The following is a 115,343-nucleotide window of genomic DNA, read 5'->3' as shown; positions in this document are numbered from 1 at the left end:
GGGGCGCGCTGTTGTTGGATGAAAAGGTCACGCTCGCGCACTTTGGCGGTGGAGTATTGATTGCGATGTCGCTGTGGCTGATTCTGTACAATACGCAGGAAATGAAAACCGTAACGCCAGTCACGGAGGAGCGGACGTAACACTTTACTGTTTTCATTTATCTACTAGGGTGTAAAAGTGGAGTATTTTTTGAGTTAGCTGTTTTCAGGAGGAAGTCCATGGCAAGGGGTGATCATCGCAGTAAGCGGGGTAAGATCGCACGTGGCACGTATGGCCGCCGTCGTCCTAAAACATTGCGTCAGAAACTGCGCCGGCTGAAACGTACTGCTGGATGACAGCTCGTAGAAAAGCGCCTCCCAGTCGGGAGGCGTTTTTTTGATTGATCGATTTTTGAAGCGAGATACCCATTGACCGGGGCGGGGTCACCCTCGAATAGGTAATAGAACAGCTCATGAGTCGTGAACCGGGAAGAACTCGCACACCCGAGCGCGCACGTTGGTAATCTTCATCATGGTGCTCTTGGGATCAGTTACCCGATAAATGCATTGGCGATCAGCAGCGCAACCAGCGCAGCTGCCCAGCCCAGCGTGGTCGGCACCGACAGGACGAGCAGCTGGTGCTTGGCAGTCTTGACGCCGAGCATGCGATTGACGACCCAGAAGTAGCTATCATTGAAATAGCTGAAGAACAGCCCACCAAGACAGGCGGCTTGAGCGGCCAGCACCATATTGACATCAGGTATCACGGCCAGGATCGGCGCTGAGATCGACGCGCCAGTAATCATCGATACCGTGCCGCTGCCCTGTACGAAACGCACCAGAGTGGCAATCACGAAGGGAATCAGAAACGGCGGGAGCGCCAGCGCGGCGACATGAACGCCGATATAATCGCCGGCACCGCTGGCGCGCAATACCGCGCCCAGTGCGCCACCGGCGCCGGTCACCAGCAAGATGATGCCAGCGCTTTCCACCCCTTTTTCAAGATGGGTCAGTACCTCGTCACGCGGCATCTTCGGTACCAGACCATAGACGGCGACCAGTACGCCGATCCCGACAGCAATAACCGGATTGCCGAAGAAAACCACAATCTGGCCAATGAATGACTGCTCGATACTGAAACCTTCGTTCAGTCCGGCAACGGCGCTGACCAGTGTATTGAGAAAGATCAGGGCTATCGGCAGGGCGATCGGCAGTACCGAACGTAATAGCGAGGGCAGATCCTCTTCAGCGTGCGGACGGGCTACTGGGTCCGTATTTGGCTGAAGCGAACCAGGCGCATCACGCGCGATCATTGCTTCGATGCGCGGCCCCATAATGCGCGCATAGAGCACCATCACGATCAAGGCTGGCGCGGTAAATACCAGCCCCCAAGCGATCATTAGCCCGATATCCACGCCAAAGATGCCAGCCACGCCCAGCGGGCCCGGCGTCGGTGGTACCGCGCTGTGGGTGACGGCCAATCCCGAGGCGAGCGCGATGCCCAGCGTCAGGATCGAGCGGCCGCTATTGCGTGCCAGCGCCCGCACCAGCGGATTGAGAATCACATAGGCGGAATCGCAGAAGATCGGGATCGAGACGATATAGCCGGTCAGCGCCATCGCCCAATCCTCGCGCTCCTTGCCGAGCAGCTTGAGGATCGAATAGGCCATGCGCTGCCCCGCGCCCGATACCTCAAGAATTCTTCCCATCATCACGCCAAAGCCGATGACCAGACCGATGGTCGACAGTGTCGTGCCGAAACCGGTGGTAATCGCGCTGATTACGGCATTGGGCGGCATCCCGCCGATCAGGCCGGCGATCGAGGCGGCAATAATCAGCGCAAGCAGGGCATGAACGCGGGTTTTCAATACCAGCGCGATCATGACGAAAATAGCGATGCCCAGGCCGATGATGACTTGCGGGCCGGCGACAGCGGCGTCTGTCATGGCGGCGTACTCCTTGGATATTGTGGTGACGGGCGTTGAACGTTGTCATGCAATGCAAAGGTATGGGGTTGAGGCAACTGAGCAATGCTTACTGCCGGCCATACTCCTCGATGTAAGCATGCACCACGGCATCGAAATCATTGTCGGCCTGAAAGCCGAGGGCGAGGGGGCGCTGTATCTCCAGTCCGCCCGGCCAACTGGCGACGATTTTTTCGATGACGGCATCGGGTTCGAAGCGCACACGCTGACGCGCTGCCGTGCCGGCCTGGCGTTCGAGCGCATCGAGCATCTCGGTCACGGTGACGGTAATGCCGGGCAAGTTGAGCGTACGCCAGTCACCGAGCGACCCGGCGGGTAATGTCAGCGCATGAATCAGATTGGCCACCACGGCGCGTGGCGAGGAAAGCCACAGCGGCAGGTTCGCATCGACCGGGCAAATGGCTTCAAGCCCGGCCAGCGGCTCGCGGATGATAGCGCCGGCGAACGACGAGGCCGCCTTGTTGGGTTTACCGGGACGTACCACGATGGTCGGCAGGCGGCAGACGCGCCCATCGATGAAACCGCGCCGACTGTAATCATTGACCAGCAGCTCACCGATGGCTTTCTGGGCACCGTAGGAGGAACGCGGCTGTGGACCGACCGCTTCGGCGACCGGCTGCGACAGGCCGGGGCCGAACACGGCAAGCGAACTGGCAAACAGGAAACGCAGCGTACGTGGATGGGTGCGGCAGGCTTCGAGCAGCGCGCGGGTCGCATCGAGATTGACGCGCATGCCTAACTCGAAATCGGCTTCGGCCTGCGAGCTGACGACAGCGGCCATGTGGCAGACGGCAACTGTGTCTTCGCCAAGTGCACCGGCAATCAACGCCATATCGGCAATATCGCCCGTCAATGATTCGACGCGCTCATCATCAACGGGGCAGGGAGCAAGATCGAGTGAGGTGATGCGTGTGATGGAATGGCCATCAATGGTTTGATGGTCATCGAGCAGCCGCTGGATCAGCCGTGCTCCGATAAAACCGGCGCCGCCGGTAACAACAATATGCATGAAAACCTCCTTCGCTGGGTTGCCTTGATCGAAAGACGTATTGTGCGGACAATCCTTATTTGTAATGTTGTCTGACAAATTTATTGAGGGAGCAAGATCGCCATTAGTCTCGCGCCCTTAGTCGTATACTGATAGACGCCAAAATCACCGTGTCCCGCCGCCGCCCAGCGACTATTACGCAGCTGGATGGGTGAGGGGGCTGGAAAGAAAGTGAGCTGACATGACAGGCGTTAAAGAAACGCTGCCGGAACGCAACCCGCAACTATCTGAACAGGTCGCGCAACAACTGACTGAAGCGATTCATGCCGGTGAGATGCGCCAAGGCGAACGTTTGCCCACCGAGGCGGAGCTTGGAGAGCGTTTCGGCATCAGCCGTTCGGTAGTACGCGAGGCGATATCGATGCTACGTAATGCGGGGCTGGTGACGTCCCGGCGCGGCAGTGGCAGCTTTGTCGCCGAGGCGCCGATGGTAGCGCTCAAGCTACCGATTCCGGACAAGTCGTTTCAATCAGTTGTCGGTCTACTAGAGCTGCGGCGTGCACTGGAAGTCGAGGCGGCACGGCTGGCGGCGCACAGACGTACACCATCGCAGCTGCGCCGGATTCGCAACGCCATGGCCGATATCGACGAAGCCGTCGAAGCCGGCCATACGGGCGTTGAGCAGGACATGGCCTTTCACCGCGCCATTGCCGAGGCCTCAAATAATGAACACTTCATCGCCGTGATCGATTTTTACAACCGGTTTCTCCATCACGCGATCACTGTGACGCGCACCAACGAGGCATGTCGTGCACAGTTCATGGCGCAGGTGGTGGAAGAGCACGAGGCGATCCTTAAGGCGATCACCCAAGGTGATGGCGAGGCGGCCGCCCACGCGGCCGCTTGTCATCTGGATCATGCTCGGTGGCGCTTGACTCAGGCACCAGATGATCTGCTCAAGCGAGTCGAATCACAGGAGCGTGATGCGCCAGCCAATTGAGTCAACCATGAAAGCGACAGGGAGAAAAAGGATGGCGGAAATGAATCGGCCGCGAGTCGGCGTGATCGGGCTCGGCTCGATGGGCATGGGCATGGCGCAGTCACTGCTGCGTAGCGGCTTTGATACCTGGGGCTGTGATTTACGTGCCGAGGCGCGCCAGACTTTCGAAGCCGCAGGTGGGCAGGTGGTATCGGCTCCCGATGAGATGGCAGCGCAGATCGATGTGGTGATGATCGTGGTCGTCAACGCTGAGCAGACCCGTGACGTACTGTTCGGCGCGCACGGTATTGCTGCCGGCCTCGCGCCGGGCAGCGTCGTTATCGCCTGTGCGACCTGCGCACCGGAGGCGGTCGCCGCGCTGGGCGATGATCTTGCCGAACGCGGCCTGCTATTGCTTGACGCGCCCATCTCAGGTGGCTCGGTCAAGGCCGCCCAGGGCGCGTTGACCGTCATGGCGTCGGGCCCGGCTGAGGTGTTTTCCAAGGTGGAAAACGTGCTCGACGCAGTGGCCGCCAAGGTCTATCGATTGGGCGAAAAGCCAGGGCAGGGGGCTCAGGTCAAGCTGGTCAATCAGCTGCTGGCCGGTGTACATATCGCCGCTGCTGCTGAGGCGATGGCCTATGGCATCCGTGGCGGCTGCGATCCGCAAACGCTTTATGACGTGATCACCCAGAGCGCTGGCAATTCCTGGATGTTCGAAAATCGTGTGCCGCACATTCTCGCAGGCGATTACACTCCGCATTCCGCTGTCGATATCTTCGTCAAGGATCTTGGCCTAGTCTTTGATACCGCCCATCGTGACAAATTTCCGCTGCCGCTCACCGCGCAGGCATTGACCATGTTTACTCAGGCCTCGGCGCAAGGCTATGGGCGTGAAGACGATGCTGCTGTAGTGAAAATCTTCCCTGGCGTTGCACTGCCTGACCGCGCGGCCAACGACAGCGCTGAGGAGGGTTGAGCATGCCGATTCTGGGCTGTATCGCCGACGATTTCACCGGCGCCACCGATCTGGCAAGCATGCTGGTCAGCGCCGGGATGCGTACTATTCAAACGATTGGTGTGCCACAGGAGGCAATGGAAGAGCGAGCCGACGCCGTAGTTGTCGCGCTCAAGTCGCGCATGATTCCTGCTGAAGACGCGGTGGCGCAGTCGCTTGATGCGCTGGCATGGCTTAAGGCACAAGGCTGCGAGCAGATCTATTTCAAGTATTGTTCGACCTTCGATTCGACGCCCGCAGGCAATATCGGCCCGGTCACCGATGCGCTGATGCAAGCGCTCGGCACCTCGTTCACCATTGCCTGCCCGGCACTGCCAGCCAATAAGCGCACCGTTTATAACGGCTACCTGTTTGCCAATGACGTCCCTCTCAACGAAAGCGGCATGCAGGATCATCCGCTGACGCCAATGACAGATGCCAATCTTGTCCGTGTGCTTGGCGCACAGACGCGTCATGACGTGGGCCTGATCAACTATGCCACGGTCCGCCAGGGCGCGGATGCGGTGCAGCGGCGCATGCTGGCGCTCAAGGAGTCCGGTGTCGGCATTGCGGTTTGTGATGCGATCGACAACAACGATCTGCATGTGCTCGCGCGTGCCTGCCGCGGTTTGCCGCTGGTAACGGCCGGCTCGGGATTGGCGCTTGGGCTGCCAGCTAACGTGACAGAGCGTCTTAATCATTGCGATGACGCCGCTGCGCTGCCGGCCATTGCCGGGCGCGAAGCGATTATCAGCGGTAGCTGTTCACGCGCCACGCTTGAACAGGTCGAACGAGCACGCCAGCACTATCCGAGCTTTCACGTCGAGGCGCTGGCGCTGGCCGACGATTATGAGCGTGTCGTAGAGAAAGCCTTGAAACTCAGCGAAGAACATCTCTCCGCGGGGCCGGTGCTGATCTATGCCAGTGCGTCGCCTGACGAAGTCAAACAGGCCCAGGCGAAGCTCGGCGTGAGTGACGCGGGTGCGCTGGTCGAGCGTGCGCTGGCCGAGATTACCCAAGCGATGGTCGCACGTCAGGGCGTACGGCGGCTGTTGGTCGCCGGGGGTGAAACCGCCGGTGCGGTGGTCGGTGCGCTGGGCGTGCAGGGACTGCGTATCGGGCCGAGCATCGACCCCGGCGTGCCGTGGACGACCACAATCGGTACGCGTGAACCATTAGCGTTGGCGCTCAAGTCGGGCAACTTCGGCGCGCCGGACTTCATGACCAGGGCATGGGGGATGCTGCCGTGACAATGCTCAATACTTCGACTGAGGAAAACCGCCTGCGCGAGGAGATCGCCGAGATTGGCCGCTCGTTTCGCCAACTGGGCATGGCGCCGGGCACTTCCGGCAATATCAGCGCCAAGCTCGATAACGGCTGGCTGATGACACCGACCAACGCCAGCCTCGGCGCACTCGACCCGGCCGAAATTTCCAAGCTCGACTGGGACGGCAACCTGATCACGGGCAAGCCGCCAACCAAGGAGTCATTTCTGCATCGCGCCTTTTATGATCAACGTGCCGATGCTGGCGGCATCATTCACCTGCATGCCACGCACTCTTCGGCAGTGTCGTGTCTGAATGGTCTTGATCCGCATTCCTGCTTACCACCGATTACGCCCTATTTTGTGATGCGGGTCGGGCGGCTGCCGCTGATTCCGTATTATCGGCCTGGCGACCCGGCCCTTGGCGAGGCGGTGCGCGAGTACGCTGCCAACTACAGCGCGGTATTGCTGGCCAATCACGGCCCGGTCGTTGCCGGCAAGACGCTGGAGGCGGCGCGCAACGCGATTGAGGAACTTGAGGAGACGGCCAAGCTGTTTCTGTTGCTGCGCCAGCATGACGTACGCACGCTGAACGAAGACGATATCGAGGCGCTGCGTCAGGCATTCGGCGCAAGCTGGTAAGTACCACAGTGCAATCACAGGAGAGTGCGAGAGTCATGCCCCGTTTTGCAGCCAATCTCACCATGATGTTCAACGAAGTGCCATTCATGGAACGCTTCGCACAGGCCGCCGTCAACGGTTTTGGCGGCGTCGAGTTTCTCTTTCCTTATGCGTTTGCTGCCGAGGACATCGCGGAGGAACTCAAGCGCCATGATCTGACCCAGGCGCTGTTCAATTTGCCACCGGGCGATTGGGAGGCGGGCGAGCGTGGTATCGCCGCGCTGCCGGGGCGCGAGGCGGAGTTCCGCGACAGCGTCGAGACTGCGCTGGACTATGCCTTGACGTTGAACTGCAAGCGCGTGCACGCCATGGCGGGACTGGCGCCAGAAGGCCTCTCACGACGCAAGCTCAAGGAGACGTATCTCAATAATCTGCGCTTTGCCGCGCAGCGGCTGGGCGAGCATGGCATTGAACTGCTGATCGAGCCGATCAATACGCGCGACATGCCAGGCTATTTTCTCAATCATCAGGCCGAGGGGCATGAGCTCGTCGCGGAGTTAAATGAGCCCAACGTGCGCGTGCAGATGGACTTCTACCACACCCAGATCATGGACGGTGATATCTGGAAGACCTATCAGCGTTACCGTGACACGGTTGGCCATATCCAGATTGCCGGTGTACCGGAACGCCATGAGCCGGATAGCGGCGAGGTCAACTATGCCTGGTTGTTTGCACAGCTCGATGCGCAGGGCTATGACGGCTGGATCGGCTGCGAATACAAGCCGCGTGGCGAGACAGTGGCTGGCCTTGACTGGTTCGCGCCTTACCGGCGCTGAGCGGCCTAAAGTCAGGGACAAGATCGCCTGTCTCGATGGCCTGCACCTGGGCTTTTGGCTGGCGAGCAAAGCGTAGTGGCACAATCAACTATATTGAATCGGCAAGGATGCAGATCAATACAAAGGAGGAAGATGTGCCGGTACTACATGAATGGAGCGTTGATCCCACCGAGGCCATCGAGCTGCAAAAGCAACTCGCGCCGCGCGTTGAGCGCGAAAATCGTCTAGGCGAGGTGCGTCATATTGCCGGAGTCGATATCGGCTTCGAGGATGAAGGCAACACGACGCGAGCCGTCATCGTGGTGATGACCTATCCGGAATTGGAAATTGTTGATCAGGCCCTTCACCGTGCACCGACGCAGATGCCGTATATTCCAGGACTTTTATCATTTCGTGAATTACCGGCGGCGCTTGAGGCTTATGCGCAGCTAACGGTGCAACCTGATCTGATCATGGTGGATGGCATGGGCATCGCCCATCCACGTCGGTTGGGGATCGCCGCGCATTTGGGGTTATGGCTCGATATGCCAACTATCGGCGTCGGTAAAAGCCGCCTGTGTGGCCGCTACGATGACGTGCCCGAAGAGAAAGGCGGCTGGGTGCCGCTGGTCGATCGCAAGGAAACCATCGGCGCTGTGCTGCGGACTCGTGAAAAAATCAAGCCGCTATTCATTTCAACCGGCCATCGCATTGATCTCGACACCTCGGTGGACTGGGTGATGCACTGCCTGACCCGTTACAAGCTGCCCGAGCCGACCAGGCAGGCGGATCGTATCGCGTCAAGGCGTACGGTTGCGCTACGCCAATCATGAATTAATGGGATGCACCTGTGCGGAAGCGGTGACTATCCATTCGCGCCCCGGCCTTCGTCGGGGCGCGATGCGTTTTATTTTTCCTGCGGTTCTTTTTCCAGACCACTGAGCAGGACCTTGTTGAAGCGTTCCGGTGCCTGAATTTGTGGCGAGTGGCCGAGATCAGGAAATTCGATCAGTCTCGCCTCAGGAATACGCGCCGCAACCTGCTCACCCAGCACATCATAATGGCCTAGCTGTTTTTTGACTTCGGGCGGAGCGAGCTGCTTGCCAACAGCGGTATTGTCCTGTTCGCCGATCAAGAGCAACGTCGGTACCTTCAGATCATCGAACTCATAAACCACCGGCTGGCTATAGATCATGTCGTAGGTCAGCGCCTGGCTCCAGGCATTGATCTCTTTGCCCTCGCCGCGGTACATCCCGGCCTGCATTTCGACCCAGCGGTCATAGCGTGGCTCCCACGTGCCGGCATAGTAGGTGGACTGCTGATAGTTGCGGATCTTTTTAGCCGTGGTGTTCAGCTCACTCTTGTACCAGTCATCAATGCTTTGCCACGGTACGCCCTTGGCTTTCCAGTCTTCGAGTCCAATCGGGTCGACCAGTACCAGTTGCTCGGTGTCGTCGGGGTACATCAGCGCATAGCGGGTGGCGAGCATGCCGCCCATCGAATGGCCCATTATCGTCGCATGCTTGATGCCGAGTGAGTCGAGCAGGGCATGGGTATTGGCGGCCAGCTGTTGGAAGCTGTACTGATAGCGCTCAGGCTTGCTCGATTTGCAGAAACCGATCTGATCGGGAGCGATGACGCGGTAGCCGTTCTGCGTTAGCGCCTCGATGGTGTTCTGCCAGGTCGCACCGCAAAAATTCTTGCCATGCAGCAGCACGATGGTTTGTCCGTTTGCCTGACCTTCCGGGGCGATATCCATATAGGCCATCTGCAGCTTCTGGCGTTGGGAGTCGAGATCGAAGTATTTGACCTCATAAGGGTAATCAAAGCCTTCAAGTCGTGGCCCATAGACAGGAGCATTGCTGGACGTATCGGCAAGCGCATGGGCAGGTAATACGACAGGCAGAGTAAGCGTCATGGCTAAAACGGGCCAAAGGCGGCGAGGCATCGGGCGACTCCTGTAAGCGGTTCATAGAAAAAGGGGGGCTTGCTCTAGGTTAGCCTACATTGCTGCGTGGGCGCTTAAATCGCAATTAACGTATGATCTGAGCATATGCCCAATCACTGCATTAACCAGGGAGGGAATAGTGCCATGAATGAATGTCATCTGTTAGTTGGTACCTATACGCAGGGTCAAAGTGAAGGTATCCATCGTTACCGCTTCGAGGCTACCACCGGTAGATGTGAGGAAAAAGGCGTAACGACCACGCCTAGTCCGTCCTATCTGGCCATTGCCCATGACCAGCGTTTTGTATTTGCGGTCAATGAAATCGGTAGTGATCGTCCGGGTGAGGTCAGTGCGTTTCGCTTCTATCCGCGTACCGGTGAACTCACGTTTATCAACAAAGTGTCTTCACAGGGCGCCGATCCCTGTTATGTCAGCGTCTCCCCTGATGGTCGTTATCTCTTCATCGCCAACTATAGCGGCGGCAGCCTGGCCGTAATTCCGGTCGATGAAAGCGGACGCCTTGACAAGGCGGTGCAGGTGATCGAATTCGGGGGTGGCAGCCGTGTCGATCCTGAGCGTCAGGAGGCGGCACATATTCACTCGACGGTCGTCTCGCCGGATAGCAAGTATCTGTTCGTAGGGGATCTCGGCAACGATAAGCTCTACCGCTTCACTATCACCGATGATGTTCGGCAGCCGTTACATGAGGAATCAGCCGTCCATTTACCGGTCGATCCTGGCAAGGGGCCACGGTTGATGCATTTTAGCCCTGATGGTCGGTTTGCTTATCTGATCGGTGAACTCGACGGTGATATCGATGTGCTCGCCTACGCTAATGGTGAGCTTGAAAAAGTGCAGAGCGTCAACATGGCGCCCAAGGGTGTGCATACGCTAAAGCATGGCGGTGCGGAAGTGCAGATGTCACCTGATGGCAGGTTCCTGTATGCGTCCAATCGCGGTTCACAAAATGAGATCGTGATCTATGCCGTTAATGCTGAAAACGGCATGCTGACCCTACAGGGGCATGAATCGACCCGGGGTGAAACGCCGCGCCATTTTACCCTCGACCCCAGCGGTCGGTTTCTTCTGGTCGGCAATCAGGACAGTGGCCACATCGCTGTTTTCAAGCGCGACATCAACAGTGGTTTGCTGCAAAAAACGCCTGAAATAATAGAGTTGGATGATCCGGCCTTCCTGCTGATGGTGCCTGTCGCTGGCTAACGCGGCACGTTCAATATTCGTTTTGAAGGGTCTGGCGGCGTAGACTGTTAGACCCTTCACTGTTTTGTCATATAAGAGACCATGGCTTCCGATTCCTCAGCGGTGTCCGATTTGCCGGTGTACCGTCATGCCGGTTTTGTTCCTTTTCTCGGCGCACGTCTTGCCGCGTCATTTGCGATGCAGATCCAGGCGATCATCGTGGCCTGGCAAGTGTATGCCATTACTCAGGACCCATTGACGCTGGGTTATGTGGGGCTGGCGCAGTTCTTACCGATGGTGGTTCTGCTGCTGCCTGCAGGTGATCTTGTCGATCGCTTCGATCGGCGTCTTATTTTGCATTTGAGCTGGGTGGTACAGGGCATCTGTAGCACGCTGTTTATCTGGCTGGCGCTTGACCCTCCGACGCATGCCAAGCCCTTCTATGCCGTGCTGGTGCTGTTTGGCGCGGCGCGTGCCTTTACCGGGCCGACGTTGCAGAGCTTGCTGCCGCAAATTGTGCCGCCGGCGCTGCTTGGCAAGGCGATTGCCTTGAATTCATCGATCATGAAGATCTCGGTAATTGGCGGGCCCATGCTGGGAGGATTGCTCTATACGTTTGGCGCCGCTACGGCATATACCGTTTGCTTGATGTGTTTCGTGCTTGCCGTTGCGCTCCTGTTCTTTGTGCCAGTCATCTACAAAAGCGAGCGGGTCGCCCAAGCGTCAACCGCCTGGAAACGCTTTACGGCGGGCATTGTTTATATTCGCAACAAGCCGATTATTCTCGGCATCATTTCGCTTGATCTGTTCGCGGTACTGTTCGGCGGGGTGACAGCGCTACTGCCGGTATATGCCAACGAGGTATTGCATGTCGGTCCGGAAGGACTGGGCGCGCTGCGTAGCGCTATTGCGATCGGTGCCTTCCTGATGGGGCTGTATCTGGGCATGCGTGCCATCAAGCGCCATGCAGGGTTAGTCATGTTTGCGGCAGTGGCTGTGTTTGGTATTGCCAATCTTGTCTTTGCCGTTTCTCACGTCTTCTGGCTCTCTTTCGCTGCGCTTGCCGTTGCTGGGGCGTCTGACATGATCAGTGTATACGTACGCCTGACATTGCTGCAGCTAGCCACGCCCGATGAAATGCGTGGGCGGGTCAATGCGGTAAATATGCTGTTTATAGGTGCTTCGAATGAGCTGGGCGAGTTTGAATCGGGGGTTACTGCATCGTGGTTCGGTACTGTACCGGCTGCTGTTATCGGCGGGATGGGAACGCTTGCCGTCGTCGGGCTATGGATGTGGGGGTTTCCGTCACTGCGCAAGATAGACCGGCTTGAGGATAGTGCGGTTGAACGTCACTGATATGCTTGAGCAATGACGTCGAGTAATCATCCATTGAACAAAAAAGAAGGGATGGCTTAGCGCCATCCCTTCTTTTTTTCAGCTTATGTTTTCGCCTGCTCGTTGTTATTTTTGCACCGTTAGCTCAACCGTGAGCAAGCCTAACTTTTGCGCTTTCTTGAACTGGTGCTGGCGCCGGCGCCCGGGCAGTGCTTGGCTGGGGCTCGAAGAAAATCGATAACGAGACCGAAAGCGCGAGTGACATAGCCACCAGTTCACCGCCATCTTCAAGGATCACCCAAATAAGGTCACCCGGCAGTGCTTCATGCAGCATATCGACACCCATGCCACAGGCCACCAGCAAGATGACACTGGTCATTAAATGGTGTGTGACCTGCCTATTTTCTTTATCACTGAGCCAATAACCGATAGCGATCAGCGGAAAGATAATGGCGGCAATCAGCGCACACGACAATAATTCGCCGAGATCCTGAGAACGAAGACCGAACACGGAGGGCAATGACAGCCCCACATCCAGCATATGCCCAAAATGCTCATGAAGACTCATTGAGTCATCAAGCAGGAAGTAGAGGAACAATAGCGTCCACCCAAGATACAGCGCCATCGAGCGTTTAAATATCAACGTGCCCAACAGCATGACAATCCATGCCATCTGCATGTAACCGAAGAGCTCTGCATAGCTGCGGTCACGATCAATGGCCAGCATTGAGAACAGTGCCTTCTTCTCGCCGGGGTCTGCCACCGAGAACAAGGAATCGGGAAACACTCCAAAACTATAGATTAGATGTAAGCCGATAAAGCCTAAGTCGGTAATAAGCAATAAATATAAAAGCGTACGTGCATTTCGGCCGAGGTTCATAAGTTAACCTTGCATAAAATTATGGCGCTGAGCCCTTTGATTTAGAGAAAATTTTTAGTTCAAGGGCTGATAATAATGGTGGCTTCTCTGCTTATACATAAGCTTAGTTTAAGCAAAATGATGTTGAAACTGATTTACTGCAAACATTTGTAATGCAGTAGACAATCATCGTTTCAGCACAAAAATAACCAATCAACTTACTCTGCTTAAGCGCACAGGTTGTGTTTAATGTTTAAGGAATAAAAAATGGATATGGATGCATTGCACACCCCTTTCCTTAATTATCTGGACGGGCATGTCGTCCGCTGTGAAAACGATGAATCCGAGCTTCAACTTACCGTACAGCCGGTTCATGCCAATCTGCAGGGCATCGCTCACGGCGGCGTTCTGGCAACACTTTTGGATACGGCGTGCGGTTACAGCGGGCTGTCCGACGCTGAGCCAACGATCAAAGGTGCCTCGACGATTTCATTGTCGATCAACTACCTTTCCAAAGCGCGAATAGGGGACTTACTGACGGCACACGGCTGGCGAACGGGCGGTGGGCGCCGTATTTTCTTCGCTCAGGCCAAGATCAGTAATCAAAATGGCGATACGATCGCAACGGCAAGCGGTGCGTTTCGCTATGCTTCGCAGCGTTAGCTGTGAAGACATACAACGTTACCGCTGCAAAGGTATATCCTTGGCTTCCTGATAGCAGGACGACCTGAAAGTAACGAATTAAGGACGATTGGCATGCAGAAAAAAGGTATTGGCGAGTTTATTTTCACTATCGTGCTGTGGGTACTCATCGGTGGGCTGGTGCAGTGGTTAATGCAGTCGCAGTTGCTCTCCCACGATCAACTCGCCACTTCCAATGCCGTCGACCCAAGTGTGCAGCAGGCCTCCGCTGGGCTAGCCACATACTGGAACGCTATTGGTATTGTGGCGCTATTTTTCGGTGTGTTGGCCTTCTGGGCGCGCGATTTGATGCGCGACAATCCGCTGACCAGATCGCTGCGGATAATTGGCTCGCGTCTGCTGGGTACCACCTTCGATATTGGTCTGTTCGCACTTGGCGGTTTTCTGTTCTTGATGTTTATCCACGGTGACACAGCTACGGTACCGATGTGGCAGGCATTGTTCATTGGCATCAGCTTTCCGCTGTTTGTGGTCATTCTAGTGGTATTAGGCGCGATTCACTTTCTGCTCAAGTACACGCGCCTGAGCCTGATCAGCATTCCGAGCCTTGAGTTCAAGCCGCTATGGCGTGTGGGTATCTATATCGTGCTCTGCCTGCTATTGATTCTTACTGCATGGCTGGCGATCTAAGCGTCGCGTCGGGATAAACGTGAAAAGCCTCCTGCGGGAGGCTTTTTTGTTAGTCATGGTCTGACACTTAATTGAGTCTGAATATTCATATGTTGTCGTCAGGTGGGCTTCAGCACCGTCTGCGTTACTCCGATAACCGCTTGTTACCCCGAAAAAGGAGCAAGCGATGGTATCGATCAATAATCAGATTTACAGTCTCAATAGTTATACGCAAGTCAATGGTGGAGCTACTGGCGCAGTAAGCAAGGCCCAGAGCAGTAGCGCTACGGGGGCAGTAAGTGAGAGCGGCAGCGCAGGCCCAGTCGGCGCTCCCGCTGGAGCAGCCAGTAGTGCTTCGGATGACACCAGCGAAGAGATTGCCGAGCTCAAGGAGCAGATGCAGGAGCTGCAGCATCAGATTCAAGAAAAGCTTAACGAGCTGCAACACCTGCAGAGCAGCAGCCAGACGGACGACAAGGCCCAGCAGGCGCAGAGCGCGGCGCTGCAGAGTCAGCTTGCCTCGCTAAATGGCCAGCTGTCAGAGGTGACTTCTGAACTGGCGCAGCTGCTGCAGGAGAGTGGCAGTAGTACTTCTGGCTCAGTGATCAATACGGTCGCTTGAGGGCAGCGGGGCTGCGTGAATCATTAATGTGTTGCAAGGCAATGAAATGAAAGGGGCTCCGAGGAGCCCCTTTTTTTATCGCTAATAGCGAGGATTTACTAGCTGACAATATCGATCGAGCTGGCGCCGTTGCCCAGCGGACGAACGCGGACCTGAACGGGAATACGTTCGTGCATTTCCTGAACGTGGGAAATTACTCCCACTTTGCGGCCTTGCGCCTGCAGGCCATCGAGGGCATCCATCGCTAGATGCAGCGACTGCGGATCGAGGCTACCGAAGCCCTCATCAATGAACAGGGTCTCGATGGCGAGCTGATGCGAGGCCATTGAAGCAAGTCCCAACGCCAGCGCCAGCGAGACCAGAAAGGTCTCGCCACCGGACAATGAATGGACTGAGCGTTGCTCGTCACCCATTTCAGTGTCGATTACCAAAAGCCCAAGATCACTCCCACCGCGAGCGAGGCGGTAGCGCCGGGCAAGACTCTTGAGATGGAGGTTGGCGTGCTCGATCAGTCGTTCCAGGTTGTAGGCTTGGGCGATACGCCGGAATGCCTTGCCGTCGGCGGCCCCGATCAGTGCTGCTAGCTGGCCCCAGCGCCGCTGATTGCTGCGTGCCGCGTCGAGTTCCGATTCGAGCGCACGCATGTCGCGGCGCAGCCGGTCGTCATCGCGTAGCACATGCAGTGCCTCATCGCGTGCCTTCTGCGCCTGCTCGCGGCGCGGCGCAAGCGCCGTTTCTTCGCAGGTCAGCGTCTGCTCCAGAGTGGCAATTGCTGAGTTGGCGTCCTCGGTGTCGCTCAGCAGCGCAGCGTCGAGATGATCACGCCGATGGGCCGCGAGGGCACTGGCACGCTCCTGTTCGAGCAGTGCGCTGTCGCGGGCAGCCTGGTCTGCGCTGGCCAGCGTCTCGCTGAGTGTCTGGTGCGCTTGTTCGTCCATCGCTAGCAAACGCTCAAGCGTGGCATCGTCAATATCGTCATGGGCGCTGCGCCACTGATTCAATCTGGCTTCTAGTGCAGCGATGGTTCGGTCATGCTCGCTTTCGCTGGCCTTTAGATAATCGAGTCGCTGGCTCAGCTGCTGGCGTTCGTCGTGCAGCTTGAGCATCGCTTCACGTACCCTCTGCAGCGTTTGTTCAGCCTCGTTGACGCGACGCTCGAGCGCGTCGCGCCAGTCTGTGACGCGGGCATGGTTGCCCAGCGCCTGCTTGAGCGTCGTCTGCAATTGCTCATGTTGCTGCCGCTGCGGCGTCAACTCGCGATTCAACGCCTCGAGCTGCTGACGGTAATGGCCAGCTTCGCTGTCTAACCGGCCAATCTCGACCTCAAGCTGCTGTAGCGTCTGCCTGAGCGGTGCAGCATTGCGCTGGTCCTGATCGAATTGGCCGAGGAGTTGCTGGTGGTCATCGCGCTGCTGCGCTGCGGCAGAGAGCTGGTCGGTAAGCCACGGGTTGCGCTTGCTCTCCTGCTGTGCCAGCACTTCATGGCCGACGGACGATTCTTCAAGGACCTGACGGGCCTGAACGAGAGCGGCTTCGTCTTCGGAAAGCGTCTTCTGGCGCTGTTCGAGCTGCGCCTTAAGTGCCTTATAACGTGCGCTCAGCTCCTGATGGACGTGACGGGTCTGCTCGCACTGATGGCGCGCGTCGGCCAACTGACGCTCTTCCTCACGCTCGATCTGCTCCAGCATTTCGAGTGCCGGTGAGGGCGGCGGCGCGGTGGTGTAAGGATGATCGAGGGCACCGCAGACTGGGCAGGGTTCGTGTTCATGTAACTGCGCGCGCAGTTTTTCGACGCTGGCGCTGCGTACCGCGCGCAACTGCTCAATGCTTTCACGAAGCCTACGGTCGTGTGCCTCGGCCTGCGCCATATGTATCTTGGCCTGCTTGCCCTCGTTGACGACACGGGCAAGTTGGGTGCGGTCCTGCGTTTGTTGCTCCTGCAGCTTTGCATGCTGTGCACCGAGGCGTTGGTATTGCTGCCAGGCGCGCTGTGCCTCGCCCAGGCCGGTGAGGCGTTCACGGGCGCGGTCCTGGGCCTCCTGCAGCGCCTGCCGGTACTGCTCGGGGGAATCGAGTTCGCCAAGGCGACGCTCCAGAGCATCGAGTTCACGTTGTTGGCGGTCCCGCTGCTGTCGTCGGGTGTCGAGGTTCTGATCGGCCTGCTGCAGCTTGCGTTCGAGTTCGCTTTGCTGATGCACAAGTTGCTTGATGGCCTGATCGAGATAACGGCATTGCTGCTCCTGCTCGATCGCCTGATCGAGGGCGGGCTGGGCCTGATGACGTGCTTCACGGACGGCGAACAGCGCCGCTTCGGCCTGCTCGAATTTTCCGCGCTGGGCATCGTGGCGCTTGATGGCTTCGTCCAGCGCAGCAGCGGTCTCTTCGCGTTGCGTGCGCGCTGCTGCCAGAGCCCGGCGCTGCTCACGCTGCTGCTGGAAAAGCGGACGCTGCGGTGCCAGCGCATCAAGCTGTAAGGCGAGCGCACGCTGGCTCTCAAGTGCCGTCTGCTGACGCTCGGCCTGATTGCGGGTGTGCTGTGCTTGCTCCCAGCTATGGCGCAAGCGGTATTCCTGCTCGAACCAGGCGCGCCGCGTGCTGAGCGCCTGAGTTTCGCGCTGGAGCACTTGCCACTCGCTATCGGCTCGTTGAGCGGCGTCTTCCAGCTCGGCGCGTCGTTCAGGCGAGGCAGGGATTTGACCGCCCATGCGTGTTTCAAGCCGCTTGATTTCGTCATTGACTGCTTTGATGCGGCGATAGGCCTCGACCGAGATGCGTGAATAGATCGCAGTATCGGTGAGCTTTTCAAGTAGTTCGCTGCGCTCGTTGTCGTTGGCCTTGAGGAAGGCGCTGAATTCCGCCTGAGCGAGCAGTACGGCACGGGTAAACTGGTCGAAGGAAAGCCCCAGTTTTTCGGGCAGCAAACGGTCGAACTCGCGTTTTTGTGCAGTTACGACACGTTCGTCGGGCAGCTCGATCAGGCTCTGTTCAGCGCTTTGCAGCTTGCCTTCGGCCTTGTTGCGGGCACGGCGTACCGCCCAACGTGATCGATAGTGGTAGCCGTCGCGACCTTCGAAATCGACCTCGGCGAAGCCGCTCGCTTCACCCCGGCGCAGCAGCGTACGCGGGTCAGAGGTAACGAGCTGCTCGCCGTCGATATCCGGCGTCGTCGATTCGCGGGTCGGCGCGGCGCGCAGCCGCGGTGTACTGCCGAACAGTGCTAGACACAGCGCGTCGAGCAGGGTGCTTTTGCCGGCACCGGTGGGGCCGGTAATAGCGAACAGGCCGGCTTCGTGAAGCGCACCCTGAGTGAAATCGAGTTCATGGTGTCCCGCCAGTGAGGCGAGGTTATTGAGACGAATGGCAAGAAGCTTCATGGCGTTTCGCCTTCGCGATGCTCCGCATCCAGCACACTTTGCAGCAAGGCGTTGAAGTCATCGACCACGTCCTCGTCGGGAGCCGCGCCGTATTCACGCTGCCAGGCGCGTTCGAATAGCGCCTGCGGACCGAGATCGTCGAGCGTCACTGCCGCTTCGTCCTTGGCGTTGCCGCGTCGATATTCGGTACTGATGCAGATCAGGCGTACGGCCTTGCCGTGCAGTGCGGCTTCAATCTGGGCGCGCAGATCAACACGAGGCGCGTCAAGCCTGACGCGGACGTCGAGCCATGGCCACGCTTCACGCGATATACCGTTATCTTTAGGTACTTCCAACCCCTTAAGCTCTTCGAGGACATTTTCGAGAGGGGCGGGACCAACGCGCAGCATATCGACTGCGCGTGGAATCGGTATCGCCCTGATCCGCTCGAGCGTCTCATCGATGAATTCGAGCTCGACGACCTGGTGCGGGTAGTCGCGTTCGGAGAAGTCCATCGGCAGCGGCGAGCCGCTGTAGCGGATGCGCGGCTCACCGACCTGCTGAGGGCGGTGCAGGTGGCCGAGCGCGACATAGCCTATCGAGGGCGGAAACAGCGCCGCCGATAGCGATTCTTCGCCACCGATCACAATCGGCCGCTCGCTGTGTTCGGAGACCGCTGCGCCACGCAGATGGGCATGACTCATCGCAACCAGCGCCTGACCGGGCTGACGCTTGGCTTCGGCGGCGCTGATTAATGCTTCATGGACGCGGGTGATGCCCTTGATGTAGTCGTCACCAATTTCACCGCCGGCGCGTGAGCCGGTGACTTCGGCCGGGCGCAGAAAGGGCAGCGCTAAGCACCACGCCTTGATCTCGCCTCGTTCATTTTCTAACGGCACCAGCAGGCGTTCGGCGTCGAGTGTGCCATCGTCGAGCCACAGCACACGGCCTAGCGCGTGGGCACGCAAGCGTTTCATCAATGGCCCTGGCAGTTCGATGCGGGCACCGCTGTCGTGGTTGCCAGCGATCATCGCTACGGTTAGCCGCGGCAGGCGTTCGTGCACCTGAACGATAAAATCGTAGAGTAATTCCTGGGCTTTCATCGAAGGATTGACAACGTCGAACACGTCGCCGGCAATCAGCAGGGCGTCGGGGCGGCGCGTTTCAAGTTCATCGAGCAGCCAGTCGAGAAAGCAGCGATGTTCGTAGTGGCGGTCCTGGCCGTGAAAGCTCTGGCCAAGATGCCAGTCGGCGGTGTGAATCAGTTTCATGGCGTGAGGCGATAGCGCTCCGCAGTAGGGAATATAAACTTCGCTCTATCTTACGTGTTCGATAGGGACGACGCATCGCCTGATCTCCTTTGGATTCGTAAGGTTATGAGACGTTATGCCGTGCTGACATGGGCACGTCATTGGGGGCTAATACGATGGAGGGAGCATCAGTGACGCTGATACAGATGAGACGATTCGCTATAGCCTGGCGCTGTTGGCCTACGTCTGTGCCTGGACTTTCATCCTCTCTTGGGTGGGGAAGGAGCGGCTTCTATCGGCACTCCTGCAACGGCAGGGGCGTACAGAGCAAGCGGCCCTGACCTGTCAAGATTATGTTGGCTTTGCCACACTAAGGCGTAAATAGGCACTTTAGGTTCGCCATGACCCAAGTCTCCGTTCCATCTGTCTCTCCGAGTTTCGAAATCGATACGCCTGTTGGCGTAATCGCCGATACGCACGGTTTGCTGCGTGACGAGGCGTGCCATGTGCTTGAGGGTTGTGCGTTGATTCTCCATCTGGGTGACGTGGGCGACGAGGCGATCCTCGAACGACTAGCCGTGATGGCGCCGCTATTTACTGTGCGTGGCAATATCGATACCCAACCGTGGTGCAATGACCTGCCGATGACGCAGACGTTGCGGGTCAACGGCTATTATCTGCATCTGGTTCACAATATTGCTGACTTCGACCACGCCACGCCGTGTGATGCTGTCCTCCACGGTCACTCACACAAGCCGCGCAACGAATGGCGACAAGATGACGGTGCGCTATTGCCTCGGCTTTATTTCAATCCCGGCGGGGCGGGCAAGCGTCGCTTCTCACTACCTATTACTGTCGGCAAATTGTGGCTAAGCCCGCAACGGCTGCAAGGCGCGATCATTCATCTGCCTTTGGCGTGATGCCATCACCACGAACGATGGCTCCGGCGCATTGAGGTGGCATGTCGTTTAAGCTGAACTATATTTTTATACAGTCATTCATAAGGTGCTGTGAGCGCTTCGTCAGCATCAGCAACGTCAAGCGAGGTAGACGATGGCAGATCAATCCAAGCAGGACACCGGCAGCAGCAACATGGAAAAGGACCCTAACGAGTGGACGACGGGGGACGAGCCGATGACCGGAGCTCAGAAATCTTATCTGCATACGCTGTGTGAAGAGGCCGGCGTCGATTTTGATGAAGGCCTCAGCAAGGCAGAAGCATCAAAAATGATTGATGAGTTGCAGAACAAGACTGGCCGAGGCAAGGATAACGGTTAAACAGGGTTGGTTAGGCATCGACGGCGCCCCATGCGAGGCGCCGTTATCTATTCAGGGTTGCACTTCTTCGAGCTGAGCGTGGGCCAAAAACCATTTGAGTTGGGCAATTTTTCGTTTAAGTGCCGGCTCCTCGGGAAAAAGTTCCTCGAGAAGCAGCAGTTCTTCTCTTAGTGCTCTCTCGAGTATTTCGCCAGTGGTGAGTTTACTGGATTCAGTTTGTTGGACGGGGCGACTACCGCCTTGCGCTCGTGCCAGCTCGCTTGTAAGTGAAACTAGCGTATCCATGCCGATCCGGTCGAGCGTCCGTGGTGAAAGCGTCAGGTGAGTGTAGAACCTTGGAGCGGCCGGTTCTGGAGACGATACCTCAACGCTCATCATGACGTTGATCACTCTTCGTTTCATCTCGGCAGTACTGAACGCCATTGAGCATATCTCGTTGGAAGTACGTGTCATGGCGTTTCATCTCATTATTGATTCAATATCGTCTACTTCGACGTTTGCCCCATAAACTTTAAATATACTATTTCAGTGATGGCGAATATTTGAGTGTCCTTTGGATGAGACGGTAGGACGAAGCTAGCTAGATAGCGTAAAAAGTTATCCTAGGTAATGCCTTTTTATTATCTGTAGTCTAGAAGTTAAAAAAATAATACTATATGTTTCATTATTGTGTATTAACGTAATAAAACATGTACGAAAGGATAATAAAATGACTGGGCAATGCCGTGATCTAAGCGAAGTTGAAATCTATTTAAGAAAAATAAACGCGTTGGGGCTGAGCGCGGAACATGCAAAAGATGATTCACATGGCAAGGATATCGACGCGGAACTCGACTACACCTTGAAGGCAGCTGTCAGGCACTTATCGATTTGGGGACCGGGCGTTCGCGCCGTCAATTTTCGCGCCTTAACGCTACGTCTTGAACAAACGTTGGATTCGCTGCCTGCTGATCATTTTCGACATCGTCAGGTGCTATCTGTCGCTCTTGATTTTTTCGAAGATGGTGTTCGCCAAACCCGTAGTGTTACGCCAGTAGCGTCTCATGGGGTTCAGCGCCACGCCATGTAACATGTAGCAGCAGATTAGTGGCAACGCCTCATTCCCTGCGCTCTTGTCGGGTTCTTAAATGGAAGAACAATGTTTTGATGAGTGCCGGCAGTTTTTAAAAAAAGCCGCTGCATTACCTTCTAGTCCGATACGTAGTGATGATTTTGCTCAAGCCACGAGGTTGAAAGAAGGGTGAGAACCTGGTTGGTAGGTCGGGGTGGTATTAACTGTACCGGAACGGTTCTGTAAACGTATTACATTGAACGCTAGACTATAGCCATTCAATAAATTGCCCTATTGCGCCGATGAATAACGGTGTGATTTTCAAACTATGGTACAGACATGGCCTTGACGGCTAAGCCCTTCGTATTCATTCGCCACGGCGAAACTTTCTACAATCGTGCGCGTATTATTGCCGGTCGTTTCGATGTGCCGCTTACGCCGGAAGGCGAGGCACAGGCTCGTGCGGCGCATGATGTGCTGGCGCGGTTCGACTGGTCGTACATTGCGGTCAGCACGATGTTCCGAGCGCGTAAGACTGCGCGGCTGGCTGTTCCCAAGGGAGAGTTCAACTATTTCGACGGGCTGCGCGAACGCAACTGGGGCGCACTCGAAGGGCAGCCGATTCGTGAGCCAATGCCTTATTTCGAGGCACCTCAGGGCGGCGAATCGTGGGAAGTGTTCAGCGGTCGGGTGCTCGATGTGCTCAATACTATCCTTGCCTGCCATGAGCGGCCGCTGATTATTGCTCATTCCGGTGTGTTCAGGGTGATCCGTACCGTCACCCAAGGCAGCCCGTTCGGATCACGTGTCGGTAACGTCGAGCCGATAATGTGCTCACCTCCCGATGCCTATAACGATGCATGGCGTTTAACGCCGCTTGCCTCCCTGCTTGACTGACCCGCAGTAGCACATACGGCGTGCCAATGGTTAGCATGCATTGATTGCGGACCGAAGAGCGCCTTTGCCAGTGGTGATGTTTTTTGCTGCAGGCACCGAGGCAATCTTCTCCTAGCGGCACAAGATAATAAGCATCGGCTCCCTTTCGCTTGGCTTCGCTTGATAGACTTATAGATAAGGGGCATCGCTATCTTTCCTGACTATTCTTCGTAGGGACGTTAGCAAGTTCTGATATTCCACAATGAGTTTTTGCTCTACCGAGACGGTGTTAATTCCTCCGCTGTCTCGGTTTTTTTGTATCGCTGCGTTTGAACGCTGCATCTCTTTAATCCGCTCCAGTATGTCTTCCTGCTTTCTGAGCAGTTATTACCTTCCTTTACGAATCACATCTTGGCTCGAATGCGTCGACTTGCTTAATACGCAGCGAATGTTATGCATTGCTTTTTTTATCGGGACAGACATGGCTATAGTGTGCAGCAGCTAAGTCCCGTTTGAGCTATCTCAAGTGATTGGAAAGGAGCGATATTATGGTGCAAGTCAAGATGGGTGATACGGCAGTTAATGTGGGAGGTAATTTTCCGTCGGTGGGTGATACGGCCAGGCCTTTTACGTTGACCGGGCAGGATCTCAGCGATATGCAGCTTGCAGACTTTTCTGGCAAGCGCAAGGTACTTTCTATCGTACCCAGCGTTGATACGGGGGTATGTGCCAACTCGACGCGCAAGTTTAATGAAAAGGCTTCTGCACTCGAGAACGCAGTGGTGCTGGTAATTTCTGCCGATTTACCGTTCGCGGCCGCCCGCTTCTGCGGTTCGGAGGGACTTGATAACGTCAAGACGCTCTCTACTTTCCGCCATCATCAGGAGTTTGTCAGCGCTTACGGGGTTGATATTCAGAGCGGGCCGGTCAAGGGGCTGTGCGCCCGTGCGGTCATCGTACTCGATGAGAATGACAAGGTCTTGCATTCCGAGCTATGCGAGCAAATCAAGGAAGAGCCGAACTACGAGGCGGCACTAGGCGCGCTAAGTTAAGTGTTTCATTACTCGAGGCTGTTGCCTCGAACACGTGCGAAATGAAGCAAGTCTTCTACGCTGATAGTGAATAGGGGCAGCTCGTCTGCTCGTCGAACGTTATAATCAAGGAGGTGGCATGGCTATTCAAAAGAAAGGTTCTGCACAGTGGCAGGGTAGTCTCAAAGAAGGGAAAGGCGTGGTTTCCACCGAAAGTGGTGCGCTCAAGGAAAACCCTTATGGCTTCAATACACGCTTTGAAGGCACTCCCGGCACTAACCCTGAAGAGTTGATCGGGGCGGCTCATGCTAGCTGTTTCTCGATGGCGCTTTCGATGATTCTGGGTGAGGCCGAGCTTGAAGCGGAAAGCATCAAGACGCAGGCGACAGTCACGCTCGAACAGGATGATAGCGGGTTTACGATCTCGGCCATTCATCTTGATACTACAGCTCGGATCCCCGGTGCCGATCAGGCGACATTCGAGGAGTGCGCTAACAAGGCTAAGGCTGGCTGTCCGGTTTCCAAGCTATTCAATGCGACTATCACGCTGGATGCCAAGCTCGAAAGCTAGTTATTTGGAACGACCATTTAAAAAAGCGCCAATGCTTCTTACGCAGTGGCGCTTTTTATTTCAGGCTTGAATAAACGCCTCGAAGCTCATTTACCAGCTTCGATATATCACATTGAATACCAAGACTTAACGATAATTCTGATCATCAAGAGAAACCACAAGCTCGCTTATCTGCATGCTGGGAGTCAGGTTGGTAAAGTTGGCCACGTCTTGCGTGAACTCTTCCTGGTGGGGCCCCATGGCTGCCGCGAAGGCGTCATGAGAGTCGAAGAGCAGCCGTGCGATAGCCACGTACCTAGGCTTCTCATCTGATTCCGAACTGCTGATGCCTTGTTCGATTGAAAAGCCTTTCAAGGCATCTCCTAGTCTCTCCTTGACCAGAGACCGGTGTGAGTGCTGGTAATATTCCATATCGAAGTGGCTATTTTCTTGATAGGGGTACATCACGCTTACGATGATCATGCGGTTAGTCTCCATGGATTAATCGGTGGATGGGCTAAATGTTAGGAGACTAATGGGTTTATGCCAAGCATGCAGGACTGGTTTATGCGCATAGCCTGCGCCGGTACAACGACCAGCGCACAGCATGATATTGATGAACCGCCAGGCATCAATTCAAGACATGATTGAATACTTCGTAAATAACACCGGTGGCTACGCTGACTAAAATTAGATTAGTACCGACGCGGCGCCATTCATAACCTTCATAGTGGGGCAGGTCTGCGGCCACTCTGCGATCCAGCGGTCGGGCCGGGACATCGTTAGGCAACTTTTTGCCTTTGGCAAACTGGGGTGTGCCGTTATTGCCCGGATCTGCATCACCAAACTGCCCGCGATGTTTTTCTATACTGTCACGTACTTTTTTCTCATCAATCTGGGGGCCTTGCCGCTTTGCCTGTTGGCCATGGTTGTCCGCCTGATGGGGAGCATGGTCATTACCAGGAGCGGCAAGGGTTACCGTGCAGGAAAGTGCAACGACGATGCATGCGCTATAAAGGGTTAGTTTGCGACGTAATGTCATGGGGCTGCTCCTTTTTTAGCCGGGGCGCCCAAGTGGCGCCGTTCGATACAATGCACTCTACTGCAGGACTAAGGAGCAATTGTGCAGCTATCAAGGAGAGTTATTGCAGCCTGTTTCAACCCGATATAAATGAATTAAAAGCGAACAAGGATAATGCGTGTGGCAATCAACTACGAAAATCTGGATAACGTTGTACGTGCTTTCATGTACCAGGAACTGAAAAATGATATCGCATCGTCGATGTTCTTCATCAACCCACGCCTTAATGGCAAAGGTGTCCTATGCTGGCCCGAGTTGCTGGGCGAAGCGGTCATGCACCATGACGATGAATGGCTGACGCACGAAATCAGGCAGCAAGGGTTGCTTAACGCGACCGAGCAGAGGCGTACGCCTTCGGGAGGGATGAGCAATGCGCGGATTCCCGACAGCGCTGCCGATACATTGGCCGAAAGCGATTTCAATCGCTACTACGTTAGAGGTCTTTGTCTCCAGGTTATGGCCGAAGGGCAACGGGACGTCGAGGTCTATCGTGGTAAGGCCGTCAAGGAGCCTCGGGCGGAATCGCTGCTGATGATTGGCAAGCGACTGCAGGCGGAGCAGTTGCTTGAAGCGCTACGTCATTCATCCGGCCATGAGGCGGTACTAGGAGTGTTGTTAGGGCCTAACTCTGGGTTGAGCGTTAAAAAAACCAGCTAAGCCAAGAGGGACGATGGGTATACTGAAGCGTATGCTGTGCTGATGCTAACGGCTTCTCCCATTACCCTGTTGCCCAGATAATCCTCATGACGTTATCGCAAGATATTTCAAATTCCGCATCGCTTGATCCCGCCATTGCGCGAACATGCCAATGGATTCGCTCTTTCGTGGCTGAACATACCATTTGCCCCTTCGTGCAGCGTGAAATCGAGCGCGATAGCATTCGTTACGTTACGGTTGATGCCAGCGGTGGCAGGCCGGGGATCGAAAATGCCTTGATTGCCTTGATCGAGGAGTGTCGATTACTCGATGAAAACGAGACGATTGAAACGACTTTGCTCATTGTGACCGCTGGATTGAGCGATTTCGAAGATTATTTAAGTGCTCTCGACACGGGGGAACGCTTGATGAGCGTTGAGGACTACGAGGGAGTTTATCAGCTCGCCAGTTTCCACCCTGATTATTGTTTTGCCGATGCCGAGCCCGATGATCCTGCCAATTACACTAATCGCTCGCCTCATCCCATGTTTCATCTGCTCAGAGAAGAGCGACTTGAAGCGGTACTTGAGCGTTTTCCTCACCCCGAGCGTATTCCAGAACGCAATATTGCTTATACTCGCGCGATGGGAAATGCCCAGCTCAAGACATTACTTGCCAGCTGTGGCTGAACTGTCTTTGCTGTGTTGAATAAAAACGCCACCTGAGCAGGTGGCGTTATTCGTTCTTGCTTTCAGATAATCGTTAGTTCAGCTCAGATCATATTTTGAAAATCGTGGGCCCCGGTGCGTATCCGTGACGCGCGAAATAGGCTTGACGAAGACGCCATTCGGCATGACGTTCGCAGTGACGATATTCACCAAGCGATGCGCCTTTAGCAAAAATGATTTCGCCCGTGTCCTTTTCACTCATGGCCTGTTGGTCAATAAGTAATAAAGGGGTAAGGGTAGTGTGTTGTACTGTGTGGTTTGATCGAAACATTCCCGGTTCCTCCTGCGCATAAATCCCTGTAGAGCGTTCACTTCTATCGTATTACTCGTGTTCTTGTTGTTAAGCGGACTAGTTAATAAGGGCTAATCCTCCTCTTGATCTAGGCCACTATGTCAAAAGGCACAAGGGCGAACTGTGCTGTAACGTTTGAAAAAAGCCTCAATACGCAAAACGGCACAGCCAGTGCTCACACTAGGCTGTGCCGGGGAGGATAAGCGGTGGTTGTGGTGAGTGCTGTTGTCAGGCCATCACTATCTGTGGCCAGTAAACCTCACGGTCACGCGGATGCTCAGCGACATTGTTTCTGGACGCTCTGGCTTGATAAAGCCTGAAGTCACTCTCCATGAAACCATTTAACAGGCAGGGCTCACCTTCCTTGGCTTCAAGCATTTCATGTACTTCAGGAAACTCGCGTGCAAGATCGAGACAGATATAAGGCAACTTGATCTGCGAATTACATGAACGATGGTTACTGGCACGTATGCCCGAAAAGACGATCTTCATGCCAAGCTCATAGAAGGCAAGGTTGAGAATTTCGTCTTTGCTGGCTTGGTTATACCCCTTATGCCAGTACGGCTGGCCTAACCACGTGGCGATATGGCAATGCTTCTTGGCGTGATCAAAAAGCATCAGGGTCGTTACCCCTATGGGCTCAGCATGCTCGTTAAGGATTACTCGGGAAACCACCTTGCCCTGTTGCTCCTGCTCACGCATCTGACAAATATAGGCCAGGATGTCAGCTCGCGTCTTGACGTAGAGGCCAAGGGCGCGCTGTATTTCGATATGAGAAGAGAGCGCGAGGAGGCGCTCAGCGTATTTTTCGTCATGCTCGATCAGTCTTACTCTCGCCATCGCTCGCTCCTTCAAACATAGCTGTTCGGGATTGCTTCTTTTCGATGACGCTAAGACGCCAGATACGGCGGTTAGCAGTACAGGTCGGGCTATACGCTGTAACAGTTATTGCTGAGACTCGAACGTGCATAAACAATAAACACCGATCGAGCGAAGAAATGCAGTTTTAGTGTCCTGTTACCGTTTGATGACTAGCTTATGATGCTGCGTATGCATAATTCAAGTCGCCAATAAAATACGATTATCTGCCTCACTCCCCCTGAGAGCAGCATGATTTAATTCTCGATTGAGTCACACGCCTTATCCGCTCAGGAATTGTCGGCACGCTTGTGCTGTGCAAAGAAACTGAAGATGTCATCAAGCGCCATGTACCAAGTGTCCGCATGTTTGCCGCCTGCGACGCGTAACAAGCGGGCTTCTCCCCCCTGGGCGTTGACACCATCGATAATCGCCTGAATGGCTTGGGAGGAAGCAATCTTGTCTTCGCTGCCATGGACAAACAGCAGAGGAACATCTTCAAGCCGACTGACAGGATAACTCCACGGCGCAACCACACCGTTGACCGGCGCAATAGCGGCCCACTTGTCAGCATATTTCGCCGCGAGATAAAGCACGCCCCCCGCGCCCGCTGAATTACCAAGCAGGTAGATCCGGTCAGGATCGATGTTGTACTCGCGTTGAGTGAGTGCCAGCACGTTGAGCGCATCCTGCTCGCTCCACAGCCGCTTCTGCTCAGCTTCCGGCGCACTCATGGCGAACATGACCGAGGAAAGCCCTGGAATATCCTTGGCGTAGTACTGTTGATCCGCCGGGAGAGGACGCATGTCCCTGGCGGGGTCGATATCGGGATCGGCCAGCTTGAAAGGATAGATGCTGCCCCAGAACATGGGGTCCTCTCCGATCCCCTTGGGCGCGACGACGATAAAGCCGTACTTCTGTGCAGCATTGGCAAGCTCGCCGCCTTTGAAATCTGTGTCCGGGTTGGCATTAACCCCATGCAAGTCGATAACCAGCGGGTAGCGCTTGGCAGGATCATAGTTCTTGGGCACATAAATCCGATAGTCCTGATCCATGTTGGCGCTATCGAAGTGATACTGACGCGCTTGTTCGCCGGTTGGCGGCGACGTATTTTCTACGGCCGCCTGAACAGCGGACGAGCTGAGCAAACCGGTCACTACAAGCGTCGCGAAGAGAGAAGAATACCGAGACATAAGACTGGAGCAGAAACGGACGTCATTCATAAGCAGCATAAACTTTAATGTGAAAAAATGTCATTCCAGCATAGTGGATGAATGACGTCAGCGAAGAAGTTTTTCTCAGTGGGGCTAGCCAGTAAAAGGCACCGCAATACGGTGCCTGATGAGTACTCGCTGCGATGATGACTGCGCTGTCAGATGATAGCCAGCGGCTGCTTGTGAGCAGGCGGTGGAAACGCCTCATCAAGTCGCTTGAGATCGTCTTCGTTGAATTCAATCTCTAGGGCCTTGGCATTCTGCTCGATATGTTCGGTCTGCACTGCCTTGGGAATAGCGATGACATCGCGTTGGCCATCGATTGGGCGGATTGTCCAGGCAAGCAACAGTTGAGTTGGCGTCACATTGTGTTCTCGTGCCAGCGCAGTGACTGTTTCATTCGCTAGCAAACGTTGACTTGCCTGACCGCCTTGCGCAAGCGGGCAGTAAGCCATAGTAGGCAACCGACGATGCCGGTGGAGTGGCAATAGGTCGTACTCAATCCCGCGCACTCCCAGATTATAAAGTACCTGATTGGTCGCACAGTCTTTGCCACCCTGCATGGCGTAAAGCTCTTCGATATCCTCGGTATCGAAATTGGAAACGCCAAAGCGCTTGATCTTGCCTTGTTCCAGCAAGGTTTCGAATGCATCGAGGGTATCGGCGAGGTCTTCGCCGCCGCGCCAGTGCAATAAATAAAGGTCTAGCGTGTCGGTACCCAGACGCTTGAGGCTTTGCTCGCAAGCACGGACGGCCTGCTTGGCACCGGCATTGTGCGGTAAGACTTTGGACACCAGAAAAACCTCGTCGCGACGCCCCTTGATAGCCTCGGCGACGACTCTCTCGGCGCCGCCACTGGCGTACATTTCTGCCGTATCGACCAGCGTCATGCCAAGATCAATACCATGCTGAAGGGCGCGGACTTCCTCTTGCTGCGTGTATTGGCCTTCACCCATGTGCCAAGTGCCCTGACCGATGGCCGGAACCTGCGTACCGTCGGCGAGGCGAATAGTTCGTGTCGACATGATTGCACTCCTTGCAGTCAGTGTTCGATTAACAGTATGGCGGAGAGCGACCGTGCTTGCGAAGAGACGCATTGTGTGGCGGGGAGCGGTTCGTTGTACAAGCCTAGTGCGGAGGCCAATACGGCGGGAATATTGCTGAGCGGTATCATGCGTCTGCACCGCGGCGACGATCAAGGGCGGTACTACCGTAACCTCGGGACTACCGCACCCCGACGTACGCTTTGCGATCAGCCCGACCCAGCTGGTTGCGGAGGAGCGCAAGCTGATGGGCTCTTACCTGGGTGGCCATGTGCCGGCACTGGATACTCCGGAGTATATTGCGCTCTACCAGGCCGGTCGCTTGCCGGTCGACAAACTCCTGACCCATCGCATTACCTTGGATGAAATCAATGAGGGCTTCGACCGGCTGGCAGAAGGCAAAGCCATTCGTCAGGTCATCGATTTTTAATTTGTTGCCGCATCTTGCAACCGGCGAGGCGATTAGCTTAACGCCTCGCCCAGTCGGCGCATGAACACCTCGCCTTGCTCGAGCTGTTCGATGCTGATGAATTCGTCTGGTTGATGAGCCTGAGTGATACTGCCGGGCCCGCAAATAATCGCTTCAAGCCCTGCATTCTGGAACTGACCGGCTTCGGTGGCGTAGGCCACCGCATCGAGTTCACGCTTGCCGAGCAGTTGCTCGCAGATCGCAATGGCCTGTGCGTTATCGCGATGGGAAAGGCCGGGAACCACATGCGTCAGCTGGGTCGTTTCGATAGCAAAACGGCTATCGCGCTGTTTGAGTTCGTCTTGCACGGTGCGAGCATAGTCATCAAAGCGTTGGAATACCGCGTCAAAGCCGTCTTCAGGCAGATGGCGAATTTCCCATTCGAAACTGCACTGTCGCGCCATGATGTTGATTGCCGTGCCGCCCTGAATCTTGCCGACATGCAGGCTTGAGTGGGGGACATTGAAGGCGTGATTGCAACGTTCCTCGTCGACCAGCTCAGCCATGATTGCTTCTATTTTGGTCACCAGGCGAGCAGCGACGTGAATTGCTGAAATTCCCTGATTAATCTGGCTTGAGTGTGCTTCGATACCGGTCACTACAGTGCGCAAAGAGGTGATGCCCTTTTGCTGGGTAACGGGTTGCATCAGCGTTGGCTCACCGACAATGACGGCTGACGGTTTCGGGCAGTTGGCGACCAGTCGCTCGATCATGCGCGGCGCGCCGAGGCAGCCGATCTCCTCATCATAGGAAAAGGCCAGATAGATCGGTCGTTTAAGCTCGCGCTTCACCCAGTCAGGCACCAATGCCAAGGCGCAGGCGATGAAGCCTTTCATGTCGCAGCTGCCGCGTCCAAAAAGCTTGCCGTCGCGTTCGGTAAGTGTGAATGGATCGGTCGTCCACGGTTGGCCATCCACCGGCACTACATCGGTGTGGCCAGAGATCACCACACCGCCCTCGACCTCTGGACCGATGCGTGCCAGCAGGTTGGCACGCGAGCCGTCGTCGTTTTCGATCCGCTCGCTGTCGATGCCATAATCACGCAGATAACGCTCAAGGTAAGCGATCATCTCCAGATTCGAGTTGCGTGACACGGTATCGAAGGCAACCAGTTGCGTGAGAAGTTCTGTTGGCGACATGCAGTATTCCTTGGCGTCAGCCGGTAAAAGATAAACACGCCGCATCATTGCTCGGCGCCTTTCCTGTATTCACTTAATCAGGGCTCAGGCGGGCCCCCAGCCGATAGCCACAGCGACGGAGAGCATCACCCAGCTGAGCAGAAACGTCTTGACCAGTAGCGGCATGAAGAAGCGTACCCAGCGATCATAGGGCACATTGGCGATCGCGAGCATGGCTAGTGTACCCCCTGAGGTAGGTACGATCATGTTGGTCAATCCATCACCGACCTGGAAAGCAAGGATCGCGGTCTGTCGTGTCATGCCGATCAGGTCGGCAAGCGGAATCATGATCGGCATGGTTGCCATTGCCTGGCCGCTGCCTGAAGGGATAATGATGTTTATCACCGCATGAACCAAGGTCATTGCTAGTGTAGAAACCAGCACAGGAAGCTGACTCAAGGGTGCGGCCAGCATATCAACAATGGTATCGCCGATCTGGCCCTGGTCGAGCAGCACCTGAATGCCGCGCGCGAGCCCGACCAGCAAGGCGCCAGTCGTTACGGAAGCCGCACCTTCAAAGAAATAGGTATTTATTTCGCCGGGCTTCATGCGCGCCATCAATCCCGCTATTACCGCAATGCCCAGAAACGTGGCGGCAATCTCATTGATATACCAGCTGTAAGCGAATACGCCGTAAAGCATTACGGCGAGACCGATCATGAAGGTGCCCAGCACGCGATAGTCACGTCCGCTCAGGTGATAATCGGCGAGCGGTTTGGTAAGGGATGATGCCTCGTCGCTATCGGACAGCAGGGAATTGCGACGGTCGGCTTTCAGGCGCTTCATGTAACGGCTGGTGTGATGGGCAAGCAGCGCCAGTGCACCGAGGCACAATATGCTGCGCAGGACTGCGCCTGAAAACAAAGGAAGATCAGCGATTTGATCGGCGACGCCCACGGTGTAGACATTGATCGGCGAGGTGGCAAAGCCGATCCCCACGCCGCCCAGCGCAATACTTGCGCCGACTAAACGGTCGCCGCCTATTGCACGGCCGAGCAGCACGGCAATAGGGACTAGCGCAATATTGTTTTCATAGCCCACAGCGATGCCGAGTGCACCAAACATGAACGTCATGATCCAGATAAGCGGTGTGGGGCGCTCATGGCCGAGGCGTTTAACCAGCGTACCCACCATATTTTCTAACGCACCGGTCGCTTCCATGACGCGAAATAGTCCTCCACCGATGAAGACGGCGAAGATGATGCTGCTGGCTTGCACCATGCCTAGCGGTACGGCGTGAAAGATGGCAAGGAACGAAGGGGCATCGCTTGCAACAAAGTGGAAGGTGCCAGGAATGACCGCGCTGCGCCCGTTGACGTCATGACGATCATATACGCCAGCGGGTACGATCAACGTCAATGTCCAGACGATAATCAGTAGGCTGAAAATCAGCACGGCTGGATGAGGGATGCGCTGATACCACGGTAGAGGGGGCGAAGAGGGCATTAGAGGCTTCCTTGCGTGTTTATTGTTGGTGTTAAGCAAGCAGATGCACTGAGCAGTGCCTTCAGCAATGTTACTTCATTCGATCCTAGGGAGGCGTGTGACCTGCTGTCAAATTTGGAGAGAGATGGGTAAATAGTCGTTAACGTCCGGGATATGGGCATCTCAGGCTGTTTCTCCTGATAGTATCTGATAAAGTGGCTCATTAGCTCGTTTGCCCTAATGCCCAAAAGGCGCCCAAGGCAATAAGCGAGCGCAGAGTGGCGAAAACCCCTGCCGTACTCTGGACACACTCTCCTGAAAGTATGTAAAGCCTGGTATTACCCCCGCCGACCTGGTTTTACGTGCCTAACGTCAACCTAAAGACGCTGATATTCATATGAATACGCAAGCCCCTATGAATTCAAACAATGGCGCTTCTACCGGTGACCATGCCGGTTCGACTCGCGCGCTCACACGCCACGATGCCAAGACACTGTCATTATCTGCACTCGGTGGCGCACTCGAATTCTACGATTTTGTCATTTTCGTCTTCTTTGCCACGGTAGTAGGTAAGCTGTTCTTCCCTGCAGATATGCCCGATTGGCTACGCATGGTGCAGACCTTTGGTATTTTCGCCGCGGGGTATCTGGCGCGCCCGCTGGGCGGCATCATCATGGCGCACTTCGGTGACCTACTCGGTCGCAAGAAGATGTTCATGTTCAGTATCTTTCTGATGGCGGTGCCGACGCTGGTGATGGGCTTACTGCCGACCTACGAGACGATTGGTATTGCCGCGCCGATTCTTTTGCTGCTGATGCGTGTGTTGCAGGGTGCGGCGATCGGTGGTGAAGCGCCCGGGGCCTGGGTATTCGTGACCGAGCATGTACCAAGCCGTCATATCGGTTTCGCCTGCGGCACGCTCTCCTCGGGTCTGGTAGCCGGCATTTTATTGGGATCTTTAGTCGCCACTGCAATCAACGCCGCATTCACGGCCGAAGAAGTCGCGGCCTACGGCTGGCGTATTCCGTTTCTGCTGGGTGGCGTACTGGGTTTTATCACCATGTATCTGCGTCGCTGGCTGCACGAAACGCCGATCTTTGCTGAACTGCAAGCGCGCAAGGAGCTGTCCGCTGAGCTGCCGATCAAGACCGTATTGCGTGAGCACTGGCGGTCGGTTGTTCTGTCGATGGGCGTAACCTGGCTTTTGACCGCAGCAGTGGTCGTTACCATTTTGATGACGCCGACGCTCCTGCAGCAGTTCGCCAATATCGACGCGCAGACCTCTCTGGAGGCCAATAGCCTCGCGATCGTCTGTGTCATCATTGGCTGTCTGGTGTCGGGTCATCTGGCCGACCGCTTTGGTAATGGCATCATCTTGACGATCTGGAGCCTGGGGCTGGGTATCAGCTACTGGAGCTTCTACTCGATGATGCACGAGAGCACGGCGCTGCTATTCCCGATGTATGCCCTGGTGGGCTTCTTCGTGGGGCTGACCGGCGTCGTGCCGGCGGTCGCGGTCAAGTCCTTTCCGGCGGCGGTGCGCTTTACCGGACTGTCATTTTCCTACAATGTCGCCTATGCGATCTTCGGCGGGATGACGCCGATGGTGATCTCGCTGACGATGGCCTCCGATCCGATGGCACCGGCCTATTATGTCGCGGCAATTTCCATCCTCGGTGCGGTGATCGGCTTGATGCTATGCCTGGGTGGCGTGCGCCAGCAGAAGGTAGTGACCGTTAATAGTTAAGCGCTACCAAGCAAGAGGGTGAAAGGCCGGACTATGCCCGGCCTTTTTGCGTCTGGCATTGCTGTCCCGTGTTTCCTGCACATTGCGCAGAATGGTCTAGGCTCGAAGAACCGCAGGGTGATTGCGTTCATTTTCTTCGAAGCAGGAGGCTAGCTAGCCATGGATATTACGCTCAAAGGCAAGACAGCGCTGGTAACGGGGGCCAATCGCGGGATCGGGGCATCGATTGCTCATGCACTTGCACAGGCCGGCTGCGATATTGCACTGCATACACGCAAGATGCGTGATGAGGTCAAGACGCTGGCTGATGAAATAGCATCACAATACGGTGTCAAGGTGGTGCCTGTGGTGGGTGATCTCTCCGAATCCGCAGCTGTTCAAGAGATCTTTCGCCAGTTTGATGATCATTTCAAGCAGCTCGATATCTTGGTTAATAACGCCGGGTTCGAAAATAACCATGCGCTGGAAGATATGCCCTTGGACGTCTGGAGTGAATTGATGCAGGTCAATCTGACAGCACCTTTCTTGTGCAGTCAGCAGGCGGCACGACGCATGAAAAATGGCGGTGGTGGTGTGATCATCAATATCCAGTCGATTCATGACGAAATCATGCGCAAGGGCGTGTCTCACTATAGCGTGGCCAAGGCGGGGTTGAAGATGCTAACGCGCGCATCGGCAGTTGAATGGGGAGAATACGGTATTCGCGTCGTTGGCCTGAGCCCCGGTGCCATCGAGACGGATATCAATCGCGAAGATATCGAGAAGACCGGTCGCGACAAGTACAACGAATGGATACCGCTTGGGTTCGTCGGCGAAACACAGGATATCAGCGGTATTGTCACGTTCCTGTGCTCTGAACATGCGCGCTATGTGACCGGCACGACCCTCTATGCCGATGGCGGTTACATGCACAACGTGATCCGCTACGATGACCGGCCCGGACGCGACTAGTCCTCAGATTTCACCGGTGTAACAAAGAAAACGCCCCGCGATTGCGGGGCGTTTGCGTGTCGACCTGAACGTCAGTAGCGAACGTTAGCGTGTCGTCGCTGCATGCTCGGTGGTGACAGGATTTTGCACCTTGGAACCCTTGAGACCGTAGAACAGGATGTAGAGATAGCAGATCAGCGGCAAGAAGAACGCATGCTGAATGCCCATATGGTCAGCCAAAAAGCCCATTGCAACCGGCAGGATTGCGCCACCGACAATGGACATGATCAACAGGCTGGAAGCCTTACTGGTCAACGGGCCCATCTTGGCGATGCCGAGCGTGAAAATAGTCGGGAACATGATCGAGTTGAACAGGCCGATCGCGACCACACTCCACATGGCGACGTGGCCAGTGGTGATCATGGTGATAATGAGCAGCAGGCTGGCGATGATGGCGAACAGACCTAGCAGCAGGCCAGCACGGACTTTCTGCAGTAGCGCCGAACCGATGAAACGTCCGATCATCGCGCCGCCCCAGTAATAGGCGACATAGTTGGCGGCACTGCCTTCGCTCATGTTGCCGATATGATCCTGAGTGATGTAATTGATCAGGAAGCTGCCGATCGATACTTCCGCACCCACATAGGCGAAAATACCCAGCATCCCAAGCACGACGTGGCGATGGCGCATTGCTTCGCCGTACGTCAGGTTGTCGGTCATGTCGTCCTGAGCCTGATCCTTGAAATTAGGCAGGCGCCAGAAAAAGATCACGACCGCGAGGGTGGCGAGAATGGCGGCAAGAATCAGATAAGGTCCCTGAACCATCTGTGCTTCGCTCAAACGGTCTGCCACTTCACCTGCAGCAGATTGAACGTCAGCAGAGCTTAGCGCTGCGCCGGACAGAATCAGCAGTCCTCCAAGCGCGGGGCCAACAGTCGTGCCCAGCGAGTTGAAAGCCTGCGCCAGATTAAGACGGCTCGATGAGGATTTCTCCGGCCCAAGCAGACTGACGTACGGGTTGGCCGCGACCTGCAGGATGGTAATACCGCTGGCCAGAACGAACAGCGCGGTCAGAAATAATGGATAAGAGGGTGCCTTGGCGGCAGGGAAGAACAGCAGCGCGCCAACGCCGGCAACTAGCAGGCCAAAACTGATGCTGTTCTTGTAGCCCAGCTTGGCAACCAGTTTCCCGGCCGGTAGCGATACGATGAAATAGGCACCGAAGAAGGTGAACTGAATCAGCATCGTTTGGGTATAGCTGAGCGAAAATACACTTTTTAGATGCGGAATGAGAACGTCGTTAAGACTGGTCAGCAGACCCCACATGAAAAAGATAGAGGTAATGACAATCAGGGCACCACGGTAGCGTCCCTGATCTGAAGCGTTATTCGTCATGTTATAAACTCATGGATTGACATTATTGCGAATGGTGCTCAACACGAATGCTAACATCTGGCAATGCCAGGCGCTGTGCAAGAAATGATGACCCGGCTAACATAATGGAAAACGCTTTCAAGTGTGTGCTAACTCTAAGTCGTATTGACTTATGGCTGCTGTCGAGATATGGCAGGTGTGTGGCAATGAAATAGGCTAAAGTACTGCTTGTAAAGGAGTTTTGAATATATGCACGCTCATATGTGCGAAACCTGTGGCATCCAGTTCGCGCCAAGTGAAAAGCCGCCGGCGTATTGTCCCATCTGTGAGGATGAACGGCAGTATGTCGGTTGGTCGGGGCAGCGCTGGACAACGCTAGATGCCATGCGCCACAAGGGCTATAGCAATGTATTCAAGGCTTTTGATGATGAACTCCGGTTATCGAGTCTGGAGTGCACACCATCGTTTGGGATTGGTCAGCGTGCGCTGATCGTGCAAACCGATGTCGGCAATTTGATGTGGGAATGTGTGCCCTATTTAGCCGGACAGCCAACCATGGACAAGCAGTTCAAGCGGGAACTCGATGCCTTGGGCGGTATCGATGCTATCGCGATTTCTCACCCACATTTTTACTCGACAATGATCGAATGGGCACAGGTTCTCAATGTGCCGATCTATCTGCATGAAGATGATGCTGGCTGGCTTATACGCCGGGATGATCATGTTGTGCTCTGGACGGATGAGCAGCATGATCTTTTTGGCGGTTTAACGCTGCATCGGCTCGGCGGCCACTTCAAGGGCAGCCAGGTGCTGCATTGGGCCGAAGGCGCGCAGGGGCGCGGTGCATTATTTACCGGTGACACTATTCAGGTTGCACAGGACCGTGACTGGGTCAGTTTTCTTTACAGCTATCCTAATCTGATCCCCTTGCCGGCCAGCAAGGTTGCTGACATGAATGCACAGGTGCAGCGTCTTGAGTTTGATCGTATCTACGGTTCCTGGACGGATAGGAACGTGATTGGTGATGCGAGAACCAAGGTGGCGCGCTCTGCGCAGCGCTATATAGCCGCACTGGAAGGGCATTTCTCTGCCGATGAACCTAACGATGATGATGGCACGGGTGGGAATTTAACCGCTTGAAACCGGTCATAGACAGTCAGTTGTTTGATCGCGTTGCACTGTTGGTAAGTTGGAAAATTGAAGTATTAGCGTAATCGGACGCTTTAAAAGGAGTAATCATGAAAGCGCGTAATGTCGTCCATAAAAACGCCATGCACTATCAGAAAAGCCATGTGTTCAAGGACAGGAAGAAGCTGACCAGGAACGGCTATCGCAAGCATAAGAAGGCATATGAAGGGGAACTGAAGGGTTCCCCTTCATCGTTTCTGCACGCTGCCTGATTGAGTTCCTTTTGAGCTTTCCTGGTCCTGGTTATCACACCGACCGATAAGACTTCGCTCATTTCATTCTGCCCAGATGATGCCTGCACGCGCGGTAACGTTTAGGATAGGCGCTCATCTTGAGTCGGGATGCGAATGTTCACAGTACTCCACGCCAATCACCTTGAAGACCTGCGCGAGCTCTCGCTTGAATTGATCCATCGTCAGCCGCTGCCGCCATTGACTCAGGAAACGTTCCTGGTGCAGTCCAACGGCATGGCACAGTGGCTGCGTATGGCACTGGCCGAGAAGGACGGCATTGCCGCCTCGCTTGATTTTCCTCTGCCTTCAAGCTTTGTCTGGCGCGCCTATCGCGCAGTACTAGGCAATGAGATTCCCAAGCAGTCGCCGTTTGACAAGGGTCCCTTGACCTGGCGATTGATGAGGTTGCTGCCGCGCTTGGTAGGTCAACCGCTGTTTGCACCGCTACATCACTATCTCTCCGATGAGATCGAAGCGCAGACGAGTCAGCATAAAAGCGATGCCCAGCCGTGCGGAGATCGCAAGTGCTTTCAGCTTTCCGCCCAGCTCGCCGATCTGTTCGATCAGTACTTGGTCTATCGTCCCGACTGGATTGCCGCTTGGGAGCGCGGCGAAACGGCGCCTGTTGATCTCGCTGACGAAGATGCCTGGCAGCCCGAGCTGTGGCGTATCTTGTTGAGTGATGCACCTTCTTATGCGCGGCATTATCATCGCGCCGCCTTGCATGAGCGTTTTCTGCGCGTTGCACGTGGGTTGAGCGAACGGCCTGCCGAGCTGCCGCCGCGGCTATTTGTCTTTGGTATTTCGGCGCTGCCGGCACAGCTACTGGAAGCATTGCATGCGCTATCCGGTGTGATGGATGTCGTGTTGATGATCTCCAATCCATGCCGCTACTACTGGGGGGATGTAGTAACGGATCGCGAGGCGATTCGCCGTGCAGTGCGGCATGCGGAAAAACCGACGCTGGCAGGGCTTGACCCGGAAACGCTCCATCTCAAGGCTAATCCATTGCTGGCGGGTTGGGGCACTCAGGGACGCGATTTCATTGTGGCTCTCTACGATTTCGAGGGGGCCAATGCATTTGACCTGGAAAGTGATGTTTTCCGCGAGCGAGCTGATTCAGCGGATGCGCCGCTGCTTAACCAACTGCAGCAGGACATCCTTGATCTCGTCCATCCTGCCGAACGGGTAAAGGAGGAGGGCGCCAAGCGGGTGATCGCTGTCGATGATGATTCGGTCAGCTTTACCAGCGCCCACTCACCGCTGCGTGAAGTCGAGATCCTGCACGATCAACTGCTTGATGCCTTCGAGCGTGACGCCACGTTGAAGCCGCGCGACGTGATCGTGATGGTGCCGGATATCGATCGCTATGCACCATTTATTGAGGCGGTGTTCGGGCAGATACCGTTTGATGATCCGCGCTACATTCCGTTCACCGTCGCTGATCGGCTGGCCACTGAGGCAGAGCCGCTTCTGGCCTGTGTGCTGCAACTGCTGGAATTGCCTGAACGTCGTTTGGGCGTGACCGAGATTCTCGACTGGCTTGATATTCCCGCGTTCCGGCGTCGTTGTGACATTAGTGAGAGCGATCTGGAACGTACTCGTCAGTGGCTTGCCGGTAGCGGAGTGCGCTGGGGGCTGGATAGGCAACATCGTGACGATCTCGGTCTGCCTGCGTTGCATGACAACACCTGGCGCTTCGGGCTTGAGCGCATGCTGCTGGGCTACGCAACCGGCGTGGGCGGTGATTTCGATGGGATTGTTGCCTACGACGAGGTAGGCGGGCTGGACGCCGAACTGGCGGGCAAGCTGGCGCAACTGATCCGAAGGCTGGGGCAGCATCGGCAGCGTTTCGCCACGTCGCTAACCCCGCAGCAGTGGGCCGTGCAGCTATCCGCCATGTTCGAGACGCTGTTTGCACTTCGTGAACAGGATGAGTTTGATACGCTTGATCGCGTCGATCGCGCTATCGCACGCTGGCTGGACGCTTGCACATGTGCTGATTTCGATTCGGCTGTGCCGCTTACGGTCGTGCGCGAGTCGATACGTCAGGAACTTGATCAGGGTGGGCTTGCCCAGCGCTTTTTAGCCGGCAAGGTCAATTTCGCCACCCTGATGCCGATGCGCGCGATTCCCTTTCGCCAGACGTTTCTGCTGGGCATGAACGACGGCGACTACCCGCGAGCGCGGTTGCCTCAGGATTTTGACTTGATGGCGACACGCACCCGGGCCGGTGACCGCTCGCGCCGCGATGACGACCGCTATCTGTTTCTTGAAGCACTGCTTTCGACTCGTGATCGCCTGACTGTCTCATGGATCGGGCGCGATCAGCGGGACAATATCGAGCGTGCCCCGTCGATGCTGGTCGGGGAACTGCTCGATACCATCGCCCTTGGCTGGCGGCCTGCTGATGAGGCCGATGATAGCGAGCAGGCGCTACGAAGACGCCTGATTCGTCAGTATCCGCTGCAGCCATTCTCGATGCGCTATTTTGATGCCGACTCGCCTTTTTTCACTTTCGATACCAGTTGGGAAGCGGCCCATGCGCCTGGTCAGCGCTTGAATCACATGACTCTGCCGCCTGCATCACCGCCGGTTGAAGCCCTGCGGTTGGCTGATCTCGAACGTCTGCTTCGTTTACCGCCCGGTGTCTGTGTCAGCGAGCGCTTAGGCGTCAGGTTTCATCGTCCAGAGACGCCGGTCGAAGATGCTGAGCCTTTTGGTCTCAATGGGCTGGAAAGCTACTGGCTTAAGCGAGAACTGCTTGATGAGGCGCGCAAGGGGCAGTCGGTCGTCAAGGTTGCCGAGCAACTGCGGCGCAGCGGACGGTTACCCGCGTTGGGATTTGGCGATGCGCTGCTGAACGGGTTGATTGGTCCGCTTGAGGCTCAGTTGACACGTTGGCAAGCGGTCAGTGAAACGCTTGAGGCATTGCCTGCCGAGCGATTTGCAACGCACTGGCGCGATGATGACGCGGATATTGAACTGACCCTTGATGATGTAATTGATAATCTGCACCGCGACACGGAAGGGCGCATGTGGTGGTGGACGCTTGAGCCTTCGCACTTCGGGCATCTCAAAACCGATCGGGATGGCCGGCTGAAAAGCTACGGCAAGCCCAACCGCCTATTCCGGCCGTGGCTTTTGCAACAGGCATTGGCAGCGATGGGCAAGGCCGTGCACATTGGCTTGTTATTTGAAGACCGCGAACTGACTGTGGCACCGCCCGCATCAGGAGAAGCCAGCCAGTGCATGCAACAGTTACTGAAGCTGTGGTGGCAGGCGCGCCAGACGCCCTTGGCGACCGCGCCAGAGCTGGCATTCATATGGCTGGCCGCGCAGCGTGATCCACAGGCGCCCTCAGGCGACGATCAAGAGGCCGCGCGAGAAGCCGCACGCAATTTATATGAGGAGGCGAGTTTCAACGGTATGGCAGCGCTGCGCGAGCGCGAACCAATGCTTGGGGAGTTATGGGGCGATTTCGATGCGTTACTGGCCTCGGGCTTTGAGTTTGCCAGCCATGCTGTCTATGCCGAGTTCTGGAGCATGGTAAGAGGGCTGGCCAATGCGGAGTAATACGTGAAATGGGCGCAGGCGAAAGCGAAAGCTCTCGTTCCCTTTGCTGTTCAAGGCGGTGCCGATGAGCATCGTGGGTGAGTGTCATGCTATCTCCTCATGTCGGTTAGGTGGGAGATAGCACCACCATAGTGACGCTCGGCGCCGTTTCGACAGGCGCCGAAAGTTACTGTCACCCACGATACTCGTGATAACTGGCTGACTTATAGGCCGAGCGCGTTAAGACCGGGATGTTCTGCCGGGCGAGGACCGGGCGCCTTCCAGCGAAAGCGCCGTGCGCCATCTTCAATGGGCATCTCATTGATGCTCGCTTCACGTCGTATCATCAGGCCTTCAGGGTTGAATTCCCATTGTTCGTTGCCATAGGCGCGATACCATTGGCCAGTACCGTCGTGCCACTCATATTGAAAGCGTACCGCTATCTTGGTGTCGTCGAAGGCCCATAGCTCCTTGGCGAGGCGATAGCCGCGCTCCTTTTGCCATTTGCGCGTCAGAAACTCAACGATGGCCTCGTGACCTTGGAAAAATTCGGAACGGTTGCGCCAGCGGCTGTCGGGTGAATATGCCTTGACCACCACTTCGGGGTCACGGGTGTTCCAGGCATCCTCGGCGGCGCGTACCTTCGCCAGGGCGCTGTCACGGTCAAAGGGAGGCAGAGGAGGGCGTGTAGTCATGATCATCCTTATATCGAAGCGTTAGCCTAATGCACGTGTCGAACTGACGCGGAGGCATAAACAGGGCTAGACTTCATGCATGTATTTACTTCGATAGCGAACGAAGTGCCCGCTATCGCCAATTTCAATCATTGCACATGGAGATGTCGATGCGTCATCTCGACCTACAGGTCATCACACAGGCGCTCGAATGGGCACGCGATGGCGAAACGCTGTGGCTGTGCACGGTACTGTCAACCTATGGATCTTCGCCGCGTGCGCCGGGCTCGCTGTTGGTGGCCAGAGGCGATGGTCGCTATATCGGCTCGCTCTCGGGTGGCTGCGTTGAAGACGCCTTCATAGAAGCACTGCGTGACGGCGTATTTAACCAGCCTGCCACAGTAGTGCGCTATGGTGAAAGCCAGGAAGAAAGCCAGCGCCTGCAACTGCCTTGCGGTGGCGTGCTGGAAGTCCTTGTCGAACGCCATGAGGCTAACGATGAATGGATGACCCATCTCGAAGTACTCGCCGCCACACTGCTGGGTCAGAAACGGCTGGTCCGTCGTGTCGAGCTGGCCAGTGGCCGCTACCGCGTCACGCTCGATGCGCAGCATAACGGACCGACAGTTGAGCGCGAAAGGCGTGAAGGTGAACGCGAACCGAGTGCGGTGCGTGTGCGGGTCGGCCCGGCATTGCGCCTGATTCTGGCGGGAATATCGCCGGTGGCGCAGTATTGTGCCGAGTTTGCGCGCACGCTCGGGTATGAAGTGATTGTCTGTGACCCACGTGAAGAACAGCGGCGCGGCTTTAGTGTCGAGGGTGTTGAGGTCCAGGCGATTCTGCCCTCGCTGTTTATTTCCTCCGGCGCATGCCATGAGGCAACGGCAATAGTGGCGCTGACCCATGACCCGCGTATCGATGATCTGGCGATGATTGAAGCGGTCAGAACGCCAGCGTTCTACATCGGTGTAATGGGATCACAGCAGACGTCTCAAAAGCGCGCCGCGCGGCTGGCGCGCTCCGGTGGGCTAACGGATGAGCAGATTGCACGCATTCACATGCCGATCGGGCTCGATCTGGGCAGCAAGGCGCCCGCTGAAATCGCCTTGGCCGTGGTGGCCGATGTGATGCGCGTCTATAACGGCAAGACGACGATGACCATGGATGACGAGAAGGCGGCGGTCGATGTCGTCTGACAGTCACAAGAGCCACCATGTGGCGGCAACTGCCGGTTCTCGACCTGATGCACTTCACTTCATCGCGCTTGTGTTGGCTGCGGGGCGGGGCCACCGTTTCGGCAGTGACAAGCGGCGTGCGCGCTTACCGGACGGGCGCGAGCTGCTGTGTGCCACCGTAGATAGTGTCCTGCCTTACTTTGCGCAGACATTCGTGGTGCTGCGTCAGGAGGATAGTGCGCTGGCAATGAATCTGCCGGCAGGCGCCAGCGTCTTGCATGCCGCCCATGCCCATGAGGGGATGGGCGCAAGCCTGGCCGATGGCATTCGTGCGCTGCATGGCATTGAGTGCGATGCGGTGGCCGTTGTGCTCGGCGATATGCCTTGGGTGACGCCCGACACGCTTCACGCGTTAACCGAACAGGCCAACCCCTCACGCATTGTACGCCCTGTCCACAAGGGGCGCGGTGGTCACCCAGTCATCTTTGGCCACGAGTTCTGGACGGCACTCTCGGCGCTTGGTCAGGATGAAGGGGCGCGAGGCATCCTGACTATCTATCGTGATTATATCGATGAAATCGAGGTCGATGACCCGGGTATCTGGCGTGATGTCGATCAACCGCAGGATATTGCGTAGGCTCAGGTTTAGATACAGCGCACCGACACATGCAGTGTCGGGGCGCGCTGTTCAAAAGCCCAATTCAACCGTTTCTGACACATCGCAAGGCTTGCCAAAGCTTACCCGCGCTTTCTTGTCACTCAAGTTCATGATGATGGTGAAGAGGGTCTCCATGCGCTCGCTCTCGGGCATATTGGGATTCTCGCTGCGACAGATCGCATCGGGGGCGTTCTGTTGATCGCTCAACCGCTCACGCAGCGATTCAAAGGAGGGCGAGACGCCTTCGCTGATCGCTTTCAGGCGGGCAAGGCGGGTAAACGACTCTTCATGTGGGGCATCTTCAAGGCCGGGCGGCAAATGCTTGGCGATCAAATGATTGGTATGGAAAAGATTGCCGCTACGTGGGGCAGTAGCGGAATCGCCCATCGGTGACACCTCCATGCCTGCGGCATGACCGGCGCCGTCGGCAATCAGAAAGTGTGCCGGGCTGGCCACGCCAAGGTCATCGATCATGTCAAGCGCGTGTTCGACGCTGTCGCTTTCAAGCACGCGGCGCAGCATGACGTGAATCGGCAGTTTGGGACGGCAGATGCTTGAGCGCAGTGCGTTCAGGCAGACGCCGACACCTTGGTCGTTGAAGCCTATCTTGCCGATAATGCCGGCCTCAGTGACCATATGAAACGCCGGTTTGTCGTCAGGCGCGGCCGACAGCAAGATCAAGGTGTCCCCGGCCTCGTGCTTCCAGTCCCAGTTCTGTGCAAGCCACTGCTCCTTTGTATCGGGATGGCGCTGCGCCAGCGCCGAGCAGCCGTCGCTCTGGGCAGGTTGGAAATGGGTGAGCGCGATTTCGCTACGCGAGTTGAGTACCAGAATATCGAGCGGGTCGACATTGGCGGCTTCAGCGATACCGGCCATTTCATCAAGCAATTCAGGACTGGTGTGTTCGACGGCGGCTTTGAACATTTCCGCAGTGTAGCGCGCCTGGCGCCAGTCGATACCGGCAAAGTCCTTGAATAGCCAGGCATAATTGTCGAGGCTGATCTGGATTTCGGTGGCGGCTTCGTGCCCATGTGCAGCGCCAATGTCGCGATGGCTGCCACGTGTCTCGATATGCTTGACCATGCCCATCTCCTCGGTCGGTTGTATTGTCTTTTTCTCAGCATGGCGGGAGATTCTCTTCCCGTCGAGTGTTGTAGCGTATCGTCATGCCATTACTTGCGACCATACGGCGTCAACATCGGCGGCCATAGCGCTCGCAAGTACGTAGATATCGTCACAAATCAGCGGTGACACCTGCGGGCGTTCGGTGGTGTAATGCGCCCATGAGCCAGCCTTTGAATATCGCCACACTTCCCCTGCAGGGTCGTCGCCTGATCGAAGCCAGCGCCGGTACCGGCAAAACCTTCACGCTTGCCGCACTCTATGTGCGCCTGGTGCTCGGCCACGGCACTGATAAGGCCTATCCACGACCGCTGATGCCGCCGGAAATTCTGGTAGTCACCTTTACCGAGGCCGCGACCGAAGAACTGCGAACGCGTATTCGTACGCGTCTCAAGGAGGCGCGCGATGTGCTGCTCGGACGCATGGCCCCGGACAAGGTATTGGCGGAACTGTTGGCCGATGTATCCGATGATGCCTATGAACGGTATGCCAGCCGTCTCGACGGGGCCGCACGACTGATGGACGATGCTGCGATCTTCACCATTCACGGTTTCTGCCAGCGCATGCTCAAACGTCACGCCTTCGATAGCGGCAGTCTGTTTGCCGCCGAGCTGGTCAGCGACGTGCAGAGCCTGTTTGATGCCGCAGCGGAAGATTATTGGCGGCGCATGTTTTATCCACTTTCCGCATCATTGCAGGCGATGGTCGCGGGCTTTTGGATGACACCCAAAGCGCTCGGCGACGCAGTCAGGCCCTTGCTTATAGGGGGGCGTGCCCAGCCGCTGCTGTGGGGAGGCGAGCTGATTGAAGCGCCTGCCTCGCTCGATGAGATATTGGAACCGTGTGAGCATGCGCAGGCTGAACTTGAGCGTCTTGCCGCACAGGCCAGGGCAGCGTGGCACGCTCAGAGCGACACGATTATCGCGCTATTGCGCGATGCCATCGCTGGGGCTCAACTTAAGGCTAACGTGTTCAAACCGGCTGACCTTGAAGCCAAGCTTGACGCGCTACAGCAATGGGCCGATGGCGGCGGAACAGGACTTGATGGCGCGCTACTTGATTCCAAGAAGCAGCCGTGGTGCGGACAGGCACGACTTGAAGGGGCCGTGAAAAAAGGCGGTACCTGCCCACGGCACGATTTCTTTGCCATCCTTGATGAGTTAACGGCACGACAGGCTGATCAGCCCGATCCCCGGCCGCAGATTCTCGCTCACTGTCGTGATGCTCTGGTCGCGGCGTTAATCGCCGAGAAGCGCCGGCGTGGGGTGTGGGATTTCGACGATCTATTGAATGGTCTCGACGATGCGCTGTCCGGGAGCGCCGGGCCGCGTCTGGCGGCACGCATTCGCCGTGAACTGCCGGTCGCGATGATCGATGAGTTTCAAGACACCGACCCGGTCCAGTACCGCATTTTCTCGACGATCTATCCTGCCTCTATCGACAGCCCTGCACATGTCGCTGAGACCTGTGCATTATTGATGATCGGCGACCCCAAGCAGGCAATCTATGCCTTTCGCGGTGCTGACATTCATACCTATCTGGTCGCACGGCGTGCAACGCCCTCACGGTTTACGCTCACGCGCAATTTTCGCTCTACCCATGCGATGGTCGAGGCGGTCAATTGTCTGTTCGCCTGCGCTAACAAACCGTTTCGCTTTGAGGACATTCCGTTTGAGTATGTCGATGCTCATGGACGTGATGAGCAACTGATCGCTGATGGTCAATCGGTAGCCGCGCTGACGTGTTGGCTGCCTGACGGTGACGACTCAGTACGCAAGGATGACTACACCAAGTGGATGAGTGAAGCGACATGCGCGGATATTCAAGCGCTGCTTACCGGGGGTAGCTCACGGCAAACGGGATTTGTCACTGCTGATGGGACGCTGCGAGCAGTCAAGCCTGCCGATATCGCTGTGCTGGTACGCACAGGCCGAGAGGCCGAAATGATTCGCGAGGTGCTGAGCCGTGCGGGTATCAAGAGCGTTTATCTCAGCCAGAAGACCTCGGTGTTCGACTCGCGTGAAGCCTTTCATGTGCTCCAACTGTTCGAAGCGGTTGCTCATCCACGCGACGATCGCAGCCTGCGTGCGGCGCTGGCAACACGCTTGTTGACCGATTCATTGGCGGATGTGGCACGGATTGAGGAGGATGAACTGGCGTGGGAGGCGATGGTCGAGCGCTTTAGTGACTACCATCGTCACTGGCAGCGTTTTGGCGTGCTGCCTATGCTGCGGGCGGTCATGCGTGATTTTCGTATCGGTGAGCGCCTGCTGGCTTGCGCAGACGGCGAACGTCGCCTGACTGATCTGCTCCATCTGGGCGAATTGGCTCAATCCGCCAGCCAGCGTCTTGACGGGGAACAGGCGCTGCTGCGCTGGTTGCATCGCGCACTGGCCGGGCGCTTCGAGCAGGGACTTGATCCTGAGTCGTTGATTCAGCGTCTGGAGAGCGATGAAACCCTGGTGCGGGTAGTGACCATTCACAAATCCAAGGGATTGCAGTATCCCATCGTCTACCTGCCGTTTATCTGCGATTACCGAGAAATCGATAGTCGGGCGACAGCGTTCAAGTTTTCTCATGCAACGCATGGTCGCGCGGTAGCGCTGGCGCCGGATAGCGAGCAGCGCAAAGCCGCCGATGAGGAGCGTCTTGCTGAAGATCTGCGTCTGCTTTATGTCGCGTTGACGCGCGCCGAATTCGCCTGTCGGCTTGGGGTGGCGCCGCTGTTTAAGGGCAAACTTCCCAAGGATGCCGAGGCGGGAGCGACGACATTGGCGCGTTCGGCGCTTGGCGCGCTGCTGGCTGAAACGCTCGACAATGATCAAGCGTTGACTGCCAAGGCGTTACGCCACTGCTTCAGTACGCTGGTCAAAGACGGAGTGGTGGCCGTCTCGCCACTGCCCCGGCCGTCGCAGGCCATGATACTCGCCACTGCCGTCAACAAGACGTGCGGCGCGCGACGTTTCACGGGGCGCATTGATCATAGCTGGTGGATTGCGTCTTATACCGCCTTGATCGAAGGCGCGCGGCAATCTTTCGATGCGGGGCAGGGTGTTGCGTTGGGCGGCGTGGCAAGCAGCGAATTGCCAGATACTCAATTGGGTCTCGATATCGAAGTGCTGGAAGAAACCACGCCCATCCCGAACCCTCCGGTGCGTACGCTGGCCGATTTCCCGCGTGGGCCGCGTGCTGGAACGTTCCTGCACGGTCTGCTGGAAGCGGTCGATTTTGACCGACTGGGCAGCGATGAGTTCTATCCCGAAGAGCTTGAGCGCCTGGTCAGTAGCCGTATAGGGTTCTCGAATTACGATAACAGCTGGAAGCCGGTGCTTAGCGAGTGGTTATGTAACATCTTGCCTACGCCGCTACACGCTGCGGTTCCCGGACTATCGCTGGCCCGGCTCACGACGTGGAAAACCGAGCTTGAATTCTGGCTGCCCACGCTCAATGCCCGCAGCACACGTCTCGATGCGCTGGTTCATGAGTTCGAGCCGTTACCGGGGCGGCGGGCAGCGCTGGCGCCGCGCCGGTTGGAAGGTATGCTCAAGGGCTATATCGACATGGTGTTCGAGGCGGGCGGCCGGTGGTATGTGCTTGACTGGAAGTCCAATCACCTAGGCGATACGCCTGCCGATTACACTGATGCTGCCATGGCCGAGGCGGTCGTCGCGCACCGCTATGATCTGCAATATGTACTTTATACGTTGGCGCTGCATCGCCTGCTCAAGTCGCGCTTGCCTGATTATCATTTCGAGACGCACGTCGGTGGTGTGTTTTATATCTTCATGCGAGGCATGACACCTCATGGCGGCAGTGGGGTTTTCTATCGTCGCCCTTCACATGAGCTGATCGAGACGCTGGACCGTTGGCTTGACGGAAAGGATGAGCGTGCAACCCAGACACGTGATGAGCCGGTGTCCGATCATGCCTGAACAGCTTTCCATCTTTGATCAGTTCGATATGTTGGCTGCGCCTGAAAAGCCATCATTAGAGGCTCCAGCGTTGCCGCCACTCGAGGACATTCTTGATGAGTGGGTGCTGCTGGGTTGGTTGCGGGCGCTCGATGCGTATTTCACTGAATTCCTGGCCAGTCGTGATCCTGAGGCAGCGCCTTGCGTGCTGCTGGCGGCAGCGCTGGCCAGTCATCAGCTTGGTCGTGGTCATATCTGCCTTGATCTGGCCCATGCGCTCGATGATCCCGATGCTGTACTGTCATTGCCGCCGCAGGATGGCCGGCCCGACCCTGAGCATCCAGCCGTCGCGCCAGCTCGCCTGCTGCGCTCGCTCGGCCTTGAAGATGCACAGGGGTGGCGTCACTTTTTGCTGAAGTCTCGGCTGGTAACCGAGGCGAGTGCTGATCCTGCGCCAACCGCGCCATTGATTCTCGACGGTACACGGCTTTACCTGCAACGCTATTGGCTATGTGAGTGCGAGGTTGCGTATCGGCTCAAGCAGCGCATGCATGCTCCGCTGCCGGTAGGTGATGGACTGCGTGCAAGGCTTGATGCGCTATTTACGTCACCTTCCGATACGGTTGATGAGTCACGCGATTGGCAAAAAGCGGCCTGTGCTTTGGCACTGCGCAATCGTCTGACGGTAATCTCGGGGGGGCCCGGTACCGGCAAGACGACTACGGTCACCCGGTTACTCGCGCTACTGCAGGAAAATGCGCTGGGCACTACGGGACGGGCAATGACGATTCGTCTTGCCGCACCAACGGGGAAGGCTGCCGCACGGTTGACCGAGTCGATTAGTGCTGCAATCGAGCGTTTAAGCGTCGATGCGGCAGTCAAGCAGGCGATGCCACGTGACGCGACGACGCTTCACCGGTTACTGGGGGCGCGTCCCGATACGCGTCACTTTCGTTATCACGCTGATAATCCTCTTGCCCTTGATCTGCTCGTCGTCGATGAGGCGTCGATGGTCGATTTGGAACTGATGGCTGCATTGCTTGCTGCCTTGCCGGATCACGCCAGGCTGGTGCTGCTCGGTGACAAGGACCAGCTCGCCTCGGTTGAAGCCGGGGCGGTACTGGGCGATTTATGTGCTGGGGCCGAACGGGGAGGCTATGGACATGATGTTGTCAGCTTCCTTTCGCACATGATGGCTGATGATTTCAGCGACGTGCATGGCGACGGCGGTCTGCTCGATCATATTGTCGTGCTGCGCAAGAGCTATCGCTTCCATGAGCAGAGTGGCATCGGCGCGCTGGCCCGGGCGATCAATCAAGGGGATGTTGAGGCACTGAAGCACGTCTGGCGTGCCGATTACCGTGATATCAAATGGCATGCGCTCAGCGATGGACGCGACAGCTTGCTGCTACGAGAGGCACTCAAGGGTTATCGCCACTATCTGCGTGCCATGCATGAAGGCGCCGAGCCGTTAGAGGTTATTGATCTCTTTGCACGTTTTCAGGTGTTGTGTGCGCTACGTCGAGGACCTTGGGGGGTAGAGGGGCTTAATCAGTTGATCACCGATGCGCTCTATCGTGACAAGTTGATCGAGGCAACTCGTGGCTGGTACGCCGGCCGGCCGGTGATGGTGACGCGCAATGATCCACAGCTGGGGCTCTACAATGGCGATATCGGGATTACTCTGTCCGACCCGCAAGCCGGTGGACGGCTTCGGGTATTCTTTGAACAGAGCGATGACACCTCGCCTGGCGTAGGGAGAAGAACCCGAGCGGTACTACCTGGGCGACTTAACGATGTCGAGACGGTATTTGCGATGACGGTGCATAAGTCGCAAGGATCGGAATTCGATCACGTGCTGTTCGTGTTACCGGACCGGCCCAATCCGATCCTGACCAAGGAGCTTGTTTATACCGGAGTGACCCGAGCCAAGACGCGCTGTGACTTGATGAGCGCTTTTGACGGTGCGCTGGGGCACGCGGTGCAGCGGCATGTCTGGCGGGCCTCGGGGATTCGCCAGCGCTTAATCGGCGAGTAAGTTAGTAGGCTGCTCAAAAGGGTAGCAACTTATAGCGCTCGGCCTTAACCTCGTTTTTGATCTCGCCGAGCTGGTAGAAGTCGACGGTACTCAGGACTTCGTTGATTCTGATCGTTGGGCGAGACATGTTACGCACTACACGTACCTTGCTGGGACGGCCGTTTTCATCGAGCGCCATGACCCAGGCAAGAAAACCGTGGGAAAACTCGATCAGGCTGCCGATCGGTAGAAAGCCATGGCGCTTGATATAGCGTGTGAGCCACTGGGCGTCGAACTTTTCCGGATGATCGTGAATGTAGCGATAGGCTTCAAGCGCGGTCCATGCCTGACGGTCGTCACGTGGCCTTGTCAGCGCATCAATGACATCAACGACCATTGCCATCCGCGAAAGCTCCGGCAGAGCGGAGGCTTTGAGCCCCAGCGGATAACCGGAACCATCGAGCCGCTCGTTGATGCCACCCAATACCGCCAGAGCCACGTTCTTGTTTAGCCACGATGAGGTGTCGACCTGTTTGAAAAGGTGTCGGGGATGGGCTCTAAGCCGACTCTTTTCAGATTCTGACATAACGCCTGTCAGAGACTTCAGTTCATTGGAAAGTAATAACGGTTTACCCAGGTCATGAATAAGGGCCGCTGCGATGATCTGATCGGTTAACGTTGCGTACTGCGGCGTGGTGGTGAGCAGGTCAGCGAGCTTGCCAGCGACATTGAGCGAATGCTGGATAAGTCTGGTCTGATCGTTCAGGCAGGACAGGGCGTAAAAAAATGCCTGACGATCCTCATGCAGCAGGGCGAGTAATGAGATCGCACATTCGTTTACGGCATCCGATGCGAGATGCTCACCATTTTGCAGGGCAATAATCTGGGCATTAAGCTGACGCGCAATAGTCTTGAGCGGCACGACCATAGGCGTGCTGTCTTCGGGGGTGCCTGATGACTGAGTCAATGACTCGAAATGGGCAACGTTATCGGGATCGTTCAGTTTGAAAAGCTCAGATGCTGCCACTATCTGGCCCGCGTTGCCCTTTCTGATCGCTACTTCACGTTCTATTTCGCGAATGACATACCAGAGCTGCTGAGTGAAACTCTTGGCCGGTGACGTAAACTGGACGCCGATGAGGGCATGATTGGTATTGGGCTCGATCCGCATGTGCTTGACCTGGGCGGAGGAGCACAATGTTTCACCGTTAGGAAATGTCACCCTGAGATGGGCAAGTGTCTCGTCACGCTTGATGCCGATGATGTCATTGATCGGCAGCTGGACCAGACAGCCTCCCAGAGAAAGGTTTCTAAGTATGCCCTGTAAAGGGGCGGTACCTTTAAATGTCACTATGCTGACCGGCACTGGCATGCTCTTGGCAAGCGGGATGCGATACGCGCTACGCTTGGAGGCGACTTGCAGCTTGGTAGGCTTTTCGCATTCGATCTCGATATGTTCGCCAAGCACTCTGCAATGATGGGCAGTAATCTGATCGAACCGCAGCGTTTCAGATGTTTTTTGAGCGAGCAGCCCGAATTGAAAGGGAACTGTTTGATTCATGAGCGCCTCTTCAGATGCAGAAACGCTGAGCAGAAGCACATCTCTGGCAGGATCGATGCTCGTTGCCAGAACGGGACAATGATGAGGCGCTGCGTCATCAAGAATGATGCCTACGGCATAGGTCCCCTCAATCAATGAATAAATCACTGATGCAATGAGGTCGGGGTCTTTTATGTTAACCAGCTTAGGCTCTATGTCTTGCATCAAGGCATTCCAACAAGGCGTGATGGCGCAAAGTGAAGCTAGCGCATGCCGACATATATCGACGTAACCTGCGATATCTAAAGAATTAATGTGGCATAGACGAAAGTTTTTGTCGTTGGGAAGGTAATAAGGCCCGGTTGTACCTGAATAGTAGCCATGCTTATAAAAAAGCCGGCGTCCTTCGACGCCGGCTTCGCTATTCTACGGTGACATCATGATGCTTTTAACTTGAGGATAGGCCGCCTGACGACCTTAGGGCAGGTTTGTAGATAACGCTCCAGCAAGTCGCTGGGCAATTTCTGGATATCGGCTAGGCGGGTATTGCGTACTTGGTAGTATTCGCTGCTCGACATAGGCTTCCTCCTAATGCGTTAAGCGATGACGTCAAGTGACGACTTGATGAGCAACTTCCGTTGTTGCTTGTACAAGAATAGTCGCGATTAGCGCTGCACAAACGATTAGATTTTGTACAAGACATTAACGAACGTCGTTTTGGTGAAGAGACAAAATGATAGATGCTAATAACAGGCTGATTTAGAAATGATATGTAGAATAAACCTGTCGGGGCGCTGTTGCAGTCGATTACCAAGCTAAACATAATCCTGAAAAATGTTACCGGTGGGCCTGCGTATGAGCGCTTACTTGTACGTGCAAACGACCATGCTGACGTTTTGTCCTATCCAGCATTTTTGATTTCTTGAGGTAGATATGTTCCGGCTTGATCACTTTATACCTCAATGAATCGCACAACCTCTGGAGAGTTAATGGAGCATTTACGCCGTCATTACTGGCAGGACTATACCGCGACGGAAATCGCTGCCCTAGTTGATGATGCTACTCTCGCTATCCTGCCGCTGGCCGCCATTGAGCAGCACGGTGCACACCTGCCGTTGTCTACCGATCTCGATATTAATCAGGGCTTGCTGGATGCAGCATTGACGCGTCTTGGCGCAAATACTTCGGTGTTTGTGCTGCCACCGATGATGGTCGGCATGAGTCTTGAACATACGCGATTTGCCGGTACGCTAAGCCTCCCTCCTGAAACCGCTATTGACACGATCGTCTCCCATGGTCGTGCGCTTGCTGCAGCAGGCATCAAGCGTCTGATGCTATTCAATAGTCATGGTGGCAACAAGGCAGTAATGGACATCGCCGCGCTCAAGCTGCGTGAGGCGTATGGCCTGTTGGTGGTCAAGGCGACCTATACACGTTTTGCGCTGCCGGCTGAAGCGCTGCCGATGGAAGAACTGCGTCATGGATTGCATGGCGGCGCGCTGGAAACAGCGTTAATGCTGTATTTGGCACCGAATAAGGTACGCACAGAAGCCATATTCGATGCGCCGTCATTGGCCCACCGTCTGATTGCACAAGGCTCAACGCTTGGCCCCGAGGGCGAGGCGGGATTTGCCTGGATGGCTGATGACCTTCATCCTGCGGGAGTGACCGGTAATGCCTGCCTGGCGGACGCCGAGATGGGGGCACGGCTGGTTGAGCATTATGCTGAGCGTTTGGCTAAATTGATTGAAGATGCTCAGAGTTTTGCACTTGATGCGCTGGCGAATAACGGCAGTGAAGTACTGAGCCATAAGGCGGCGGATAGGTAACATCCGCCTGCCGAAGGGACGTGGACTATTTCGTGCTAAGCAGCGCTCTGCCCAGCGTACGCTCGTGTTAGCTGTCCCCGTTCAATACATTGTCCAGCATGTGGCCTGAGCGTGTGGCCTTGGCGTTGAGGTAGCGATAATTTTGCTCCGTGAGACGGCCAAACAGGGCACGTCGATCGACCACTTCGATGCCTCCTTGCTGCATGGCATCGATTTTTCTGGGATTATTGGTCAGCAGCTGGATGCGCTTGATGCCGAGCTCCACCAGCATGTCGATGGCCACGCCATAGCCCCGTTCATCATCGCCGAAGCCGAGTATCTGATCGGCATCAACGGTATCGAGTCCTTCATCCTGAAGGGTGTAAGCGCGCAACTTGTTGGCCAAACCGATACCACGACCCTCTTGGGCCAGATAGAGCAGCACACCGCCGCCCATAGCATTGATGCCCGCAACGCCGTTGCGTAGCTGCTCGCCGCAATCACAGCGAAGACTCCCGAACAGATCCCCAGTCAGGCACGCCGAATGCAGGCGAACTGGTACGGCATCTAGCCACTGATCGGGCTCGCCGATCACGACCGCGACATGTTCTCGCAGTCCGTCGGGCTCACGGAACAGGATAAAACGGCTCTTTTCGGCATCATCAAGCGGAACGCTTGCCTCACTGACGCGTTTGAGCAGGCCGCTGGCACTATCGACACAGCGTGCTGCCTTGGCTGCAGATATCGCCAGAATCTCGCCTTCTTCCACCAGAGATTCGAGACGCTGCCGCTGCTGCTCTGACACGCGCATGGTCAACGCGGCAGGTATCAGCAGGGCACGCCGCATCAACGCCAGAGCCGCATGATCGGCAGGTGCTGCGGCCTGCGGTAAACGCTCAAATAATGGCGTATGCTCATCAATTGGTGCACGCGTTTGGGTCAAGGCGCTCAGTGTGGCGGCGTCAATTTCATTGATGCGTTCAAGTGGCAGGCAGGCGGCGTCGGCATTAATGTGATGACCGAGCGATGCCAGGCGGTGGCGAGTCAGCACCAGGGCGGGAGATTCGCCAACATCGCTGGCCAGATGTGTCAACGCCGCGTCATTGATGGCCTCGATGGGATGTACAAGTGTGTCTTGTTTTTCGTCGCGCAGCAGTACCGGTAAGCCACGGCGGATATCGAATATCGCACGTTCAACCTGTCGCATAGCCTCTCCCTTAGCTTAGCGTCGCTGTAAATTTTACACGCAGTGCCTGGATGCGCTTCATCCGTCACTGTGTGGTCTTAATACCGCGGTTTAATCCCATGCATAGCAATCACATCAGGAACTGTAAGATGCCTACCACGATTCTCGATGAGCATGATGCTTGGCGGCTCATACGTCGGATGGCATGTCTGGACTGGGCTTCCTTCACTACGGCTAGTCCTGAAATGCTCGGTTTTGAGGCCTGGAAGGCAGGCATCAACGTTCAACGAGGCGGCCAATGGCGTGCTGAGGTTGAATCCACGCCAGCGGCTTCGCAGTTGCTCGACCGCTATCTGCCGCTGGTTACCGAGCCTGCACCGTTCACGATTGCCCAACTTGGGCAGAGTATTGATGGGCGAATCGCCACGGCGTGTGGTCATTCGCACTATGTCACCGGCCCCGAGAGCCTCGTTCACTTGCATCGCCTGCGCGCTCTGGTCGATGCCGTCATCGTTGGCGCAGGTACGGTGGCTGCAGATGACCCGCAGCTCACTGTGCGCCACGTCGAAGGTGAAAACCCGGTTCGCGTCGTACTTGATCCACAGGGCCGTGTCGATTCCATGCAGCAGATATTTCAAGCGCCGCAGGCGCCTACGCTGCATATCGTGGCCTGCGATGAGGCCGCGTGCAACCGAGCTACTGACAGTGCTTCGCATGTTACCGTACTGAAGATATCCGGCAGTGAACAAGGTATTGCTCCGCGAGCGGTGCTCGACGCGCTGGCTGCCAGAGGTCTCAAGCGTGTGCTGATCGAAGGCGGTGGAGTGACGGTATCGCGCTTTCTTGCGGCGGGTTGCCTGCATCGGCTGCAAATTACCGTGGCGCCGATAATGATCGGTTCGGGTCGGCCAGCATTGACGCTGCCGCAAATCGACACGCTGGATGAGGCACTGCGGCCCCCCTGCCGAATCTTTCCTCTGGGTGATGATGTGCTGTTCGATTTCACGCTGATGGCGTAGCGTCACGTCTGCTTTTCTCGGTTGAGCGCGTGAAGAAAGGCTCGGCCTGCGCTTGGCCAGTCGCGCAGTCTGCTACGGGCGATACGTGCCCCTTCGGTCAGGTGTGCGCGCTGATAGGCATGGGTCATGATCAATCGCAGGGCATCGCTGAGCGCATCTACATCGTCCGGTTCCACCTTGATGGCGGCATCGTCGGGTACGGTATAGGCCAGTGCGCCCGCATTCGTAGTGACCATGGGCAGGCCGTGCGCCATCGCTTCGTCAACCACCATGCCATAGCTTTCAAAGCGTGATGGCAGGATGCACAGATCGGCTCGATGATAGAACTCATCGAGTGTGGCGGGCGGAAAGGGGCCTGGCAGGTGGATGCGTTCATTCAAACCGAGCTGGTCGATGCGCGCCCTGAGGCACTGTACGTATTGCGGCGCACGCTCAAGACTGCCGATACAGTCGCACTGCCAGGGCAGATCCTGCAGTTTCGCCAGCGCCTCGACCAGTATGTCCTGTCCCTTGACAGGGGACACCGTGCCGACACATAGCAGTTTTATCTCGTCGCCGCTGCCCTGCGCGAGGGCTGCAGGCGTGACACCGGGTTCGACAACATGAATGCGGCTCAGCTCGACGCCATAGTGGCTAAGACGCTGGGCCATGAAGGCGCTGGTGACGATGACATCATGCATGGCCGCCAGCGCTCGCCGTTCGCTGATGAGAAAGCGTGCGATGGTGTCTTCATCGATGCCCTGATCGTCGGCCAACGGCATATGGATCAGGGCGGTCATGTCGAGCCGGGTAGCGTGGCGTTCCGCGATGTCGGGCAGGTTGCCAAGTGCCAGGCCATCGATAACTACCCGGGCACCATCATCGAGTGCATTGAGTGCATGCGTTAATGCCTCTCTCGCTCTCTCGTCAGCCTCGGGGAATTGCCCGGCCAACTCGACTACCTCGACAGCTACGCCGTTGATACGTAGTTGCTCGATCATGCGCGCGTCATAAAGATAGCCACCGGTCAACTGACCGAGGTGGCCTGGCACAATGAAGGTGAGTGCGTTCAAAGCTCGCTCTCGTAACTGGCCCAGGCGATATGCGATTCATGCAGCGTCACGCCAAGTGCGCTCAGTCCTTTGCCAGTATCGCCCAACTGCCCGCCACGAATCGCCTGGGCAAGACGATCGAAAATGATCCGTGCCATGAATTCGGTGGTGGTGTTACGTCCCTTGAATTCAGGGATTTCGTCGAGATTTTGAAAATTCAGCTTGGCCAGTGTCTCTGCCAATACCTGGCTGGCCTGACCGATATCGACGATCAAGTCATCATCATCGAGCTCTGGACGCTTGAAGGTAACATCAACGACGTAGGTGGCGCCGTGCATGCGCTGTGCCGGCCCGAAGATATCACCATGAAAGCTGTGAGCGATCATGAAGTGGTCGCGAATGGTAAGGTTGTACATGGTTACTCTCCTGAGGGATTTGGTGTGTCGAAATAACGGATGCGGTGGCAGAGCGTGCCGGGTGTGGCGACCACCCACGGCATGGTGGCGGGCAGGTCACTGAAGGCGCTCTCACCGTCAATCAATGCATCAAGGCGTTTATCGTTTAGCAGTTCTAGCGCCAGTGCCATGCGACGGTTGTAGTCCCAGCGTGCCACGCGAGCAGGGGAAACGGTACCGACCTGACTGGCGCGAATGGTCAGCCGCCGGGCATGAAACGCTTCGCCCAGCGGCAGGCTGACCTCCTGTTGACCGAACCAGCTCATTTCGATGATCGTTGCCTCATGGCCGGCAAGCTGCAACGCATTTTTTAATCCTGTGGGGGCGCCGCTGGCGTGAATGACCAAATCATTATCCCCTGCGGCGCTATCCGGCGATTGGAAATCAGTGCCCAGCGTTTTGGCCAATTTGGCGCGGCGTTCATCGATATCGATGAGCTGCACATGGGTGCCGGGGATGCGCGCGCATAAAAACGCAAGCAGGGCGCCGACAACGCCTGCGCCAATAATCGCAATCCGATCACCGACACGCGGCGCGGCGTCCCACAGACCATTGATCGCCGTTTCCATATTAGCCGCCAATACGGCGCGTGCTGGGTCAATTCCTGGCGGTAAGGGTACAACCCGTGCCGCCGGCACGACGTAGCGGTCCTGATGGGGATAAAGGCAAAATACGTGGCGATCAAGCAGTGAGTCTGGCCCTTGTTCGACGATGCCGACATTGGCATAACCGTACTTCACTGGGCCGGGAAACTCACCTTCCTGAAAAGGGGCACGCATGCGGGCATATTCGCTGGGAGGCACATGGCCCTTGAAGACCAGGCTTTCGGTGCCTCGGCTGATGGCGCTATAGCAGGTGCGCACCAGTACGTCATCTGAGGTGGGGTTAATGAGCGTTTGTTCTCGCAGCACCCCTTGGCCGGGCGCGAGAGTCCAGAAGGCCTGCGCAGTGTACTGCTGCATAAATATCTATCCTTGACCATCATCCAGACGATCCGACGCCTGGCTTCATTCGGGTGTTCAGATCAAGCGGGCCATCTGCAAAGTGCCTGTAGCTATCACTGCGTCAGAGCAAGGGTGTTTTACATTCTGGCCTGCGTAATACATGGGGGGCTACGCTGACTAGGCATAAGCGTAGATGATCACGATCATGTTGCGCTAAGTAATAGGCTACAGGCCATGCTGAGTGACGCTTATCTATTCATCGGCAGTGGCAACTTGGCAATCTTTACCGTGGCAAGAGCTTAGCATTGGTTCGTATCCTGAACGCTCGGCAATTTTTAGACCTTCGTGTAGACCTTCGTACACTGTCCTGTTGCTGGAGGCTTGGCGCCGGAATTTTCTCGTCATCAGCACTGTTTTATTGCCAGCACCAACCGTTAATAACCGGTGGGATTCGCTATTTATCGTCAGAAGCTATATAAAGAAACACTGTTTTTCGCCGAATAATGGTTATCACGACGTCCTTTTTACCGTTCTGACCGAGATGTACGCCTTATGGCTCGCGCCCCTTTTGAAATAGCCGGTACGCGCGTGGCGCCTGGATCGCGTCAACGTATTGAGTTGCCGATCGCCAAGCTTTATACCCATGCGCCACTGAATGTTCCCGTCGAAGTGATACATGGCCGCAGGCCCGGCCCGGTATTGCTGGTCTGTGGCGCGATTCATGGTGATGAAATCAACAGTGTTGAAATAGTGCGCCGTCTGCTGCGTTCATCGGCGCTAAACCGGCTGCGTGGTACCCTGATTGCGGTGCCGATTGTCAACGTGTTCGGTTTCGTTCAGCACTCGCGTTATCTGCCTGATCGCCGTGATTTAAACCGCTGCTTTCCGGGGAGCGAGTCCGGTTCGCTCGGCTCACGCATGGCTGCGCTTTTGCGCGAAGAGATCGTTGACAAGGCAACGCACATCATTGACCTGCATACCGGCGCTATTCATCGCACTAATTTGCCACAGATACGCGCGCAGCTTGAACACAGTGAGACGACCCGGGCGATGGCGGAAGCCTTCGGCGCGCCGGTGATTCTCAATGCCGAGCTGCGTGAGGGTAGCCTGCGTGAATATGCCCAGCGCAAGGGCGTACCTGTGTTGACTTATGAAGCAGGTGAAGCACTGCGATTCGATGAGTGGGCCATCGTATCAGGAACGCGAGGAGTACTGCGTGTGATGCGGCTGTTGGAAATGTTGCCGGCGAGTCGTGGCGGCCACAAGATTCCAGCTTCGGAAGTCTCCAAGGGTTCAAGCTGGGCGCGGGCTCCCATCGATGGAATCTTGCGTCCACGCGTTAAACTCGGGGCTCGCGTGGTCAAGGGGCAACGTCTTGGCGCCGTAGCAGGGCCGTTCGGTGCAGAAGAGCAGGATGTCATTGCTGCGGCAGATGGTATCGTCATCGGCATGAATAATTTGCCGCTGGCTAATGAAGGAGAAGCGCTCTTTCATATTGCGCGTTTTGCGGAGATGGATGAGGCTGAAAGCGCGGTGGAATACTTCCATTCGACGCTGGAAGAACCCTAACGATGTGTCAACCGCTGCAAGAGATGTCTTGCAGCGTGTCTTTTAACGCTTGTGCAAATACTGCGCTATTTGGAAGTGAAATTGCGCGTAAATTGCTTGAATGACGCCTTGACGATGCCCATTGCGTCAGGATCACCGTGCAGCAGTGCCGACATGTAGGCCTTGGCCTGCTCACGTTTGATATGCGGGGGTAACGGAGGCACGTCGGGATCTGTGTGCACTTCGAGCACCACCGGACGATCGGCACTAAGCGCCTGGTCCCAGGCAGCCGCTAGCGTATCCGCTTCGCTGACTTCAATTCCCTCCAGCCCGAGCATGGCGGCGTAGCGCGCGTAAGGAAAGTCGGGCAAATCCTGAGATGCCTCGTATTTTGGGTCACCATCTTGTACGCGCATTTCCCAGGTCACCTGATTGAGATCCTGATTGTTGAGTACCATGATTATCAGGCGTGGATCTTGCCACTGCCGCCAATATTTGGCGATGGTGATCAATTCCGCATTGCCGTTCATCTGCATCGCACCATCACCTACCAGCGCAATTGCAACGCGTTCGGGGAAGGCGAATTTGGCAGCAATCGCATAGGGCACGGCGTTGCCCATGGTGGCAAGCCCGCCCGACAGCGACGCCTTCATACCGCGGCGAATCTTGAGATCGCGAGCGTACCAATTGGCCGCTGACCCCGAATCACTGGCCAGGATGCAGTTATCAGGCAGCTTCGGCGATAATTCCCAGAATACGCGCTGCGGATTGACCGGATTGGCATTGGCCATGGCGCGCTCTTCAAGGATTTGCCACCACTGGGTGATGCTTTCTTCGATATGCTCGCGCCAGCTACGGTCCTCCTTGTGCTGCAGATAGGGCATCAGTGCCTGTAATGTCATGGCGCTGTCACCGGTCAGATTGACTTCCATCGGATAGCGCATGCTGAGCATGCGACCTTCAATATCGATCTGTACGCCGCGTGCCTGTCCCTCTTGAGGCAGGAATTCGGAGTAGGGGAACGTGGTGCCAATCATCAGCAAGGTGTCACAGTTTGACATCATCTCCCAGCTGGGATTGGTGCCGAGCAGACCGATCGAGCCGGTAACGAAGGGCAAGTCATCAGGAAGTACCGCGCGGCCGAGCAAGGCCTTGGCCACGCCTGCGCCAAGCCTGTCGGCAACGGCAATAACCTCATCGGTAGCATTGAGAGCGCCGGCTCCCACTAAAATAGCAACACGCTGGCCTTCGTTGAGGACGGCGGCGGCGCGTTGCAGATCCTCTTCGTGTGGGACCGTGCGCGGCGCGCTATAGCCGACTCCCGAATGCACTGTACCGTGGGCATGGGCGGGTGTATCAACGGCGGGTTGAGACTGCAAATCATGAGGAACAATAATCGCTGTTACGGTGCGCTCGGCCTTGGCTATGCGCACTGCGCGGTCAATCAAATGGCGTACCTGGGCCGGGCTGGTTGCTGTATGCACATAGTCTCCAGCAACATCCTTGAACAGGGAGAGCAGATCGACTTCCTGCTGGTACTCGCCGCCAATGGCAGTACGAGCCTGTTGGCCGACAATCGCGACAACGGGTACGTGATCTTTCTTGGCATCGTAAAGACCGTTCAGCAGATGGATTGCACCCGGGCCGGAGGTGGCCATACACACGCCCACCTCACCGGTGAACTTGGCATGCCCACAGGCCATGAAGGCTGCCATTTCTTCATGACGGGGCTGAATGAACTCGACACGATCCCCGGCACGATTCAACGCGGCCATGATGCCGTTGTTGCCATCACCTGAATATCCGAAAATGCGCGTAATGTTCCATTCACCCAAGCGGCGAATGATGAAATCTCCCACCTGTTCACTCATCGTGCTTGCCTCCATGCAGATCATAGGCACGTGTGAATTGCCACGCGGCCACGCTACCGTCACGTTGTTACAAGAGTCGTTTAAAAGGCTAGTTGCAATATCAATGCTTGGCGAATACGCCGTGACGCGTACTTAACAAAGCATGTGGTGATCATCCTGCTGTAATTTCGAGCACGACCTGCACGAATGTTCGAAAAAGCAGGGTGCGTAAGTGAGAATCTAAAAAGCCAATCGCCACCCACTGGCGATTGGCTTGATAAGCGCGCTTATGTTCACGCGTCACGACATACTAAAATTATGACTTCGGCACCGGTGCGTGCTCAGGCAAGAAGCCTTCTTGCTTGAGGTTCTGCCAAAGTTCCGCAGGAATACTGATTTCAGACATCGCAATATTCTCCGCTATGCGGTCGGGCTTGCTGGCGCCTGGAATGATTGCGGCTACAGCCGGGTGGGCCATGCTGAATTGCAGCGCGGCGGCTTTGATATCAACCTCGAAACGATCACAGATTTCCTTGATGCGCCGCGCCTTGTCAATCATCTCCTGCGGCGCCTTCTGGTAATCGAAGTGCTCGCCGCCAGCCAGTAGGCCGGAGTTGTAGGGGCCGCCCACGACAACACCTGCGCCACGTTTTTCACATTCGGGCAGCAGATTTTCAAGCGCATTGTCATGATCGAGTAGCGTATAGCGACCGGCGAGCAGAAAGCCATCTGGGTCGGCTTGCTCCAGCGCCAAGGCGCAGGACTCGACGCGGTTGACGCCGAGTCCCCAACCTCTGATCACGCCTTCTTCACGAAGACGAGTCAGTGCCTTGGCAGCGCCGTTCATTGCCTCGTCGAATACGTCGCGCCAGTGTTCGCCATGGGCATCTTCGGCACAGTCATGAATCCACACATAGTCGACACGGTCCATATTCAGGCGCTCAAGGCTTTCCTGGATTGAACGTAGCGCGCCATCATAGGAGTAATCGTAGGTAATCTTGTTGGGTCGTCCGTTGGCGAAGATGCCTTCCTTTTGCTCTGTCTCATGAGAAATCAGCCGGCCGACCTTGGTGCTGACGATAAAATCTGCGTGCGGTTCGTCACGCAGGGCTTCGCCAAGGCGTAATTCAGCCAAACCCGCACCGTATTGCGGGGCCGTGTCAAAGTAGCGAACCTGCTGATCCCACACCTCCCGGACGGTAGCAATAGCTTCCTGATCAGGTATATCACGAAACATGTTGCCTAGTGGGGCAGTACCGAAACCGAACTTGCCGGGGAGTTTGATGCGCATGTGTAGCTCCTTGTTCAGTAATTTATCCGATTCAACGGCTCGACGTGTAAAGCGCCAAGCGCAACCTTGAACGTTTAATGGTCTGAAACGACACGACGCGCCTTGAGCGCGTCGTGGCCGCATCCTTGCGGGGTCAACGTCCGTTTCGAACAGCTAATGGTGGCTCGAAAGCACGTAAGTAAATGACCTGGCGCAACGTATCCACCAGAAGTCTAGAACATCATTGCGCGGGTGACGCGACTGTCTCCTTGATTGATGCGGATTTATCTCCTGCGCCGTGCATTTAACTTAATCGCGGATCGGAAACGGCCCGAAGCACGATGACCCTGACGATCCGACGGTAGCAATGTCATCAAAGATCGCTAGTGGTATGAAGAAATGCGCTGCGCGCCTGCTTTGGCAGCGGAAAGATGGGGTGGGGACTGTTGAAATTCGATCAAAAAAACGACGCCAAGTATTGGCGTCGTACAGCCTCAGGGCACTCTGAGGCCTTGTTTTATCAGGCTGAGCTAGTCGATAGATCGGCTACCAGTGCTATGGCTTCATCATAGACGTCAAGACCCGCGCCGGGACGAAATGCATTCTCGGAAAGATGACGACGAAAGGCTCGCCCGCCGCGGCAACCCTGAAAAATACCCAGAATATGACGAGTCATATGATTAAGCTTGCTACCAGCGTTTAATTGCTGAGCTACGTAATCGCGGTAAGCAGCAAGTACTTCATGGCGGGTGGGGAGCGGCGTTGTGGCGCCGTACAGGGCCTGGTCTATCTCCGCCAATATATAAGGGTTCTGATACGCTTCACGTCCGACCATGACGCTATCGACATGCCTAAGTTGTTCGAGGCAATCGTCGAGCGTCTTGATACCGCCGTTGATCCCAATATGTAACTCGGGATGTTTCGCCTTCAGACGATGCACACGTGCGTAGTTGAGTGGCGGGACATCGCGATTCTCTTTAGGCGACAACCCCTGTAACCACGCCTTGCGTGCGTGGATGGTAAAAATGTCACAGCCGCTTTGACTCACAGTGTCGATAAAACACTCGAGATCATGATCCTCGTCCTGGTCGTCAATACCTATGCGGCACTTGATCGTAACGGGAATCGATACCGCATCTTGCATTGTTCTTATGCACTCGGCGACCAGTTTCGGATGCCCCATCAGGCAAGCGCCAATCAGGTTGTTCTGCACACGGTCACTTGGACAGCCGACATTGAGATTGACCTCGTCATATCCCCATTGCTCAGCAATCACCGCGCATTTGGCAAGCTCAGCCGGGTTACTGCCGCCGAGTTGTAAGGCGAGAGGATGTTCTGTTTCGTGATAACCAAGAAACCTCTCACGAGGTGTGCCGTGCAGGATCGCACCGGTCGTTACCATCTCGGTATAAAGCAGTGCTCGTCGCGTCAGGCAACGTGCAAAGGCGCGATAATGCCGGTCCGTCCAGTCCATCATCGGTGCAACGGAAAAACGGCGAGCGGCATTAGCAAGCGGTACGCCAGTATTCATGCAGGTTTCGGAGATTTTGGATGGCATGATAGTGGTATGAATTTAAAGTGTTTTGGGCATGTTCAAAAGAGCCCGTGCCGTGAAGATGCTGAGCCGTGGACTTTCATTTGCCAAAAGAATAAAGCGTGGCACAAAGGCATGAGCTATAAAAAGCAGCTAGTTTCTCATATCCCTTGCATGGTCGCATTAAGTACGGTGATAAGCGGTGCATGCTTGCGCTAGATAGCAACTACAAAATACAGTTATGGCGAGAGACGTAACTAGTATGTTCTGCATCCAGCGGTGATGCTAAACACTAGTACTAATGACGAAGGGCTTAAGTTGCCAGCCGCTAGTGGGCTATAGCCGACAAACACCTGTAAAATTTCTACGATTGAATAAAAAAAGAAGAGCTTAAGCTCTTCTTTTCCTTCGAACAGCTCAGGAAACATCCTTGTTTCCTAGCGCTATCAATGCCTTCCAGGCAGCACTGAGTTGTTCATATTGCTATGAGGTCTATCTTTCGCAACTCATTGTCGTGGTGATGACCTCCTTCACTTGCTTCAGAGTCAAAATGTGTTTCTTAGGCAAAGTCACCAACCCTTAACGATGTTAAGCCTTGATTCTTTTGCTGCTTGCATCGATCCGTGATGCATGCACAAAAAGGCTATTCCTTTCGTTCTATATCCTACGTAGTGACATCCTGTCACTACGTAGGTGAGCATCCATGCTCATCAGGGTAAATTCATCTTAACAACGCCGAATTAATTGTACAAACATTAAATTGTTAAGAAGCGTTATTGAACCATTAGAGCTGAAGTAGATAAAAACTGCTTAAAAAACAACGATTTTTAAGTAATATTTAATATTTTGTTCTACAAAACCGTTACGATCCGTTTTGCTTCCGTTTCTATAGCTGTGGGTTGAGTAGTGTAAAATCAACCCCAGCAGAATATTGGCATGAAGGCCTACAGTGGGAGGTGCCCAACGTTTGCTATGTAGATGCCCACGGTACAAAGAAAGATCATGACTATGTCTGTATTTTCGGGGAGGGAGACATAGCGCGGGCAGGTATATCGGGTATAGGTAGGGATGATTTAAGCGTGGGACGTTTTGATAGGAATCTAATGAATCCTGTTATGGCGCTACGGCTGTAAAAACGTTTCGCTAGTTGTTGATAGCGGTTGTTGTGTTGGGATCAGGTGGGTTTTCGGGTGATTACTATGAATAAGGATATTTTTCCTCTATTTTAAGGAGTTTGAAATAAACGAAGTAGCTTATACATAGGCGCTTGCAATGAGTGGATAGCGATAAAGTGAAGTGATGAATTATGCCAATCCGATTAGTCATGGCTTGTTTATCTGATTGTAAGAAAACTGTCATTACTTCGCTTAACACTGTCGGTAGAAATTCAATCAACTGCGAGTGCAAAGAGTATGGAATGGTGCAATATGGTTATAACCATTTTTTTAGGTTTGTGTGTGTTAGGTTATGTTGAACTTGGCTCTCAAGTATATAAGCGATTTCAAGAGTGCCGTATCCAGCCTCTTTGCGGCAGTGAAGATAAAAGGCATGTGAGTAATTTTTTTATTGCCTGATACTCATGATGTCGGTCACGCACATAGTTTAAAACTAATGCTTAGATAGTGTATTGGTATAATGATAAGAGGACGTTTACTAATTAAATGGCCTTATTGCATGGCTTTCGTAAACCATCTTCGGCCATCCTTGCATTTATAAAATGTTCCTTTGTCACTTCTGTAGCCTCATAAAAAGCTTAAAGGCGGCCCTTTAAATACTCTAAGCCAAGCCGCCGCAAGGTGAGCTAATGTTCTCTAACCACTACCTTGTGTTGTGAGCGCCTCTGAAAGAGTGATGGTGCGATAACCACGAAAGCGAAGCCAGGCCCACACTAGGCACCATGCACCAGGAAGTGGCTGGTAAAACAAGGCACGGCAGTATATACGTGCGGCGAGCCTTGGGGTGGCGCTTAGTGATTCATCGAAGAGCCGGCCTCGATGATCAGCGACCAGATAATGATATTTTCGACGCATTTGGTTCGCGCTCCTTGATTAATTTCACGCCTAAAGCATTTTTTATTATCTAGGTCGGTATTATTTTAGCCTGTGCAAGGAGATAAGATCTGTGAATAAGCGGCATGTTTTGGCGTGATAATAGTGCTTGCCCGCACTCAAGATTCCTTTTGAGCTTCATTTGTTCGCTGGGCTTGTACGTTTTGTGCTCAAAGCGCTTTTGGTAAAGCTACAGCTACACTCTGGCCGTATCGCGTGATATCACTAGGGTGTGCCTGATTTCCTTCTTTCTTTATTAGAGCGTATCAGGCTCGCCATTCGGCAAAATTTATCGAGTAGTAGCTTCATGCGATTCTTTGTTCTCTTTTTTATTTTTTTCCTTTTTTCCTTTTTACCATCGGTGCCGACGCCATTTGTACAGAAAGCGTTTGCCCATTCTCATCATCTTATCCAGCCCGCTCATGGGACAAAAAGTGAGCTACGAGCCAGAAGGCTTCGAGAGAAGCGGGCGGAAAAAGGTGGTTCGTCTTCTTTGCCATTACAGCGTTCAGCACGGCAGAGTTCCGTATCACTCAAGAAGAAATCGCTTCAACATACGCAGAAAAGACAACAGGAAGCTATTGCTACGCTGTTGGATCAGTTAGGCAAGCCCTATCTGTGGGGGGGGACGTCACCTCATGCTGGCTTTGACTGTAGCGGACTGATTTACTATGCCTACCGTAATTTATTGAGTATTCCGCTGCCACGGACCGCTGATGAGATGTATCGCCTTGAGGAGGCGCCATTAGTAGGCAGGAATAACCTTAAGCGTGGTGATCTAGTTTTCTTTCAGATTCATACTCTTCGTGCAGCTGACCATGTCGGCGTATATCTTGGTAATGGAAAATTTATCCAGGCGCCCCGGACGGGGGCGAACATTCGTATCAGCTCGATCAATAGCGCTTACTGGGACAAACACTATCTTGGGGCACGACGTTTGATTACGCAGTATACGGTGCGCTAGGCGTGCGGGAGGGCATCGGTTAATAGGGGCGTTTGTAAATAGTGATCAAGGCTTGCTCAATGGAATACCACTCCCCTTGTAGCGTCCGCTGCAGATATCGGGAATGTATGTTGTCTTTGATCCGATAAAGTATACTGTGCTTACGCTGGCGCAGATGGTTCTGAATAGCATCACTTAGCCATTGAGCATCGAATCCTGCCCAGGTAGGGGGGATCGGGGCGGTATGATGGCCATGGCATACTGGCGCTACCTCCCTGAAAAAAGCCTCTTCCAATAAGGCTAAGTCATAACCTTTGAGTCCTTGGGCGATGACGCTATAGTTGGTTTTGTTATCAACAAACACTTCAGCAAGCGTTTCCCATATGTATTGTCTTTCAGCGTTGCTTAGCGTGTTGGTCATAACAGCGCTCTAGTTTAGCGTTGGATGCTTCTATCTAGCATGCGGTTTCTGCGTAGTTGAGCAATCGTTACTTTTACCTACTGGCAAAGTATTAATACAAATAGCATGAATTTGTACGCTGATACGCGCTTGTATGTTAATACTTTAGAATTATCTTAATATCGTAGACTGATTCTACACGAAAAAGCGCGCTCTGCATGACGATGCAAAAAATACCAGAAAAAACGCTATTACCCCTTGCACCAGATGAAAGCCGCCGATACGGAGAATGAGCGACAGACAGCTATGAGCGTAAGGGGCGAGAACTATCGTAGGATGAGCTGCAGCGGGCCAGTATCACGTACTGCCCACGCGTTTATGTCATGACGTAAAAAAGATTCACTCCGCGGTTAAAGTAAATGAATGCTGTGCCGATAATCACTTTGAACATGCAGTTGTTATTTCGGCCTTGGCTTTTATGCCAAGGCTTTTTTTTGCTTGTATGAATGCAGCGCGCCATAACAAAAGCATTTATCGGTACACGTGTAGTTCATATCATTATTCGACGTGCTCCTTAGCTTCACCTTCCTGCTGCGCATTGGCATGGCAGTTAATGATGGTGTCGACCTTAACAGCGCATTGCGCCCAGGCTACTTCGCTCTGTTCCAGTTGCAGATTCAAATCGCCATTATTGTTCGGATTCGACGCTGGCAGTGTGCATGGGCTCGGTGTCGCGCATTGATTGATAATAAGCGTCGGCGCCGGTGTAGGCGGGGTGCTTGTGCATGCGGATAACGGCATCAGGCAGGCGAGTAGCGGCCCAGTCGCGAAGGTCGGTATTTTCATTTTGTAGCTCCTTGATCGCTGCCAGTCGGTTAGAGGCAAGGCGTGTCAGTTCATTCATTCTCGCGTTAGATTCTCGTCGCTGTGACTCGATAGTGGCGGCATTTTGCCAAAGTGCACTAATGACGAGTTCCTTCTGCTGCTCGCGTTGCCGAGCATGTTCAAGCTGTTCCTCTGCCAGTGTGGCTCGTGCTTCTGTAGCGCTAAGGCGTTCATAGATGCCCCATATGCCCAGAGTTGCCACAAGCGTAACCACCCCCCAGATGACAACTCGAGATGTCAGTATCGTCATTACTTGCCGCTCCCTACCCAGTACTGCGAATGTTTGAATAGCGATACTTCTGATGGTGCTATCGCTTTGGAATTGCCATAACTAACATTCCATAGCGCAGTGGATTTGCTCAACTGAGGCGGCGTGTGTGGAGCATGCTTACACTCCACGCGTAACAATATTAGGTGGGCTAGTGATGAGATCGGCATGTCAAGGTAAGACGTATGAAACGTATGAGGTGATCAAGAGAAGATGATATCGAAAATGAATAAAAAAGCGTCCAAGGTATATTGGAATACAATTGGACGTGGCCTTCCTGAGATGGGGATGATTTTTATCAGGCAACAGAATTGTTGCCTGTTTCCTGGCAGTAGATCGAAAAGCTAATTCACGCCGTTACTGTATGTACACAGTTATTCTGTTCTGGCCAAAACAAAACATGCCATTCATCAGCTTGGGATTGAGGCTTTATTTTGAGACTAAAGTTTAATAAATCTTGGCGATCAGTACGTTAACGTGAGAGAGGAAAAATATTAAGGTACAATTAAGTTTAGGTGGTGCCTAACTTACGTAAGGGGGAGATGAACAGTGAACAAAAGATTTCATTACGCGACATTTATGCTTGGCTTGTGGTGTGCCTGCGGTCAGGCTCAGGCCTATTCCGCGTTCGGTCAGGATTCCCCCTGGATGTTTGGTGACTGGAACGGCAAGCGTAGTGAGCTGAGTAATAAGGGAATCGATTTCGATCTTCGCTACATTTCAGAGTCGGCCTGGAATGCCCATGGCGGCTACGATCATGACCGTACTGTTCGTTATAGCGATCAGTGGACAGCAGGAATCAATTTTGATCTAGACAAATTGCTGGGTATTTCTAATGCAGAGTTCCAGTTCACGCTGACCGATCGTAATGGCGATGATTTGACTGCTGACCGTCTAGTGAATCCTGCGGCGGGCAACGTATCCTCGGTTCAGGAGGTTCATGGCCGCGGTAACATTACTCGTATTACCCAGCTGTGGTACCGCCAGCGCTTTTATGATGATGCATTAGCTATCAAGGTTGGCCGGATACCTGTAGGTGATGATTTTGCCGTCATTGACAGTAATTTTCAGAACCTCTTCCTAGGCAGCGGCGAACCGGGTAACCAGGCTGGCGGTATCTGGTATAACTGGCCGGTAAGTCAATGGGCGACGACGGCACGCTGGAATTTCTCTCCTGCGTATTACGCTCAGATCGGCTTTTTCAATATTAATCCTTCCAATCTTGATACTGATCATGGCCTTGATCTCAAGCATAGTGGCACTACCGGCACGTTGATCCCGGTAGAGTTTGGTTGGACCCCTAAGTTGGGAGCAGAAGGATTGGCCGGCAAGTACAAGCTTGGTGGGTATTACAGCACTGCCGATGCGACCGATTATGACGCAGACGATGAAGGCACCAAGGATTATCGTGTCGGTGCCTACTATGTCATCCAGCAACAGGTCACAACGCACAATGGCGATGCGTCACGAGGTATGTCGCTGTTTTCCATGGGCACTTGGAATGATAAGGATACGGCATACATCGATAAGTATATCTCTATTGGTATGAGCTATACGGGGCCTTTCGATGCACGACCCAAGGATGATTTTGGTATCGGGCTAGCCTGGGCCAACGTCAACGACAACTATGATCGCTACACGCGACGGAGCAACGAGGATTTGGCTGGCCCCGCGTCACCCGGTTATCTCGTTGCCCAGGGTGAAGAGTATGACGCTGAAATTTACTACGGTTTCCATATGGCTAATTGGCTGACACTGCGTCCCAATGTGCAATATGTCATTCATCCCGGGGGCAATAGTGATACGGACAATGCCATCGTCGGTGGGTTTATGGCCAAGGTGGATTTCTAATATTCATGGTGGAACCGGGGGGCTTCCCAGTTAAGTAACTAAACTTTTAGCCCTGCCTATAAGACGCCGCTGAGCCAAATGGCTCAGCGGCGTCTTGGCATCCGATGCTTGGTGTCAGCGTTCAGGAAAGAGGCTGACGCATAACATGAAATCGCTTGGATAAACGCAATATAAATAGTAACTGTCTATCGAGAAGTGATCAGTCAGTAAAAGATGCGCCGGTTGCTCTAGGCAGAGCAACCAATGGCGCATAAAGGAAGTACAACTGCACTGAAAGCACCATTGAACCCCATGGCCAGGCTGGCAAATACGCCGACCTGAGGGCTAATGGAAAACCGCGCATCGTCAACACACCATGCCCATTAATACCGAGCGCAAAGCCCCGTATGCGAGGCTCGGTGCAGCGTAGCCGGTGCGCGAACCCGGGAGTGATACTGGTGGCAAGAATGCCAATAATAGTCACCACTCCCACGGTCAGGGTCGCAATGCTGCCAAGTCTCGTGCTGCTACCCACTGCTAGTGGAGTAATGGCAGCTTTAGGAGCGAGAGATTCAAGCATTGCGGATAAAGGTCCATTAAATAGCCGATATCAGCTGTGGTTCCTGCAGCGATGCAACTGCAGATAGACAGCTCACAGTCAAAGAAATAATCAGGCGCTTGATCTCTGCTGAAACTGTTCAAAAAGTGGCGCCGTGTGTCTCACTGCCGCTGGGCCAAGCAGCAGGATCATCCAGTGGCCCTCAATCTCTAATTTGCTATAGCGTGATAGCCCACAATGCAATCATGTAAGCGTCGAGCATCAACCCGATGACCTACATGTTTTTCCTGTCAGCCGATCATGGAAGCTCTAGAACGGAAACCGGAAGCAGTGCTGGATAAGTGAAGTATAACGGAGCAAAGATTGCGGAATAAGCGCATACAATTGAAATCCTAAGTTTCCATATATGACACAATGACAAATAGAAACGTGTAGAAGGGAATATAATGGCTGTTCTGGATACGCTCAGAGTCTTCGTTGAGGTGGTTAAGGCAGGCAGTTTTACCAGTGCGGCACGCCGGCTCGGTATTTCCAAATCATTGGTATCCAAGCGCGTTGCTGCGTTGGAGCAAGAGTTAGGCGTCAGCTTGTTGAATCGTTCTACTCGATCACTGTATTTGACCGAGGCTGGGCGGATCTATTACGAGCATGGCCTACGCATACGAGAAGAGCTTGAATCGGCCGAGGCGCAGGTTCAGTCGGTGACATCTCGACCAAGAGGACAGCTCAAGGTAAGCGCTCAGGTGACGTTCGGTTATATGTATCTCGCTGAGCCTACCACTGCCTTTATGCGCCGCTACCCTGATATCAGCGTTGAGCTCCTGCTTGAGGATCAGCGTTTTGATCCGGTTGATGAAAGCGTTGATCTAGCCATTCGCATGGGGCCGTTGCCACCGTCGAGCATGGTGTCGCGTCCCTTATGCAAAGTGGTTTATGGACTTTTTGCAGCTCCTGATTATTTGGCGCGTATCGAACCGCCAACTCATCCGCTTGAGATACCCCGTTACGACACTGTGTTTTACGGCAATTATGACCTTGGTGCCCATTGGCGATTCTCACTCAACGGCCAACCACTCGACGTCGAGCCGCATTCACGATTGATGATCAATAATCTGCTGGGTGTTGTTGAGGGAGCTAAAGCGGGATTTGGACTGGCCTATATGCCGACCTTTGCCGCGCGTGCTGCGCTCGAGGCGGGAGAGCTCATACCGCTATTACAGCCTTACTGGAATGAGCATGGCAGTATGGTCGTGTTGTTCCGTAGTCGCCATTATCTCCCTGACAAGACACGGAGCTATCTTGATTTTTTAACAGAGTGGTTCGGGACTCGACTGGGGGCACTTTAGGTACGAGATGACATGCGTTATAAGTAATCCTTCCATTATCAGACAGTCTTATCGAACGATATTGGGAAGGCTGCGGTGTGCCCCGACGTTTCCTATATAAATATAAACGGCCATCATGAAAACAGCAGCAAACGATCGCTAATCGATTAAGGATGCTTTCATGGCAAGACGTATTCAATTTTCCCAGACGGGTGGACCTGAGGTGCTTGATTATGTCGGGTTCGAAACGGACGAGCCGGGGCCCTCGGAAGTACGCGTGCATAACCGCGCCATTGGGCTTAATTTTATCGATGTCTATGTGCGCACTGGGCTTTATCCTGTGGCATCTCTGCCTTCCGGACTCGGCACTGAAGCGGCAGGGATAGTTGACGCTGTCGGTAGCGAGGTCGAGCATCTCGCCGTCGGTGATCGTGTAGCCTATGCTCAAGCTCCGCTTGGAGCTTACAGCGATGTCCATATCGTGCCAGCGGACAAGGTCGTCAGATTGCCGGCTGCAGTCGGATTCGATCAGGCCGCAGCCGGGATGCTCAAGGGGTTGACCGTACAATATTTGTTTCGTCAAACCTACCGTTTGCAAGGCGGAGAAACGATTTTGTTTCATGCCGCGGCGGGTGGTGTGGGCTCTATTGCCTGTCAGTGGGCGAAAGCGCTTGGCGTCAAGCTGATCGGCACGGTTTCGACGCCGGAGAAAGCGGCGCTTGCCAAGCGAAATGGCGCCTGGGAAACGATCAATTACACCGAAGAGAATGTTGTCGAGCGGGTAAAGGAATTAACTAACGGTGAAATGTGTCCGGTAGTTTATGATTCGGTTGGCAAGAGCACTTGGGAAACATCGCTTAACTGTCTGCAAAAGCGCGGCATGATGGTCAGCTTCGGTAATGCATCGGGGCCGGTCGAAGGTGTTAATCTCGCCATTCTCAACCAGAAGGGATCGCTTTATGTGACGCGCCCGAGTCTGGCAGGTTATGCCGATACGCGAGAGCGCTTCGAAGCGATGAGCGAAGAACTCTTTTCCATGGTGGCCAGTGACAAGGTACATATCAATGTGTCACATCGTTATCGCTTAAGCGAGGCAGGGGAGGCGCAGCAGGCGCTGGTCGACCGACGCACTACAGGCTCGACTATTCTAATTCCTTAAGAAATGGGCAACTCCAAATAGCATTGCTGTCTGCATGCCGTTCAGATATTCAGATATGAAAGCGCGCCTCACCATGAGGCGCGCTTTGTCTTTATTGATATAAAGTTAGAGCACGATTTGTCTATTGAGCGCCGCGTAGCGGCTGCCAGAATCTGTCAGCAGTGTCTGAGGCGCGCCGACTTCAAGCAAGCGGCCTTCATCAAGAATACCGATGCGATCAAAGCGCCCCAGCCCATTGAGATGATGGGTGATCAATACCAATGTGCGGTTTTTACAACGGCGCTCGATCTCGTTGAGCACACGCGTTTCTGTTGCAGTATCGAGCCCTTCAGTAGGCTCATCGAGCAATACTACCGGCGCTTGAGAGAGCAAGGCACGGGCAATCCCGAAACGGCGCAATTGCCCGCCCGAAAGCGAAGTACCTCCTTCGTCAGGATAGCTGTCGAGCCCTTGGGGCTGGCTCTCCAGCCACTCGCCGAGCCCGAGCGCCTGCAACAGTTCGATCATTTCGGCATCGCTTGAGTGAGGCGCAGCAATCAGCAGGTTTTCGCGATACGTGGCAACGAAAAGGTGAACATCCTGTGGCGCGACGGCAAAGGCTCTGCGCAGGGTAGGCTCACTTAAGTCATCAAGGGCTACGCCACCCAGCTTGAGCTGCCCCTGGGCAGGCTCGATAAAACGGACCAAGGTATTGAGCAGCGTTGTCTTGCCACCGCCAGAAGGTCCCAGCAGTGCGAAATGTTCACCGGCGGCGAGTGAAAGAGTGACGTCTTCGAGTGCATATGTGCCGTCATCAAATACGACATGAAGATTATTGATGACAAGGCTTGCATCGGCAGGTACCGCACGGTCTTCCTCCGGGTAGACGATGCTTGGCACCTGAGCGGAAAGATCGTTCAGCCGATGTGCGGCACGTTGAATCCGCCCCAAGTTCTGCCATGCCTGCGGCAGCATGGCGATCGCTTCGAAAGAAGCCAATACGGTCAGCCCCATCAGCGCGATCAAGGTAGGGTCAAGCCGCTGCTCGCTGGCCAACCATGCAGCCAATGCCAGCGTGATAGTCATGGTCAGACCGAGGAGCGTCTGGGAAATGAGCTGCGAGCCTCCCCACAGCCTGGCGAGTTGGCGCTCTTTGTCATCCCGATGTTGCTGGGCTGTCGTCAGGCGTTCGGTCTCGCTTTGCCAGCGGCCATAGAGCAGCAGTTCTGGTAGAGAGGCCAGGCGCTCGATCAAGCGCGTACGCAGTTGCCCATTAAGCGTATGCCAGCGTGCCGAGTGTGCGTGCCCCAGTTTCCAAGCGAGCCAAGGGCCGAAAACACCTGATAAGAGCAGCGCAATAGCGGCGAATACGCCGATCATGGGTGCAAACACACCAATGACTACACCGCAGCCGATAATGGCGAATAGCGCAACGATCGATGGCGTCAGTACGCGTAGATAAAGATTATCCAACGCATCAATATCGGCGGTCAGGCGCGTCATCAGGTCACCGCTGCCGTAGCGCATCAACGCGGTAGGCGAGAGTGGCTCAATGGTGAGATAGACGCGCTTGCGCAGCGCTGATAATAATCTCAGCGTGCCTTCATGCGAGCTGACTCGTTCGCCGTAGCGCCCGCCGGTTCGCGCCAGCGCAAAAAAGCGCACGCCAGCCGAGGGAAGAAAAAAGTTGAAGGACTGCGCTGTCGCTACGGTCAGTCCAGCCAACGCCGAGGCACTCAAAAACCAGCCGGATAGCGCAATCAGCCCGACACTTGAAGCGAGGGCAATAAGGTTGAGAACGACGCCAACGCCGAGCAGTCCAGCGAACGGCTTCATTTGGCCCAGGTAGGGGGCCAGCTCGCGCAGCGTCTCTTTTTGAGTGTGGTGAGTAGAAGAATCAGCCATGAATTATATGCTCCGCAGGCAGGAAGTGATCAGCTAGCGGGCCGCCTGGGGCGCGTAGCACATCAAGGCTATCGAGTGCCTGCACTTTGCCCTGCTCAAGCATCAGAACGCGGTCAGACAGCTGTAGCAGTTCGAGGCGATGGGTCAACATGATGACCGTACGGCCCTTCTGTAGACGCCCGAGGGCACGCATTACCCGCGTTTCACTATCGCGGTCGAGACTGGCGGTAGGTTCATCAAGCAATACCAGCGGCGAATCTCTTAAGAACGCGCGGGCCAGCGCGATACGACGTGCCTGACCGCCGGAAACGGGTTGGCCGCCATCACCAAGGGCGGTGTCGAGTCCGAGCGGTAAACGTTGCACCCAGTCAGTGAGATCGGCCTCTTCAAGCGCCTCCCTTAACGCATCATCCGTGGCCTCGGGTCTGGCAAGACGCAGGTTGTCCGCCAATGTGCCGGATAGCAGGGTAGGGCGCTGACTGACCCAAGCGATGGCGCGTTGCCACGCATCGGATGAAAGCGTATCGATGGAGGTGCCATCGTCAATGCGTAAACTACCGCTTTCTGGGGGAAGAAAGCCCATCAGCAGATTGAGTAGCGTAGTTTTGCCGGCCCCGCTTGGGCCGATTACGGCCAACGTTTCGCCGGCTCTGATGTCAATATTTATCCGGTCAAGTGCCGGTGCGCTCTGGCCCTCGTAGCGACAGGTCACGTTGTCGAGACTGAGGCCCAGCTTTTTAGGCACCTGCCAGTCACTGCCTCCTTCGACTGTGGCGATGTCACGCTCAAGAATGGGGATAAGATCTTCTGCCGCGGCTTCCGCTTCGGCCTTGGCGTGGTAATGCGTGCCGAGATCACGTAGCGGTTGATAGAAATCGGGAGCAATGATCAGAATGAAGAGCCCAATGAACAGGTCGAGCCCATGCCCCCAGGTACCGAAATGGAAGTGGCCGAGGTAGGTAAAGCCGATATAGATCGCCAGCAGTGCGATTGAGACTGAGCTGAAGAATTCAAGCACCGTAGAAGAGAGGAACGCCAGACGCAGCACACGCATGGTCTTGGCGCGAAAGTTTTCTGATACTTCATGAATAATGGTGCCCTGGTGACGACTCACGCCGAACAGTTTGAGCGTGGATAGCCCGCGCAAGGTGTCGAGAAAGTGTCGGCTCATCCTCGTCATTTCAAGGAACTGCGCCTCCTGGCGATTCTTTGCGCCAATCCCGACCATGGCCATATTCAAGGGAATAAGCGGGCCGGTTACCAGAAGGATCAGGCCGGCGGCCCAGTTGAGAGGAAACACTGCCACCAGGATAAGCAGCGGAATGCTGACGCACAAAATCATTTGCGGACGATAATCTGCATAATAGCCTTGCAGGGAGTCGACCTGATCCCACACCCGATTACCCAGTGCGGCACTGTGCTGACGTCGTGCCCAGAGCGGCCCGAGTTCGCCAAGACGGTGCAGCAGATCACGACGGATCGATTGGCGTACCAGAATGCCTGCTCGTGTACCCGCCTCGGTCTTGATCCAGGCCAGTAGGCCTCGCGCGATGAAGGCCAGCGGCAAGATCAACAGCGGCACTATCACACTTGAAAACGAGGCGCTATCGATGACCATACGCTGGGCGATGGTCGCAATCGACCAGGCTTGCACGAAAAGCAGCAGCGTCGAGGCAGTAGCCGCCATGACCACAATATGAGACCAAATGCCGCCGCGACGGGCGTTGGCGGACAACCACTGACGTGACGTAGGGTAATCGCTCATGTCCACTCCAAGCTGATGATGGCATCTATTATAAAAGCCGAGTGCGTTACTATGTCATTGATGATAGCGACGTAGTGTCGCACGAATAAGTGAGAATCCCTCGCCAACGGCTGATGGTAACGATCTCTTCACGTATAATCGTGGCATCTTTCATCACCGCTATGGCCAGAGATTCATGACTGTACGTACCCGGATTGCACCGTCTCCGACAGGTGACCCTCATGTTGGCACCGCTTACGTCGCGCTGTTCAACCTTTGCTTTGCCAGGCAACACGGGGGGCAGTTCATTCTTCGTATCGAAGATACCGACCGTACCCGTTCGACACCCGAATCGGAGCAAATGATTCTCGATTCGCTGCGCTGGCTGGGACTTGAGTGGGATGAAGGCCCTGATGTCGGGGGCCCTCATGGTCCTTATCGTCAGAGTGAGCGTGGCGATATCTATACTCAGTATGCCCAGCAATTGCTCGATGATGGTCACGCTTTCAAGTGCTACCGTACCGCTGAGGAACTGGACGAATTACGTGATGCGCGCAAGGCTGAAGGGTTGTTCGTAGCCCTAAAACCTCAGGATCTGGCGTTGCCAGAGGAAGAGCAGCAGCGGCGTGAGGCAGAAGGGTGGCCATACGTTGTGCGTATGAAGATCCCCGCCGAAGGCGTCTGTATCGTCAATGACATGCTGCGAGGTGAAATCGAGCTCGACTGGTCACAGATCGATGCGCAGATCCTGCTCAAGTCGGACGGTATGCCAACCTATCATTTGGCCAATGTGGTTGACGATCATCTAATGGGCATCACGCATGTTCTGCGTGGCGAAGAGTGGATCAATTCAGCGCCCAAGCACAAGCTGCTCTATGAGTATTTCGGTTGGCCGATGCCTGAGCTCTGCCATTTGCCACTGCTGCGCAATCCGGACAAGTCCAAGCTATCCAAGCGCAAGAACCCAACCTCGATTAACTATTACCGTCGTATGGGTTATTTGCCCCAGGCGGTCCTGAATTATCTGGGACGTATGGGTTGGTCGATGCCGGATGAGCGTGAGAAGTTTACTCTCAACGAGATGATGGCAAATTTTGATATTCAGCGTGTCTCGCTGGGAGGACCGGTATTCGATCTTGAGAAACTCACATGGTTGAATGGCGTCTACCTGCGTGATGATCTGGATGATCAAGGCTTCCTGCGGATGCTCATGCAATGGGCTTTCAATGAAGAATATGTCGAAAGGATCATTCCTGAAGTGCGTCCACGCGTACAGACGCTGTCTGAAGTCATTCCGCTGGCGGGACATTTCTTCTCCGGCATGCCCTCTCTCAATGCACAAAGCTTCGATGGCATTAAGCTCGAACGTGAGACCACAGTAAAACTGCTTCAGTTCCTACTATGGCGTCTTGAAGTGCTACGCAGCTGGGACAAAGAAGCGCTGCTGGGTGAGGTAAAGGTCTTGGCTAACCATTTCGATCTCAAAATGAAAGGCTTCCTGGCGCCGGTCTTCGTCGCTATCACGGGTAGTCAAACGTCGACTTCAGTCATGGATGCTATGGTGATTCTGGGGTCAGACATGACTCGTGCGCGGTTGCGTCATGCCATTGAAGTGCTTGGTGGTGTTTCCAAGAAACAGGCCAAGGCACTTGAGAAGGAATATCGTGATATCGTCTGAACTCATGAAGCAGGGCAATAAGGGTTGACCTTTAATCCGTCGCTCCGTATTATGCGCCCCGTCTTCACGAGATGACCCGCTGGGAAATCTCCAAGCAAGACGGGGCCTTAGCTCAGCTGGGAGAGCGCGACGCTGGCAGCGTCGAGGTCACCGGTTCGATCCCGGTAGGCTCCACCATATCTTTTGCGTCCCATTCGTCTAGTGGTCTAGGACACCGCCCTTTCACGGCGGTAACAGGGGTTCGAACCCCCTATGGGACGCCACTTCCTCCCTCATATTTTATTCCGTCATACTTTATTGGTGTGCATGTTTTTCACCTTTGAAGTCTTGACAATGTGAAAAGTTTTCCACCGGTTCCCCTTCTTGCGATGCTGCTCCTTTCCAGAGTGGCGTAACTCCTGCTCGTTTAAAGATTTTTTTAAAAATTCTTTATAATCAATGAGTTAATTGTGATCAAATTTTGCGCAATCTGTCTGTAATGCCCTTGTCATGGCGATTTCTGAGGGTTTTCTAGAGCTTGTCCACTAGGTTATCCACAGAAAGTGTGGAAAACAGTGGAGTGCTCTTGAAAGCGAGCGGCGTAGCGCCAGGTATGAGTAGCAAAAGACCAATGTAAGGGCGTCAAGATCCAGCCGACAGATAAGGAAAGGGCCGCGAAAGGCGGCCCTGGCATTGATGCGTGCAAACATTTAAAGCACTTGGTCTTGGTAATTTTCAGCTTGCTGATGAAGCAAGTTGCCAAGATATTAGCTATTCCAGTTGGGCTATTTATTTCTTTTCCGGATAGTCGCGCTGAGGCTGCCCGGTATAGAGCTGGCGAGGGCGTCCGATCCTTACCCCGTTAGTAATCATTTCGTTCCAGTGGGATACCCATCCAATGGTCCGTGCCATGGCGAAGATGACCGTAAACATATTGGTGGGAACTCCCATCGCCTTGAGAATGATGCCTGAGTAGAAGTCGACGTTGGGATAAAGCTTACGCTCGATGAAGAAATCATCTTCCAAGGCTATCTGCTCAAGACGCTTGGCGATTTTCAGTTGGGGATCATCACCCAGACCAAGTTCACCAAGTACTTCATCACACGTCTCTTTCATGACTTTGGCGCGCGGATCGAAATTACGATATACCCGATGCCCGAAGCCCATCAGACGGAAGGGATCTTCTCGATCCTTGGCGCGGTCGACAAAGCGCTGGATATTCTCTTCGGAGTCATCACCGATTTCACTCAGCATGGCGAGGACCGCTTCATTGGCGCCACCGTGTGCAGGGCCCCACAGAGCAGCAATACCGGCGCTGATGCAGGCAAACGGATTGGCACCGGTGGAGCCCGCCAGGCGTACTGTCGAGGTCGAAGCATTCTGCTCATGATCGGCATGGAGCATGAAAATACGGTCCATAGCCTTCGCGAAAACGGGGTTGGGCACATATTCTTCGCAGGGCGTGCCAAACATCATGTAAAGGAAGTTTTCTGCGTAGGAAAGGTCATTACGCGGATACATGAAGGGCTGACCAATATTGTACTTGTAACACATCGCGGCCAACGTCGGCATTTTGGCAACCAGACGAATAGCTGAAACCTGTCGGTCGTATTCCTGTGTAATATCGAGATTGTCATGATAGAACGCAGAAAGAGCGCCGGCTACGCCGCACATAACGGCCATCGGGTGAGCGTCACGACGAAAGCCCTTGAAGAAATTGGCAATCTGTTCGTGCACCATGGTGTGGTTGCGGATGCGACTTTCAAAATCGGCATACTGCTCGGCAGTAGGAAGCTCACCGTTGAGCAGCAAATAACACAGTTCTATATGGTTGGAGTTTTTTGCCAACTGGTCGATGGGGTAGCCTCGATGAAGCAGGATACCGTTGGCACCGTCGATATATGTAATTCCGGATTCACAAGAGGCAGTCGAAACGAAGCCGGGGTCATAGGTGAAATACCCCGCGTTTATCAGGCCACGAACATCGATTACATCCGGTCCTGTAGTCCCGGAGTAGATGGGCAGGTCGATGGCCTCATCTAGACCCTCGATTGTCAACTGCGCCTTCTTATCAGCCATTCTGGCCTCCTCATTATTAGGTAAGCTATCGTCCTGCTTGGCTTGCTCGCTCAGTTAAAACTCGCTCACTATAAAACCCCGAAAGGGATTGTCAATTCGCCTGATCAAGGCGCTTAATGAACGTTTCTACTGGAATGCCACATGGAGCTGCTATGCACAAAAGTGCCCCAGCACTAAAAACTGAGGTTATACTCCGCGCAATATAGGGTTGCGTCAATTTGTCATATTGCATTGGACATCTTATAATTTTCGACCGCGCGACCGAAGAAACATTTGGCACGGTTGTGTGGCATGGCCTCTGTTCGAGACCCTTCCTAAAAATTAACCGTTCGGGAAACCGTAACGGGACGAGAGAGTGAAGAGCCGTGAGTAGCAAACGCCCGATCCATACTATCAAGCGTCCTGTAAACCTTGATCTTTCCTCGATTCAGTTCCCTCTCCCTGCTCTGGTATCTATTTCCCACCGCGTCACAGGGGTCATCATGTTCGTCGGGTTGGCGTTCATGCTGTGGGCCTTCAGCGTCTCGCTTTCCTCTCCCCAGGGATTTGAAGCGGTCAAAGACGTGATGACGGACAATGCCCTGGCGAAATTGATTACTTGGGGATTACTGGCATCCGTTGCGATTCACTTCGTGGCGGGCATACGGCACCTGTTCATGGATATGCATGTCGCTGATACGCTCGAGGGTGGGCAGCGCACCGCACAGATCACCATGGTGGCAAGTGCTGTTCTCGTGATTCTGGCTGGAGTTTGGGTATGGTAACTAATATTACGAATCTGGGCCGCAGCGGCGTATCGGACTGGTTGATTCAGCGTGTGACTGCAATTGTTCTTGCGCTGTATACCGTGTTCATCGTCGCATATATGCTGTTCCATCCCGAGCTTGATTACGCCACCTGGTCAGCGCTTTTCCAGCGTACCTGGATGCGGATATTTACCCTGTTGGCTTTTTTGTCGATAGCAGCTCACGCATGGAGTGGTCTTTGGATCATTTCGACTGACTATATCAAGCATGCTTATGCGCGCCTGGGCGTTCAAACGTTCATTATCGTTGCGCTTTTCGTTTTTGTAGTTTGGGGCGTACAAGTCCTTTGGGGAGCTTAATTAATGGCAACCATGCGTAATCTGTCATTCGACGCAATTATCATTGGCGGCGGTGGCGCGGGTCTGCGTGCAGCGCTCGAGCTCGCCAAGTCAGGCAAGAAGACAGCAGTACTTTCCAAGGTATTCCCGACTCGTTCCCATACCGTATCCGCGCAGGGCGGTATCACTTGTGCGATAGGTAGCGCCGATCCCAACGATGACTGGCGCTGGCATATGTATGATACCGTCAAGGGCTCCGATTACATCGGAGACCAGGACGCGATTGAATATATGTGTACCGAAGGGCCGAAGGCGGTTTTCGAGCTTGAACATATGGGCCTGCCGTTCTCCCGTTTCGATAACGGCCGTATCTATCAGCGTCCATTCGGCGGTCAGTCCAAGGACTTCGGCAAGGGTGGGCAGGCCGCACGTACCTGCGCAGCAGCCGACCGCACTGGTCATGCGCTCTTGCACACGCTTTATCAGAATAATCTGAAGAGCAACACTGTCTTCCTGAATGAATGGTATGCGGTCGATCTCGTCCGTAACCAGAAAAACGATGTTGTTGGCGTCATTGCCATGTGCATCGAGACAGGCGAGGTGGTACTGATCAAGTCCAAGGCAACCGTGCTTGCAACCGGTGGTGCTGGACGTATCTATGCCTCGACGACCAACGCGCTGATCAATACGGGTGATGGTATCGGTATGGCCCTGCGCGCTGGCTTCCCGGTTCAGGATATCGAGATGTGGCAGTTCCATCCGACAGGCATTCATGGGGCGGGAGTTCTGGTTACGGAAGGTTGCCGCGGTGAAGGTGGCTATCTGATCAACAAGGATGGCGAGCGTTTCATGGAGCGCTACGCGCCCAACGCGAAGGATCTGGCTGGTCGTGACGTGGTCGCGCGTTCCATGGTCCTTGAAATCCTCGAAGGGCGTGGGTGCGGTGAGAATGGCGATCACGTCATGCTCAAGCTGGATCACTTGGGTGAGGACGTGTTGCTCAAGCGCTTGCCGGGCATCGTTGAGCTATCCAAGACGTTCGCTCATGTCGATCCCGTCAAGGAGCCTATTCCCGTGGTTCCGACATGCCATTACATGATGGGGGGGATCCCAACCAACGTGCATGGCCAGGCGTTGACCATCGATGAGAATGGCAAGGATACGGTCATCAATGGGCTTTATGCCTGTGGTGAAGTGGCGTGCGTATCGGTACATGGCAGCAATCGTCTGGGCGGTAACTCGTTGCTGGATTTGGTGGTGTTCGGACGTGCAGCAGGCATGTACATCGAAGAGTCGCTGAATAATGGTTTCGAGTACCACGAGCCTACTGATTCGGATGTCGAGGCTTCGCTGTTGCGCCTTAACCGCTGGAACGAATCCAGTGAAGGTGAGACAGTGCCCGATCTGAAAGCGGAGCTTCAGCAGATCATGCAGAACAACTTTGGCGTGTTCCGTAAGGAAGAGAACATGCAGAAAGGGGTCAAACTGCTAGCCGAGCTACGTGAGCGCATCGCTCATGCTTACCTTCCTGATAAATCGAACGGTTTCAATACAGCACGTATTGAGGCGCTTGAACTCGACAACCTGTTGGAAGTTGCTGAAGCCACTGCTATTGCAGCGCTGGAGCGTCGTGAAAGCCGCGGCGCTCACTCGCGTGAAGATTACCCCGACCGTGACGACGAGAACTGGCTGAAGCATTCGATCTACTTCCCGGCTGAGAAGAAGCTCGGACAGCGTGATGTCAATTTCTCGCCCAAGACCGTCGATACCTTCGAACCTAAAGTTCGTACCTATTGATTGGAGATGGTGTCCACGATGTCTACATTACAGGTATCAGTATACCGTTATAATGCGGAAACCGATTCCGCACCCTACATGCAGGATTTCGAGATCGACACCCACGGGCGCGATCTGATGGTGCTTAACATTCTGCAGATGCTCAAGGCCAAGGATAGTACGCTTGTGTTCCGTGCCAGCTGCCGTGAAGGTGTCTGCGGCTCTGACGGTATGAACATGAATGGCAAGAATGGTCTGGCCTGTGTGACGCCTCTTTCTGAGGTAGTCAAGAATAACAAGCTGGTACTTAGACCCTTGCCCGGGCTACCTGTCATGCGTGATTTGGTAGTTGATATGGCGCTGTTCTATAAGCAATACGAACGTATCCAGCCTTATCTGCAAAACGAGAATCCGGCACCGGCCATCGAACGCCTGCAATCGCCAGAAGAACGAGACAAGCTTGATGGCTTGTATGAATGTATTCTGTGTGCCTGCTGCTCAACCTCTTGTCCGTCGTTCTGGTGGAATCCTGACAAGTTCGTTGGTCCGGCCGGCTTGCTTTGGGCATACCGCTTCATGGCTGATAGCCGCGATACCGCAACGCGTGATCGACTTGCAGAAATTGATGATCCGTTCAGTGTCTTCCGTTGCCGTGGCATCATGAATTGCGTCAACGTTTGCCCGAAGGGCCTTAATCCGACGCGCGCGATTGGTAAAATTCGTGAGCTGCTGATGGCGAACGCGACTTAATAAGCGTGTCAGGGCTTGCTATCATTGCTATGAGTCGCGGCATTCTCTGGCAAGGATGTTGCGGTGGTATTCGCTACAAGCCGGTGCGTGAGCACCGGCTTGTGATGACAAGCTGATTCGCGGTGGGGATATCCTCATCGTTGTCGAGTCAATGACGCCGGCGCGGTCCGGCCGTGCAGGGCGCCGACCCCACCCCCTAAGTGTAGGGTGAAAAAAAGATGCAAGAAGGCATAATGGAGTTGATGTGGCGCACCTCCCATATGAGTGGAGGAAATGCCCACTATGTAGAAGATCTCTACGAACAGTACCTTAGTGATCCTGCTGCCGTTCCCGACGAGTGGCGACAGTATTTCGACAACTTGCCTCGCTACGAAGGTGGTCCTTCCCAGGACATTCCCCTCGCGCCGATCCGCGACCAGTTTTACCAACTTGCTCAGCAGCGCCGCACACTTTCTGCACCCGCTATCGAAGGCGGTGAAGATAAAAAGCAGGTCCGTGTGTTACAGCTGATCAATGCCTATCGCTTTCGTGGTCATCAGAAGGCCAATATCGATCCTTTAGGGTTACGTGCACCAGCACAGATACCTGATCTTGATTTGACCTTCCATCAGTTGACTAAAGATGACATGAACAACGAGTTTCAGACGGGCTCGCTGTTCATTGGCAAGGATAAGGCACCCCTCAAGGAAATCGTTGAAGCGCTTGAGCAGACTTATTGCCGTTCGACCGGCTGTGAGTTCATGCACATCGTCAACACCGAAGAAAAACGTTGGCTGGAGCAACGCTTTGAGTCGGTGCGCTCGAAACCCGCATATTCCCATGAAGTACGCAAACACGTGCTTGAGCGTCTTACCGCCGCTGAAGGTCTTGAGAGTTACTTGGCAAGCAAGTACCCGGGCACCAAGCGTTTTGGTCTAGAGGGCGGTGAGTCCTTTATTCCGATGGTAGATGAGTTGATTCAGCGCGCTGGCACTTACGGCACCAAGGAAGTTGTCATCGGCATGGCGCACCGTGGGCGCCTGAATTTGCTGGTTAATATTCTAGGCAAGAGCCCTTCCGAACTGATTGATGAGTTCGATGGCAAGAAGCGAATCGAGCGCGGCTCGGGTGATGTTAAATATCACCAGGGCTTCAGTTCCAATGTCATGACCCCTGGTGGTGAAGTGCATCTGGCGCTGGCATTTAATCCTTCGCATCTGGAGATCGTCTCGCCGGTGGTCGAAGGATCGGTGCGTGCACGGCAAGATCGCCGCAAGGACAAGGACGGAGACCAGGTGTTGCCGTTAGTCGTTCATGGCGATGCGGCATTAGCCGGTCAGGGCGTCAATATGGAGACATTCCAGATGTCCCAGACCCGCGCCTACAAGACGGGTGGAACGGTACATATTGTCATCAATAACCAGGTCGGCTTTACGACCTCCCGGGCTGATGACGCCCGTTCGACTGAGTATTCGACAGACATTGCCAAGATGGTTCAGGCGCCGATTTTCCATGTGAATGGCGATGATCCAGATGCGGTGCTGCATGCGACTCAGGTAGCGGTTGATTATCGTCAGCAGTTCAAGAAGGACGTTGTTCTTGATTTGGTCTGCTATCGTCGTCGTGGGCATAACGAGGCTGATGAGCCGTCTGGCACACAGCCACTGATGTATCAAAAGATCAAGTCGCACAAGAGCTCGCGTACTCTGTATGCAGAGCGCTTGGTTACAGAAAATGTGCTTTCCGAAGAGGAAGCCAAAGCCATGGTCGAGAAATATCGTGAAGATCTCGATCAGGGTAATCATGTTGCCAACGCGCTAGTTAAGCAGCCCAATAAGGCATTATTTGTCGATTGGGCGCCTTATCTCAATCACGAATGGACCAATGACACCGACACGTCTATCGCCATGAAGCGCTTGCAGGAGCTCGCGGTGAAGATGTGTGAGGTTCCTGATGAAGTTCAGATGCAGCGTCAGGTCGCCAAGGTCTATGAAGACCGCCGTAAAATGGCGGCGGGTGGCATGGCACTTAACTGGGGCTTTGCCGAAACGCTGGCGTATGCCACGTTGCTTGATGCAGGCCATCCTGTGCGGATTACCGGGCAGGACACTGGGCGCGGTACTTTTTCGCATCGCCATGCCGTTGTGCATAATCAGAAGGATGCTTCAGCCTGGATTCCTCTTCAGCATTTGAAAGAGGGGCAGCCAGACTTCGCGATACACGACTCCTTCCTGTCGGAAGAAGCCGTCATGGCCTTCGAGTACGGTTATGCCACGACAGCACCTAATGCGCTAATTGCCTGGGAAGCCCAGTTCGGGGATTTTGCCAATGGTGCCCAGGTAGTAATAGATCAGTTCATCTCATCAGGTGAAACCAAGTGGGGTCGTTTATGCGGTTTAACCCTGCTGTTACCGCATGGCTATGAAGGGCAAGGTCCGGAGCACTCTTCTGCACGCCTGGAACGTTTCCTTCAGCTATGTGCTGAAAACAACATGCAGGTATGCGTGCCCACCACGCCGGCACAAATATTCCATGTGCTGCGTCGCCAAGCCATTCGTCCGCTGCGTAAGCCTCTGGTGATCATGTCGCCGAAGAGCTTGCTTCGCCATAAGGATGCGACTTCTTCGCTTGAAGAGCTTGCCGATGGCCGCTTCCAGATGATCATTCCTGATCAGGGCGATCTCGACGCTGCAAAGGTCAAGCGCGTTGTTCTGTGCTCCGGTAAGGTCTACTACGATCTGGCCAGTTACCGCACTGAAAATGAGCGTAGTGATACAGCTGTTGTGCGGGTTGAGCAGCTTTATCCCTTCCCCAAGGAAGAGTTGTTCGAAACACTCAAGGCGTATGAGAACCTTGAGCAGGTCGTATGGTGCCAGGAAGAACCTCAGAACCAGGGGGCCTGGTACCAGAGTCAGCACAATATGCGTGCCGTGGCTGATTCACTTAAGAACGGACTGGGACATGGCCTAATCTATGCGGGGCGGGCGCCTTCTGCGGCACCTGCGGCCGGCTACATGGCAGTACATGTCGAACAGCAGCGTCAACTGGTGGACGATGCCTTCAATAAATGAAGGTTCAAGCCGGGTATCGAGAGATGAGACTTAAGGAATCATAATGGCAACCGATATCAAAGCGCCAAGCTTCCCCGAATCTGTGGCCGAGGGCACTGTCGCCGCTTGGCATAAGCAGCCTGGCGATGCTGTGTCGCGCGATGAACTGATCGTTGAGATCGAGACTGACAAGGTAGTGTTGGAAGTTGTAGCGCCGGAAGATGGCACGTTACAGGATATCAAGGTACAGGAAGGCGAAGTCTGTGCCTCCGAGCAGGTTCTCGGCACGCTTGGTGCTGCTGGCGCTAAGGGAGACGGTGCGAGCAAGGGTGAAGAAAAGCCCAAGCAGACTGAAGCCGCTACCGAATCCAAGCAAAAGGACACGGCAAAACCGGCAGGCTCGGGCAAGAGCCATGAGGTTAAGGCACCATCCTTCCCCGAATCCATCGCTGAAGGTACCGTCTCCACGTGGCACAAGAAGCCCGGTGAGGCGGTCAAGCGTGATGAGGTGCTGGCTGACATTGAGACCGATAAGGTCGTGCTCGAAGTTGTAGCACCTGCTGATGGTACGCTGTCTGAAATCAAGGCAGAAGAGGGTAGTCAGGTCGGCTCGGAGCAGCTATTGGCGATCTTCACCGAAGGTGCTGGCGATGCCGTCAGCGCCTCGGCAGAATCGCGTGAAGATGAAAGCGAAGCGAATGCGACCGATGCTAGTGGCGCCAGCGACGAAAAAGTTGGTGACAAAATATTGGCACCGGCGGCACGCAAGATGGCTGCTGAAAACGACCTTGATGTTGCCAGGATTGACGGTACCGGCAAGGGTGGCCGCATCTTGAAGGAAGACGTTCAGCGTGCCATCAAGGACGGCTCCGCCAAGAAGAGCGCTCAGCCTGCTGCTTCCAGCCAGAAATCTGCAGCTCCGTCAGCTCCCGCTGTAACCGGCGGCCGTCCGGAACAGCGTGTGCCGATGAGCCGCCTGCGTCAGACTATCGCCAAGCGTCTGGTTCAGGCGCAGCAGACTGCCGCTATGTTGACCACCTATAATGAGGTGGATATGAGCGCGGTTATGGCGTTGCGCTCGCAATACAAGGACGCCTTCCTGAAGGCGCATGACACGAAGCTCGGCTTCATGGGGTTCTTCGTTAAGGCATGTACCGAAGCGCTCAAGCGTTTCCCTGATGTTAACGCCTCCATCGATGGTACGGATATTGTCTATCACGGTTATCAGGATATCGGGGTTGCCGTTTCTACGCCGCGTGGACTGGTAGTGCCGGTACTGCGTGATACCGACAGCATGAAGCTTGCCGACGTAGAAAAGACAATTGTTGATTTCGGCAAGCGTGGTCGTGACGGCAAGCTTGGCATAGAAGATATGCAGGGCGGTACGTTTACCATTACCAATGGCGGCATCTTCGGATCATTGATGTCCACGCCGATTCTCAACCCACCACAGACGGCGATCTTGGGCATGCACAAGATCCAGGAGCGTCCAATGGCGGTTGACGGCAAAGTGGAAATTCGCCCCATGATGTATCTGGCACTGTCCTACGATCACCGCATGATCGATGGTAAGGATGCGGTACAGTTTTTGGTGGCGGTCAAGAGCCTGCTTGAAGACCCAGCGCGCTTCTTGCTCGACGTTTAACGTCGCTGTGCTGTAACCGAACGCCACTTATTAATCGAATCGAACAGGAAGGTTTCATGGCCGACAAATTCGATGTAATCGTTATCGGCGCGGGCCCTGGCGGTTACGTTGCCGCCATTCGTGCCGCGCAGTTGGGATTGAAAACGGCGTGTGTTGAAAAGTGGGTAAACAAGGAAGGTAAAACCGTTCACGGCGGTACGTGCCTGAACGTAGGCTGTATCCCATCCAAGGCGTTGCTTGAGTCATCGCACAAGTTCATTGAAGCGCGCGATCACTTCGCTGAAGTCGGTATTGAAGTAGGAGATGTCAAGGCTGACGTCGCCAAGATGCTCGAGTTCAAGAACAGCGTCATTGCCAAGAATGTCGGTGGCATCAGCATGCTGTTCAAGGCCAATGGCGTAACAGCGCTGGAAGGTACGGGCAAGGTCATGGCCGGCAAGAAGGTTGAAGTCACGGACCACGACGGCAACAAGCAGAGCTATGAAGCTGAGAACATCGTCATCGCCTCTGGCTCCGTGCCGGTTGAAATTCCGCCGACGCCGATGACCGAAGGATTGATTGTCAGCTCTACCGGTGCTCTCGAATTCGAAGAAGTGCCTAAGCGTCTGGGTGTGATCGGTGCCGGTGTCATTGGTCTAGAGCTTGGCTCGGTATGGAGTCGTCTGGGCAGTGACGTGACTGTACTCGAAGCGATGGACAGTTTCCTGCCGATCGTTGACGAGGCCATTGCCAAGGAAACCCAGAAGATTCTTTCCAAGCAGGGCATGAAGATCAAGCTTGGCGCACGCGTCACTGGCTCCGATATCAAGGACAGTGAAGTCGTGGTCAAGTACATCGATCAAGATGGCGAGCAGGAACAGACCTTCGACAAATTGATCGTCTGTGTCGGCCGTCGTCCTTATACGCAGAACCTGCTTGATGAAAGCGCCGGTGTTGGCCTGGATGAGCGCGGTTTCATCAAGGTCGATGACGTCTGTCTCACCAGTGCGCCTGGTATCTATGCCATTGGTGATGTTGTTCGTGGCCCGATGCTGGCACACAAGGCTTCTGAAGAAGGCGTCATGGTCGCTGACATCATTGCCGGTCATAAGGCCGAAATGAACTACGATGCGATCCCAAGCGTGATCTACACCTCTCCAGAGGTTGCCTGGGTTGGCAAGAGCGAACAGCAACTCAAGGCCGAAGGCGTTGAGTACAATGTTGGCGTATTCCCGTTCTCAGCCAACGGTCGTGCGCTCGCTAACAACGCTGCCGAAGGGATGGCCAAGGTCATTGCCGATGCCGAAACGGATCGTATCCTGGGCGTTCATATCCTGAGCCAACATGCCGGTGAGTTGATTGCGCAGGGCGTGATAGCAATGGAGTTCGGCTCTAGCGCCGAAGACCTCGCGTTGACGTGCTTTGCTCATCCGACAACCTCGGAAGCGATTCACGAGGCTGCGCTGGCGGTTGGCGGCCATGCAATTCATATGGCTAACCGCAAGAAACGTAAATAACTATCAAAATCGCGTCCTCAAACGGCGCATCGCTCCCGTTTGTCTTTATCCTCTCTGGAAAAGTCAGGCGGGAACGAATCGGGACGGCTCGATTTTCTGCCGGTCGCCATTGTGAAATGGCGTTTGGCAGGCGATTGGGGCCGTCGATTGAGTCCAATGCAACCAATGGCATGAGACGATGAATCTTCACGAGTATCAGTCAAAACAGCTGTTCGCTGATTACGGCTTGCCGGTGTCCAAGGGCTTTGCCGTTGACACTCCGCAGGAAGCTGCCGATGCCTGCCAGAAAATTGGCGGCAATATGTGGGTTGTCAAAGCGCAGGTTCATGCCGGTGGCCGTGGTAAGGCTGGCGGGGTCAAGCTGGTAAAGAGCGCTGACGAAGCCAAGGCATTCGCCGAACAGTGGCTTGGCAAGAATCTGGTCACGTACCAGACAGACGAAAAAGGCCAGCCGGTTGCCAAGATTTTGGTCGAAACCTGCACCGATATCGCTAACGAGCTCTATCTGGGCGCGGTAGTGGATCGTGGCTCGCGTCGTATTGTATTCATGGCGTCTACCGAAGGCGGCGTGGAAATTGAGAAAGTCGCAGAAGAAACGCCCGAAAAGATTCTCAAGGCTGAAATTGATCCCTTGACGGGCGCTCAGCCTTATCAGGCCCGTGAACTGGCGTTCAAGCTTGGCCTGAACAAGGAGCAGATCAAGCAGTTCACCAAGATATTCTTGGGGCTGGCCAAGCTGTTCCAGGACAAGGATCTGGCGCTGCTCGAAGTCAACCCGCTCGTCATCACTGAGCAGGGCGATCTGCACTGCCTGGATGCCAAGATCAATCTGGATGGCAACGCGCTGTATCGTCATCCTGATCTGCAGGAAATGCGTGACCCATCCCAGGAAGACGAGCGTGAAGCTCAGGCCGCTTCTTGGGAGCTCAACTATGTTGCGCTTGAAGGCAACATTGGCTGTATGGTCAACGGTGCCGGTCTTGCCATGGGCACCATGGATATCATCAAGCTGAACGGTGGCCAGCCGGCCAACTTCCTTGATGTGGGCGGTGGCGCTACCAAAGAGCGCGTTGCTGAAGCCTTCAAGATCATCCTATCCGACAAGTCCGTCAAGGCCGTACTGGTCAATATCTTTGGCGGTATTGTGCGTTGTGACATGATTGCGGAAGGCATTATCGGTGCGGTCGAACAGGTCGGGGTTAACGTACCGGTTGTTGTTCGTCTGGAAGGTAACAATGCTGAGCTGGGTGCCGACAAGCTGGCCAACAGCGGTTTGAATATCATTGCCGCCACCAGCCTGACTGATGCTGCGCAGCAGGTGGTGAAAGCCGCGGAGGGCAAATAATGAGTATCCTGATCGATAAAAGCACCAAGGTGATCTGCCAAGGCTTTACCGGTGGCCAGGGCACGTTCCATTCCGAACAGGCGATTGACTACGGCACCAACATGGTAGGTGGTGTTACGCCGGGCAAGGGTGGTCAGACGCACCTTGGACTACCCGTATTCAATACCGTGAAGGATGCTGTCGAACAGACCGGTGCAGAAGCCTCTGTCATCTATGTTCCTGCACCGTTCTGCAAGGACTCGATTCTTGAAGCGGCAAATGCCGGTATCAAGTTGATCGTCTGCATCACTGAAGGTATTCCGACGCTTGATATGCTCGACGTCAAGGTCAAGTGTGATGAACTGGGCGTACGCCTGATTGGCCCGAACTGCCCGGGTGTTATCACACCTGGACAGAGCAAGATCGGTATCATGCCGGGGCACATCCACAAGCCTGGCCGTGTAGGTATCGTTTCGCGTTCCGGTACCCTGACGTATGAAGCGGTCAAGCAAACCACGGATCATGGTTTCGGGCAGTCTTCTTGTGTCGGTATCGGTGGTGATCCGATTCCAGGATCTAATTTCATCGACATTCTGGAAATGTTCGAGAAGGACCCGCAGACAGAAGCGATCGTCATGATCGGTGAAATCGGCGGTACTGCCGAAGAGGAAGCGGCAGCCTATATCAAGGCTAACGTCTCCAAGCCGGTGGTATCCTACATCGCGGGCGTGACAGCGCCTCCTGGCAAGCGTATGGGCCATGCCGGTGCGATCATTGCAGGCGGCAAGGGCACGGCGGATGAAAAGTTCGCTGCGCTGGAAGCGGCAGGTGTCAAGACTGTTCGCTCACTCGCCCAAATTGGTGATGCGCTGAAAGAAGTGACCGGCTGGTAACATCCAGGCTGGAAACAGCAGCATAAAAAGGCGCCCTAGGGCGCCTTTTTTTATACGTCAGGTTTAAAGCAATAGTCAGCGCACGTTATTTAATCCTTCTGACGTACGCGCAGTATTCTGTTGAGCAGCGGCCTGCCTGCCAGTACCAAGAATACTGGTGCGCCTGCGACCAGATAGAAGTAATAAGTGACGGCACGCCAGATCAGGATGGCGGCGGCCGCAGTTGATTGGCCCACTATCGGCGCCAGCAGCGCGGTGGAACTCAATTCTGCGCCGCCTGCACCGCCCGGTAATAACGTCAATTGGCCGGCTGCCATCGAGAGCATCTGCACAAGGAACGTCCAGGCCCAGTTTAGCTGCTCGCCCAGGCCGTACAGTGCGAGATAAAGCACGCTATACCGAACAAGCCAATGCATGACCCCCAGAAAAAATGCCGTCAGCAATCGACGACGTGGCATTTTCAACGTGTCTGCTAACGCATTACGAAACGTGAGGAACTTCTTGATCAGTTTGAAGCGCATGCCCCTTTTGACATGAAGCTTGCGCAACAGCCTGACGAACTGGAGCAGGACAGGGCGGTAGTATTTTCCCAGCAGCGACGCTGAAACAAGTAGCACGACCAACAAGGTAATGGGCGCCAGCATGATCCAGCCGAGATGCACGTCGACGGCGCGAATCGCGATATAGAGTACCGAAAGGATCATCGAGATGAGAAAGAAGCTCAAATCGATCAGCTGATCAACAGTAAATACCGCTGTGGTGCGTGCCGGTCGCATGCCTCGCCGCGCCATTAGCGTGATCAGCGTTAAGGGACCTCCCGTGCCGCCGGGCGTAGCGCAATAGGCAAACTCCGTTGCCATTATTACCCCCATGGCCTGTGGGTAGGTGAGGCGTCCGGCATGTTCGCCTAACAATACCTTGAGTTTCGCGGCATTCAGAAACCAGCAGACGAAGATCATCAACAGCATGACGCCAAACAGCGGCAGTGGAAAATCGATAAGCTGATCCACCAGCCCGGTGCCGCCAATCAGCAGTGGGATGGCAAGGGCAGCCACAAGGCCTGCGGCCAGCAACCAAACAGTACGATTCATGCAGCAATCCGGGTAGGCTCGATGCCGGGAGTATCAGGCAACATGGCGGCTCTCGAGATTCAAGTGGTTGAGCCAGCCGATCTTAGTGCGAGGTGTATAACCTTCTTCGAGCAGGCGTGAGACGGTTTCGAGCCAATACTTATGTGAGATAGAGTGGCGCATATCGACCGGATGCAATCCTAACCGTATGGCTTGTCGCTGGCGGTGACGATGGCGGGCCAGTTCATTGACGACCCAGGACATGCCGCGTCGCCAGCGACTACGCGCGCTCCAGACCAATGTTGGCACATCGATCGCCTCGAACTCAGGCAAGCGATAGATATGCGCGGTATCGGTGGTATAGCTTAATGGAAGCGCACTCAAGGCATCGCGAGTGCCCTGGCTCATCAGCCAAGCGGGGGCGACGAAACCGTGTAGTGGCCAGCCGCGCCGCTCGAACAGCTCCATTCCCTGTTCGAGCCGCCGTTGGGCCTCATCACGGGCAAGGCCGTAGAATTCCCCTTCATACGTGTAGATACGGCGCATGAAATACTCATGCGGCGTGCGAGGGGCTGGGCCATCATCACAATGGAAAAAGCCATGCAGAACAAGTTCATCGCCACGTGCCAGGCGTTGTTCAAGCATGTTCTGAAAGGCCGTATCTTCAAACGTGGCGCTTTGATGATGAAAGTCAGGTACGACGAGCCACGTCATGGGGATATTGCCCATTGCATCGATGGCCTCGACGAAAGGTCGATAATCCTGCCATGTCGCTGGCGCTATATCGTGTAGGGCAAGGAGAAAGTTACGTTCAGCCATGTTGCATACTCGGCGTGGTCTCTTCGAGAGTGCCCAGCACAGCGCAGTAGTGCTGGAATATGCCATGAACAACTGTATCCCAGTCATAGTGGCGTTCGACATGCCTGCGAGCTTTGAGCCCCAAGGCACGACTGTCATGAGTAAACAGCTCACGAATGGCGCTGGCCATGGCGCCGGGATTATTGGGCTCACATAGTCGGCCGCATGTTTCAGGAATGTTCTCAGCCAGTGCGCCAGCGCGGACTGCAACCACAGGAATGCCGCTGGCCATGGCTTCGAGTACGACGAGGCCAAATGTTTCCTGGGTGCCAGCATGTAATAACGCGTCGCTACTGGCCATCATCCGTGCCAACTCTTCGGCCGGGCAAAAATGGTTAATGACGGAGACATTATCCGGCACCTGCTCAGGCATGCATGAGCCCACTAGTAGAAGGTGGTAGCCTTTTCCCAGTTGCTCCATGGTATGCAAAAGCACATGCAGGTTCTTCTCGCGTGACCCTCGACCGGCGAATATTAACAGACGAGTGTCTTCGGCTAGGCCGAGCTCGCGTTTGAAATTGTCGTCGCGTAGCGTAGGCGAGAATGTTTTGGTATCTACCCCCAACGGCTGAACATGTACATGTTCAAGCCCGAGCTTGGTGAGTTTACCCGCCATCACTTGGCTAGGCGCGAGTATCCGGTCGTAATGCTGGTAAAGCTTTGTCACGTATTGTCCGATGCCACGGCTGGCCCAGTTCCCGAACCGATTACCGATCAGTAAAGGAAGGTCTGAATGATAGAAGCCCACTACAGGAACATCGAGTTCACGACGCGCCTCAACAGCCGCCCAGGCAGTAGCATAGGGATCACCGGCCTCGATTAGATCGGGCCGAGTGTCACGCAAAGCCTGGAGCCAGTGCTTACGCCGTAACGGAAAACGATAACCGTTACTGAAAGGCAGGGGCGGTGAAGGAACTTCAACCAACCCATCCTGATGGTGCCGATAATGCTTACCAGGCACCAGAAGACTGTGAGTGAGGCCAGGGTAGTGCACTAGGCGGCGACGCTTGGCTTCCAAATATGTGCGAACTCCGCCACTGGACGGGGCGTAAAACATGGTCATGTCGGCAATATGCACTGTGCCGATACCTCCGTTTGACCGCAGCCATATGCTACAGGTTAAATCCACCCATCAGATACATGCTCGCATCGGACCGGCAAGTGCTTCAAACTCGGGCGATTATAAAGGTTTGATGACAACGCGTCAGAATGATTGACGTATACATATAATTTCTTTACTTGTGTGAATACATGACTCAACTATTGATGGGTACCGCGTGGCTACTGCTGCTGATCACCTGCCTGCCCTGGCTGCGTTGTACACATTGGACTGTGCGGGTTTTCGATTTTCCGCGTTTTCAGATTGCAGCATTTGGCCTGGCCGTTTGTACCGGTCTTGCTTTTTTCGATGTTCAGGCACACAGCGGTTATAACGACGTAGCGCTGGGTGCAGCACTGTTTGTTGTGGTCGTCCAGGCAATACAAATCTGGCCTTATACGCGCTTGGCGCCAAAACAAATGTTACGTGCTCAACGTGCTGACACTCACCAGATCAGCATTATCAATGCCAATGTATTGATGACGAACCGGAATGTGACAGGCTTGCTTGACCAGGTTCAGCGTGTTCGACCACATCTGCTAGTGACGCTGGAGAGCGATGCCTGGTGGGGCGAACAGCTCGAAAGCGCATTGAGTGAAGACTATGTCCATAACGTCAGTATCCCACTCGATAACCTCTACGGGATGCATCTTTTTTCTCGTCTTCCTTTGGAAGATGTCGAGGTCCGCTGGCTGATCCAGGACGATATCCCATCCATACGCTGTTGGGTAAGGCTCGAAAGCGGTGAGCGTATACGCTTGTATGCGCTGCATCCGCGTCCGCCCAGCCCATCCGAAAGCGATGAGTCGCTGTGGCGCGATGCTGAATTACTGCTGGCCGCCGAGGAAATTAAACAAGAAAGCGTACCGACCCTACTGGTAGGGGATCTCAACGACGTTGCCTGGTCGCATACGACCCGCCTGTTTTGCAATATCAGCGGCATGCTTGATCCTAGACGGGGACGCGGCACGTTCTCTACCTTTCATGCCCGCTGGCCATTTCTGCGCTGGCCACTCGATCATGCCTTTGCCAGCAGTGACTTCGAGCTGGTTCACCTCGAAAGGCTAAAGTATTTCGGCTCTGATCATTTCCCGCTGCTGGTCGAGTTGATGTATTGCCCAGCTTATGATGCAGCGCAAGAAACACCGCATGCCGATAAGGAACAATGGAATGAAGCGAAGCAAACCATCACCACCGCGCAGGACCGTGCACGCAGTGATGATGGCGCCGCGAGCGTGTGATACTCAATCGGCAGGGCGGGCCACGAGAGAGCGCGTATCTTCTCGCGCTTCCTTGAGAATGACCTTGAACGTATCACCGAGGCGATAGCGTAGTTCATCACCGATGGTCACGAAGCCTTCCTTGTCATCGATCGCGACGGTATTGCGGTCGGCGGCAAGAAGCGAAGCAGGCACAAATGCCGTGGCACCGTTTTCAAGTAGGCGCACCCGCAGCCCGCCACGCTTGATATCGATTATCTCAGCGTCGAAGCTATGGCCGTCTTCTGCCGCTTTGGTCAGATAGCGGACATAGAGCCAGTCTTTAACGTCGCGCTCGGCCATGCGATTCAACCGACGGCGCTCACCCAGATGCTCGGTCAATGTCGTTTCAGCAGCAGCGGAAGGCGTTTCATCTTTCAAGAGCTGCTTGATCAGACGATGGTTGACCATGTCACCGTATTTGCGGATCGGTGATGTCCAGGTGGCATACGCAGGTAGTCCCATGCCGAAATGAGGTCCCGGCTGGGCCGACATGACAGCAAATCCCTGGAAGCGACGTAGACGTGCATCAAGCCAGGCATCATCACGGCTGTCGAGCGTCTGACGGAGCTCGCGCCAAGCAGCGATGTCAGTAAGCTGATCCGGAGTGGCCTCAACTGACTGCGCGGCGAGAAATGCCAATGCCTGCTCAGCCTTCTCCGCTGAAAAGCCCTGATGAACGTTGAATATACCGTGGCCGACCCGAGTTTCTAGCAGTCTGGCGCAGCAAACGTTGGCGGCGATCATCGCCTCCTCAATCATGCGCTGCGAAATGCGACGTGTCTCGGCGCGTACATTCAGAACATTACCGGCTTCGTCGACATCGAAAACATAGTCCGGGCGATCCTTGAACATGATGGCGTGCTGCACACGCCAGGCACTACGCGCTTCGGTCAGCTCAGCCAAAGCTTTGAGCTGCTCTGCACCGCGTTCGAACTCAGGCTGCCAGGCATTGTCACTTTCGACACCTTCCAGCCAGTTCGCCACGTTCTCGTAAGTCAGCCGTGCATGAGAGCGTACGGTGGCGGCGAAGAAGGTGTAATCCTCGATCGTACCATCTGCGGCAATGTCGATCCGGCAGGCCAGTGTTGGGCGATTTTCATTCTCTTTGAGAGAGCAGAGATCATCGGCCAGCGGCTCAGGCAGCATGGTGACGTTCTGTCCCGGCAAGTAGACGGTAAATGCCCGCGTGCGCGCTTCCTGATCGACCGGATCATTCTCGGCCACATAAGCTGTCGGATCGGCAATCGCCACCGTTAGCTGCCAGCCACCGCTTGCACGTGTTTCGATATACAGCGCGTCGTCCATGTCTCGTGTCGAGGCGCTATCGATAGTGAAAAACGGCAGGGCGGTCAGATCTTCACGGCTCAATCCTTCATCGCGCAGCTGCCAGTCGCTACCCGCCTCTGGTGATGCCTGCTCCAGGGCATGGCGAGCCAGAGTGACTTTCCATGGCACGGAAGGATCATCGGTCGCAGCGATGAGTTCATCGATCTGCGTAAAGAAGCCACGATCATCCTGTTTCAGAGGATGACGAATCAGCCGGGCCACCACCCAGTCGCCATGATTCAAGGCATTTTCATCAAGCGTACGCTTGACGCGCGCCTTCAGCACATTGGAAATCGAGGGGTGGTCGGGAATCACGGCAAGACGACCGTCACGCTTTTGTACGCGTGCGATGAAGCGATCAAGGCCCTGCTCGATAAGCGTATCCGGCTCGACCGATTTACGTTCATTATCTTCTTTCAACAAGGCATCGACACGATCCCCGTGGAGGACCAGCTTCATGGCCGGCGGCGGCACAAAATAGGATTGGCCGTCGTCGGTTTCAAGAAAACCGAAACCCTTGTCGGTCGCCTTGATCACGCCCGTGACGCGTGGAGTGCTTTCACGGATCTGTTGCTTGAGCTGAGCGAGCAGCGAGTTGTTCTGGAGCATCTTGAAATATCGGTTGGCGGGGTCGGGGCCCACTATAAGCGGTCAGCCGTGAGCGCGAAAGGGCAAGCATGGTTTTCGCCCTCACAGCATCGATTTTGTTGCGTCAGGTTAGCAAACCTGATGAGAGATAGCGCATTCAGCACAGTGCATCGTTCAGCGGTTCATTGCCATCGAGCAAAACTAACTCTCGGTCTTTAATGTCGCGACGCTGTATCACTGACAGGGCAGCCTTGGCCACATCGGCACGCGAGATTGCATCGCTTGAGGCTGTGTCGCGAGAGGTTGCAATGCGGCCGCTGGCAGACTCATCGGTTAAGCGCCCAGGACGCAGGATGACATAGGGTAGTGTCGATGCGATCAGATGCGTATCAGCGGCATGTTTTGCCGCCAGATAAGGTCGCAGCTTTTCCGGCCCTTCAAGCGGATCGGTATGCAGCGTGCTGATCATCATAAAGCGGGTGACGCCAATTTCTCGGGCAAGATCGATGGCGCGGATGGCACCGTGAAGATCGATCATCAGCGTCTTGTCGAGCCCGGTATGCGGACCCGAACCGGCGGCGAAGAGCACCTGATCACAACCGTAGATAGCATGACGGAAATCGCCTTCCAGGTCGGCAATAACGGTTTCTACACCGAGGGCTTCAAAAAATGACTGCTGTTCCGGGCTGCGAATCATCGCACAGACGGGCACTCCCGCCTCGGCCGCATATTGGCAGAACAAGCGGCCAATCTGGCCGTTGGCGCCGATAACGAGAATCTTCATGACATATTCCTTTTGGCAAACGTAGACATCATACAAGGGATAGCCGAAACATGATGCCGTTGTACAGGGTACCCATAACTCGCCCCGTGGATGTTGCCGATGATGAATTAAACATTACCGATACTACATCGCCTGCTACGATTTCATGGCCGAGTGAACACGATAAAGCATGTTGCGGCGTATGCGCGCTTTACGAAAGAGACTTGCATGAACAGATATGACACCACGCTAAGCGGCAATATTCTGACGCCTGACGGTTGGTTGCGAGGAGAGATCAGTCTTGAAGACGGACGAATTGCCGTCATCGATGGCGAGCCGGTTAACCCTGATGACAATGAGGCGCCGCGCATTCTGCCGGGATTTATTGATCTGCATGTCCACGGCGGGGGCGGGGCCGATGCCATGGAGGGCGGCGATGCGGTAGCGACGCTGGCGCGTACCCATGCTCGCTTTGGTACGACCAGCGTGCTGGCAACGACAATGACCGCGCGGTGCGACGATATTGAGCGTGCGCTATCAGCCATTGCCAGATTGATCGAAAAGCCTCCCGAGCAGGCTGCCGATATCTTCGGTGTTCACCTTGAGGGCCCTTTCATTAATGCCGCAAAACTCGGCGCCCAGCCGCCCCATGCGCGGCCCGGCACGATTGAGGAGATCGAGCACTATATGGGGTTGGCACCCATCAGGTTGGTCACGCTGGCACCTGAACTTGAAGGCCACGATGCGCTTATCCGTCATCTTGTCGCTCGCGATGTGAAGGTGCAACTAGGCCATACCTGCGGCAGTTACGAGGACGGCGTACATGCGCTGGCCTGTGGTGCGAGCGGCTTTACTCATCTTTATAACGCCATGACGGCGTTGAATCATCGCGACCCCGGGATCGTCGGCACGGCATTGGCCCATGCCCGCTACGCTGAAATCATTCCTGATTTGCTGCATGTCGAGGCTGGCGCAGTACTGAGTGCGCTGCGTTGCATTCCGGATCTTTACGGCGTCACCGATGCCACCGCCGCCGCAGGCATGCCGGAAGGGCAATACAAGCTGGGCGAGAATGCCGTCTACAAGCGTGGCGGTGCGGTGCGGCTGTCTGATGGCACTCTGGCTGGCAGCGCACTGACCATGGACCAGGCGCTGCGCAACTTTGTCTCGCTCGGGCTGACGCCAGCCGAGGCGTCACACCGTTTGTCGACCTTGCCGGCTCAATTTATCGGTCTTGAAGATCGCGGCCGGCTGGCAACAGGACTGCGCGCTGATCTGGCGATCTTTTCCCCCAAACTTACGCTTGATGCTGTCTACGTTGCGGGCCAAATCATCAGGAGAAAGCAATCATGACGACCCGTATGCTGGAAGAGGCGATAAGCGCGCCGGCGCGCATCGTTGAGCAGCTTGAACTCAATCGCGAACCCCTTGAGGCGCTTGCTGCTGAACTGCGCCAGGACGCCCCGCGTGGCGTAGTCACCGTGGCGCGTGGCAGCTCCGATCATGCCGCAGGTTACTTCGCCTATTTGTGCATGGCGCGTATGGGGTTGCCCGTCGCATCCTTGCCTCTGTCGTTGACTACGCTTGCGCATACCTCTTGGCGGTTGGAAGGGCAACTGGCCCTGGCAGTCTCGCAGTCGGGCCAAAGTCCTGACCTGATCGACACCCAGCGTGCCCTGAAGCACGGCGGAGCGAGAACGCTGGCAATGGTCAATGCGCCGAAATCACCGTTGGCACAGGTCAGCGACAGAGAAATCGCGCTACGGGCCGGTGAAGAGCGCAGCGTCGCCGCTACCAAGAGCTATCTTGCTACGCTATCGGCCAGCGCACAGCTGGTGGCAGTCTGGAGCCATGACAGCGCGTTGGCACAAGCATTAAATGCATTGCCCGAACAGCTCGAGCGGGCAGCACGCCTTGACTGGTCGCATGCCGTAGCTACGCTTTCGTGCGTTGACAGACTGCTGGTCGTGGGGCGTGGTGCGGGGCTTGCCGTAGCGCAGGAGGCAGCACTCAAGTTCAAGGAAACTTGCATGATTCAGGCCGAGGCCTTCAGTGCGGCTGAAATCAAACATGGGCCGATGGCGCTGGTCGACCGCGACTATCCAGTACTGATCTTTGCCCCACCCGGTGCCGAGCAGGCGGGCATGATTGAACTCGCTGAAGAGTTTCGTGCCCGCGGTGCTCATGTGTTGCTGGCGGCGGACAGCAACATCGCCAACCGTGACCTGCCACTGGTCACGGCAGATCACGCTTTGCTCAATCCGCTGTGCGTCATCCAGACGTTTTACGTTATGGTCGATGCGCTGGCGGCAGCGTTGGGACTCGATCCGGATACGCCACGTCACCTTAACAAGGTAACGAGAACACGTTGAGCGGTTGCGAGCCCGAGCGGGTCGTTCGCGATAACAATAACTGGAGTAGATTCATGCCAGCCTCTCATCATCCCCATACGCTATTGACGTTGCTGGCTCCCGTGGGCGGCGTCGTGGTGCCTCTTGCTGAGGTACCCGACCCGGTCTTCGCCGGTGGCTCGTTGGGGCCGGGCATTGCGCTGGATCCACTAGGTGATTGTCTGCTCGCGCCGTGTGCGGGTGAAATCATTCAATACGCACGCACAGCGCATGCTGTGACGCTAAAAAGCGACCAAGGTGCAGAAATCCTGATTCATCTTGGTCTGGATACGGTGGGCTTGAACGGGCAGGGCATTGAGCTGTTGGTCACTGAGGGCCAGCGTGTCGAAGCTGGCGAGCTGTTGTGCCGCTTTGAGCCGGATACGATAGCCTGTCACGCCTCAAGCCTGATCACACCATTAGTGGTAACCAACGGTGACGAGTGGCAACTTGAGATACTTGCCAGCGGGATCGTCGCAGAACAGGCACCGCTACTCACGTTATCGCCACTACGGCACGATGCGGAATCACCAGGGACGGCTGCGGACACGCCTATCCGTGATACGACTGTTCATATAGCGCTGCAGGCGGGGCTACATGCGCGTCCTGCCGCACGCTTGCGTGATATCGCCCGCCGTCATCAGTGCCGCATTATCCTGACCAGAGGCAATGACAGCGCAGACGCGAGTAGTTTGACCGCATTGCTGGGGTTAGGGGTTTCACTGGGCGATAGGGTTGCACTACGCGTTGAGGGCCAGCGGGCGGATGACGCGCAGCGTGAGGCGGTAGCCCTGCTTGAAACGCCGGAAGCAAGTGATCCAGACGCTACAACTGCTCAGGACGTGCTGGAAGCACAGACGTTAGACAGTGAACATCTTCTGTCAGGTCTTGTGGCCAGCCCTGGACTCGTTATCGGCCGGTTGGTGCGCTATGTGCCAGCCTTGCCAGAGATAATACACGATGGCGACGATATTCCTGCGGAGCAGGAAAAGTTAAATATTGCTGTTGCTGCCCTCGGCGCGGAGCTAAGGCACGCGATGGAAGAGGCGCGCAATAATGGCCAAAGCGATGAGGCGGGCATCTTCGAGGCGCATCTGGCCTGGCTCGATGACCCAGCACTGCGTGACCGTGCCGTTGAATATATCACCCAAGGGCGCAGCGCCGGCTTCGCCTGGCGCGAGGCGCTACAAAGTGACATTGATACGTTGGCCAGCTCGAAAAGTGCCCTACTGTCCGAGCGTGCCGCCGACTTGCGTGATTTACAAAGACGCGTGCTGCTAAAACTTAGCGATACGGGCGTGATGCCAATCAACTTCCCGGCAGGTGCCATTGCGGTCGCCGAGGACCTGACGCCTTCCGAACTAGTAGCACTGGCCGATGCGCATCCCGCTGGGCTCTGCCTGATGGCGGGAGGAACGACTTCTCATGTAGCCATCCTTGCCCGCGCTCGCGGGCTGCCTTGCCTGGTGGCGATGGGCGAGGCGCTGCTGAAAGTGCAGCCGGAGAGTAATGTTATTCTCGACGCGCAGCGCGGCGTGCTGGAGCTGGCGCCGGATGCGCAGCGCTGCCAGCAGGTCGAAATCCAGGTCGAACACGAGCGGCAGCGTGCCGCTGACGAGTTGGCTTCGGCCCAGGCGGAGGCGGTCACGCGTGATGGCGTGACAATTGAGGTGTGCGCCAACATTGCCTCGAATGAAGAAGCAATATTGGCTTATGCCCAAGGGGCGGACGGCATTGGGCTGCTGCGCAGCGAATTCCTGTTTCTTGACCGAGACGAGGCGCCCAGCGAGGCGCAGCAGCATGAGGACTATCAGGCAACACTGGAAGCAATGGCCGGTAAACCGGTCATTATCCGCACGCTCGATGTTGGCGCAGACAAGGCGCTCGATTATCTGCCGCTACCTGCAGTGGCCAACCCGGCGCTTGGCATTCGGGGCGTGCGGCTGATGGCCGAGCACGGTGAGCTGCTCGACACGCAGCTACGTGCCCTGTTGAACGTTACCCCGATCGAGCAGCTGCGCATCATGGTGCCAATGGTCAGCGACGTGACGGAACTGCGCCGGGTGCGAAGCCGCATGATCGCATTGGCCGAAGCGTTAGGGCTTGAGCGTTTGCCTGAGCTGGGTGTCATGATCGAAGTGCCCTCGGCAGCCCTGTGCGCGGATAGTCTGGCCAATGTGGCCGATTTCTTGTCGATTGGAACCAATGACCTGACCCAGTACACCCTGGCGATGGACCGCGAAGACCCGCAACTTGCCGCCCGCGCGGACGTGCTGCATCCCGGTGTGCTGCGCTTGATCAAACTGACGGTTGAAGGCGCAGCGGGACGTCAGTGCAAGGTGGGAGTATGCGGGGCGGCGGCTGGCGATCCCGAAGCGTGGGCGGCATTAGTGGCGCTTGGTGTGGATGAGCTTTCAGTCGAGCCCAGGCGGGTTCCTTCAATTAAGGCTGCGATTAGGCGCCTCGACCGGGATGCGTTGAGTGCACGAATGGAAGAGTGGATGGCGCTTGAAGATGCCGTTAGGGTGCGGCGCCATCTCAAGCGGTGGCTAAGAGAACACCACGTCAGTGACGTATAAGAACAATCATGAGAGGACAACCTTCATGCGTATGAACGTCATGGGCGGCCTGCAACGGCTTGGCCGCTCTCTGATGCTGCCGATTGCAGTGCTGCCGATTGCCGGTTTGTTGCTGCGGCTCGGCCAGCCCGACCTGCTCGATATCGACTTCATTGCCGCCGCCGGTCAGGCAATTTTCGAAAACCTGGCGCTGATCTTTGCGGTCGGGTTAGCGATAGGGTTTGCTGATGACAGCAACGGCGCGGCCGGGCTGGCCGGTGTCGTCGGCTATCTGGTGCTATCGGCTGTCCTCAAGGCGCTCAATCCGGATATCAACATGGGCGTGCTGGCCGGGATCATCGCCGGCATTGTCGCCGGGCTGTGGTACAACCGCTGCAAGGACATCAAGCTGCCCGACTATCTCGCCTTTTTCGGCGGGCGGCGTTTTGTGCCGATCATTACCGGCTTGACGGCGGTGGCGCTGGGGTGGCTGTTTGGCTGGCTCTGGCCGCCCATCCAGGAGGGCATCGATCAGCTTGGCAAGTGGCTGATTGACTCGGGAGAGCTAGGGTTATTTGTTTATGGTCTGCTTAACCGCTTGCTGATCGTCACTGGCCTGCATCATGTGCTTAACAGTTTCGTGTGGTTCATCTTTGGCAGTTTCGATGGCGCTACGGGGGATCTCAACCGCTTCTTTGCCGGTGATCCCGCGGCGGGCAGCTTCATGGCGGGGTTCTTCCCGGTGATGATGTTCGGCCTGCCGGCGGCGGCGCTGGCGATGTATCATGCCGCGCCGCGTGAGCGTCGCCATCAGGTGGGCGGTATGTTGCTGTCACTGGCGCTTACTGCCTTTCTGACCGGCATCACCGAGCCGATCGAATTTACCTTCATGTTCCTGGCACCGGTACTGTATGCGCTGCATGCGGTGTTGACCGGTATCTCAATGGCGGTAATGGGTTGGCTCGGGGTCAAGCTGGGCTTCACCTTCTCGGCCGGGGCGTTCGATTACGTACTTTCCTATGGGCTATCGACCCGAGGCTGGCTGCTACTGCCGGTCGGAGTGGCTTATGCCATCGTCTATTATGGCGTGTTCCGCTGGACGATCGTTCGCTTTAATCTGCTGACGCCAGGGCGTGAGCCGCTGCAGGCCGAGGATGGTCAGGATGACGCTGCACGGGCTGATCGTGACGGAGACGAGCGCGGATTATCCTTTGTTCGCGCGCTGGGCGGGGCGGACAATTTGAGCGCCGTCGGCGCTTGTACAACACGGCTGCGACTGGTGGTTAACGATATGGCGGCGATTGACGAGCTCGCGCTGAAAAGGCTCGGTTCGCGTGGCGTAATGAGGCTCAAAAATGGCCATTTACAGGTCATTTTAGGGCCGATTGCCGATGGCGTTGCTGACGAGATCCGTGCCGCCGTGGCTGACGCGGGTAACCCATTGCGGTTACCAGCACAAAACAATGACAGCGCTTGTGCCAAGGCTGAGCGGCAAGCCGAAGGGCTCAGCGCAGAGCTGCTTGCAGCGTGGCGTACAGCGCTTGGGGGGAGCGACAATATCCGTGAGGTATCGGCGGTAGCGGCAACGCGGCTTCGAGTTCGCCTTGCTAGCACGGACACTCTCGACAGTACGGGGCTGGAGACACTGGGTGGTGTTGCTTTGCAGCGAGTGGGCAATGATCTGATTCATATCGTGATCGGCGCTAAGGCCGAGCAGATCGCTGCCGGACTGCAGCAAGATAAGTCGTTGAGCTGAAAAGTGACACTGAAGATGTGTGAGGTAAGGCAGACGTGGTAAGCGCAGGTGCTACTGAGCTTGTCATCGGCGTTGATGGCGGCGGGAGCGGGACGAGAGTGATCGTTACCAGCGGCGAACGGTGCGCCGAGCTGCAAGGCGGTCCCTCGGGATTGGGGCTGGGTATTTCTGCTGCATGGCAGACGGTTCTCAAGCTGGCGGCGCAGGGCTGTGCCCGGCTAGGGGTGGCATTCGAGCCGGCGCATTGCCATTTTAGCCTGGGGTTGGCAGGCACCAACCAGGCGCAGTGGAAAGCGGATTTTCTGAATCATGCACCACAGTGCCGAACGCTGCATGTCGAGTCAGATGCTTTTATTACGCTGCTGGGCGCCCACGCTGGACGACCTGGAGCAATCGTTGCATTGGGCACGGGAAGCGTCGGCGAAGCGCTGTATGAGGATGGCCGTCGTGTATCGATTGGCGGCTATGGTTTTCCCGCAGGGGATGAGGCGAGTGGGGCGTGGCTGGGGATGCGCGCAACCCGCCATGTTCAACATGCCCTAGATGGGCGTGCCCAACGCGATGCCTTCAGCGATGCGCTGTGCGCGGCAATGAATATCGACAGTGTCGATGCGCTGGTGGCATGGCTGACTACCGCTAATCAGACGCGCTTTGCTACCCTCGCGCCGGTGGTGTTGGCTCATGCGGCGCATCCTTATGCGAAAGCGTTGTTGCATCAAGCCGGTGAAGATATTGCCCTGATGATCGACGCGCTTGATCCACACGGTGAATTACCCGTCGCGCTATGTGGGGGACTGGCGCAGGCCTTGGCTGTGTACGTGCCTGAAAGCTACTCTCGCCGCTTGGTCAGGCCTCAGCTCAATGCCGTTCAAGGCGCGCTTCTGATGGCGCAGCAAGGAAAGGGGGCATGATAGACCAACGAAAAACCCAGAGCATTGGCTCTGGGTTTTGGTACTGCAACATCATCTAATAATGTCTTAACGATCTGTTTTCTTGGTCGGGTCCAATAAAGGATCGTCAGTGCGAGTACCATCAACGGTGGTATCCGTTTCGTCAATATCAACTTCATGGTGACGAACGTGATCGCTGACGTGTTCAGTGTGCTCACCAACATCCTTACGGATGGCCACTTCTTCACGTACACGAGTATTTTTAGCCACCACCGCTTCTTCGTCCGTTTCTGTCATCTCGACAGTCTTGTCGGTGAAGTCGGCATCTGCAGTAGTTGGGCGATCACCGGTAACAGGACGACGCTCTACGGATATGGACTCATCACGCAGGCGAACATCTTCTTCTACCGGCTGGTCCACCACGAAACGGCGTACACGTGTAGTGCCACGGTTAACGTCGCGCTTACCGACTTTCAGCTCTTCTTCTGCCAAGGGCAGAACTTCTTCATCAGTACTACGCGTTGCATCACGACTGGCTAAGCCTGTCTCTTCGCCAGTGACCATGTTGGTATCATCGACCAGATCCGCAGAAGTGGCTGCACCAACCGTTCCGCCTGCTAACGTACCGCCTGCAGCGGTGCCATAACTACGCTGTGCCGCACGCTCGTCAATATCAATAGGCTCATGCGCTTCAAGAATCTGCTCAATTCTATCCAGTTCGGCTGCCGGTGCCTTCACTGCAACAACAACAGCGCCTTCATCGACACTACGGTCATATTCGCTGGTGTCATGGTCACTTTCCATGCCGAACAGGCGCTGCCAGAAACTGGGCTTGTCATGATGTTCAGTGGAATGGTTGCTTACGTTGCCTTCCTTTGCATGGCGATCAATGGCGCTTGCGGGTACGCCAGAATCTAACAGCTCACGTTCAGCAGCTTTGGCACGTTGTTCTGTTCCGTAAACGGCAATAACGAGTTCTTCATCCATGAGTCTTCTCCTGATTCATTGCGGGCAATAAAAACTTTCCTGTAGGTGCTTACTCAGAGGTAGTCATACCTTCATCGTCGTCACGTGTTACCACGGCGTCCTGCTCTCGCAACGTGACTTCCTCGCGATAGGGCGTAGTGGTTCTGACGCGATGAATATGGACTTCCTCTTTCAGCCGCAGCCTGCGTTCGACAACCAATACCTCTTCCACAACGGGAATAATCGTCGTGTCGCCTTCCTCGCGAATATCGGGTACCGCATCGATATAACGATCCATGGCGACATGCTCTACTTCAATACGCTCCTGCGAGAGCATTTCTTCCACTTGTTGGGTACGTTCATGCGTTACCGTACTTACACGAACCTTGCCAGCAGTAATGTCACGCCGAGAAACTTCAAGCTCTTCCTGAAGCAGCGGTATCGAACGCTCTTTTTCAACATTTCGTGGATCGTCCGACATATCGTGCACCCATAGCTGAATCCATGAATAACCACCAAGCAGAAGCGCATGACAGCGCTAAGCGAACCTACACCCTTCACCCTAGAAGCGTGCGGACAAAGCGCAAAGATTTCCGTGTTATTTAAGGTGTCGATAATTAGAGGAATGTATACGCCGTAAGGGGCTGCTGCGCTTATGCCTGTTGCCCATGCGCCGCTGAGCCAGGCGTGCCATGATCCGCTATTATGGGGAATCACTAGGTGTCCGGCCGAGCTCGGCGCCGTGCAGACTCATCAGGAATCTTATGCAAACATTTCTTATCGCTACTGATCTGGATAACACGCTGCTCAATTCTGAACATGATCTCGATCCACTGACGATCGACACCTTTCGCATGCTGGAGCGGCAAGGGCATCATCTGGCTATTGCCTCAGGGCGCCATTTTCATGACATCGCTGAAATACGGCGCATGCTCGGCGTCAGTGCCCATATCATCAGTACCAACGGTGCCCATCTTTATGCGCCGGATGATCAGGTCATCTTTGAGCGGCATTTGCCAGCCGGTATTGTCAATGCATTGACTAGCCTGGAGGTGCCCAAGGACGTCCGTATCAATCTTTACACCAGTCACACATGGTTAATCGATGCCGACGCGCCGTCACTGCTTGAGTTTCACGCCAGTACCGGGTTTCGCTATGAAGTGACCGATCTACAAGCCTATGACGGTGCTGATGTGGGCAAGGTGTTGTTCATTGGCGCGCCTGCCACGTTGGCCAAGATTGAGCATGAGGTGCGCGCGCGCTTCGCCGAGCATGTTCACGTGACCTATTCATTGCCTGATTCGCTCGAAGTGATGGCGCGTGGTGTCGACAAGGGCCGAGCATTGCAGGCACTGAGTGAGCGATTAGGCATCGAGGCCGACCGCTGCATTGCCTTTGGCGATAACCTCAACGACGTCGAGATGCTGCATTTCGCCGGTCAGGCCTTCATCATGGCAAACGCCCATCCGGACATGCCGCGACAACTACCCGAAGCCATTCAGATCGGCACCAACACCGAGGCAGGCGTAGCGCGTCAGCTACGTGACATGTTCGCGCTTTAGAGCGTGTCGTGTTTTTTGTGAGCGTGGCGGCACGTCCCGCTCACGATGGCTGATCCTTGTCGACCTGCTTCAATTGCTGCCAGAGCTGGCGGCGCAGGTCGCCAATGCGCGGTGCCTCGCTTTCTGAAAAGGGCAAGGGGCGCAGCATCTTCAGCGTGCGCAGGCCGAGCCGGGCGGTAAGTAATCCGCTGCCCAATCCTTGGCCGGCGCGAGTGGAAAGCTTGCCCGCCAAGTTCATCGACAGTAGATCCATGCTTGCTTCCGTTGCAATCTCACTGGCGCCGGCAAAGGCCATATTGGTCAATACGGCACGGAACAGCGCGAGACGGCTGGCGTAGCCCAGCTCAAGGCCGTAGAGCGCGGCGATGCGATCGACGAGGCGCAGGTTACGCCATGCCATCAGCGCCATATCTAGCAGAGTGAGCGGGCTGATCGCGACCATGATGGCTGTCTCGCCCGACATGCGTGTGATCATCTGTCGTGCGCGTGCATCGCGTGGCGCCAGTACATGGTGAGCAAACAGGGTACGCGTCTCGCCGTCGTCATGGTGTTGTTGATGAGCCTTGAGAAATGCCTGCCAGTGCGGATCGTCGTCGCTGAGGCCCATCTGTTTTCGAAGCTGGTCGAGCAACGCGAAGGTATCGCCATCCTGGTCTTCAACCGCCTCTCGCAGGCGGGCGTGACGGCGCAGACGGCGCAGCTTGAACAGCTCGCGGCCCAGCATGGCACCGGCAAGGCCGACGGCGAAAAAGCCAAGTACGCTCCAGGCGCCAGCTAGCCAATCACTGCCGAGCCAGGCCTCTCGAAATGTTTCAACCGCCTGCACCGCGCCGAGCGTCAGGCTGCCACCAAGCAGGGTGAGTAGTCCCCAGCGGCGTTTGCGGGGATGAGCGAGCGCCCGGTCGAGCGCGCTATCCACTTCAGGGGGTGGGGCATCGATCAAGGGTTGGGAGGCTGCCGCCGGTGAGAAACGCAGCTCCGGCGTGATCTCGATATTCTGTTTAGGAAATTCATCGTGGGTCTCATCAAGGGAGAAACGCTGACCGGGGCGAGGGTCGTTCATCGCAGCTTATCTCCCAGCAGCCAGTCCAGTGCTGCGTCCATGCGAATATGAGGAAGGGCGCTACTTGCAGTGAAAGGCGCAGGGCGAAATGAGGTGAAGGTAAAGCCCTGGCGTTGCCAGAAGTCGGCATCCGGTAATTGCTCGGGCACATCACCGGGGAAGAGCAGCACATCTTCGCCGTCTTGCGTTGTGCCTTTCAGAACAGGCTGCTGTTGGTCGGCGTTGCCGGCCACGGTGCGTGCTTCGGTGGCACGAATCGCTGCAAGCGAGAAGGCGCGCACTGGGACATCAGCATAGCGCAAATCCTTGATCGGTTCGGCGAGTAGCGCTTCAACTAGGCTCAGCAGACGCGGATGCTGCTCGGGGGTAACATGGTCGGCCTTGGTAGCAGCAATCGCTAACCGGTCAATGCGCGGGTTGAACAGCCGATTGACCAGGCTGCGACGACCATAGTCGAAGCTCTGCATCAGAGTAGAGAGCGCTAAGCGAAGATCGCCGAATACGTCAGGGCCGGCATTCAAGGCCGAAAGGACATCGACTAGGACGATTTGACGGTCAAAGCGCCGGAAATAATCACGATAAAAAGGGCCGACCACGGTGCGCTTGTAGTGTTCAAAGCGCGCCTCCAGCGTCTTGTAGATGCTCTGTGCTGGCAGTGCCGCGAAGCGCTCGCGGTCGGCATCTCCGAGGTCAGGCAAGGGAAAGAATTGCAGCACCGGAGCGCCCGCCAGTTCACCGGGCAGCAGGAAGCGGCCCGGTTGCACGTAAGTATAGCCCCCCTCGTTGCGCGCCTTGTGCAGCGAACCGGCATAACGTGCAGCAAGCTCGGCGAGCTGTTGCTCATCGGCGTCCATTGTCGGGTCGAGTACTGCCACAGCATCGAGAAAGGGTGCAGCATAATGTTTACGCCGCTCGGTCATCAGCTCGGCCATGCGCTCACACCACTGAAGGTAGTCGAGCTTAAGCAGTGGTAGATCAAGCAACCATTCACCGGGATAGTCGATCAGATCGAGGGTTAACTGGGCTTGTTCACCGAGCAGGTGGCGGCTTCGCGTCCGGCTGCGATAGCGGATTGACAGGCGCAGCTCGCTGATGCCGCGAGTCGCTTCGGGCCAGCGAGGCGGCGCGGATGATAGCGCGGCAATGCCTTCATCATAGGGAAAACGCGGGATCGACAGGTCGGGCTGATTGATGCGCTGCGCGCCGAGAATCCGCCCCTCACGGACAGGTGTCAGCAAATCAAGGCGAGCATCAAGCCCGGCATGACGCAACTGGTTGACCAGCGAGGTTAGAAAGGCCGTCTTGCCCGCTTGGGAAAGCCCGGTTACGGCAAGGCGAACCTGCCGGTCCAGGGTTCTTTCCAGCAGATCGTTTAGATTTTGTGGCAGCGTCAACGCCATGGCGTGCTTCCGTTCGCAGCGGTGGTATTACTCTAGATCAGCCCCGGTAGGCCTGTTTTCAATAGCTCAGCTTGCTATTGGCTATATTGCCGGGGCGATCATGAGCATAGCACGAACGGTAGGCTCACCTCTGCGGGCGAAGCTTAAGCAGACTGGGCGGCGCGTTCTGGTATCAGGTCTTGTCTATAGAGCGCATTGCCATCGCTGTCCTTGAGTGTCACGGTCAGTACCTCGGATTCACCATTGAGATCAACCTGACCGAAGAACTGATAGCCGGCGGCGGGTGAGAGATTTTCCTGACCGGCGGGTGGCGCCTTCTGAAATACGACCTGCGGGCCGAAAGTGTCATCGAGGCCGTTGGGGCCGAAAGTGCCGGCGTTGAGCGGACCACTGACGAATTCCCAGAAGGGCAGAAAATCCTGAAACTGTGCGCGGTCGGGAGAGTAGTGGTGTGCGGCGGTATAGTGCACATCGGCTGTTAGCCACACGACATTACGGATATTGCGGTTGCGAATCTCGCGCAAAAGCCCGGCGATTTCCAGCTCACGGCCCAGGGCCGGGCCGTCACCGTTGGCGATGGCCTCAAAATGCTGCGGCTGGCTCTTGCCATCCGGCACCAGCAGGCCAATAGGCATATCGGCCGCGATGATTTTCCAGGTGGCGGTGCTATCGCTCAAGCTGCGCTTGAGCCACTCGATCTGGGCTGCACCAAGAAAGGCTGTTTCGCTGGATTGCTCGCGTTGCAGGTTGGTGGTGTTGGGGCCACGGTAGCGGCGCATGTCGAGCATGAAGACTTCCATCGAGGGCCCGTAGGGGATGCGCCGGTAGATGCGCTCGGGGTCGTACGGGTCGCGTCGGATCGGCATGTATTCCATGAACGCCTGTCGACCACGGGCGGCAAGCAGGTCAGCGCTTTTGACCGTATAGCGCGCATCGTCGAGCAATTCGCCCGGGTACCAGTTGTTGAGCGTTTCGTGATCGTCCCACTGCACTAGCCATGGCACTTCGGCGTTGAGCGCGCGGAAGTTGG

Annotated in this window: 99 protein-coding genes and 2 tRNA genes (2 of these 101 only partly in view); 57 read left to right on the top strand and 44 right to left on the bottom strand. The window is 55.4% G+C overall.

All coding sequences use genetic code 11. The features are described from left to right. Nucleotides 1-140, top strand: partial view of a DMT family transporter gene (locus C3Z11_RS07830; RefSeq protein WP_106477374.1) — the 3' end only. It extends 784 nt beyond the left edge of the window; only the last 140 of its 924 coding nucleotides appear in the window; its start codon lies off the left edge, out of view; it ends in the stop codon at nucleotides 138-140. 78 nt (nucleotides 141-218) lie between these two features. Then, entirely contained in the window at nucleotides 219-335 is a 117-nt protein-coding gene (locus tag C3Z11_RS17270) for a 30S ribosomal protein THX (RefSeq protein ID WP_106477373.1), read from the top strand. Nucleotides 336-529: 194 nt separating this feature from the next. On the opposite strand, the gene C3Z11_RS07820 is transcribed toward C3Z11_RS17270, so the two are convergent. Both C3Z11_RS07820 and denD read right to left on the bottom strand, forming a co-directional pair. Further along, nucleotides 530-1,924: a GntP family permease gene (locus tag C3Z11_RS07820; RefSeq protein ID WP_106477372.1), complete on the bottom strand. Its 1,395-nt coding sequence runs from the start codon at nucleotides 1,922-1,924 to the stop codon at nucleotides 530-532. An 88-nt stretch (nucleotides 1,925-2,012) separates the two neighbouring features. Then, nucleotides 2,013-2,972, bottom strand: coding sequence for a D-erythronate dehydrogenase (gene denD / locus C3Z11_RS07815; protein ID WP_106477371.1), 960 nt, complete (start codon nucleotides 2,970-2,972; stop codon nucleotides 2,013-2,015). Nucleotides 2,973-3,192: 220 nt separating this feature from the next. On the opposite strand from denD, the gene C3Z11_RS07810 reads away from it, so the two are divergent. The 6 genes from C3Z11_RS07810 (at nucleotide 3,193) to nfi (ending at nucleotide 8,460) form a co-directional block, all read left to right on the top strand. Then, a complete protein-coding gene (locus tag C3Z11_RS07810; RefSeq protein WP_106477370.1) occupies nucleotides 3,193-3,951 on the top strand; it encodes a FadR/GntR family transcriptional regulator in 759 nt (252 codons plus the stop codon). Further along, a complete protein-coding gene (gene ltnD / locus C3Z11_RS07805; protein WP_449577901.1) occupies nucleotides 3,899-4,909 on the top strand; it encodes an L-threonate dehydrogenase in 1,011 nt (336 codons plus the stop codon). The genes C3Z11_RS07810 and ltnD overlap by 53 nt, the downstream gene beginning before the upstream one ends. A 2-nt stretch (nucleotides 4,910-4,911) precedes the next feature. After that, nucleotides 4,912-6,177 carry a 3-oxo-tetronate kinase gene (gene otnK, locus C3Z11_RS07800; protein WP_106477369.1) on the top strand — a complete coding sequence of 422 codons (1,266 nt, stop codon included), beginning with the start codon at nucleotides 4,912-4,914 and terminating at the stop codon, nucleotides 6,175-6,177. After that, nucleotides 6,159-6,833, top strand: coding sequence for a 3-oxo-tetronate 4-phosphate decarboxylase (gene otnC / locus C3Z11_RS07795; protein ID WP_106477368.1), 675 nt, complete (start codon nucleotides 6,159-6,161; stop codon nucleotides 6,831-6,833). Before otnK ends, otnC begins: the two co-directional genes overlap by 19 nt. Nucleotides 6,834-6,868: 35 nt before the next feature. Then, nucleotides 6,869-7,648, top strand: coding sequence for a 2-oxo-tetronate isomerase (gene otnI / locus C3Z11_RS07790; RefSeq protein ID WP_106477367.1), 780 nt, complete (start codon nucleotides 6,869-6,871; stop codon nucleotides 7,646-7,648). Nucleotides 7,649-7,755: 107 nt separating this feature from the next. Further along, the gene (gene nfi, locus C3Z11_RS07785; protein ID WP_106477763.1) at nucleotides 7,756-8,460 is read left to right on the top strand and encodes a deoxyribonuclease V; all 705 of its coding nucleotides are present in this window, start codon (nucleotides 7,756-7,758) and stop codon (nucleotides 8,458-8,460) included. Between the two features lie 74 nt (nucleotides 8,461-8,534). Here the strand turns inward: nfi and C3Z11_RS07780 are convergent, their stop codons facing one another. Further along, nucleotides 8,535-9,575, bottom strand: coding sequence for an alpha/beta fold hydrolase (locus tag C3Z11_RS07780; RefSeq protein ID WP_262927296.1), 1,041 nt, complete (start codon nucleotides 9,573-9,575; stop codon nucleotides 8,535-8,537). A 144-nt stretch (nucleotides 9,576-9,719) separates the two neighbouring features. Between C3Z11_RS07780 and C3Z11_RS07775 the strand changes: the two genes are divergently transcribed. Continuing rightward, the gene (locus tag C3Z11_RS07775; RefSeq protein WP_262927295.1) at nucleotides 9,720-10,796 is read left to right on the top strand and encodes a lactonase family protein; all 1,077 of its coding nucleotides are present in this window, start codon (nucleotides 9,720-9,722) and stop codon (nucleotides 10,794-10,796) included. 81 nt (nucleotides 10,797-10,877) lie between these two features. Beyond that, nucleotides 10,878-12,131 carry an MFS transporter gene (locus C3Z11_RS07770; RefSeq protein ID WP_106477365.1) on the top strand — a complete coding sequence of 418 codons (1,254 nt, stop codon included), beginning with the start codon at nucleotides 10,878-10,880 and terminating at the stop codon, nucleotides 12,129-12,131. 124 nt (nucleotides 12,132-12,255) lie between these two features. Here C3Z11_RS07770 and C3Z11_RS07765 read toward each other — a convergent pair whose 3' ends face one another. Beyond that, nucleotides 12,256-12,990 carry a hypothetical protein gene (locus C3Z11_RS07765; RefSeq protein WP_106477364.1) on the bottom strand — a complete coding sequence of 245 codons (735 nt, stop codon included), beginning with the start codon at nucleotides 12,988-12,990 and terminating at the stop codon, nucleotides 12,256-12,258. A 246-nt stretch (nucleotides 12,991-13,236) separates the two neighbouring features. Between C3Z11_RS07765 and C3Z11_RS07760 the strand changes: the two genes are divergently transcribed. From C3Z11_RS07760 to C3Z11_RS07750, 3 genes are all read left to right on the top strand, one after another. Beyond that, entirely contained in the window at nucleotides 13,237-13,632 is a 396-nt protein-coding gene (locus tag C3Z11_RS07760; protein WP_106477363.1) for a PaaI family thioesterase, read from the top strand. A 93-nt stretch (nucleotides 13,633-13,725) separates the two neighbouring features. Continuing rightward, on the top strand, nucleotides 13,726-14,301 hold the full coding sequence (locus C3Z11_RS07755; RefSeq protein WP_106477362.1) for a hypothetical protein: 576 nt from the start codon (nucleotides 13,726-13,728) through the stop codon (nucleotides 14,299-14,301). Between the two features lie 166 nt (nucleotides 14,302-14,467). Next, on the top strand, nucleotides 14,468-14,902 hold the full coding sequence (locus tag C3Z11_RS07750; RefSeq protein WP_106477361.1) for a hypothetical protein: 435 nt from the start codon (nucleotides 14,468-14,470) through the stop codon (nucleotides 14,900-14,902). A 98-nt stretch (nucleotides 14,903-15,000) separates the two neighbouring features. Here C3Z11_RS07750 and C3Z11_RS07745 read toward each other — a convergent pair whose 3' ends face one another. Next, entirely contained in the window at nucleotides 15,001-18,276 is a 3,276-nt protein-coding gene (locus C3Z11_RS07745; protein WP_106477360.1) for an AAA family ATPase, read from the bottom strand. Next, nucleotides 18,273-19,526: an exonuclease SbcCD subunit D C-terminal domain-containing protein gene (locus C3Z11_RS07740; RefSeq protein ID WP_106477359.1), complete on the bottom strand. Its 1,254-nt coding sequence runs from the start codon at nucleotides 19,524-19,526 to the stop codon at nucleotides 18,273-18,275. Before C3Z11_RS07740 ends, C3Z11_RS07745 begins: the two co-directional genes overlap by 4 nt. Nucleotides 19,527-19,906: 380 nt before the next feature. Here C3Z11_RS07740 and C3Z11_RS07735 point away from each other — a divergent pair, with 380 nt between their 5' ends. Continuing rightward, on the top strand, nucleotides 19,907-20,425 hold the full coding sequence (locus C3Z11_RS07735) for a metallophosphoesterase family protein (RefSeq protein ID WP_106477358.1): 519 nt from the start codon (nucleotides 19,907-19,909) through the stop codon (nucleotides 20,423-20,425). 133 nt (nucleotides 20,426-20,558) lie between these two features. Next, nucleotides 20,559-20,783 carry a DUF3072 domain-containing protein gene (locus tag C3Z11_RS07730; protein ID WP_106477357.1) on the top strand — a complete coding sequence of 75 codons (225 nt, stop codon included), beginning with the start codon at nucleotides 20,559-20,561 and terminating at the stop codon, nucleotides 20,781-20,783. A 51-nt stretch (nucleotides 20,784-20,834) separates the two neighbouring features. On the opposite strand, the gene C3Z11_RS07725 is transcribed toward C3Z11_RS07730, so the two are convergent. Then, nucleotides 20,835-21,236 carry a hypothetical protein gene (locus C3Z11_RS07725; RefSeq protein ID WP_158700950.1) on the bottom strand — a complete coding sequence of 134 codons (402 nt, stop codon included), beginning with the start codon at nucleotides 21,234-21,236 and terminating at the stop codon, nucleotides 20,835-20,837. A gap of 256 nt (nucleotides 21,237-21,492) precedes the next feature. Here C3Z11_RS07725 and C3Z11_RS07720 point away from each other — a divergent pair, with 256 nt between their 5' ends. The 4 genes from C3Z11_RS07720 to C3Z11_RS07705 all read left to right on the top strand — a co-directional run bounded on the left by C3Z11_RS07720 (nucleotide 21,493) and on the right by C3Z11_RS07705 (nucleotide 24,312). Beyond that, nucleotides 21,493-21,852: a hypothetical protein gene (locus C3Z11_RS07720; protein WP_106477355.1), complete on the top strand. Its 360-nt coding sequence runs from the start codon at nucleotides 21,493-21,495 to the stop codon at nucleotides 21,850-21,852. A gap of 321 nt (nucleotides 21,853-22,173) precedes the next feature. After that, nucleotides 22,174-22,731, top strand: a complete 558-nt coding sequence (locus C3Z11_RS07715; RefSeq protein WP_106477354.1) for a histidine phosphatase family protein — start codon at nucleotides 22,174-22,176, stop codon at nucleotides 22,729-22,731. A 527-nt stretch (nucleotides 22,732-23,258) separates the two neighbouring features. After that, the gene (tpx, locus tag C3Z11_RS07710; protein ID WP_106477353.1) at nucleotides 23,259-23,762 is read left to right on the top strand and encodes a thiol peroxidase; all 504 of its coding nucleotides are present in this window, start codon (nucleotides 23,259-23,261) and stop codon (nucleotides 23,760-23,762) included. A 118-nt stretch (nucleotides 23,763-23,880) separates the two neighbouring features. Next, nucleotides 23,881-24,312 carry an OsmC family protein gene (locus C3Z11_RS07705; RefSeq protein WP_106477352.1) on the top strand — a complete coding sequence of 144 codons (432 nt, stop codon included), beginning with the start codon at nucleotides 23,881-23,883 and terminating at the stop codon, nucleotides 24,310-24,312. A 126-nt stretch (nucleotides 24,313-24,438) separates the two neighbouring features. Here C3Z11_RS07705 and C3Z11_RS07700 read toward each other — a convergent pair whose 3' ends face one another. Further along, the gene (locus tag C3Z11_RS07700; protein WP_158700949.1) at nucleotides 24,439-24,774 is read right to left on the bottom strand and encodes an EthD family reductase; all 336 of its coding nucleotides are present in this window, start codon (nucleotides 24,772-24,774) and stop codon (nucleotides 24,439-24,441) included. Nucleotides 24,775-24,922: 148 nt separating this feature from the next. Next, nucleotides 24,923-25,333 carry an RcnB family protein gene (locus C3Z11_RS07695; protein WP_106477350.1) on the bottom strand — a complete coding sequence of 137 codons (411 nt, stop codon included), beginning with the start codon at nucleotides 25,331-25,333 and terminating at the stop codon, nucleotides 24,923-24,925. 159 nt (nucleotides 25,334-25,492) lie between these two features. Between C3Z11_RS07695 and C3Z11_RS07690 the strand changes: the two genes are divergently transcribed. Continuing rightward, on the top strand, nucleotides 25,493-26,029 hold the full coding sequence (locus C3Z11_RS07690) for a hypothetical protein (protein WP_158700948.1): 537 nt from the start codon (nucleotides 25,493-25,495) through the stop codon (nucleotides 26,027-26,029). Nucleotides 26,030-26,115: 86 nt separating this feature from the next. Continuing rightward, nucleotides 26,116-26,697 carry a DUF1415 domain-containing protein gene (locus tag C3Z11_RS07685; RefSeq protein WP_106477348.1) on the top strand — a complete coding sequence of 194 codons (582 nt, stop codon included), beginning with the start codon at nucleotides 26,116-26,118 and terminating at the stop codon, nucleotides 26,695-26,697. Nucleotides 26,698-26,785: 88 nt separating this feature from the next. Here C3Z11_RS07685 and C3Z11_RS16775 read toward each other — a convergent pair whose 3' ends face one another. The 4 genes from C3Z11_RS16775 to C3Z11_RS07670 all read right to left on the bottom strand — a co-directional run bounded on the left by C3Z11_RS16775 (nucleotide 26,786) and on the right by C3Z11_RS07670 (nucleotide 30,125). Further along, entirely contained in the window at nucleotides 26,786-27,007 is a 222-nt protein-coding gene (locus C3Z11_RS16775) for a hypothetical protein (protein ID WP_158700947.1), read from the bottom strand. Between the two features lie 249 nt (nucleotides 27,008-27,256). Then, nucleotides 27,257-27,868 (bottom strand): GNAT family N-acetyltransferase, encoded by a 612-nt coding sequence (locus C3Z11_RS07680; RefSeq protein ID WP_106477347.1) that lies wholly within the window; start codon nucleotides 27,866-27,868, stop codon nucleotides 27,257-27,259. Between the two features lie 308 nt (nucleotides 27,869-28,176). Further along, nucleotides 28,177-29,043 (bottom strand): carboxylesterase family protein, encoded by an 867-nt coding sequence (locus C3Z11_RS07675; protein ID WP_158700946.1) that lies wholly within the window; start codon nucleotides 29,041-29,043, stop codon nucleotides 28,177-28,179. A 215-nt stretch (nucleotides 29,044-29,258) separates the two neighbouring features. Continuing rightward, the gene (locus C3Z11_RS07670) at nucleotides 29,259-30,125 is read right to left on the bottom strand and encodes an aldo/keto reductase (RefSeq protein ID WP_106477345.1); all 867 of its coding nucleotides are present in this window, start codon (nucleotides 30,123-30,125) and stop codon (nucleotides 29,259-29,261) included. 265 nt (nucleotides 30,126-30,390) lie between these two features. On the opposite strand from C3Z11_RS07670, the gene C3Z11_RS17030 reads away from it, so the two are divergent. Next, nucleotides 30,391-30,573, top strand: a complete 183-nt coding sequence (locus tag C3Z11_RS17030) for a hypothetical protein (protein ID WP_262927294.1) — start codon at nucleotides 30,391-30,393, stop codon at nucleotides 30,571-30,573. Nucleotides 30,574-30,605: 32 nt separating this feature from the next. On the opposite strand, the gene argE is transcribed toward C3Z11_RS17030, so the two are convergent. Continuing rightward, nucleotides 30,606-31,751 (bottom strand): acetylornithine deacetylase, encoded by a 1,146-nt coding sequence (gene argE / locus C3Z11_RS07660; RefSeq protein WP_106477761.1) that lies wholly within the window; start codon nucleotides 31,749-31,751, stop codon nucleotides 30,606-30,608. A gap of 84 nt (nucleotides 31,752-31,835) precedes the next feature. Continuing rightward, entirely contained in the window at nucleotides 31,836-33,236 is a 1,401-nt protein-coding gene (locus C3Z11_RS07655) for a YfcC family protein (RefSeq protein ID WP_106477344.1), read from the bottom strand. Between the two features lie 394 nt (nucleotides 33,237-33,630). Here C3Z11_RS07655 and C3Z11_RS07650 point away from each other — a divergent pair, with 394 nt between their 5' ends. Both C3Z11_RS07650 and C3Z11_RS07645 read left to right on the top strand, forming a co-directional pair. Continuing rightward, nucleotides 33,631-34,962, top strand: a complete 1,332-nt coding sequence (locus C3Z11_RS07650) for an MFS transporter (protein ID WP_106477760.1) — start codon at nucleotides 33,631-33,633, stop codon at nucleotides 34,960-34,962. A 159-nt stretch (nucleotides 34,963-35,121) separates the two neighbouring features. Then, nucleotides 35,122-35,913 carry an SDR family NAD(P)-dependent oxidoreductase gene (locus tag C3Z11_RS07645; protein WP_106477343.1) on the top strand — a complete coding sequence of 264 codons (792 nt, stop codon included), beginning with the start codon at nucleotides 35,122-35,124 and terminating at the stop codon, nucleotides 35,911-35,913. An 84-nt stretch (nucleotides 35,914-35,997) separates the two neighbouring features. On the opposite strand, the gene fucP is transcribed toward C3Z11_RS07645, so the two are convergent. Then, nucleotides 35,998-37,287, bottom strand: coding sequence for an L-fucose:H+ symporter permease (gene fucP, locus C3Z11_RS07640; RefSeq protein ID WP_106477342.1), 1,290 nt, complete (start codon nucleotides 37,285-37,287; stop codon nucleotides 35,998-36,000). A 228-nt stretch (nucleotides 37,288-37,515) separates the two neighbouring features. Here fucP and C3Z11_RS07635 point away from each other — a divergent pair, with 228 nt between their 5' ends. The 3 genes from C3Z11_RS07635 (at nucleotide 37,516) to recC (ending at nucleotide 42,263) form a co-directional block, all read left to right on the top strand. Then, nucleotides 37,516-38,406, top strand: coding sequence for an MBL fold metallo-hydrolase (locus tag C3Z11_RS07635; protein ID WP_106477341.1), 891 nt, complete (start codon nucleotides 37,516-37,518; stop codon nucleotides 38,404-38,406). Between the two features lie 98 nt (nucleotides 38,407-38,504). Continuing rightward, a complete protein-coding gene (locus tag C3Z11_RS17025; RefSeq protein ID WP_262927293.1) occupies nucleotides 38,505-38,666 on the top strand; it encodes a DUF7230 family protein in 162 nt (53 codons plus the stop codon). A 135-nt stretch (nucleotides 38,667-38,801) separates the two neighbouring features. Continuing rightward, the gene (gene recC / locus C3Z11_RS07630) at nucleotides 38,802-42,263 is read left to right on the top strand and encodes an exodeoxyribonuclease V subunit gamma (protein WP_158700945.1); all 3,462 of its coding nucleotides are present in this window, start codon (nucleotides 38,802-38,804) and stop codon (nucleotides 42,261-42,263) included. A gap of 203 nt (nucleotides 42,264-42,466) precedes the next feature. Here recC and C3Z11_RS07625 read toward each other — a convergent pair whose 3' ends face one another. Next, complete coding sequence (locus C3Z11_RS07625; RefSeq protein ID WP_106477339.1) at nucleotides 42,467-42,937, bottom strand: nuclear transport factor 2 family protein; 471 nt, start codon at nucleotides 42,935-42,937, stop codon at nucleotides 42,467-42,469. Between the two features lie 149 nt (nucleotides 42,938-43,086). Here C3Z11_RS07625 and C3Z11_RS07620 point away from each other — a divergent pair, with 149 nt between their 5' ends. Both C3Z11_RS07620 and C3Z11_RS07615 read left to right on the top strand, forming a co-directional pair. Continuing rightward, nucleotides 43,087-44,112 (top strand): XdhC family protein, encoded by a 1,026-nt coding sequence (locus tag C3Z11_RS07620; protein ID WP_106477338.1) that lies wholly within the window; start codon nucleotides 43,087-43,089, stop codon nucleotides 44,110-44,112. Further along, nucleotides 44,102-44,728, top strand: a complete 627-nt coding sequence (locus tag C3Z11_RS07615) for a nucleotidyltransferase family protein (protein WP_106477337.1) — start codon at nucleotides 44,102-44,104, stop codon at nucleotides 44,726-44,728. The genes C3Z11_RS07620 and C3Z11_RS07615 overlap by 11 nt, the downstream gene beginning before the upstream one ends. A gap of 51 nt (nucleotides 44,729-44,779) precedes the next feature. Here the strand turns inward: C3Z11_RS07615 and C3Z11_RS07610 are convergent, their stop codons facing one another. Then, complete coding sequence (locus tag C3Z11_RS07610) at nucleotides 44,780-45,832, bottom strand: C45 family autoproteolytic acyltransferase/hydolase (protein WP_262927292.1); 1,053 nt, start codon at nucleotides 45,830-45,832, stop codon at nucleotides 44,780-44,782. Between the two features lie 200 nt (nucleotides 45,833-46,032). Between C3Z11_RS07610 and recB the strand changes: the two genes are divergently transcribed. Together recB and recD are read left to right on the top strand one after the other, a co-directional pair. Further along, on the top strand, nucleotides 46,033-49,803 hold the full coding sequence (gene recB / locus C3Z11_RS07605) for an exodeoxyribonuclease V subunit beta (RefSeq protein ID WP_106477335.1): 3,771 nt from the start codon (nucleotides 46,033-46,035) through the stop codon (nucleotides 49,801-49,803). Further along, nucleotides 49,796-51,820 carry an exodeoxyribonuclease V subunit alpha gene (gene recD / locus C3Z11_RS07600; protein WP_262927291.1) on the top strand — a complete coding sequence of 675 codons (2,025 nt, stop codon included), beginning with the start codon at nucleotides 49,796-49,798 and terminating at the stop codon, nucleotides 51,818-51,820. Before recB ends, recD begins: the two co-directional genes overlap by 8 nt. A gap of 13 nt (nucleotides 51,821-51,833) precedes the next feature. On the opposite strand, the gene C3Z11_RS07595 is transcribed toward recD, so the two are convergent. Both C3Z11_RS07595 and C3Z11_RS16770 read right to left on the bottom strand, forming a co-directional pair. Beyond that, nucleotides 51,834-53,564 (bottom strand): HD domain-containing phosphohydrolase, encoded by a 1,731-nt coding sequence (locus C3Z11_RS07595; protein WP_106477334.1) that lies wholly within the window; start codon nucleotides 53,562-53,564, stop codon nucleotides 51,834-51,836. 212 nt (nucleotides 53,565-53,776) lie between these two features. Beyond that, entirely contained in the window at nucleotides 53,777-53,917 is a 141-nt protein-coding gene (locus tag C3Z11_RS16770) for a hypothetical protein (protein ID WP_158700944.1), read from the bottom strand. 411 nt (nucleotides 53,918-54,328) lie between these two features. Here C3Z11_RS16770 and C3Z11_RS07590 point away from each other — a divergent pair, with 411 nt between their 5' ends. Then, nucleotides 54,329-55,168: a creatininase family protein gene (locus C3Z11_RS07590; protein ID WP_106477333.1), complete on the top strand. Its 840-nt coding sequence runs from the start codon at nucleotides 54,329-54,331 to the stop codon at nucleotides 55,166-55,168. Between the two features lie 67 nt (nucleotides 55,169-55,235). Here C3Z11_RS07590 and ribA read toward each other — a convergent pair whose 3' ends face one another. Then, nucleotides 55,236-56,354, bottom strand: a complete 1,119-nt coding sequence (ribA, locus tag C3Z11_RS07585; RefSeq protein WP_106477332.1) for a GTP cyclohydrolase II RibA — start codon at nucleotides 56,352-56,354, stop codon at nucleotides 55,236-55,238. Nucleotides 56,355-56,482: 128 nt separating this feature from the next. Here ribA and C3Z11_RS07580 point away from each other — a divergent pair, with 128 nt between their 5' ends. Continuing rightward, nucleotides 56,483-57,352 carry a RibD family protein gene (locus tag C3Z11_RS07580; protein ID WP_106477331.1) on the top strand — a complete coding sequence of 290 codons (870 nt, stop codon included), beginning with the start codon at nucleotides 56,483-56,485 and terminating at the stop codon, nucleotides 57,350-57,352. A gap of 2 nt (nucleotides 57,353-57,354) precedes the next feature. Here C3Z11_RS07580 and C3Z11_RS07575 read toward each other — a convergent pair whose 3' ends face one another. Genes C3Z11_RS07575 through C3Z11_RS07565 form a run of 3 tightly spaced genes read right to left on the bottom strand, consistent with a single transcriptional unit; the run spans nucleotide 57,355 to nucleotide 59,800 of the window. Continuing rightward, nucleotides 57,355-58,404: a glycosyltransferase family 4 protein gene (locus tag C3Z11_RS07575; RefSeq protein WP_262927290.1), complete on the bottom strand. Its 1,050-nt coding sequence runs from the start codon at nucleotides 58,402-58,404 to the stop codon at nucleotides 57,355-57,357. Further along, nucleotides 58,401-58,799, bottom strand: coding sequence for a 6-pyruvoyl trahydropterin synthase family protein (locus tag C3Z11_RS07570; protein ID WP_106477330.1), 399 nt, complete (start codon nucleotides 58,797-58,799; stop codon nucleotides 58,401-58,403). The genes C3Z11_RS07575 and C3Z11_RS07570 overlap by 4 nt, the downstream gene beginning before the upstream one ends. A gap of 2 nt (nucleotides 58,800-58,801) precedes the next feature. Further along, nucleotides 58,802-59,800: a zinc-dependent alcohol dehydrogenase gene (locus tag C3Z11_RS07565; RefSeq protein ID WP_106477329.1), complete on the bottom strand. Its 999-nt coding sequence runs from the start codon at nucleotides 59,798-59,800 to the stop codon at nucleotides 58,802-58,804. Nucleotides 59,801-60,334: 534 nt separating this feature from the next. On the opposite strand from C3Z11_RS07565, the gene C3Z11_RS07560 reads away from it, so the two are divergent. Next, a complete protein-coding gene (locus C3Z11_RS07560) occupies nucleotides 60,335-61,351 on the top strand; it encodes a succinylglutamate desuccinylase/aspartoacylase family protein (protein ID WP_106477328.1) in 1,017 nt (338 codons plus the stop codon). A 65-nt stretch (nucleotides 61,352-61,416) separates the two neighbouring features. On the opposite strand, the gene C3Z11_RS07555 is transcribed toward C3Z11_RS07560, so the two are convergent. The 3 genes from C3Z11_RS07555 to dusA all read right to left on the bottom strand — a co-directional run bounded on the left by C3Z11_RS07555 (nucleotide 61,417) and on the right by dusA (nucleotide 65,981). After that, complete coding sequence (locus C3Z11_RS07555) at nucleotides 61,417-63,201, bottom strand: thiamine pyrophosphate-requiring protein (RefSeq protein WP_106477327.1); 1,785 nt, start codon at nucleotides 63,199-63,201, stop codon at nucleotides 61,417-61,419. 295 nt (nucleotides 63,202-63,496) lie between these two features. After that, nucleotides 63,497-64,471, bottom strand: coding sequence for an aldo/keto reductase (locus C3Z11_RS07550; protein WP_106477326.1), 975 nt, complete (start codon nucleotides 64,469-64,471; stop codon nucleotides 63,497-63,499). A gap of 499 nt (nucleotides 64,472-64,970) precedes the next feature. Next, on the bottom strand, nucleotides 64,971-65,981 hold the full coding sequence (dusA, locus tag C3Z11_RS07545) for a tRNA dihydrouridine(20/20a) synthase DusA (RefSeq protein WP_106477325.1): 1,011 nt from the start codon (nucleotides 65,979-65,981) through the stop codon (nucleotides 64,971-64,973). A 2,358-nt stretch (nucleotides 65,982-68,339) separates the two neighbouring features. On the opposite strand from dusA, the gene C3Z11_RS07540 reads away from it, so the two are divergent. Beyond that, the gene (locus tag C3Z11_RS07540; RefSeq protein ID WP_106477324.1) at nucleotides 68,340-68,996 is read left to right on the top strand and encodes a C40 family peptidase; all 657 of its coding nucleotides are present in this window, start codon (nucleotides 68,340-68,342) and stop codon (nucleotides 68,994-68,996) included. A gap of 19 nt (nucleotides 68,997-69,015) precedes the next feature. Here C3Z11_RS07540 and C3Z11_RS07535 read toward each other — a convergent pair whose 3' ends face one another. The 3 genes from C3Z11_RS07535 to lysB all read right to left on the bottom strand — a co-directional run bounded on the left by C3Z11_RS07535 (nucleotide 69,016) and on the right by lysB (nucleotide 70,510). Further along, nucleotides 69,016-69,396, bottom strand: a complete 381-nt coding sequence (locus C3Z11_RS07535; protein WP_106477323.1) for a DUF7079 family protein — start codon at nucleotides 69,394-69,396, stop codon at nucleotides 69,016-69,018. 537 nt (nucleotides 69,397-69,933) lie between these two features. Then, complete coding sequence (gene lysC / locus C3Z11_RS17265; protein ID WP_394810200.1) at nucleotides 69,934-70,176, bottom strand: Rz1-like lysis system protein LysC; 243 nt, start codon at nucleotides 70,174-70,176, stop codon at nucleotides 69,934-69,936. Next, the gene (lysB, locus tag C3Z11_RS07530; RefSeq protein WP_106477322.1) at nucleotides 70,064-70,510 is read right to left on the bottom strand and encodes an Rz-like lysis system protein LysB; all 447 of its coding nucleotides are present in this window, start codon (nucleotides 70,508-70,510) and stop codon (nucleotides 70,064-70,066) included. The genes lysC and lysB overlap by 113 nt, the downstream gene beginning before the upstream one ends. A 567-nt stretch (nucleotides 70,511-71,077) precedes the next feature. Between lysB and C3Z11_RS07525 the strand changes: the two genes are divergently transcribed. Then, a complete protein-coding gene (locus C3Z11_RS07525) occupies nucleotides 71,078-72,379 on the top strand; it encodes a carbohydrate porin (protein ID WP_262927289.1) in 1,302 nt (433 codons plus the stop codon). Between the two features lie 199 nt (nucleotides 72,380-72,578). Here C3Z11_RS07525 and C3Z11_RS17260 read toward each other — a convergent pair whose 3' ends face one another. After that, nucleotides 72,579-72,938, bottom strand: coding sequence for an LrgB family protein (locus tag C3Z11_RS17260; protein WP_106477320.1), 360 nt, complete (start codon nucleotides 72,936-72,938; stop codon nucleotides 72,579-72,581). Nucleotides 72,939-73,363: 425 nt separating this feature from the next. Here C3Z11_RS17260 and C3Z11_RS07515 point away from each other — a divergent pair, with 425 nt between their 5' ends. Then, nucleotides 73,364-74,263 (top strand): LysR family transcriptional regulator, encoded by a 900-nt coding sequence (locus C3Z11_RS07515; protein ID WP_106477319.1) that lies wholly within the window; start codon nucleotides 73,364-73,366, stop codon nucleotides 74,261-74,263. 160 nt (nucleotides 74,264-74,423) lie between these two features. Further along, on the top strand, nucleotides 74,424-75,401 hold the full coding sequence (locus tag C3Z11_RS07510; protein ID WP_106477318.1) for an NADPH:quinone reductase: 978 nt from the start codon (nucleotides 74,424-74,426) through the stop codon (nucleotides 75,399-75,401). Between the two features lie 105 nt (nucleotides 75,402-75,506). On the opposite strand, the gene cydC is transcribed toward C3Z11_RS07510, so the two are convergent. Then, nucleotides 75,507-77,285, bottom strand: coding sequence for a thiol reductant ABC exporter subunit CydC (gene cydC / locus C3Z11_RS07505; RefSeq protein ID WP_106477317.1), 1,779 nt, complete (start codon nucleotides 77,283-77,285; stop codon nucleotides 75,507-75,509). Beyond that, entirely contained in the window at nucleotides 77,278-79,050 is a 1,773-nt protein-coding gene (cydD, locus tag C3Z11_RS07500; RefSeq protein ID WP_106477316.1) for a thiol reductant ABC exporter subunit CydD, read from the bottom strand. Before cydD ends, cydC begins: the two co-directional genes overlap by 8 nt. Before the next feature lie 175 nt (nucleotides 79,051-79,225). Between cydD and gltX the strand changes: the two genes are divergently transcribed. The 3 genes from gltX (at nucleotide 79,226) to C3Z11_RS07485 (ending at nucleotide 80,970) form a co-directional block, all read left to right on the top strand. Beyond that, nucleotides 79,226-80,707 (top strand): glutamate--tRNA ligase, encoded by a 1,482-nt coding sequence (gltX, locus tag C3Z11_RS07495; RefSeq protein WP_106477315.1) that lies wholly within the window; start codon nucleotides 79,226-79,228, stop codon nucleotides 80,705-80,707. A gap of 101 nt (nucleotides 80,708-80,808) precedes the next feature. Beyond that, a tRNA-Ala gene (locus tag C3Z11_RS07490) sits at nucleotides 80,809-80,884 on the top strand. A 10-nt stretch (nucleotides 80,885-80,894) separates the two neighbouring features. Continuing rightward, nucleotides 80,895-80,970 (top strand) — tRNA-Glu (locus tag C3Z11_RS07485). Between the two features lie 505 nt (nucleotides 80,971-81,475). On the opposite strand, the gene gltA is transcribed toward C3Z11_RS07485, so the two are convergent. After that, a complete protein-coding gene (gltA, locus tag C3Z11_RS07480; RefSeq protein ID WP_106477314.1) occupies nucleotides 81,476-82,765 on the bottom strand; it encodes a citrate synthase in 1,290 nt (429 codons plus the stop codon). A 365-nt stretch (nucleotides 82,766-83,130) separates the two neighbouring features. On the opposite strand from gltA, the gene sdhC reads away from it, so the two are divergent. From sdhC to sucD, 9 genes are all read left to right on the top strand, one after another. Next, on the top strand, nucleotides 83,131-83,529 hold the full coding sequence (gene sdhC / locus C3Z11_RS07475; RefSeq protein ID WP_262927288.1) for a succinate dehydrogenase, cytochrome b556 subunit: 399 nt from the start codon (nucleotides 83,131-83,133) through the stop codon (nucleotides 83,527-83,529). Then, entirely contained in the window at nucleotides 83,523-83,870 is a 348-nt protein-coding gene (gene sdhD / locus C3Z11_RS07470) for a succinate dehydrogenase, hydrophobic membrane anchor protein (protein WP_106477313.1), read from the top strand. The genes sdhC and sdhD overlap by 7 nt, the downstream gene beginning before the upstream one ends. A gap of 3 nt (nucleotides 83,871-83,873) precedes the next feature. Beyond that, the gene (gene sdhA / locus C3Z11_RS07465; protein ID WP_106477312.1) at nucleotides 83,874-85,646 is read left to right on the top strand and encodes a succinate dehydrogenase flavoprotein subunit; all 1,773 of its coding nucleotides are present in this window, start codon (nucleotides 83,874-83,876) and stop codon (nucleotides 85,644-85,646) included. A gap of 18 nt (nucleotides 85,647-85,664) precedes the next feature. After that, nucleotides 85,665-86,375: a succinate dehydrogenase iron-sulfur subunit gene (locus C3Z11_RS07460; RefSeq protein ID WP_106477756.1), complete on the top strand. Its 711-nt coding sequence runs from the start codon at nucleotides 85,665-85,667 to the stop codon at nucleotides 86,373-86,375. Nucleotides 86,376-86,593: 218 nt separating this feature from the next. Further along, the gene (locus C3Z11_RS07455) at nucleotides 86,594-89,425 is read left to right on the top strand and encodes a 2-oxoglutarate dehydrogenase E1 component (RefSeq protein ID WP_106477311.1); all 2,832 of its coding nucleotides are present in this window, start codon (nucleotides 86,594-86,596) and stop codon (nucleotides 89,423-89,425) included. A 43-nt stretch (nucleotides 89,426-89,468) separates the two neighbouring features. Then, nucleotides 89,469-91,049, top strand: coding sequence for a 2-oxoglutarate dehydrogenase complex dihydrolipoyllysine-residue succinyltransferase (gene odhB, locus C3Z11_RS07450; RefSeq protein WP_106477310.1), 1,581 nt, complete (start codon nucleotides 89,469-89,471; stop codon nucleotides 91,047-91,049). A 56-nt stretch (nucleotides 91,050-91,105) separates the two neighbouring features. Further along, nucleotides 91,106-92,545 (top strand): dihydrolipoyl dehydrogenase, encoded by a 1,440-nt coding sequence (gene lpdA, locus C3Z11_RS07445; protein WP_106477309.1) that lies wholly within the window; start codon nucleotides 91,106-91,108, stop codon nucleotides 92,543-92,545. A gap of 178 nt (nucleotides 92,546-92,723) precedes the next feature. Continuing rightward, nucleotides 92,724-93,890, top strand: a complete 1,167-nt coding sequence (sucC, locus tag C3Z11_RS07440; RefSeq protein WP_106477308.1) for an ADP-forming succinate--CoA ligase subunit beta — start codon at nucleotides 92,724-92,726, stop codon at nucleotides 93,888-93,890. Beyond that, nucleotides 93,890-94,762: a succinate--CoA ligase subunit alpha gene (gene sucD / locus C3Z11_RS07435; protein WP_106477307.1), complete on the top strand. Its 873-nt coding sequence runs from the start codon at nucleotides 93,890-93,892 to the stop codon at nucleotides 94,760-94,762. The genes sucC and sucD overlap by 1 nt, the downstream gene beginning before the upstream one ends. Nucleotides 94,763-94,851: 89 nt before the next feature. Here sucD and C3Z11_RS07430 read toward each other — a convergent pair whose 3' ends face one another. The 3 genes from C3Z11_RS07430 to C3Z11_RS07420 are packed head-to-tail and all read right to left on the bottom strand — an operon-like array spanning nucleotide 94,852 to nucleotide 97,768. Further along, nucleotides 94,852-95,853, bottom strand: a complete 1,002-nt coding sequence (locus C3Z11_RS07430; protein ID WP_106477306.1) for a lysylphosphatidylglycerol synthase transmembrane domain-containing protein — start codon at nucleotides 95,851-95,853, stop codon at nucleotides 94,852-94,854. Between the two features lie 33 nt (nucleotides 95,854-95,886). Then, entirely contained in the window at nucleotides 95,887-96,651 is a 765-nt protein-coding gene (locus C3Z11_RS07425; RefSeq protein ID WP_106477305.1) for a DUF2334 domain-containing protein, read from the bottom strand. Further along, nucleotides 96,644-97,768, bottom strand: a complete 1,125-nt coding sequence (locus tag C3Z11_RS07420; protein WP_262927287.1) for a glycosyltransferase family 4 protein — start codon at nucleotides 97,766-97,768, stop codon at nucleotides 96,644-96,646. Before C3Z11_RS07420 ends, C3Z11_RS07425 begins: the two co-directional genes overlap by 8 nt. A gap of 173 nt (nucleotides 97,769-97,941) precedes the next feature. Between C3Z11_RS07420 and C3Z11_RS07415 the strand changes: the two genes are divergently transcribed. After that, complete coding sequence (locus C3Z11_RS07415) at nucleotides 97,942-99,030, top strand: endonuclease/exonuclease/phosphatase family protein (protein WP_106477304.1); 1,089 nt, start codon at nucleotides 97,942-97,944, stop codon at nucleotides 99,028-99,030. A 3-nt stretch (nucleotides 99,031-99,033) separates the two neighbouring features. Here C3Z11_RS07415 and C3Z11_RS07410 read toward each other — a convergent pair whose 3' ends face one another. Next, nucleotides 99,034-100,986: an exoribonuclease II gene (locus C3Z11_RS07410; RefSeq protein WP_106477303.1), complete on the bottom strand. Its 1,953-nt coding sequence runs from the start codon at nucleotides 100,984-100,986 to the stop codon at nucleotides 99,034-99,036. Between the two features lie 136 nt (nucleotides 100,987-101,122). Next, on the bottom strand, nucleotides 101,123-101,749 hold the full coding sequence (locus C3Z11_RS07405; protein WP_106477302.1) for an SDR family oxidoreductase: 627 nt from the start codon (nucleotides 101,747-101,749) through the stop codon (nucleotides 101,123-101,125). 207 nt (nucleotides 101,750-101,956) lie between these two features. Between C3Z11_RS07405 and nagA the strand changes: the two genes are divergently transcribed. Genes nagA through C3Z11_RS07380 form a run of 5 tightly spaced genes read left to right on the top strand, consistent with a single transcriptional unit; the run spans nucleotide 101,957 to nucleotide 109,343 of the window. Then, the gene (gene nagA / locus C3Z11_RS07400; RefSeq protein ID WP_106477301.1) at nucleotides 101,957-103,081 is read left to right on the top strand and encodes an N-acetylglucosamine-6-phosphate deacetylase; all 1,125 of its coding nucleotides are present in this window, start codon (nucleotides 101,957-101,959) and stop codon (nucleotides 103,079-103,081) included. Then, nucleotides 103,078-104,100 carry an SIS domain-containing protein gene (locus tag C3Z11_RS07395; protein ID WP_106477300.1) on the top strand — a complete coding sequence of 341 codons (1,023 nt, stop codon included), beginning with the start codon at nucleotides 103,078-103,080 and terminating at the stop codon, nucleotides 104,098-104,100. The genes nagA and C3Z11_RS07395 overlap by 4 nt, the downstream gene beginning before the upstream one ends. 53 nt (nucleotides 104,101-104,153) lie before the next feature. After that, complete coding sequence (gene ptsP / locus C3Z11_RS07390) at nucleotides 104,154-106,697, top strand: phosphoenolpyruvate--protein phosphotransferase (protein WP_106477299.1); 2,544 nt, start codon at nucleotides 104,154-104,156, stop codon at nucleotides 106,695-106,697. 25 nt (nucleotides 106,698-106,722) lie between these two features. Next, complete coding sequence (gene nagE / locus C3Z11_RS07385; RefSeq protein WP_106477298.1) at nucleotides 106,723-108,432, top strand: N-acetylglucosamine-specific PTS transporter subunit IIBC; 1,710 nt, start codon at nucleotides 106,723-106,725, stop codon at nucleotides 108,430-108,432. 35 nt (nucleotides 108,433-108,467) lie between these two features. Then, entirely contained in the window at nucleotides 108,468-109,343 is an 876-nt protein-coding gene (locus C3Z11_RS07380; protein ID WP_106477297.1) for a BadF/BadG/BcrA/BcrD ATPase family protein, read from the top strand. 66 nt (nucleotides 109,344-109,409) lie between these two features. Here the strand turns inward: C3Z11_RS07380 and C3Z11_RS07375 are convergent, their stop codons facing one another. Further along, nucleotides 109,410-110,309 (bottom strand): YsnF/AvaK domain-containing protein, encoded by a 900-nt coding sequence (locus C3Z11_RS07375; RefSeq protein WP_106477296.1) that lies wholly within the window; start codon nucleotides 110,307-110,309, stop codon nucleotides 109,410-109,412. Between the two features lie 49 nt (nucleotides 110,310-110,358). Continuing rightward, entirely contained in the window at nucleotides 110,359-110,769 is a 411-nt protein-coding gene (locus C3Z11_RS07370) for a DUF2382 domain-containing protein (RefSeq protein WP_106477295.1), read from the bottom strand. Between the two features lie 283 nt (nucleotides 110,770-111,052). Here C3Z11_RS07370 and C3Z11_RS07365 point away from each other — a divergent pair, with 283 nt between their 5' ends. Continuing rightward, on the top strand, nucleotides 111,053-111,850 hold the full coding sequence (locus tag C3Z11_RS07365; protein WP_106477294.1) for a Cof-type HAD-IIB family hydrolase: 798 nt from the start codon (nucleotides 111,053-111,055) through the stop codon (nucleotides 111,848-111,850). A gap of 40 nt (nucleotides 111,851-111,890) precedes the next feature. Here the strand turns inward: C3Z11_RS07365 and C3Z11_RS07360 are convergent, their stop codons facing one another. From C3Z11_RS07360 to C3Z11_RS07350, 3 genes are all read right to left on the bottom strand, one after another. Further along, entirely contained in the window at nucleotides 111,891-112,913 is a 1,023-nt protein-coding gene (locus tag C3Z11_RS07360; RefSeq protein WP_106477293.1) for a YcjF family protein, read from the bottom strand. Next, the gene (locus C3Z11_RS07355; RefSeq protein WP_106477292.1) at nucleotides 112,910-114,313 is read right to left on the bottom strand and encodes a YcjX family GTP-binding protein; all 1,404 of its coding nucleotides are present in this window, start codon (nucleotides 114,311-114,313) and stop codon (nucleotides 112,910-112,912) included. The genes C3Z11_RS07360 and C3Z11_RS07355 overlap by 4 nt, the downstream gene beginning before the upstream one ends. 143 nt (nucleotides 114,314-114,456) lie before the next feature. Continuing rightward, nucleotides 114,457-115,343 carry the 3' portion of an alkaline phosphatase D family protein gene (locus tag C3Z11_RS07350; RefSeq protein ID WP_106477754.1) on the bottom strand. It continues 688 nt past the right edge of the window, so 887 of the gene's 1,575 nt are visible here — the last part of the coding sequence; its start codon lies beyond the right edge, outside the window — the gene reads right to left on this strand; it ends in the stop codon at nucleotides 114,457-114,459.

This window comes from Phytohalomonas tamaricis, assembly GCF_003012345.1.
Taxonomy (GTDB): domain Bacteria; phylum Pseudomonadota; class Gammaproteobacteria; order Pseudomonadales; family Halomonadaceae; genus Phytohalomonas; species Phytohalomonas tamaricis.
The sequence above is the reverse complement of the archived record's forward strand: the minus strand, read 5'-3'. Positions and strand labels throughout refer to the sequence as shown.

Bases quoted from the DNA above. Each gene is read 5' to 3' on its own strand.
- C3Z11_RS17270 (WP_106477373.1), top strand. From the start codon at position 219: ATGGCAAGGGGTGATCATCGCAGTAAGCGGGGTAAGATCGCACGTGGC.
- C3Z11_RS07820 (WP_106477372.1), bottom strand. From the start codon at position 1,924: ATGACAGACGCCGCTGTCGCCGGCCCGCAAGTCATCATCGGCCTGGGC.
- denD (WP_106477371.1), bottom strand. From the start codon at position 2,972: ATGCATATTGTTGTTACCGGCGGCGCCGGTTTTATCGGAGCACGGCTG.
- C3Z11_RS07810 (WP_106477370.1), top strand. From the start codon at position 3,193: ATGACAGGCGTTAAAGAAACGCTGCCGGAACGCAACCCGCAACTATCT.
- ltnD (WP_449577901.1), top strand. From the start codon at position 3,899: ATGATCTGCTCAAGCGAGTCGAATCACAGGAGCGTGATGCGCCAGCCA.
- otnK (WP_106477369.1), top strand. From the start codon at position 4,912: ATGCCGATTCTGGGCTGTATCGCCGACGATTTCACCGGCGCCACCGAT.
- otnC (WP_106477368.1), top strand. From the start codon at position 6,159: ATGGGGGATGCTGCCGTGACAATGCTCAATACTTCGACTGAGGAAAAC.
- otnI (WP_106477367.1), top strand. From the start codon at position 6,869: ATGCCCCGTTTTGCAGCCAATCTCACCATGATGTTCAACGAAGTGCCA.
- nfi (WP_106477763.1), top strand. From the start codon at position 7,756: ATGCAGATCAATACAAAGGAGGAAGATGTGCCGGTACTACATGAATGG.
- C3Z11_RS07780 (WP_262927296.1), bottom strand. From the start codon at position 9,575: ATGCCTCGCCGCCTTTGGCCCGTTTTAGCCATGACGCTTACTCTGCCT.
- C3Z11_RS07775 (WP_262927295.1), top strand. From the start codon at position 9,720: ATGAATGAATGTCATCTGTTAGTTGGTACCTATACGCAGGGTCAAAGT.
- C3Z11_RS07770 (WP_106477365.1), top strand. From the start codon at position 10,878: ATGGCTTCCGATTCCTCAGCGGTGTCCGATTTGCCGGTGTACCGTCAT.
- C3Z11_RS07765 (WP_106477364.1), bottom strand. From the start codon at position 12,990: ATGAACCTCGGCCGAAATGCACGTACGCTTTTATATTTATTGCTTATT.
- C3Z11_RS07760 (WP_106477363.1), top strand. From the start codon at position 13,237: ATGGATATGGATGCATTGCACACCCCTTTCCTTAATTATCTGGACGGG.
- C3Z11_RS07755 (WP_106477362.1), top strand. From the start codon at position 13,726: ATGCAGAAAAAAGGTATTGGCGAGTTTATTTTCACTATCGTGCTGTGG.
- C3Z11_RS07750 (WP_106477361.1), top strand. From the start codon at position 14,468: ATGGTATCGATCAATAATCAGATTTACAGTCTCAATAGTTATACGCAA.
- C3Z11_RS07745 (WP_106477360.1), bottom strand. From the start codon at position 18,276: ATGAAGCTTCTTGCCATTCGTCTCAATAACCTCGCCTCACTGGCGGGA.
- C3Z11_RS07740 (WP_106477359.1), bottom strand. From the start codon at position 19,526: ATGAAACTGATTCACACCGCCGACTGGCATCTTGGCCAGAGCTTTCAC.
- C3Z11_RS07735 (WP_106477358.1), top strand. From the start codon at position 19,907: ATGACCCAAGTCTCCGTTCCATCTGTCTCTCCGAGTTTCGAAATCGAT.
- C3Z11_RS07730 (WP_106477357.1), top strand. From the start codon at position 20,559: ATGGCAGATCAATCCAAGCAGGACACCGGCAGCAGCAACATGGAAAAG.
- C3Z11_RS07725 (WP_158700950.1), bottom strand. From the start codon at position 21,236: ATGACACGTACTTCCAACGAGATATGCTCAATGGCGTTCAGTACTGCC.
- C3Z11_RS07720 (WP_106477355.1), top strand. From the start codon at position 21,493: ATGACTGGGCAATGCCGTGATCTAAGCGAAGTTGAAATCTATTTAAGA.
- C3Z11_RS07715 (WP_106477354.1), top strand. From the start codon at position 22,174: ATGGCCTTGACGGCTAAGCCCTTCGTATTCATTCGCCACGGCGAAACT.
- tpx (WP_106477353.1), top strand. From the start codon at position 23,259: ATGGTGCAAGTCAAGATGGGTGATACGGCAGTTAATGTGGGAGGTAAT.
- C3Z11_RS07705 (WP_106477352.1), top strand. From the start codon at position 23,881: ATGGCTATTCAAAAGAAAGGTTCTGCACAGTGGCAGGGTAGTCTCAAA.
- C3Z11_RS07700 (WP_158700949.1), bottom strand. From the start codon at position 24,774: ATGATCATCGTAAGCGTGATGTACCCCTATCAAGAAAATAGCCACTTC.
- C3Z11_RS07695 (WP_106477350.1), bottom strand. From the start codon at position 25,333: ATGACATTACGTCGCAAACTAACCCTTTATAGCGCATGCATCGTCGTT.
- C3Z11_RS07685 (WP_106477348.1), top strand. From the start codon at position 26,116: ATGACGTTATCGCAAGATATTTCAAATTCCGCATCGCTTGATCCCGCC.
- C3Z11_RS16775 (WP_158700947.1), bottom strand. From the start codon at position 27,007: ATGTTTCGATCAAACCACACAGTACAACACACTACCCTTACCCCTTTA.
- C3Z11_RS07680 (WP_106477347.1), bottom strand. From the start codon at position 27,868: ATGGCGAGAGTAAGACTGATCGAGCATGACGAAAAATACGCTGAGCGC.
- C3Z11_RS07670 (WP_106477345.1), bottom strand. From the start codon at position 30,125: ATGTCGACACGAACTATTCGCCTCGCCGACGGTACGCAGGTTCCGGCC.
- C3Z11_RS17030 (WP_262927294.1), top strand. From the start codon at position 30,391: ATGGGCTCTTACCTGGGTGGCCATGTGCCGGCACTGGATACTCCGGAG.
- argE (WP_106477761.1), bottom strand. From the start codon at position 31,751: ATGTCGCCAACAGAACTTCTCACGCAACTGGTTGCCTTCGATACCGTG.
- C3Z11_RS07655 (WP_106477344.1), bottom strand. From the start codon at position 33,236: ATGCCCTCTTCGCCCCCTCTACCGTGGTATCAGCGCATCCCTCATCCA.
- C3Z11_RS07650 (WP_106477760.1), top strand. From the start codon at position 33,631: ATGAATTCAAACAATGGCGCTTCTACCGGTGACCATGCCGGTTCGACT.
- C3Z11_RS07645 (WP_106477343.1), top strand. From the start codon at position 35,122: ATGGATATTACGCTCAAAGGCAAGACAGCGCTGGTAACGGGGGCCAAT.
- fucP (WP_106477342.1), bottom strand. From the start codon at position 37,287: ATGACGAATAACGCTTCAGATCAGGGACGCTACCGTGGTGCCCTGATT.
- C3Z11_RS07635 (WP_106477341.1), top strand. From the start codon at position 37,516: ATGCACGCTCATATGTGCGAAACCTGTGGCATCCAGTTCGCGCCAAGT.
- C3Z11_RS17025 (WP_262927293.1), top strand. From the start codon at position 38,505: ATGAAAGCGCGTAATGTCGTCCATAAAAACGCCATGCACTATCAGAAA.
- recC (WP_158700945.1), top strand. From the start codon at position 38,802: ATGTTCACAGTACTCCACGCCAATCACCTTGAAGACCTGCGCGAGCTC.
- C3Z11_RS07625 (WP_106477339.1), bottom strand. From the start codon at position 42,937: ATGACTACACGCCCTCCTCTGCCTCCCTTTGACCGTGACAGCGCCCTG.
- C3Z11_RS07620 (WP_106477338.1), top strand. From the start codon at position 43,087: ATGCGTCATCTCGACCTACAGGTCATCACACAGGCGCTCGAATGGGCA.
- C3Z11_RS07615 (WP_106477337.1), top strand. From the start codon at position 44,102: ATGTCGTCTGACAGTCACAAGAGCCACCATGTGGCGGCAACTGCCGGT.
- C3Z11_RS07610 (WP_262927292.1), bottom strand. From the start codon at position 45,832: ATGGTCAAGCATATCGAGACACGTGGCAGCCATCGCGACATTGGCGCT.
- recB (WP_106477335.1), top strand. From the start codon at position 46,033: ATGAGCCAGCCTTTGAATATCGCCACACTTCCCCTGCAGGGTCGTCGC.
- recD (WP_262927291.1), top strand. From the start codon at position 49,796: ATGCCTGAACAGCTTTCCATCTTTGATCAGTTCGATATGTTGGCTGCG.
- C3Z11_RS07595 (WP_106477334.1), bottom strand. From the start codon at position 53,564: ATGCAAGACATAGAGCCTAAGCTGGTTAACATAAAAGACCCCGACCTC.
- C3Z11_RS16770 (WP_158700944.1), bottom strand. From the start codon at position 53,917: ATGTCGAGCAGCGAATACTACCAAGTACGCAATACCCGCCTAGCCGAT.
- C3Z11_RS07590 (WP_106477333.1), top strand. From the start codon at position 54,329: ATGGAGCATTTACGCCGTCATTACTGGCAGGACTATACCGCGACGGAA.
- ribA (WP_106477332.1), bottom strand. From the start codon at position 56,354: ATGCGACAGGTTGAACGTGCGATATTCGATATCCGCCGTGGCTTACCG.
- C3Z11_RS07580 (WP_106477331.1), top strand. From the start codon at position 56,483: ATGCCTACCACGATTCTCGATGAGCATGATGCTTGGCGGCTCATACGT.
- C3Z11_RS07570 (WP_106477330.1), bottom strand. From the start codon at position 58,799: ATGTACAACCTTACCATTCGCGACCACTTCATGATCGCTCACAGCTTT.
- C3Z11_RS07565 (WP_106477329.1), bottom strand. From the start codon at position 59,800: ATGCAGCAGTACACTGCGCAGGCCTTCTGGACTCTCGCGCCCGGCCAA.
- C3Z11_RS07560 (WP_106477328.1), top strand. From the start codon at position 60,335: ATGGCTCGCGCCCCTTTTGAAATAGCCGGTACGCGCGTGGCGCCTGGA.
- C3Z11_RS07555 (WP_106477327.1), bottom strand. From the start codon at position 63,201: ATGAGTGAACAGGTGGGAGATTTCATCATTCGCCGCTTGGGTGAATGG.
- C3Z11_RS07550 (WP_106477326.1), bottom strand. From the start codon at position 64,471: ATGCGCATCAAACTCCCCGGCAAGTTCGGTTTCGGTACTGCCCCACTA.
- dusA (WP_106477325.1), bottom strand. From the start codon at position 65,981: ATGAATACTGGCGTACCGCTTGCTAATGCCGCTCGCCGTTTTTCCGTT.
- C3Z11_RS07540 (WP_106477324.1), top strand. From the start codon at position 68,340: ATGCGATTCTTTGTTCTCTTTTTTATTTTTTTCCTTTTTTCCTTTTTA.
- C3Z11_RS07535 (WP_106477323.1), bottom strand. From the start codon at position 69,396: ATGACCAACACGCTAAGCAACGCTGAAAGACAATACATATGGGAAACG.
- lysC (WP_394810200.1), bottom strand. From the start codon at position 70,176: ATGCCGTTATCCGCATGCACAAGCACCCCGCCTACACCGGCGCCGACG.
- lysB (WP_106477322.1), bottom strand. From the start codon at position 70,510: ATGACGATACTGACATCTCGAGTTGTCATCTGGGGGGTGGTTACGCTT.
- C3Z11_RS17260 (WP_106477320.1), bottom strand. From the start codon at position 72,938: ATGCTTGAATCTCTCGCTCCTAAAGCTGCCATTACTCCACTAGCAGTG.
- C3Z11_RS07515 (WP_106477319.1), top strand. From the start codon at position 73,364: ATGGCTGTTCTGGATACGCTCAGAGTCTTCGTTGAGGTGGTTAAGGCA.
- C3Z11_RS07510 (WP_106477318.1), top strand. From the start codon at position 74,424: ATGGCAAGACGTATTCAATTTTCCCAGACGGGTGGACCTGAGGTGCTT.
- cydC (WP_106477317.1), bottom strand. From the start codon at position 77,285: ATGGCTGATTCTTCTACTCACCACACTCAAAAAGAGACGCTGCGCGAG.
- cydD (WP_106477316.1), bottom strand. From the start codon at position 79,050: ATGAGCGATTACCCTACGTCACGTCAGTGGTTGTCCGCCAACGCCCGT.
- gltX (WP_106477315.1), top strand. From the start codon at position 79,226: ATGACTGTACGTACCCGGATTGCACCGTCTCCGACAGGTGACCCTCAT.
- gltA (WP_106477314.1), bottom strand. From the start codon at position 82,765: ATGGCTGATAAGAAGGCGCAGTTGACAATCGAGGGTCTAGATGAGGCC.
- sdhD (WP_106477313.1), top strand. From the start codon at position 83,523: ATGGTAACTAATATTACGAATCTGGGCCGCAGCGGCGTATCGGACTGG.
- sdhA (WP_106477312.1), top strand. From the start codon at position 83,874: ATGGCAACCATGCGTAATCTGTCATTCGACGCAATTATCATTGGCGGC.
- C3Z11_RS07460 (WP_106477756.1), top strand. From the start codon at position 85,665: ATGTCTACATTACAGGTATCAGTATACCGTTATAATGCGGAAACCGAT.
- C3Z11_RS07455 (WP_106477311.1), top strand. From the start codon at position 86,594: ATGCAAGAAGGCATAATGGAGTTGATGTGGCGCACCTCCCATATGAGT.
- odhB (WP_106477310.1), top strand. From the start codon at position 89,469: ATGGCAACCGATATCAAAGCGCCAAGCTTCCCCGAATCTGTGGCCGAG.
- lpdA (WP_106477309.1), top strand. From the start codon at position 91,106: ATGGCCGACAAATTCGATGTAATCGTTATCGGCGCGGGCCCTGGCGGT.
- sucC (WP_106477308.1), top strand. From the start codon at position 92,724: ATGAATCTTCACGAGTATCAGTCAAAACAGCTGTTCGCTGATTACGGC.
- sucD (WP_106477307.1), top strand. From the start codon at position 93,890: ATGAGTATCCTGATCGATAAAAGCACCAAGGTGATCTGCCAAGGCTTT.
- C3Z11_RS07430 (WP_106477306.1), bottom strand. From the start codon at position 95,853: ATGAATCGTACTGTTTGGTTGCTGGCCGCAGGCCTTGTGGCTGCCCTT.
- C3Z11_RS07425 (WP_106477305.1), bottom strand. From the start codon at position 96,651: ATGGCTGAACGTAACTTTCTCCTTGCCCTACACGATATAGCGCCAGCG.
- C3Z11_RS07415 (WP_106477304.1), top strand. From the start codon at position 97,942: ATGACTCAACTATTGATGGGTACCGCGTGGCTACTGCTGCTGATCACC.
- C3Z11_RS07410 (WP_106477303.1), bottom strand. From the start codon at position 100,986: ATGCTCCAGAACAACTCGCTGCTCGCTCAGCTCAAGCAACAGATCCGT.
- C3Z11_RS07405 (WP_106477302.1), bottom strand. From the start codon at position 101,749: ATGAAGATTCTCGTTATCGGCGCCAACGGCCAGATTGGCCGCTTGTTC.
- nagA (WP_106477301.1), top strand. From the start codon at position 101,957: ATGAACAGATATGACACCACGCTAAGCGGCAATATTCTGACGCCTGAC.
- C3Z11_RS07395 (WP_106477300.1), top strand. From the start codon at position 103,078: ATGACGACCCGTATGCTGGAAGAGGCGATAAGCGCGCCGGCGCGCATC.
- ptsP (WP_106477299.1), top strand. From the start codon at position 104,154: ATGCCAGCCTCTCATCATCCCCATACGCTATTGACGTTGCTGGCTCCC.
- nagE (WP_106477298.1), top strand. From the start codon at position 106,723: ATGCGTATGAACGTCATGGGCGGCCTGCAACGGCTTGGCCGCTCTCTG.
- C3Z11_RS07375 (WP_106477296.1), bottom strand. From the start codon at position 110,309: ATGGATGAAGAACTCGTTATTGCCGTTTACGGAACAGAACAACGTGCC.
- C3Z11_RS07370 (WP_106477295.1), bottom strand. From the start codon at position 110,769: ATGTCGGACGATCCACGAAATGTTGAAAAAGAGCGTTCGATACCGCTG.
- C3Z11_RS07365 (WP_106477294.1), top strand. From the start codon at position 111,053: ATGCAAACATTTCTTATCGCTACTGATCTGGATAACACGCTGCTCAAT.
- C3Z11_RS07360 (WP_106477293.1), bottom strand. From the start codon at position 112,913: ATGAACGACCCTCGCCCCGGTCAGCGTTTCTCCCTTGATGAGACCCAC.
- C3Z11_RS07355 (WP_106477292.1), bottom strand. From the start codon at position 114,313: ATGGCGTTGACGCTGCCACAAAATCTAAACGATCTGCTGGAAAGAACC.